The following is a 115,343-nucleotide window of genomic DNA, read 5'->3' as shown; positions in this document are numbered from 1 at the left end:
TCACACTCGGTAGCGTGATCTCCCGCTCGTACCAGACCCAGCCTACATGGTCCCGAATTTTGGCGCTTACTCCGATGTCGTTATATGAAGCTGGGACAGCCATGCGCATCGGATCTTGGAGTTTTGCCTTTTGCCAATTTTCCTGAAATCCCTCTCCGGCATCCAATTTGAAATTCCAGATTCCATTCAGATCGATTAGATTACGTGTCTCGGTCAAAATAGGGTATAACATATGAACACTCCTTCATTCTCTATAAAATAGGTGCTTCCTCTACCTCCTGCCTTATGCACGTTGTGAAACAGGTCTCGGGTATCAGTTCATTCGTTTTGCCTTGATATCGCTTACAAGTTGTGCTGTACGTTTTTTGTTTAATGGATACAGGAAAGCAATGCAGATAAATACGAGAAATAGGCCCATAGCTGGAACAAGTGTTGCCAAGAAATAAATGCCTTCAAGTGTACGTGGTGTCTGCACATGCAGTGTAGCATTATAGCCTACAGCCGCCATAGCTACCCCGCCAATACCACCTGCAACGGCCTGCCCGACTTTACGCGAAAAGGAATAGATGGAATATATCGTCGCATCCTCTCGGAGTCCTGTAACATGTTCGTGATAGTCAACCAAATCTGTGATAAACGCCCAGCTGATTAGATTGAACAGAGCGTATCCTAACAAGCCAATGAACAGAATCGCCATGTATTGAATAGCGGAAAGATTCGGAATGAAATAGAGAAGCAAGTAAACGAGCGTTGAGAGTAAAAAGCCAGCAGCGGCAACTTCTTTTTTCCCGAACTTTGCTACGAGTGGTTTGATTAACGGCATTCCGATAAATATAGGCGCAGCTTGCACCAGACTGAACACACTAAGTAATTGCGCGTTACCGAAATAGTCTTTGAACAAATACGTATTAACCGTGCCAAGCAACATTAAATTAATTAAGAAAATGAGCGATCCGATCAGGAAGACGATAAGCGGTCTATTTTTCAAAAGGCCATATAGTGTTTTTCTCAAATTGGTATTTGGCTTCTCATTCATATCCGGGATAACACGTTCGAGCGATAATTTATAACACGCCATATAAGAAGCAATGGACAATATTCCAAAAATAACAGCTCCCAGGAAAAAACGGCTTGCATTCGCTTCGTTATTAACAAACAACAGCAACGGGCCCACCACGCCTACAAATAATTGCGCCAATGTTGCTCCAAGCGATCTCCATGTAGACAGCACGGTTCGTTCTACTGGGTCAGCAGTAATGACTGAAGCCATGGAACCGTAAGGAATGTTAACGGTGCTGTACAGCGTTCCCCACAGAATGTAAGTAACATAAGCGTAAGCGAGATAGAATCCGTCCGACATTCCGGGGATGTAAACAAACATGAGTATCCCGGAGATCACAAGCGGAAATGACATGCGATAAATCCATGGTTTGAATTTACCGTGTTTGCTTGCTTTACGCGTATCAACAAAACGCCCCCAAGAGACATCCGCTATGGCATCCCACAAACGAGCTAACAGGAATAATCCTCCGACCGCTGCCGGGTTAATATGAAATACATCCGTGTAATAGACCATCAAAAATGAGCCAACTAGCGCGAAAAAGAAATCGTTTCCAAAATCACCAAACAAATAGCCGAATTTATCCTTATATCCGAAAGGACGCATAAAAACCCACCTCTTTATTCAAAATTTGGAATAACTATTGTCGTATTTTATTGCAAAACAAATATGTTCTTTTGATAACGCTCTCAATTCAGGGTGTAGGTCGTGTATTATATTGGCTAAGTTGCTGATCCCCCTTAAATCCATGCTTGAAATCGATTTCATGACAAATTATAATCGGTCTTGTGAGGTTTCATATGGTAAGTTTCACATGTAAATAGGAATATTCACATGTGTTTTCGCTTCTTAGACTGGAACGGAGGCTTGGTGATGAATAACTTTTGTGATGAAAACCTTGAATATATATGTAATATGACACATCATTTATACAATGTACCCGTCTACTATTTTGATAATGAATACAAGCTAGTCTATCAGGTCACCCCAGTGGATTTCCGGTGTAACCCCTTATTCCCCTCCGAATATAAGATCATGACAGACCTGTTTTCCAGCATGCCAATCGAGCAACTCCCTGTCCTTCGTGAAACAATCTATTTGGAAAAATTTTTCGCAATAAGTATTCATGCGGATCATCAGTGGAAAGGAATCATCATTGTAGGCCCGGTTATCAATTTTAAAATGACAGAGGAAATCATTCGTGTGACTCTAAGTGATTTGTTAGCCAAAGCGGATCATCATGAAATGAAGATGTATTACGACGGAGTGCCTGTGATGAGTACGTTTAAATTAATTAATCTTAGTATGGCGATGTATTTCATGCTCTATCAGAAAAAGCTAACGCTGGACGAAATCTTGTTGAAAAACGAGGATGAGCGTTGGAGAAAGACGCTGGAAGTCGAGCAACCGTATAAGCAAATCATAGACGACCGTCAAAATAATCTCGTTCATACAGAAATCGATAAAGAGAAAAAAGTATTTGATTTCATTCGATTGGGCAGAACCGATAAGGTGCTGGAATCCTTTCATACCATCCACAAACAAGGCAAAAAGAGTGTGTTGTCCAAGACGAGTTATTTGCGTAGTCAAAAGAATCTGGCGATCTCCCTGATCACGCTTGCGACAAGATCAGCGGTAGAAGGTGGTGTTTTTCAAGAGATTGCTTATAATCTTAGTGATTTTTATATCCTTAAAATTGAGGATTTAACCGACAGTCAAGCGGTAGAGGATTTAATGGAGGTTGCTCTGCTTGATTTTGCGGAACGTGTGAAGCGTAGTAAAAAACACAAATACTCCAAACCGATTAACATTTGTCAAAACTATATCTTTAACCATTTAAATGAACGAATTACGATCTCACAACTGGCTGAAATCACTTCGTTGAATCCGAATTATTTGTCCAATCTGTTCAAAAAAGAAGTGGGCATCTCCATTTCGCAGTTTATTTTGAAAACGAAAATTGAAGAGGCGCAAAATCTGTTGACGCATTCTCACTATACGTTAGCGGAGATTTCTACGCTTTTAAACTTTTACGATCAAAGTTACTTTGCGAAAGTGTTCAAAACGTATACGGGATGTACACCCAAACAATTTAAAGATCAAAGAACAAACGGTTAAATTAATTGGATCAGAAACAACAAAAAAACCGCTGTAAAAGCGGCCTTTAAAGGTGTATTTAGTAACTTCCAAGTTACATTCCGGTGTTTGAAAATAACCTGTGATTTGCGTATGCTGCTGCACCGATTACACCCGCTTGTCCACCCAATTTAGCTTGCACGATGGTACAAGCTCCTGAAGAGAGCTTTAATGAGTGATTTCTAACGGTATTACGTACGGAATTAAGGAGACGATCACCAGCTGCGGACATGCCGCCTCCAACGATAATCATTTCTGGATTCAACATATTTATGACATTGGAAAGGCCGAAACCTAATATCTCTCCTGTTTCGTGCATGACTTCAACAGCAAGTGCATCGCCAAGATCATACGCATTCGAGATCATATGGGCTGTAATTCTGGACGAGTCTCCCTCTACCCACTCCGTAATCATACTGGATCGGCCTGCCTCCAGCCTTTCCGTCAACGTTCGAACCATTCCAATAGCGGATACGTATCTGCCCAGGCACCCTGAACTCCCGCAACGACAAGCACGGCCTTCCCTATACATATTCATGTGTCCCATTTCTCCTGCGCTTGAGGTTGCTCCGTAGATCACCTTTCCGTCATTAACGATTCCAGAGCCCAGACCGGTTCCTAAGGTGAGTAATACCAAGTTGCGGCAACCGACACCTGCACCAAACAGCCATTCACCATATAGATTAACGCGTACATCATTGTCGATAAAAATGGGGAAATCGAAATGGTTATTCATGTGATTCACTACATGGATATTCTCCCATTCGGGAAAATTAGGCGAAAATATAGATAAGCCCGTTTGAGGATCTAGCAAACCAGGCACACCTATCCCCATGCAGCTCACCTCATCTGGACGGATTCCTTCGACCGTCATCATTTCTTGCGTGATGTTCGCCATTCTATTTAACACATGGATCGGACCTTTATCGGCTTCCGTGGCATCACTACGTTCGTGAATTTTCTTAAATGCTGTATTAAACACAGCGGATTTAATATTGGTGCCGCCCAGATCTATTCCAATTATATATTTGCTCATATTAACATCCTGACTTTTAATGGTTTTGACACATCACTATTAAACCACGAAACCAGGGAAAACGGTACATTGTAAGCCGTCTTCTTCGAATATACTCAGCCAGTGGAACATTCGTAATGAACGAGAACATCCTCTGAAACTGATATGAAGAACAACAAGCACACTGCGCAACGTCATTTAAACTGATTTCGTTGGATAGATTCGTTTCAATATGATCTAGAGCACGATTCATTCTCATCAGCCAATCCATCTGATCCCTCCTCTCAACTAAGGTAAAGTATAGCGTTATGTAACCGATTCTTCGCAACGATCTGTGCATTCTGAAGTTTCATCATGCCCCACCCATCTCTGGGCAAATATTATGTTCAACACCTTTTCTTTAAGAACCATTTGTGATCTTGCACAAATCAATCTTCTAATGTTATGTTGTTTGACATTCTTGTTTGACTCCCCTCCACAACCATGTTACATTTTCAAACATAAGCAATGATTGGAAAAAGATTACATGGAACCAAGCCTGTTATTTCTTCTCATTTTAACTCAGCGAAGGAGTTGCTGACTATGCATTTAACTGTACAGGAACGTGAAAAATTATTGATGTACCTCGCTGCGGATATGGCTGAAAAGCGGCTGAAACGTGGCGTTCAGTTGAATTATCCGGAAGCCGCTGCCTATATCTCAGGTTTTGTCGTAGAGGGTGCACGGGATGGGAAAACCGTAAAACAACTCATGGAAGAAGCTCGTCACCTTTTATCAGCAAACCAGGTAATGGATGGCGTAGCCGAGTTGCTGAGTGAAGTTCAGATTGAAGCCACGTTCCCCGATGGAACGAAGCTGGTGACTGTACATGAGCCTGTTGCCCGGATCGATGGTTCGATTATCCCCGGTGAGTATGAATTTGCGGATGACCCAATTGTCCTGCTGCCTGACCGCAAACGCATTACCCGTTCCGTGACCAATACAGGCAGCCGCCCCATTCAGGTCGGATCACACTTTCATTTTTTTGAAACGAACCCCGCTCTATCATTTGACCGCGAAGGTACTAAAGGATATCGGCTGGATATCGCTTCAGGTCTTTCCGTCCGCTTCGAACCGGGAGACGTTCATGACATTACGCTGGTTGAAATCGGTGGAACGAAGGAAATCCATGGATTCGCCGGGTTAACCAACGGGAGGGTTGAATGATGAACACCATTGATCGTGCGACATATGCAAGCATGTATGGCCCCACGACCGGAGATCGGATCCGGCTCGCGGACACCTCGTTAAAAATCGAGATTGAAAAAGACTTTACTGTGTATGGAGACGAGTGTGTTTTTGGCGGAGGTAAAACGGTCAGGGATGGCATGGGACAGCATCCTCTAGCAACGCGTAGCGAAGGCGTTCTGGATACGGTCATTACCAACGTTGTTATTGTGGATACATGGGGAATTGTCAAAGCCGATATTGGCATTAAGGACGGACTGATCCGAGGCATTGGCAAAGCGGGAAATCCATTTGTGATGGATGGTGTCGATCCTAACATGGTTATTGGGGTAGGTACAGAAGTGATCTCTGGTGAAAATTTGATTGTAACCGCTGGCGGTGTAGACAGCCATGTGCATTTCATCTCTCCGCAGCAAATTGAAATTGCGTTGCAAAGTGGGATTACCACGATGGTTGGTGGAGGCTCCGGCCCGGCCACGGGCACACTCGCTACTAACTGTACCTCAGGGGTGTGGCATATTGAACGCATGCTGCAGGCGCTTGATTCACTTCCGATGAATTTTGTGATGCTTGGCCGAGGTAATAGTTCCAGACCTGAAGCGTTGATGGAACAAGTACTTGCTGGTGTTGGCGGACTGAAAATTCACGAAGACTGGGGAAGCACACCATATGTTATCGACAAATGTTTAAGCGTGGCAGAACAGTATGATATTCAGGTCAATATCCATACCGATACGCTGAATGAAGCCGGATATGTGGAGGACAGTTTGCGTTCATTCAATGGTCGCGCCATTCATACCTACCATACCGAAGGTGCGGGCGGTGGTCACGCGCCGGACTTGTTACGTGTTGCTTCCATGCCGAATGTCCTGCCTTCTTCCACCAGTCCAACCATGCCTTATACCCGAAATACCGTCGATGAGCATCTGGATATGCTAATGATCTGCCATCATCTCGATCCCAAAATTCCGGAGGATGTCGCCTTTGCCGCTTCGCGGATTCGGGAGACAACAATTGGTGCGGAAGATATATTACATGATATCGGTGCAATCAGTATGACTAGTTCAGATTCACAGGCGATGGGCCGTGTAGGTGAGGTGGCAATCCGAACCTGGCAAACGGCGGATAAAATGAAAAAACAACGCGGTTCGCTTACCGGAGATACCCAGGCGGATAACAATCGTGTGAAACGATATATTGCCAAATATACGATTAACCCTGCAATTACTCATGGCATTTCAACATATGTAGGATCGATTGAAGTCGGTAAAATGGCGGATCTTGTGTTATGGAAACCCGCTTTTTTCGGAGTTAAACCCGAAGTTATTATTAAGGGCGGCATGATTATGCATAGTGTAATGGGAGATCCGAACTCCACGATCTCGACACCACAGCCCTATATGTACAGACCGATGTTTGGGAGCTATGGCAAAGCACGTTCTGCCATTTGTGCAACCTTTGTGTCCCAGGCCTCTATTGATGCTGGTACCCTTTCCCCTCTGGAGCTCAGTAAATCTTTAAAGCCAGTGACGGGCTGTCGTGCAGCTAGCAAAAAAGATATGATTTTAAATGGAGAAACGCCAACGATTATGGTTAATCCGAAAAATTATACCGTATCCGTGAATGGTGAAACGCTACGCTGTCTTCCGGTTGACGAATTACCCATGGCTCAGAGATACTTCTTGAGTTAATATGTGAAATCGTTGTTGCCTTCATTGAATAGCTCCGTTTAAATCTACAAAAAAGCCCAGCTAACCTAGCCGGGCTTTTTATGATTCTAATCATATTCTTTCCAGCAACGTTCGATTATTCTCGAATGAATCCACCTTCCGAATGAATAATTTGTCCCGTAATCCAAGCTCCTGCTTCACTCACGAGAAAATCAATAATGTTCGCTGCATCCTCAGGTGCTCCAATTCGTCCCAGCGGGAACTTTGGCATCAGATAATCACGAATGGAATCATCCATCCACGTTGTATCAGTTGGCCCCGGATTTACGGCATTTACTGTAATCTTCAATGGTGCAAGTTCACGGGATAAGGATGTTGTAAAAGCAGAGATCGCCCCCTTGGTTGCAACATACGCTAACTCACCTGGCATCGGCGATATGTCCTGTCCCGACGTCATATTAATAATTCTGCCTGAGGTTAGATTGGATTTCTCGAATTCGCGGGCAAATATCGTACACAGTAGAAACGTCGATCGCATATTAACAGCATAGTGGTTATCCAAGAGTTCGGCGTCAAAGGACTTGTAATCGGTGTTGACACCATAAGCCGCATTATTAATCAGTATTGAGGGTTGTCCCAGTTGCTGTACTGCACTTTCATATACTCGTTGTGCTGCGTTACGCTCGGTTAGATCGATCTCGATTGATGTACAGCGAACCCCCATGTCTTCAATTTCCTTGTGAAACGCAAGTGTCCATTCCGGATCAGCCTTATAGTGTGTGAAGAAAATATCAATATCTCTGGAAGCTAGTTTACGACAAAAAGCACTTCCCATTTCTCTGGGACCGCTGGCACCTGTGATAATCGCGATTTTTCTCTGATTTTGAGTCATCATTCTACCTCCACTTACATAAAAGATGTGTATCTTTCTCATCAATTATAGTGAATAGAGGTGACTTATGAAACACTTCTACCCAAACGAATATCTGAACAGCCCATTTGTTTTACATACACTAACAATCCAATCCAAGTGATAACAGATACAAGATAAATCGTCCATAACAAGTTAATCACATGTGTACCCCATTTTAGTCTATTATAAAATAATCGTTACGTATGTCCTGTTGCATTACCCTCTTCAATATTGCTTCAGTTTTATTGTAATATACAGTGTTCGTTAATTTATTTTACCTATGAGGTGATACCCGTTTGATGAATTTATACGGCGCGCAGCATCACATTCTTGTGCATTCCAATGCCATCGATGCTGAGGCACATCAACATACGTTTATTCAAGTCACGATTGCACTAGAAAACCATTTTCAGATTGAGGTTCAGGGAGAGATTATAAGTACTGCTGTAATCGTGCTTAACTCCAATATATCTCATCATTTGCAGGTCTCAGGGCAGCCCGTAGTATTGCTTTTAATAGATAGCACATCCCAGATGGCAACAGCATTTAAACAATATATGGGCAAGCGGAATTATGCCAGTTTTCCCGAAGAGCTTGGTAAAGAAGTCGCCGAACATATCAAAAGGCGGTTACCGTTACTCAATGATGCAGAGACTTACCGTGTATTTTTACAAGAACTCATGACTCTTTTTCAACTGGATTACACTCCACCTGCGATTACGGATTCACGAATCAAGGAACTGATCCAACATATGAAGGATTGCACGGATTCGGAGCACTCTATTCGTATGTACGCTGAACAGTTCGGTCTATCGAACAGCAGGCTGTCACATCTGTTTAAAGAAAATACAGGCATATCGCTTAGCGGTTATATGTTGTTACATAAGCTACAGAAAGCATCCTATTTGATTTTCCAAGGAACGAGCATCACGGATGCAGCCATGGCGGCTGGTTTTGATAAGCCCTCCCATTTTGCCAATACCAGCAAGCGATTGCTCGGAATGACCGCCAAAGATATTCGTAAGGATAGCGTGTTTTTGCAAGTTTCCTCCCTGCACTGACGATACAATGTTTGCAGGAGGTGCTCATCATGAACAACAATCTCGAGCAAACGCAATTGTTAGATTACAATCATTCGACCATTCAGAGCCTCATTCGCAGGTATAATCGTAGCGATAATATTCAGGCTTCAGAAGTGCTCCACGACGGCTATGGACAGTGTAATACGAAAGGCATTTTATTCATGGCACTACTTAGAGCGCTAAGCATCCCTTGCCGGATTCACGGTTTTACGATTCATAAGCAATTGCAAAAGGGAGCCATGAAAGGCTGGTATTATCACCTTTCTCCGAAAGAGATTATCCACAGCTGGATTGAAGTGTTATATAACGACAGATGGTTAAATATTGAGGGATTTATCCTGGATCTCCCTTATCTGACCAAGCTTCAGCAAAAGTTTAAGCAATGTACTGGTTCATTTTGTGGTTATGGAGTGGCTACGGACGATTTTCAGAAACCTGCTATTTTTTGGAATGAAAATGACACCTATGTGCAGAAAGAAGGCATTGTCCAGGATTTCGGTACGTTTGACAATCCGGATCAATTCTTTTCTCTCCATCCCCAAAAGTTAAATCCAATCAAGAGAATGATATTCAGCCATGTGGTTCGTCATCTAATGAATAGGAATGTGAGACGTATTAGGCGGGGGTGAACGTTTATTCTTTTGAAGCGAAACACCAAGAAAAAGACGGAAAGATTCGGGGTAGGTTCTCCGTTTCGTTCCGTCTGAAAGCTAGTATTAATCCATTTTTACAGGCTCGACCACTTCGAATAAAAATGGATTACCGTTCAAATATTCTCTTATATATGCTTGGGCATATTTTTGTTCATCGATTAAACTGGCTGTTTCTCTTGGATCGGAGGCGTGATGGCAGAAGTTCTCGATCATGAACATGATGAAAAAACATTCCAGATCCCGAGTATAGTCCGCTTCCAGCTTCTTAATACTCTCATAACCTTTGATAAGCTGCCATCGATGTTTAGGCCAAAGCTCCAGCATGGTGCCTGCAATATCGTAGAGAAAATATCCGTACCCACATCTTTCAAAATCAATCGGTGAAGGTTGATCATCGTTAAAAACCATATTACCGGTATGTAAATCAGCATGAATTAGTCCGTAGTTATGTTCAGTTGGACGCATAGTGGTAAGTTGGGATACAACCTTCTCCGCTGCATCTTGATACAACTTCCATGCCTTTTCGGATAAAAAACGTTGATGGTAACGTTCCAACTTAGCCAGTTCACGTTTAAAGCTTTCTACTCCCCAAGCAGACCTTACAAAATCAGAAGGTGGATTGAAATCCTTTGCTGCTGCATGGAGCCTGCTTATCATTACTCCCATATTATACGCATGACTATCCGTAAATTCCCCTGTTGTTTTTTCACCCTCGATCCACCGCATCATTGTTACATAAGGCCGTCTATATCCCATTTCTGTTTCAATCTCCAAAACATAAATACCATCACAACTTGGTATCCCTTCGGATACATTTAGTTCTTTCGATTTTTTCAGTGCTTGTAACAGTAGGAGCTCCGAACGAATTTCCTCTCTGCTCAATCGGTCCGAATGAATACGAAGCAAATAATGGTTAGCTGTACTGGTTTCAATTTTATACGTGATCGATTCAGATAGTTGAATAAACTCGATTTTATCCCATTCTAAGTCATACTGTTGGATTGCTGATAAAGCAACCTTCCTTGCTCTGATTAATAACGCTTGCCGTTCTTCATTCGTATCAAATTTTAAAAAATCTTTCATTGGTTATCCTCCTGCAATTTTCATGTAGTAAAAATCACCTACTTCTCTTATACGTTATTGTAACGATCGCAAAAGCTTAAAAATATGTAGTAAACAATTTAAACTATGTTATACACAAAAAAAGCCATAAGCCTAATCAACAAAAAAGGAACGAGGCGTCATCAAGTGATGCCTCGTTCCTTCTGAATCGGGTCTACTGAATGGAGAATACTTCTTTTTTCAACAGTTCTTCAGGTTTCTGACCAATAGGATCGCTGTGGAAATAATCACGGATAACTCCATCCTCCAGATAGTTCGCAATAGATATCATAATCATGCCTTGGTCCAATGCCAGATAAGCTTTGGCGATTTCTTTGGTCTCCAGATTGATGGAGTCGTATAAGCCATATTCGCCCATCATGTTTAACTTTTTCAGTGTTTTGATGTTTTTGCGTGCCTCTTCAGGCGCATAGTCCAAGGCAAGGAATGTTGCATGCGCAGTTACCGTTGCTCCGTCTTTGTAACCTGAGATGCCAAGCGGTGTTGCTGCAAACTCACTATATCCGGTAGGTGTTGCTGACGGGGAAAATCCCCATGCTGCATACCCTTTTTCTTTGGCATATTCGATTTGCAGATCGACATGACGTTTATTGTTTAGACCTAGTGCCTGAGTACCCAAGTCTTTTTCCTTGATCACCAGACCCGGCATCAGTCCTTCAAACATACTGCCTCCCCAGCTAGGAACAAACTTTTTACCTTTATACTCATAACTTCCTTCGAAGACATCGACGCCATCATAATTCACCGTTTGACCTTGAGGAATCTGAGACTGCCAATCCCATTCAAGTGGCATTGTGCGGTACATCTTCCACCAATGTTCTTTTGGTACGTCTCCTTTACCGATGGCAATATAACTTCCTACACGAGGTTCCGTATAAAAGGACCCATAATGATGCTCTGTCAGTGCGCCTTTGGCGACATCATAGCCACCACGGAATTGGCCGACTTCCGGATCGTATAACGTTGCATAGTCATCTGTTTAACGAGAGCGCTGGCTTGTGCATTTAACTCTTTATACGCTTGTCCAACGACGATTAATCCTGCGGATAACCAGCCGTTATCTACCTGTGATATAAATTGCCCCCAATCTTTTTTGACGGAACCATCGTCCGTGTTGTACCAATTATAAAAGAGCCCATTCCACTTATCCATCTTCTCCAGCGTGTTTAACGTTGTTTTCAGGCGGGATACGGCTTCTTTTTTCGAAAGCAGGCCCATTCGTTCCGCAGAAACGGTACTCATCATGTACATCGCAATGTTTGTTGGTGAGGTACGCTTGGCTTCTTCCGTTCCCGTTTCCTTCATTCGGACTTCATCATACGTCAACCCGGTTTTGGGATCGGTAAAATCTTTGAAGTACTTGTACGTTTTTTTGGCAACCGCTTTCAATTCTGGTTTGAAGCCCGGCGTCTTGCCTGAATCATGTGCAGATATGACAGGAGCGAAAGCTGTGCTGGCAAACAGACAAAAAGTTAAAATAAGTCCTAACCTTTTTACAATGTTCATCTTTTTTCTCCCTTCAAAAATGAATTCGAAACGTTTCGCATTTATGATATCACGAATGTACATATTTGGTAAATAACAAAATGAAAACCCTTACTTTAAAAAGTTTTATTTAGGTTTATCTTTTGACTTTTAACTCGAAACGTTTCATCAATAACAGGAATTCTTCTGCAAGCAGTCACTCTTTCTTGTGTAACAGCGATGATTCGGCCCATGTACGTATATAAGCAAAATCTAAAAAAGCCGCTATGGTTTAGCGGCTTCCATGAGACGTACAAATGATGAATCTCCATTACGATACTCTATTCGAATTGCTTCGGTTTTGTATCGTGATTGTTCGCTTCAATACTGTTCAACCATCCCATCATTTCACAAAACAATAGGCTTCATACGACCACCTGCTCCAAACTGAATCGGGTCAATACATACTTCCCGGTGGTACCCTTTCCCCTCGGAGAACCGCGATAACGGAGTGACAAAACGATGGTAAGCCATGTAATACTGATCCGTTTCAGAATCATGGAAAATACAGTGATGTCCTGTTCCAAGCATGTCTTTTTCTACATTTTTGCTTAAGACAGGGTAGTGATAGGTGACCGGGCCGTAGAGGCTTTCCGACGTACCGTAATTGACGTGATAATCCTCACTTCCCGTATCATCACAAGACCATGTGAAGTGGTAAAGCCCATCCCTCTTTAACACGGTTACGGCCTCTCTGAAATCATGCAATCCTGCAATGTTACGCATCGTTTCTTCACGAACAGTTATCATATCGTCACCAAGCTCCACAATTGCAGCATCACCGTTGCCAAACAACAGATACATCTTGCCATCCTGCTCTGCATAGATTGAAGGATCAATGGCTTGCCCCATCTTGATCCCAAGATGTCTTAATTGACCCATTGTAATTAAAGGCTCAGGCTCCGCTCGGAATGGACCCGTCGGTGAATCGGCAATAGCGACACCAATAGCACTTTCCTGGTTAGGCATTTTGCCGCAGAAATAAAAGTAATATTTGTTATTGTGGCTGGCAATCGCTGGTGCCCATGCATTCCCGATGGCCCAAGGCACATCATCCGTTGCCAGATCAAGAATAATTCCTTCATCCTGCCAATATTGCAGATCGCTGGAGGAAAACACCTTAAACTGCGTACCTGACCACCCGTCGAAGCCATCCGTAGTAGGATACATATAATAGCGGTCGCCAAACTTCGCCACATCAGGGTCAGCGTATTGACCAGCCAGTACCTGGTGACCGTCTCCATAAGCGGCCAGCAGACAATTACCTTCTTCCGCGGTGATTGGCAAAATGCCGCCGTGCCGCTTTTGGGTTTTTCCCATATCAAACTCATCATCTGAAGCTATTCGGAAGTTTCCGCTATCCAAATCCGTCGTCAACAGCGGTAGATAACCTTTTCCCTCAGCAAAACGATCCACAATCAGGCACCACTCATCCCGGTCATTGAATTTAAATATCTGTGGCCCTTCTACACCCATCAGAGCCTCCAACACAGGCGCATGGAGCGGAGTGAAGGCGTCCTTGTCCAGAGAGTTCCCCTTTTCAACACGAATGTTTTTGGTTGTTTCATCTTTGGAGTATCGGTAGTAAGAACCCGAAGAAGCAAGAATGGTCGTATCGATGATGTGGTTTTCACGCTCGATATACTTTACCGATGGAGTGAATGTACGGAAGTTTTTGGTGCGTGCGCTGTAAATCTTCTGTTTACGTTCAGATTCATCTGCATCTTGTGTGGCTGAGGCCCAGAATACAAGAAACTCATCAGCCGTTTCATCATATACGGCTTCAGGTGCCCACACACAACCTGCACCCGGGGTGCCAAGTGTAACTGTCCAAGGAGAAGACCAATCCATGAGATTACTGGACTCCCATACGACAATATCACGACTGCCTTCGTTTACAGCAACACCCCAGCCTTTACCGCTTGCGATTCGTAGATCGGTTGCAATCAGATAAAACTTATTCTCCTTAGCGGAGCGAATGAGAAACGGGTCGCGTACACCCTGTTCCCCCAGATTGGAGCGCAATACGGGCTTACCCCCGTTTAAGTCCTTCCAATGAAGGCCATCCTCGCTATATGAAAAATAAACCTGCTCTCCATCGGGCTGCTCACCGATAAAATGCACAAAAAGATATCCTGCGTAATTGGTGTTTGTATTCAACAAGTTTAGTAGCCTCCTAAGTATGTATATTGAATTTGATCTAAAAGAAAGCGCTTAACCTAGTATATATCATACTGCAAATCAGGGTTTAGGAGTAGGGAAACTTCCTGCTTTTCCTTATTTACCGTTGTAGTCTCTCCAATTACAATGGTATAACTGTATCGTTGACCAAAAGATGAAATGGAGGCCCCCTTATGATTCAGTCGATTATACATATCGCTTTGGTCGTTAACGATTATGATGAAGCGATCGAATTTTATACTCAAAAATTGAACTTCACATTGCTTGAAGACACCTATCAACCTGAGCAGGACAAAAGATGGGTGGTGATTGCCCCTCCGGGATCTATAGGCACAACCATTTTACTCGCGAGAGCTTCCAAACCGGAGCAACAGCCTTTTATCGGTAACCAGGCTGGTGGGCGTGTTTTCCTGTTCCTGAATACCGATGACTTCTGGAGAGATTATAAGGACATGGTTGCCAAAGGCATTGAATTTGTGAGAGAACCAAAGGAACAAGACTATGGCATCGTTGCTGTATTTAAAGACCTTTATGGGAACCTGTGGGATTTGCTGCAAATGAATGAGGATCACCCTATCTCCAAACGTATGAAGTAGTATTCAACTACAAGTAGAGATAACTTTAGTCAGAATGTTTATCTTAAGCAAAAAAAATGAAAGTAGCCCCTTACTTCCGAGGGGCTACTTTCATTTTCAAACCATTAGTTTAGCTCATTTAATGCTGTAGAGTGTCTACTTATACATCTTTGGTTCAACTTACATTTTATTTCGCATGCTGTTTCTTTAGATTCTTCCCTTCTCTTCCTGCGCCATGGAACGGATGTAGAACGCCCCAAGTACGGAACAGAGCAAGAAAGAGAAAAATGCAATCGCTGCGGCCTGTTCGCGCTCCTGAAATACACTGAACACCTGTTGCATAGATACGCCGAGCATTTGGGGAGAGTTGGCTCCGATCAGAAACGGCGCGGTGAACGAACCGATGACTCCCATAAAGACAAAGGTAATTGCAACAAGGAACGTTTTGTAGGACAGTGGGAAAATAAACCGGGTAAACAGTGTCAACCTGCCTACACCTATGTCCTTTGCACTTTCGATCACCGATGACGGGATGCCCGACAGTGCTGAACTGAGCAGCATTGTGGTAAACGGTATGTTGAACCAGAGGTTCGCAATAATAATTCCTTTTTCATCAAAAATGATTCGTGGTAACGTAACCCCCACCACTTCCAGCATACGTGCCAGCCAGCCATGGTTTCCAAGCAGATTAATCAGACCATAGGTTGCGATGACCCCCGGGATAAAAAGCGGAATCATGTACGTTTTACGAATCAGATTTACAATCGGACCCTGATTGAAACGCATGTAGATCGCCAGACTATAACTGATAAGCATGACGACGATGCAGGTTATCACTGTGATTCGCAGCGTAAAAACGATATTGTCACGCATACCTTTATCGGTAAACAAATACATGTACCTGCTCAGATCATAACCACCTGAGTCATTGCTCAGACTCATTATAAACGATTGAATAATGGGAATGATGACTACAATCAGCAGGATTGCGAAGGAGGGGAGTACCATCGCTATGCCCGTAATTGACTGTCTGAATTCCTTACTCATTGGGCCGCAACGTCACTCTGCCAGCGTTTATTAATCTCTGTGCCCAGATCCCCGATGTTGAATGTGCGAAAGCCCTCAGCTACTCCATCAAATTTGCTTTGTACTTCACTGGACATGTTAGAAAGCTCGATTCCCGGGAATCCATTCATTTTGTTTACAATCACTTCTTGTGCTTCTGGAGAAAGAACAAAATCCAGGAAAGTGTTGATCACTTCTTTTTTGTCCGACGCTTCATTCACCATCAGGTATGTTGGCCCACCGTTAAATCCTGGTGTAATCTGTTGCATTTTGATGGTATCCGGCAGCAATCCTTCGTTTAATTGTTGCAGTACCATATCTGACCAAGCCGGAATCATGGATACTTCTCCATTCATGAGCAAGTCCAGGGTACCCTGGTTTTTCTTTGGATAGATCCCCTTGCCGTATACAAATGGTCCAATTTCTTTAAGGGTATTAAAACCGGCACTCCACTTCTCCATAACCGCTGGATCGGAGTTGTGAATGTCTTCTTCCGGAAGGTCTTTATACACGATCGTTTGCACAAAAGAGCTTCCCGAACCGCCGGTTGAAGGGTCATTATAGGCAAATTTCTCAGGGTTTGCTTTGATCCATGTCAGGAGTTCATCCAGTGTTTTGGGCGGATTGCTAACCTTACTGCTGTCATACGCTAGCACCACTGCCGATGAACGATAGGGAATCGCATAATTGTTAACATCCTTCATCGTGTTTGTATTAACTTTGCTCAGATTAGGAATGTCCTTTGTATCCAATTGTGCCCATACGCCGTCTTTCATCCCTTGAGAAACAGTGACGATGCCATCCTCATACAGATCGATATCTCCTGATCCTTTGCCTGCCTTCTTGGCAGCAACGATCCGGTCATATGTCGGCTCTGCTCCGGTTCCTGATGGAATGTAGACCATTTTTACGTCGATATCCGGGTGTTCTTTTTCAAACATTGGTTCGAGGTAATCCCACAGATCCTTAACGTTTTGTGAGCCTGTAAAGTAGAAGTTAAAGGAAACGGGTTTACTTGATGCCGCTGCACTGCTGTCACTTGAAGCTGTCTTCGCATCACTTGCACTGCCACAACCAGCTAATAGGGACATCGACAATCCAACTACCGTCAACAATGATAGAAAAGGCTTTTTCTTTAACATACTTTTCATCCTCCTCAGTATGATTCCTCATGTGGATATGCGATCATTTTGCTGATCGAAACGTAAATGTCCTTGCCTGTGTGAAGCTGATCTACTCGATCTTTGTTCAGAAAAGCACGGACGACACCTAACTGGCCCAGATCAACGGTAACTTCTGCATAATGCCCCAAGATCATGACTTGTTTAATCTTACCTGCCAAGGACGGCTGATCCCCTGCGATTAATTGCAACTGTACATCTTCCGGACGAACGGCTGCGATCACCTGTCCATCCAGATTTTTTTCATTCGGGAGATGGATATCTCCAATTTGAATGCTTTCCTGTGCTGCCACCCCTCTCAGGAAATTCATTTTGCCGATAAAACTGGCAACATATAATGAAGCAGGCTCATCATAGATTCGTTGAGGCTCTGCGATTTGTTCGATACGCCCATGATTCATAACGATGATGCGGTCGGATAAGGATAAGGCCTCTTCCTGATCATGCGTGACAAATACCATCGTGAGTCCGGTTTTCATCTGAATCTCACGCAATTCCTCACGCATCTCATGTCTCAGTTTGGCATCCAATGCTGAGAATGGCTCGTCCAGTAAAAGCACCGCCGGATTAAGCAGCAAGGATCGTGCAAGGGCAACCCGTTGCTGTTGTCCCCCGGACAGCTCGGCCGGATACTTTTTGTCAAAGCCTGATAACCGAACCAGTTTGAGCGCATCCTCTACAGCGGATTGAATCTCGGCCTTGGATTTTTTACGAATCTTCAGACCAAACGCCAGATTGTCGTATACGGACATATGGGACCATAGATTATAGCTTTGGAACACCATGGAAGTTGGCCTTTTCTCGGGCGGCAGTTGTATTACACTTTGGCCTTCGATCAGAATGTCGCCAGAGTCCGGTTCGAGAAATCCACCGATGCTTCGCAGCACGGTTGTTTTACCACAGCCTGAAGGACCCAGCAGCGTAACCAGCTCTCCTTTTTGAATATCGATGTTGATCCCACTGACCCCATCACCGGTTTTATAACGTTTGGATAACGCGCGTACAGACAACTGCATCTTACTAACTGCCTCCCTTTTGCCTCGGTTTCGTGACCGAAACGTTGTTATTTCATCTGAAAACCACTTGCCAGTACATCCGCGCTCACAAGTCGCTGGGCTGCCACGAGCAGAATAATGGTTGGTAGCGTCAAAATAATCGAGAATACGGCTCCAGCGCTACTTGGAAAATCGGAAATGATTGAATACATCACAACAGGCATCGTTTTATAATCGGGGATTCCGACCAGGAACGTTCCCTGCGCTTCATCAAGTGAATTGAGAAACGTGAAGATAGATGCAACCATGATGCCAGGCATCGCCATAGGCAGTGTGATGCTGCGGAACACTTTGAAGGGGCTCGCTCCAACATCTCGCGCGGACTCTTCCTGTGCCCGATGTACATTACGGAAGGCCGAGGTTGGAATCCAGGTCATGAACATCAGTACGTTGATCATATGGATCAGCACAACACCAAGCAGGGTATTCATCAGACCAAGCTGATAGAAAAGCACAGCGATGGATACGTACAACCCCATTTTGGGAAAGGCATGTGTCAGAAGGAACGAAAACAGAAACATACGCTTAAGCGGAAACTGTAGTCTGGCAAAAGCATATGCAGCCGGAATACAGATCACGATGGACAGCAAGGTTACGAGTGTCGCAATCAGGAAGGATAAGGAGATCGACGAGACAATGTCATCCTTAGCCAGTACAAATTTCCACCATTTGAACCCCCAGATCTGAGGTAAAATGTCCGGGTAATTCCATTTTTCAGAAAATGCAAGTACAAGCAGATTAACCAGAGGCCCTGCAAAGAAAATGGCGAATAGAGTTAGTAACACGAATTCAATGATTCTCCTTGGTCCAACATGTTTCCAATACCAAAACATCGCTATTCCTCCTTTCTTTTCGTTGATTGACGAATCAGTACGTGGCTTTCATATTCGGTCAAACGAGGTACATTCTCTTCCCCACGAATCAGGCGATCCAGAAGGGATACGGCATCCCGTCCGATGCCTGTAGCATCCACGCTGACGGTTGTTAGTGAAGGGTGAAACATTATCGATAACTCTGTGTTATCGTAACCCATAATAGCTAAATCTTCCGGGATTCGCATGCCACGATCTAACATGACCTTCATCGCTCCCAGTGCCAGCATATCGTTTGTACTGAAAAGAGCACTGTATTGTCCTTCCCGGAATGTTTGATACTGATCTTCCATCAACTGGTGCCCGGATTCAAAACTCGATTCCGAGGATTGCACAATACGAACCTGTCCTTCAGATACGGATAAACCAAACCTTTCCAAACGTTGGCAAAAACCTTTCAGCCGTAACGAGTGGCTTCGATGTTCGCCTGGCCCTGCAATGATGAAGAAACGGCGGTGTCCACATGCAACCAGATGTTCTGCTGCACGTTCACCTCCAGCCTCGTCGTTGCTAACGAGATGCACAACCTCAGGATCTTCGGTAGATCCGTTAACCATGAGATATGGAATATTGAATTTTTTTACGTAATCGATTACGTTCTTCTGTAGTCTGCTCACCAGAATAAGTCCATCCACACGCTGCTCCAGCATATAGTCGGTAGAGCGTAACGACATTTCCCGATCTGTCTTCAAAAAGATCGAGTAACCCAGCGCTTCGGCGGCCATTAGAATCTCATCAATGATTCGCCCGTATAGTGTGTGGGATACAATCGGTAGCCTGTCCCGAAATACGATGACACCGATGTTATACGTGCGTTTGGAAACCATGGCTCTTGCCACCGCACTAGGTTTGTAGAGGAGCTGATCGACAGCCTGAAGTACACGCTCTCGTACATCCGGACTTGCGTACCCGTTTCCAGAGATTACTCGCGATGCTGTCGATTTGGACACACCCGCCAGCTCTGCGAGTTCACGCAGACTATAGTTTAGCTTTTGGTTCAACCTGCTTCTCCTCCGCTCGTTTCATCTCTTCGCGCACAGTCGTCAGTTTCAGCGGATCACGCGTTGTGATAGAATCGACACCCCAGCCTGCTAGCGTACGCATATCCTCTACGTCCATGACCGTCCATACATAGACATCAAGACCGTTTGACTTCACAATATCTATAAGCTGCTCTCTCACAACTTGAAAGGGCAGATTCAATCCAAAGCAGTCAGCATGTTTGGCCTCTTCGCACATCTGAATAATGGCATCCGCATAGTTGAAACGTTCAAGATGTTGAAGGTTCACATTCAGCAACCGGCGAATTTCAGCTGCATACTTGCCAGCTTTCAAAGCCGTATCGTAGGCACAACCACTTAGAAATACGTGTTCTTTCATGTTCATCTGCTCAATCAGGGCAGACACGGGCTCTAATGCACGATCCGTTTTGATATCCAGGTTCATGATTTTACCTGCCTTGCGAATATGCACTAGCATCTCCTGAAGGGTCGGGAATGGCGTTAGACTCATGGCATGTACCTCATTCAACGAGAGCTTTTCCAGACTTCCTTGTCTTCCGTCGCCTAGTTTGATCTCATCATCATGTGCCAGCACTGGGATGCCATCCCGGGTTATCCGAATATCATCTTCATAAATATCTATCCCAAGTGTTAAGGAGGCTTGAAGGGATTCAAACGAGTGATCAGGATACCCCATACTGCCGGTATGCGCTGTAATCAGTGGAAAGCTATTCATAACGTCTTCCCTCCTTCCTCCCAATAGATCGCGTTGGTAAACGCAATTCGTACATAGGCGCCTTGCATCGTACCCCAGCATTCGGCTCGAATCCATCTTCGAGTTGATGCTTCATCGTTTGTGGACAACGGCATCTCCAGTTCCAGAACATGCTCATTATGTTGCACAACGACCTCTGCATACCCTTCCTCACCAAGATTGGAGAACAGCACTAACCTTAAAGGCTGCTCCGGCAAAGACCATTTCCCGACACGTACAGAGAAGTCCAAAGCAATATGCATCAGCAACTGCTGTTTAGTATTTCGCGTCTCGGGAAGCGGTGCCGGAATCATAGAACCTAGTGGGTACAAGGTTTCTCCAGCGCTCAGTGTCAGTGTGAGTAATGGCCCCATCGTTACAGACACTCTTCCTTCACGCAAGGAGCGAATCAAGCGATCGGGGTGATGTGAAGTCATATTTGCCCCTTCCTCAATGCCAAGGTATGTGACTGAGATCGGGTCAATAGTCTTATCCTGTGAATGCCAGTCTCGCCCTGATGTGGCCGCAATGCGGTATCCTTCATTCAGTTTTTGTGTCCACAAATCAAAAGCTCGATGATTATCCGTTCGAATGGAAGGAAATGTCCCTGACCACACTTCGATATAATCCACACTGGACCAGTCGGTAATCTCATATTCCCAGAAGCAACCTGTACAGGCAGGACTTCCGATGCGGAATGGATGTGCGATTCCAGCAATACCGCCGTGTTGATGAACGGCCGCGATCCCTTTTTCGATATGTTCCCGACTCACATCACGCCAATCTGCAAATTCATGAAGTCCAATGGTCACCATATGACCGTAGAAGGTCGTCCACTCCATACCAGGGATGATGTATAACTCATATTTTTTCTCTATCTCATCTTTGCCGATCAGACCAGACATCGTGTTATGGTCCGTCAAAGCGATTGCATCGAACCCGAGATCAACAGCACCTTTAACGAGTTCATCCAAAGTTTGACTTCCATCACTATGCAAAGTATGGGTGTGCAGTTCACAAGCGAGCCATCTCATCGGTTGTCCTCCTCGGATGTCCAGATTTGCATCTGGTACGTACACTCTTCTGTGACAATACAATGCACGCTCAACATGATCGTCCAGGTCCCCGCAGGAAGTTCACCCGGCATCAATCCGGGGGAAGCATCCATTTTACTTATGTAAAGTTCTTGGATCGGGTCATGCCGATGACATGCTCCTCTATATCGATTGGTATCATCCAGCGAGAGTGTAATCAGATTTTTTAACGGGAGATGACGAGTTGCGTTGGCAATGGCGTGTTCCCGGTGTTCGGGTAAAATGTACAGATCGTAACTTTTTATAAGCAACTCTATGGATCTATCCTGATCCTCAAGGGTTTTGGGTCCATATTGTAAACGCATATGAAGCTTCGAACATCCGGCTTCAACGACAAATGGCATGCATATATGTGTCTTTGAATCATGGGGAGTGAGGCTTCCTTGCAGATCCAGCACCTTCATTTGAACCACACCGTCCTTCAGCGTGTTATAAAAAAATGAAATGATTGTTCAGTGTGGGACCGTTCCCACATCCAATACTTATGTTAAGGTGAAATCATCAGCACTGTTTCAGGCACATGTTAATATTCTGTAAAGCACAAAAAGGCCTATCTTCTATTAAAAGAAGACAGGCCCTATTCGTGTGGATCTACCTGAATTGTTTTCGCATTGACAGAGGAGATTTCTGTATTTTTCCAAACCATCATTATTTTCTTAAAGCATCAGTAACAAATACCTACACGTGTGTTTATAAAACGGCGGTCGCTAAGTTGACGATAGGTGAATTCAGCGGTATCGCCAACGGTAATTTCTGTGCCGCCTTCAGGTAAAACGTCACGCTCTACACGATAATTGCCGCGGATCTCCCCATCGGGCAAATACGTAGGACATACAATCGTCCACTCCAAGGTGGAGGCCCTAAGCAACGTGTACACTTGTTCATGTTCCTCGGCAGCCCTAGTTGACTTACGTCTGGATTCACTCGACTGATATCGAAGTTTCTCCGGCTCGGTTCTGCTTTGAAGAATACCGGCTGTTCCTACAGTAATGATACGCTTTATGCCCTCCTGCCCCATGGCGTTGATGAGTAACGGCATGCTTTGGGACAGTGTGGTTGTTCCATCCGTGTTCAGCGCGCTGATTACCGCATCAACGCCATGCATGGCATGGACAAGATCATTGGGTTCAAGTACGTTACCTTGGATAACGGTTAAGCGATCGTGTTGTGTGTCTACTTTCTCTAGAGTGCGAACCATAGCCCTTACCTGATGACCGTCTTGAAGCGCAAGTGTTACGATTTGGCTCCCGACACGTCCAGTAGCTCCTAGCACTAAAATATGCATTTAGAGACCCCCTGTTTTATGTTCATGATGTGATATACCGGCATGTTACCCGTAAAACAATAGAATAACAAAAAAAGCGTTACACGGGTACTTTAAGTACGCCATATAACGCCGTTGCCTCAATCTGTAGTGATCTTTTCGGTGAATTCCTTGATCTTCTCAGCGATTTCCTTGGGATGGGAGCGATACAAGTAATGTCCTGCTTCCAGTAAAACCATTTCTCCCTGTTCAGTGTTCGCCATCTGTTTCTCATGTTCTGCAACCCACTCTTTCACGACCGGGTGGTTCTTTTGTACAAAGAAAAGAACTGGTAAATCACTTGGCCAGGTAAGCTGTTTCGCCGCTTGGAAATTGGAATACATGCCTACGGCCTCGTTTAATTGCGTGTTATTATACATGTTTTTGCGTATTAAAATGTTTAATTGCTCTCTGGTATCGTCGTCATAGGAGAGGCCTTCATACGGGTCATCAGTCAGTTTCAACTGAACACGGGCAAAACCAAGGTTACGGAACCATTTAATGGGCTCAATGTCGGACGCTTCAACTTTTTGCTCACTAAGAGACGGAACACTGTGATCTAGTCCAATGAATGCTTGTACCTCATCTGCATATCGGTTCACATAGTCCAGGCTATAGAGACCTGAGATAGAATGTGCCATGAGCGTATAACGTTTGATACCGAGGCTTTGCAACGCACTATGGATCTCATGCGTGATAGTAGCCGAACTACGTTCCTTGTCAGTCTGTTCACTTAGTCCGTAACCAAAAGGCTCAACAACTACGACCTTATAATAAGGACTCAGTTCGGATATGAGCGGTTTAAAATCAAGCACAGGAGAAGCTGTCCCGAACCCAGGTAAGATGACTATCGTTTCTTTCCCTTCCCCCTGCATGAATACGTTCATTCGTTTTCCATCGACAGATACCTGTTGCCCGTAATGTTCCAGTCGCTTTTGTTCAGAATGACTGCTGACTTGGTTCACCGTGAACACGGTCGCGATGAAAAGCAGGATGACGATAAGTATAGAGGCTATGACTTTTAGTAAAAGTTTAAGCACTCGCTTGACTTTGGAATTCTGGCTTGCTTTTGTTTTTTTTGAATCTGAATGACTTGGTTCAATCAACACCTTCAGCTCCTTTATGTCATGTTTCCTTCTCGGGTGGGTCTTGTTTTACTCCAAGTCAAGTGTACTCAACTTCGATGTCCCTAGAATGAATGCAATATGAACGGAACATGAACGAACGCTATAAACTTTCTTTCAAACCTTCTTCATTCTTCCTTCTACCTTATTTAAATGTAAAAAAACACCTCCAGTCATGATATCCCATAATGAACAGGACTACATGTTGCTGAAGGTGTCTGGGCTTATTAACCGTTAAACTGTCGTTCGTTTCGTGTGAGTTCTTAAAATAATTGATTCAGATAGTTAACCAGTTTCTGACGAAATTCAGTCTCTGAGCAGCCTAAAATGCCTTTGAGATCCTGCGGCTGACGGATCAATTGATTCATAGCTTCTAAACCGTACTTCTCTATGACAAACTCGACAAACATATACGAGAATTGGAATCCTTTCTTGGTTTCAAAATCCCACGTATCATCGTCTAATTGAGCAAAAGTAGGAATAGAATTCGTGCGAATGGCCTCTTTCGTCGAATTTTTAAGAAAATCGGGTGTCATCAGTTTAGCCTCGTATCCGCCAATTCCTTGTCTAATCCATTTGGGGGACAGCGGATTAATCTCCTCAATCAGCCACATGGAGAACAGGTGAATCGTACCTTTGATAATAGACTCGTAGGTATGTTCCGGTCCGGGATTAAGTGGTGATACGATCTTAAGAATATTTTCTTCATACGTACCCGTGAACCAGTTAGGCGCATGCGCTTCACCTACAGCCCGATGAAACGTTGGCAGATCTGGATACATTTCAATGATAACTTTACGTTTGAGCTGGTAATTGTATTTGGTCGCCAGTCGTTCGACATTTCCACTTAGTTGCGTGAAGAGATCATGATTTGCTTTTTTCAGACGGTTAACCGAATGTTCTGAACTTCCTTTATTTTCGATAGAAATCAATTGTTCAATCGACATGATGGCCATGTTCCCCCATTCATTTAATTCATGCTTCAGCTTTCCAAGAGCGCGATATAATCGGTTCTTCACTGCGCTCTCACGCATGCCAACAATACTCGCAATCTCGGGTAGTGTACAATCTGCGAAAAAACGTAACGCAATAATCTCCTGATTTTTCTCATCCAGTGTTTGTAGTGCCGCGCCAATGTCAATTCGAAAGTCAACATACTTTGTAAATTCAAGAGTGATGGATTGGGATTCTAACTGTGTAAAATCAAGCGGTGTTTCATTCTGACGTGACAATCTGCGATATTCGTTTTTTAACGTATTCTGAGCAATCTTGAAGATCCATGTGAAAATATGCGCACTCCCTCTAAAGCGATGCATGTTCTCCGAGACTTTCATAAACACCTGTTGTGTAAGGTCGTCTGCAACCATGGCATTTATTTTCAGCAAAAAGTAACTACGGATGCGGTCACGATATAATGCATAGATGTATTCAAATCGGGTATTGCTATCCTGTTCATCCGGATAAACAGGTGTAAAGTGTGTGTCATGAACTCCTGACATGGTGTGAACCTCCTCTTGATTTACAATGAATTAGACACCGCAGCACAACGAAAAGCCACAACTAAGCTGAAAAAATATGTATACTTCCGATAATTCTCACGATCTTCTTTGGTTCGAGCGGGTCAAAAAAGTGCAACACAGTTCAAATAAGTGCAAGATTCGTACACACTTCCCATCCCATTCGCTCTTTCAATCTTCCTCTTAAGTAAAAAATCATACAGATTCTGGTCAATAACGTTTATATCCCCTCCTCTTATTCTCCATTACAATATCTTCAAGTACAACTTTCCTAAATATGACTTGAACTTGAGGGGGAACGTCAATGAACCAAAAGATGAAGCTTCTAATCATGTCGGTGAGTATGTCCGCTCTGCTGATCACAGCTTGTAGTGACACGGGAAAAGGTAAAACACAGACCGACGCGGACGATGACGGCACAGGTGCAGTCACCATTCATACGGTCACATCGGAGTACAGTTCAGCGAAATATCCAAAGGGCGATGATATCACCAATAATGTCTGGACTCGCCGGTATAAAGAGAAGTTAAACATTAACGTCAAGACGGACTGGGTCAGTGATGAATATGAAACAAAACTCAATCTCGCCATCTCTTCCAACGAACTACCTGACGTTTTCCGGGTGAATCCTTCTCAGTTACGCCAATTGGTTGAAGCCGATATGGTCATGGATTTGACAGAAGCCTTTGAACAGCATGCCTCGGAACGCCTGAAAGCGTATATGAGAGCGGATGCAGACAGCTACGAATCAGGAAAAAAAGACGGGAAGCTCTACGGTATACCGCAGATGCACTGGGGATTAATTGAACAGCCCGACTTTATCTGGATCCGGAACGACTGGAAAGAAGAGCTTAAACTGCAAGATCCGAAATCCGTTGAAGATATCAAAAATATGGCACTCAAATTTATGGAGAAACACGGAGGATACGGCATCGCTGTGGATCAATCCCTGGACTACCTCAATCTGCTTGCCATTGCATGGAATGCACATCCCGACATGTGGATTGAAGATAATTCGGGAAAACTCACCTATGGCTCCATTCAACCTGAGATGAAAAATGCGCTTGCCGAGTGGGCGGATTGGTTTAAATTAGGCATTATTGATCCCGAATTTGCAATTAAAGACTTCAACGCGATGAATGCCGATATCGTTGCTGGTAAAGTAGGCATCCAGCCTTACTATCAGTGGTGGGGGTATAATCCGGGCGTAGATACGATTGCCAATCTGGGCAAAGATTCGATCTTTTATCCGTATCTCATTCCAACCGTGGACGGTAAGGAAGCAAAACAGTCGATCTTTTTTGCCAACAATAACTACATTGTTATGAAAAAGGATGCCGCCAATCCGCAAGCGGTGATCGAAATCCTGAATGATTATGCCTACATCGTAGATGAAGGTAACGGCAAGGAAAAACCGGAGACACTGTCTGCCCTGCTCGACAATGATATTGCCCACGTGGTTGGTGCGTTCCGTGTACTTAATCCGAATTCGGACTATGAGCAGTTTGAGGCTGTGTCCAAAGCTCTTGAAACGAAGGATACGAGCGGACTTACGACTTCAGGGATGTGGCAGAAATACAATAATAGCGTGGAGTTTATTAAAAATGCGACACCGGGAGCAACTGGCGATTATTTGCAACAGGGTGCTCCGAAAAATGCGTATGGTCTGGCCAAAAAAGTGCTCGATAGCAACAACTATATCAAAACTGCGCTATGGGGTGTTACGCCTGAGGCTCTCTCCAGTTACGGCACAACACTGGATGACATTCTCACCGAAGGATTTACGAAAATCATTATGGGTAGCGAAAGCATCGATTATTTTGACGTGGTCGTACAGAACTGGCGAGCAGCTGGCGGAGACAATGCCATTGAAGCAGTCAACGAAGCCTACGGGAAATAAAGCATTTGCGGTGTGAAGCCTGAGGGGGTGAGCCCGTTCTCATCCCTTCTTTTTGATAACTGAACGGAGGAAAAGCCATGCTGAAAAAATGGAAGCAGCAAAGTCCTTATCACCTCATGTTGATCCCCAGCGTTGTGCTGGTGTTTATTTTTAGCTACATCCCGTTCTATGGACTCATTATTGCATTTCAAAAATATAACCCCGGTCTCGGCTTTAACTCACCGTGGGTTGGATGGGACAATTTCACGCATGTATTCAATCAGCCTAACTTTGTGAGAACGATCTGGAACACCCTCTACATGTCCATATTCAAAATGCTTGGCGGCATTGTGGTGCCGGTTGTTTTCGCACTATTGCTGAACGAAGTCTTGCACAACGGGATCAAACGCACCTTTCAGACCCTCGTGTATATACCGAATTTCTTGTCTTGGGTCATTATGGCGGGTATCATGCTGGATGTTCTAAGTGCGAATGGCATCGTGAATACGTTTCTGAGTTTGTTCGGCGTCAAGCCGATCTCTTTTCTCGGTACCCCTTCAATCTTCCCATGGACAATGATCGTGAGTGACATATGGAAGGGTTTCGGTTTTGGAACGGTCGTTTATCTGGCGGCTTTAACCAGCATTGACCCCGGACTATATGAAGCCGCAGTGATCGATGGAGCCAAGCGTTGGAAGCAAACACTCTATATCACCCTGCCCCTACTCATGCCAACGATTGTTCTGATGTCTGTGCTTTCCCTTGGAAACGTGTTGAATGCCGGTTTCGACCAGATTTACAACCTCTACTCTCCTGTTGTTTATCAGACCGGTGATATTATCGATACTTATGTCTATCGTCTGGGGATACAGCAAGCTCAATATTCCATTGCGACCGCCGTTGGATTATTCAAATCCGTGATCTCCTGCATTCTAGTCGCTGTCTCTTACATTCTAGCTTACCGCGTGGCGGGTTACCGTATCTTCTAAGGAGGGCATATTCGCATGATCTATGATAAAAGTATAAGCAGACGCGTGTTTCTTATTATAAATTACACCATCCTGCTGACCATCTCGCTACTCTGTGTGTTGCCATTTGTGAATTTACTCGCTGTGTCCTTCAGTAGCAGTTCAGCGGTATCGGCTGGTAGTGTTACCTTCTGGCCTGTCGAGTTCACAACCAAAGCTTATGAGTTTGCTCTTTCGGGTGGCGCGTTTTATTCCTCGCTATGGGTTGCCATCCAGCGAACGGTTCTGGGTACACTTGTGAATCTGGTGTTAATTGTGCTCACAGCCTACCCTTTATCCAAAACCAAACAGAAGGTGATGGGGCGCAACGTCTACATGGGATTTTTTATCGTAACGATGCTGTTTAGCGGCGGTTTAATCCCGACGTATCTGGTTGTGGTGAAAATGGGACTGATTGATTCCATCTGGTCTCTGATTCTGCCAGGAGCGCTCCCCGTGTTCAGCATGATTATTCTGATGAACTTTATTCGTGGACTTCCTGAAGAGATTGAAGAATCGGCTATCATTGACGGCGCAGGCCCTCTGCAAGTGTTGATCCGCATTATGCTGCCGCTTCTCAAACCTGCGCTCGCGACGGTTGGATTGTTCAGCATTGTGGGTCACTGGAACTCCTGGTTTGACGGCATTATCTATATGAACAATCCCGCCAACTATCCGTTACAGAGCTATTTGCAGACGCTGCTTCAAAGCTTTGAGCAGATGATGCTGAAATCCGGATCGGATTACACGCAACTGTTATCCATGATGAATGCCCGGACAGGGCGAGCTGCGCAGATGTTCCTCGGTGCGATACCGATTCTGCTGATCTATCCGTTCTTGCAAAAGTATTTTACCAAAGGACTGGTACTGGGCAGTGTTAAAGGCTAAAGTGACAGCAAAAGCGACTTCACATGCGACTGTCTAAGACACATTCACTTGTTTTCCGATAAACAGGAGATCGCTGGAAGCAGAATTGCAAACGTTGTTCCTTTGCCGACCTCACTTTTCACCTGTATCCCATACGGCTCACCGAAGTGAAGTTGAATACGCCGTTGTACATTATAGAGGCCTATCCCCCGGCCTCCATTTCCTGTTTCATGCTTTTCCTCCATCAAGCCTCGTACCATACTCTGATCCATGCCGGTTCCATTATCACAAACTTCAATGCAGATGTCTTCCTCCTGAGATCCTATTCGAATTGTAATTACGCCATCCTCTTCGATCTCGACCAGACCGTGAAAGAACGCGTTCTCGACGATGGGCTGCAGGATCATTTTAGGCATTGCATATTGTAGCAGGTTCTCATCGATCTCATATATCATCTGAATACTGCCATAATATCGAACCTTTTGGATAGTCACGTAATGTGCAATGTGAGTTAATTCTTCACGAATCATAACGAGACTTCCATCAGACTTGGTGGCATATCGGAGCATAGAGATCAGTGCATCGGTCATATCTACAATTTTGTCGGCCTGTTGCATGGAAGCGATCCATTTAACGGAACCTAAAGTATTATACAGAAAGTGTGGGTTAATCTGATCATGCAGTGCCCGCATCTCAGCAGCGGCTTTCTCGATCTCTTCCTGCTGCATGCGTTCCACCATTCGTTTCAATTCATGGGACATTCGGTTGAATCTGGTGGATAAATGACCAATCTCATCACGAGAGCGAATATCCTGCACCTGCTCAAACTGCCCCTTTTCGACAAGACGTATATTGTTTAACAGCTTTTTGATGGGACGTGTAATAACGTGAGACAGGAAAATGGAGATCACCGCAGCGAAAAGTGACATGACGATCGCTAGCGTTACGAGGTTTTTACCTAGTATTCTACCATCGGCAGTTAGCTCTTCCAGCGGCATATAGACATATGTAGTCCATTTCTGCTGACTAAGCGGACTTTTGACCACGACGTTGGTTGCTTCAGATGGACGAACGTTATCCCGAAACAAGGTGCCAATTAACTGGTCGTTGACGTTGTAAACGATCTTTTCGTCCTCATCAATGATCATGAATCTGGATCGAAGTCCTTCCTGCAAGTTACGATTGACGATTTCGATAAATTTAATATCGATGCTAACCACCATCACGCCAAGCAATTTGCCGTTCGTGACATCATGAATTTTTCGTGCATGGGACACGGCCAGCACTTTATTTTCGAGTTGCTTGTCAACCCGGGTTGTTAACGTGATCGTACGCTCATCCTCATGCATAAACTTCTTGAACCACAGCTCATTTCTCACATTGAAGGCCTTGTCAATCGGTTGATGTGGACTTACAAACAGGTCTTCTCCTCCGTTCATATTGTAGAGATAAATGGAAAATACACGATCCTTCATCATGATGTAATTCATTAGTATGTTATATGCCGAGATTTCGTTTTCTTCATTACTTACACGCAGAAAATCCTGGATCGGAAAGCTGCCTTCATGGGTAGCAGATAAACTGTCACTGAGTCCATTACTGGCGAGCAGCGTAATCTTTTCGATTTCTTTCAAAAACTCATCGATGCGAATGTTTGTCTGTTTGGTCAAATCACTAAGCAGTGTATTGTAATTCTGTGATAATAACCTTTCGGAAGAGTAGTACGAATTAATAGTCATCACAACGACAGGAAAGATGATGACGATCATACAGATCACCATAATCTTGTATTTAATCTGAAAAGGCCGCTTATATTTCATCGATCACACCTCTATTTCCGAATGGCATGCACATGCTGCTGTTCCCGATATTCCTCTGGCGTAAGCCCTGTGTTCTTTTTGAAAATCTTACTGAAATACGTGTAGTTGTGATACCCGACTTTATCGGCAATTTCATATATTTTCAGCTCTTTGCTGAGGAGAAAAGCTTTCGCATGATCAATACGAACCCGGGTCAGATAAGAGATGAAATTTTCCTTCTTCTCCTGCTTGAACAAACGGCTTAAATAGGACGGATTCACGTTAATCTGGCTAGCTACACTTTGCAATGAAAGATCCTCTGCATAATAACTGTTGATGATGTCTATTGCGAGGTCCGTGTATTTGAGCTCGTGTGTGACCTGGGAGCTAGCGTTAAATGTCTCCGTGATATAAGTCAGCACATTCTCATGGATATCCTGCCAATGTTCCCCGTTCAGGACAATCTCATAGGGGGATTTCTCCGTCATGGAAAGCTTGCTTCGTGATGTGCTGTTCAGCAAATGGGCGTGCATTGTTTCGAGCAACGTAAGGTATTGCTTGCGGATACTGTTCTCGCCTGCCCTTACGGTCTTCAGGTCAATGTAGATTTCTTCAAGAAATTGCCGGGCTTTCTCCTTATTTTTGCTCATACAAATTTTCATGAATTGTTGCTCCTGCTGAGGACTCAGCAGATGTTCAACGTCTTCCCTACTGGGGGTTTCACGTATATCCTCAACATACAGGATCTGGCTTTCATCCGTAAAAAAACGTTCCTTAAGCGCAAATTCTGCCTCCTGACAAGCCTTCCGCAGCGACACAAAGCCGAAATTAATCGAACTTACTCCCGCTGTAAGTGACAGGTTCATAAAATCCTTAAGGGAAGTGAGTACTTTACGAATCAGCTTGTTCAGGTCAGCATGTGCTTCCGTGTCAGATCGGACATTAACCACTACCCAGTATTCAGACGAGCTTTCCACAAAAATCTCCTTTGCCCACCGGGATGGAATAACCTCTTCCATAATGTTGAGTATCGAGAAACGGAGCAGCTTTTCCCCTTTTTCAATGTATTTGCGTTTGACCTTCTCATAATGATTAACGATGAATTTGATGACCACTAACTGGTCTGATTGGATACGAAAATGGAGTTCTTTGGCTTTGGTAATCAATTCTTTCTCATGGGTGAATCCGCTTACAATATCTTGGAAAAAGCTATCCTTCAAATAACGAATACTCTTGGAATAATCGGAGGATACGTAGGGTAAGGCATTTAATTGATGCTGTTCACTTTGCAACTTCTCCCGTATATTCGTCAAAAGCTCGATGAGCGATTGCTCATTAATTTCGCTTTTAATCAAGTAATCGGTGGCACCGAACTTTAAAGCATTTTTCACGTAATCTAATTCATCAAAATTGCTCAGAATGACGTATTTACAGTTTTTTAACGATGGGGATAACTGTTTGATTAACGCTAATCCGTCCATTACGGGCATTCGGATGTCTGTAATGATCAAGTCAGGTACCTTTTCAAGCGCAAGCTCCAGTGCTTCTTTTCCATTACTAGCCTCACCTGCTATACAAAAACCGTATTCTTCCCAGTTCAGCATGGAACGAATGCCCACGCGCATCAGCAATTCGTCTTCCACAATCATCAGTTTATACATGGAAGTCCTCCAAAGTTGGTTATTTATACACGAGCCATCACCCAAAAGATTCAGGGACAGGTACATTCTATCTTGTACTTTATTCGGACTGTATGTATGAAATCCCCTTAAAAGGTTAGAAAAATGATTAGAAAACGATCAAAAAATACACAACAGATTAGAAAACAGATAAAAGACCGCCAATTGGCGGTCTGCGTGGTTCGCATTATTGCTCTCTAGGAATGTCGAGAAAACATGAATGAATGCTGAGGCAGGTGTTTGCTTTTCTACAATCATGAGGTCATAGCCGAGCCACTGCCCTTTAATCGTTTGATATGAATAGGGATATAGCGCTTTTGGATTCCATGTATACAATAAGGCTCTCTTGATCTTGCATTTCAATCTTAACCTGTTTGCCTTCTTGCTCATCGTTAAACAGTACCAATGCTGTGCTTCCGTCCGTGTTGCGAAAAGCTACCGTGTATATGGAATCATCGCTGGATACCGATTGGATTTGAACCGCTTTAGGGCGAATCAAAGCACTGAAATGAGCTAGCGCGTAATAATCCAGCGTGTAGACAAGATCTCCCGTCTGCTGGTTAATCTGCACAATTCCACGGCACGTGCTCTGTCCAAAACCCGGCACCGTAGGGCCGTTATGTTCGTCCAGTGCCATATTCCACAGTACGAGTGACTTGCTATAGTTTCGCAAAATGTGAATGCCCGTTCGAATCACATTGGAGAACGCTTGTTCAAAAGGCGGAATCCATTCCCCTCCAGAACCTTCGGTGAAATGCACTTCTTTTCCCGCAAAAGCTTCGTACACTTTGGATTGGGCAGAAGCATCTCCCCCATACCAATGCCATGCCACTCCATCCACAGCTTCTCCTGCATGTTCCAGAACGGTCAGCGGATAATCCGGACGATCCCAGTTGTGATCATAACACAGGATTTTGGTGTCAAGGTTGTTGCGTACAAAAGCTGGCTTGAGATGATTGAAAATGAACTCTGTTTGCGCCTCAGCGGGCATCAGCATGCCCGGATAATGTCCAGGCTCATACAAAGCCTCATTCTGCGGGGTGATTGCATAGATTGGCAGACCATGAGCTGCATAGGACTGAATATATTTTACAAAGTACTCCGCATATGCCGAATACCACTCAGGCTTGAGCTGGCCTGTAATCATGGAGCCGCTTGTTTTCATCCAGCCGGGTGCGCTCCACGGCGAAGCGAACAGTTTCAGCTCGGGATTCAGTGCAAGCGCCTGCCGGGTTAACGGAATAATGTCCGCTTCATCATGTGCAATGCTAAATCCGGCTAATTCCGGGTCTGTCTGATGGTCAGGCAGATCGTTATAACTGTATACCGTGCGGGCATAATCCGAAGCGCCCATCGGATTGCGGATCACCGACAATCCGATCCCTTCTGTCGGATGGAACAGCCGTGTCATCACTTCAACCCGCTGTTCAACCGTTATCTTTTGATTCATCAAATATGCCGCAGCATCTGTAAATGACGCTCCGAACCCGTCCATCTCCTGGTACGTTTGACGATCATCCAGTTGAACGGTTACGGCCATCGAATCAGCTTCCATGGACTTGATCGGATTGTATTCCTCGGGAGGAACAAGACGAAACAGGTCATTTTCCCCCGTAGTTTTGAACATTTTAAATGTTGTCATCGCAAAGCCTCCTCATTATTGCATGCCTAATTTCTCTTTATTCTGCTTCATCTTCTCGCTACGGATCTTCACAATGTCAGGCCAGCGATTTTCCTCCAAGAACGATTGATATGCCGCGAGGGCATTGTCAAACGAGGCATCATCCTTTGAACGCAACATGCTTACCAGTGTTGAGTTCCATTTGGTGTTAATGGCGGACAATGCGCGAGCTTCCGGTGTTCCCAGGTTTGGATTGATATTTTCCAGAATAAAATGAGGTGTCAGCTTGCCTTTGCCCCATGCTTGCATTTGTTTAATCGCCTCCGGGAAGGCATCGGCACTCAGCGCCTTATGACGGTCATGACCGAAAAACATAAATTCACCCAGGCGATATTCCTTCTTGAATTGGTCCGCATTATGCAATTGCATGTCCTTCACGGCCGGAAGTAGTTCCACCGTACCGTCAGCTTTTTTCTTAAACGTCTCTCCTTCAACGCCATAGTTCATCAGTATCTGGCCTTCTTCACTCAGCAAATACGTGAAAATTTGCATCGCTTTAGCCGGGTCTTTGGCATCCTTGGAGATGAAATTAATCATCCAGCCTGTAATACCGGACTGATTCAGTGTTGGTACATTGCCCTTGGTACTTTGCGGCCCATCAATGGCGATGTACTCTTTGCCTTCGTTGTCACTCATGTAGATCTGAAGGTTTCCGCCCTGTTGAGGTGTACCGTCGAGCAGCATCGCCGCATATTTGCCGGATTTCACCTTTTCTTCAAAGGCTGTACCGTCATCCGCAAAACTGTCATCACTAATATTGCCGTCTCTGTATACAGCGTTTAAGGTTTTCAGCCAAGTCAGATAATCTTCGTCCAGATTGCGGTCATAGAACTCTCCGTTTGCCGTCTCCAGGGGTACGCCGATAAAATCCTGTAACGCATCGCCAAGCGAACCGGTGCCTCCACCGATGGCGTTAAAGCCAAACGGAATGAGCGACGGGAACTTTTCCTTGATCTGTTTCATCACACTCTGGAATTGCTCCGGTGTTCCCATGACTGGACTGCCTAACGCTTCATATACATCCTTGCGGATGATAAAGGCGGTCTTGGCTGGAATGTTACCGCTATCATAATCTGCTTGTGTGTTGGAATAGTTCGGATAACCGTAGGTCTTGCCATCCTCTTGCTGGAACCACTTCATCGTGTCCGCAGCCGCGACCTTGTTGAAATACGGATCATATTTCTCGGCCAAATCATTCAGAGGAATGGCCCAGGTTGATGCTTTGCTCACGACTTGCGAATTGGAATCAAACACCGTCAGCAGGTCAGGCATATCTCCACCGGCAAAAAAGGTATTTAATTTGGTATCATCGCCTGTAATGAATTTGATGTTAATGTTCAAGTCTTCCTTGATCTTTTTGGTGACGATATCTTTGCCAAAATCAGTATTCCACCAGTCGGCATTGACGTACCAGGTCAGATCGGTCACTTCTTCCTTCTTATCGAGCTGCCATGCTGGTTTCTCCGGATCAACCGTATAACGATTCTCGATGGATACCCAGTTCGCTTCACTTGATCCATCGGAACCACCGCTGCATCCCGTAATCATTAACACAGCTGTCAGTAATGCTGCACATCCTTTAACCCCTCTTTTGCCCAGTACCCGGTGAATATTAAACATGTGTTTTCCCCCTCGTAGTCGAATATAAATCGTTGATGTGAATCTATCGTTTTATTCCTTCACAGCTCCAAGCATCATGCCTGAAATGAAATATCGCTGTAACAAAGGATAGATCAGCACAATTGGCAATGTGGTAATGACAATGGTGGCAAGCTGCACGCCTTTGGTTGTTGTTTCGATCACGACGGACCCGCCCACGTTCTGCATGGACTGTGTCTGGGATTGCACAATAATTTCATATAACATCATCTGTAATGGGTAGAGTGACTGGTCCGTAATATACAGTTTGGTCGTCATAAAGTCATTCCACTGGCCTACCCCGTTAAACAAAGCGATAGTCGCCATTGCTGGCATGGATAGCGGGATAAAGATTTTGAGAAAGATATGCCAGTCTCCGGCCCCATCCATCTTCGCCGATTCTTCGAGTGAATCCGGTACATTACGGAAGAAATTCATCAGGATGACGACATCGAAGAAACTGAACAAAGCCGGAATAATATACACCCAGAAGCTGTTCAGGAGACCTAGTGCCTTGATGAGCAAAAAGGTTGGAATCATGCCGCCGGAGAAAAACATTGTAATTACACCCATGGCTACATACAATTTGCGTCCTCTCAGGTATTTCTTGCTCAGTCCGTATCCGACCATAGCGCAAAAGAATACATGTGTTACGACACCGATCATGGTTTTGGACACAGAGATGAAGAACGCCTGCCAGATGTTTGAATCATTAAACACCGCTCGGTAATTTTCTAGCGAGAACTCGGGTGACCAGAAGATGAATCCGCCTTCTGCCAGTGCTTTGCCTGAACTAAAGGACGAGATGATAACATTCCAGAGCGGAATAATAATGACGATGGTACAGATTATTAAAAAAATGATATTGAGCGTATCAAAAATCCGGCTGTCCAGATCTTCTTTGGCCGCTTTTCCGTTCATGAGGGAACCTCCTTCTACAGCACAGACTGGTTGTCGTTTAGCTTGCTAGTTATTTTGTTTGCCGTGACGAGCAGAATTACAGAAATGATGGAAACACCCAAACCTACGGCGGTAGCATACGAGAAATCGCCTTGCGACATCCCCATACGATAGACATAGGAATTAATGACTTCGGCCTTCTCGCGGTTCTGTGAGTTCATAAGCACCAGCGTTTGGTCCAGATTCGAACCCAGCAATCCGCTGACCGTCAGAATCAGATTCAGGCTGATAATGGATTTCATGTTAGGCAAGGTGATATTCCAGATCTGACGCATCCGGCTGGCTCCGTCGATTTTGGCGGCCTCATAGTACGTAGGATCGATCTTGGACATGATGGCGAGATACAAAATGGTGCCCCAGCCAGCCTCCTTCCAGATATCCGATAACGTGGCGATCCACCAGTACTTGCCCGCGTCCAGCAATATGTTTTGCGGCTGTGATATGATGCCAAGACCGAGCAGTAGTTCATTGAACAAGCCGGTTGTGGAGAACCAGGTGATAAGCATACCGCCCAGCACGATCCATGAGAGAAAGTGAGGTAGATATGAAACCGTTTGCACGAATTTCTTGAATCGTCCGCTGTTCAGCTCGTAAATCATAATGGCCAGAATAATCGGAATGACAAACCCGATACCTAGCTTCAAAAAACTGATGCCCAGCGTATTCACAACGGCATCCCAGAAGTATTTATCTGACATGATGATTCTGAAGTTATCCAGCCCCACCCATGGGGCACTGGACAGTGTATCAATGACGGTGTAATTTTTGAACGCAATCGTTAATCCGTAGATCGGTATGTAACAGAAGACAATCATGAACAGAATGCCGGGTAGAACCATGGACTGGATCTCCCATTGTCTGGCGAAATCGACCCAGAATGTATTGAAGCGTTGCTTGAAATGTTTCTTGCCACCGGGTTTAAGAGGTTGCTGCTGTCTGTCTGCTGTAGTCGTCAAGTGACTCATCCTTCGTTGCTCCCCTCTGTATGTGTCGATAGATGCATGTATTCCGTCTTATAAAAACGTTTTTATTTTCTCAAAAAAACTCCCTTCCCTGTAATATGAATGAAAATGGACCCGAAGAGTCTCTCTCCCTTTATTAGCGGCCATCTCTTCGGTTGATTCTCACATGGCTTGAGCCTCGTACGATAAGCTCTCCGGACAGCTTTTGCGCCACGCCTTGTTCCTGTCCCTTGATCATATTGACCAATTGCGTGATAGCTAGAATGCCTTGTCTTGCAATTTGATTGCGAACGGTCGTTAAGGGTGGGGAATAATACGGAGCGATATCAATATCATCGAATCCGACTACACTGATGTCACTCGGAACCTCATAACCGTGAGATTTCAATGCCTGTATGCATCCGATCGCACTCAGGTCGTTGCCGGCCAGAAAGGCATCAGGCAACTTGCCTGGATGCTTATGAATGAAGGATTTGATGGCACTGTAAGTGGCCTCTTCTTCAAAGTACCCTTGAATAATGTAGTCCTCATCGACTGGAAGTTCGTATTCTCTAAGGGCCGCCAGATATCCCTCCCGGCGCTGTACACTGTCAAACATCTCATCTACGCCGGAGATATAGGCAATTTTCTGATGACCCAGCCCGATCAAATATTTGGTCACTTCATAGCTGGCTACGTAAGAGTCAAAGATGACACTTCCCATTCGTTCGCTCTCGTACACACGATCCAGAAAAACCGCTTTAATCTTGTCTTTTTCCATCGATAGAATATCCTGCTCATCAATTCGCAGCTCTTCGTAGATGATTACCCCATCTACCCGCCTGCCGAGAATATTGCTCATAATTACATGTTTATCTTTGGTTACAAACACATTGAGTCCGTAACCGAGACGGTCGCATTCACGCGACATGGCCTCGACTAACTTGTAAAAGTACGGTCCCGACACACTAGTTGTGAAGAAACCAAGCATTTTTGTCTGACCTGACTTCAACAGTTTCCCATTCAGATTGGGAATGTAGTTTAAACGTTCCGCCACTTTGAGCACATGGGACTTCGTTTCCGGATTCAGTACATCCACACCATTTAAGGCATTCGAAACCGTAGAGATCGAGACACCGGCTTCCCTTGCAACATCTTTGATTGTGATTTTTCCCATACATTCAGGTTCCTTTACTATTAAAACGTTTTTATACATTCAAAATAGCATAAAACCGTTTTCAATACAACACTTAACTTTTCAAGTTTGTATAAAAGAAAACCGCTGATCTTCATTGATCAGCGGCTTCATCTCTTGATCTTATACTGCTCCGAGGGTGAATTGATTTATTGAATATAAGTTATTCACTCGAACGACATTAGGATTCAAGTTCATTTTATTTAAATGAAACGGTATATATTTGTCCTTTTTGCGTTGGCAGACTAACTTGATCGTCTTTCTCCTGAACGGTTTGTACAACCGTATCCCCTTGATATACTTTCAAGCCAGGCTCAACCTGCAAATAACATGTATTGCCCGTATGTGAGAGGACTTCTGCTTCAACTAGCTTACCGTTCTCCCAACTTAGGCTAACCTCAAACCCACCTCTTGCTCTCAACCCTTTGACCGAACCTGTAGACCAGCGTTCAGGCAAAGCTGGCAGGAAATCGAGATAACCCTGATGAGATTGCAGCAGCATCTCGGCAATACCTGCGGTTGCCGCAAAGTTTCCATCGATCTGGAATGGTGGATGAGCATCAAACAAGTTTGCGTACACGCCGCCCTGCTCATGTTTGCTTGGTTCATAGGCTTTAACGAGTGTTAACAAATTGGAGATAAGCTGTTCAGCACGGTTCCCCTCTCCAAAGCGAGCCCATAAACCGATTTTCCAGCCTAGACTCCAGCCTGTACCACCGTCACCCCGAATTTCCAGGGAAGTGCGGGCAGCTTTCATCAAGTCAGGTGATTTTTTCTGCGTAATCAGTCGTCCCGGGAATACACCAACCAAGTGGGATACGTGGCGGTGCTGCGGATCTTCTTCCGTGAAATCCTCGCTCCATTCCTGAAGGCGACCTTTTGGGTCGATCTGCAAAGGCAGCAGTTGTTCTCTCTTCGCTCGCAGGAGATCCACGAATTCCGCATCTGTTTGCAACACTTCAGCTGCTTGAATACAGTTTTCGAACAGCTCAGCAATGAGGGAAAGGTCCATTGTAGTTGCCTCACTGACAGCTGTATGTTCTCCGTTAATGACAAATTTCATCTCTGGTGACGTTGATGGTGATGTGATCAAATGTCCTTCTTTATTCTCAATGAGCCAGTCCAGGCAGAACAAGGCGGCATCCTTCATCAGTGGATAACCGGTCTCCTGCAAAAACTCTTTATCCTCTGAGAACGCATAATGCTCCCACAGATGCTGCGTCAGCCATACGCCGCCCATCATCCACAAAGCCCATGACGGGTCACCGGCACCATAATCCCCTACAGGGGCTGTTTGTCCCCAGATATCCGCATTGTGATGGGCTACCCAACCTCGAGCGCCATAGTTTACTTCAGCTGTTTTTCGTCCGTTTTCCGCAAGTTTTCCAATAAAATCAAGTAACGGTTCATGCAATTCAGCCATGTTACACGTCTCTGCCGGCCAATAGTTCATCTCTGCATTAATATTCAATGTGTAGTTGCTACTCCAGGGCGCACGTGTTTCCTGATTCCAGATTCCCTGAAGATTGGCTGGTAACGTTCCCGGTCTGGAGCTGGCAATCATCAAATAACGGCCATAGTTGAACAACAACTCGACCAGACCCGGGTCACTACTTCCGTATTTCTCGATGCGCTCATCTGTAGGCATGTCCTGCGGAGCAACACTTTCACCTAAGTGTAATTGCACACGATTAAACAGCGCTTGATGATCCTGTACATGACGTTGACGCAATTCTGTATAATCACGAGTCATAATCTGCTTAATAACGTCCGCAGTCTTCTCTTGCGGGGAGGTTACGCTGTCCCCTTTTTGACCTGTAGGAGCATAACTTGTAGCCCCTGCAAAGTAAATGACCGCTTCCGTTGCACCCACGATTTGCAGTCCGCCACCGCTTGAATGCAGTGTACCTCCAGTTTGAGATACCGCAAGTCGGCCATGGAAAGTCATCGCACGACTAGTTGCTACATCTCCGTAACGGACAGGAATTTCAACATCGTGATAGTTCGGTGACACATACTCAGGAGCCGTTCCAGATAGTTCATATTGAGCGTTCGCAGCAGAAGTTTCATGTCTCAGCGGACTGCTCAGCCTAGTATGAAAGTTAAGTCTTCCTTCTTTGCTTGCGGTTAAACGAATGACAATACCCTGATCGGGATGGGAAGCAAATACCTCCCTGTCATATCGTACTCCACCAATTTCATAGGAAACGCTTACAACACCTGTAGATAAATCCAGCTTGCGCTGATAAGTTTTTCGTTCACATAATTGTCCGTGTTCCATCACAAGTTCCAGATCACCAAATGGCAGGTACGATTGTGTAAAAGGCCCCATCATTTTTTTGCTAAGTTGATCCGCTTCTACGTACTGTTTACGGGCGATCAATTCCCTGATTTGAGGCAATACTTCACGAGCCTCCGGGTTATTCCAATCCTGTGCATAGCCTGACCATAACGTGTCTTCGTTCAATGCAATGCGTTCTTTTTCGATACCGCCAAAGACCATTCCGCCCAACTTGCCGTTACCGATAGGCAGTGCTTCAACCCAATAGGTGGCTGGAGTGCCAAACTGAATATTCATGCTGATCGTTACCTCCGAATGCACTTGATTTTTGGACAAACTCTAATTTTACTTGCTCAGGAATCATTATAACTTTCAATACAAAGGGAAGATATATATTTAATAAAAATGATGTGGAAAAGCTTAAACCAGTGACAAATAAACCTTAAAATTCCATTTGGTAAGAGGAGATTTTCCGTGATCTCAACACGGTATCTATTGTGAAGTACTTGTATATTTGTGATAAGCAAAAAGCGGCACCTGGTCTGGCGCCGCTCTTTAAATAAAGTATGGAAATTGTAAGTACTTCCTTTGTTGTTAGATTTGATTTGATTTATTTTAATTGAACGCTCTTCATATAAGCTTTGAATTCTGCTGCAATCTCTTTGTACTTTGTATGATGCAAATAATGCGAGCCTTCCATGGGGATCATTTTACCCTGATCGGATTGTTTGATCTGCTCCTCATGTAGCGGTATCCAATTGGGATTCGCAGTATTATTGGACTGAACGAAAAGCAACATCGGTAAATCGCGAGGATAGGTCAGTTTCTCTGCATTTTTGAAGTTAGAACCCAGATTTTTCAACTCATTCATTAAGGTTGAATTACTCGATACCTGATTAGAGATCAAGTTCATCTGCTCTATGGTATGCTCATCATAGTCCATAGATTTGTAAGGATCTGCACTCACATTTTTGAGGAATCGCATCAGCCCTGAGGTTTGAAGGAACTGCATCGATTTCAGAGGTAGTTTAACATCCATGCCAGGCTGATTAGGAACACTGCTGTCTATACCGATAAATGCGATCACTTCACCCGGATAATCTTTTACATAAGATGCGCTGTACAGTCCCGCAATAGAGTGCCCCATAAGAATATAACGGCCAAGACCTAGTTGCTCCACAGCTTCATGTATTTCTCTAACGATATTTTCAGAGGTACGTTCTTTGTCTGTACGATCACTTAATCCATAGCCAAATGGTTCAATCGTTACCACTTTATAATCTGACGTTAACTGATCAATTAATAGTTTGAAATCCAACACCGGAGATGGGGTTCCTTGTCCCGGAAGCAGCACGATGGTCTGTTCTCCGTGACCTTGAATGGAGATATTCATGTTTTTGCCATCCACTTGCACATACTGCCCATAGGATTCTATCTTTTTCTTTTCCATTCCATTGCTAATCACATGGATCACAAATACGATGCCCATGAATAATACAAGCGCTGCGAAGATTCCCCCGAATATTTTTAAGAACAACTTGCGTTTCTTGCCACGTTTCTTCTCTGTCTGCTTTATTTCTACGATTTCTTCCATTCTCATCTTCTCCTGTCCCTTAGTCTGTGTAACTGTCTTGGTGACTTATTTACAGTATAGTGAGACAAGATGTTGCCAGCGTGACGCCAATATGAACGGAATATGAACTGGCATATATAAGTTGAATTACTTTACACAGTCCACTCCGATGACAGAATAACCTTCCAATCGCTGTTATCACCAGATTTTTTTGGATTCCCTTTTCCAAAGGGAAAAATCCGGTGATAAAGGCGAGCGCTCCGCTTTTCCAGGTTTTTTCTGTCCTCTCCGTTAACGTGTAAATAATCATTCATTTTATATTGCTTTATTAACAGTATCTAAAAAAAGAGAGTTGCTTATATACAAGCAACTCTCTTTGCCGTGGTTCTAAATATTCCTAGTGGTCGAGGAATACAAGTTGAATGAAGAATAGAATCGCAAAAATATAAAAAATCGGATGAACATCTTTACCTTTGCCACGAAGTAGCTTGAGCACAGGATAGAAAATGAAGCCAATCCCTATACCTGTTGCAATACTGTGCGTCAGCGGCATCAGAATAATGATCAGGAACGCCGGAAATGCCTCTTCCAGATCACTCCAGTTCATTTTGCTAATGACACTAATCATAAAGAAACCTACAATGATGAGCGCTGGGGATGTGATCGCCGGGATGCTCGAAATGACACTTACGATTGGACTAAAGAACAAAGTCGCGGCGAGCAATACACTTACTGTTACCGCAGTCAGTCCCGTTCTCCCCCCTGCAGCTACTCCCGTACTGGACTCAATATATGCCGAGGTTGGGCTTGTTCCAAGCATAGCACCCGTCGTTGTACCAACAGCATCAGCGAGCAATGCACCACGAGAGCGCGGGAATTTGCCATCTTTCAGTAATCCAGCTTGTTCCGCGACACCAAGCATCGTTCCTGTAGTATCGAACAAAGTAATCAACAAAAACGTGAAAATGATCGTGTATATTCCATTCGAGAAGACACCGGCTAAATCCATCTGGAACGCAGTTTCCCCCAGTCCTGAAGGCATCGCTACAATGGATGCAGGCATTTGGAACAGTCCCATGAACCAGGCGATGATCGCTGTAATAACCATACCTATAAATAGATATCCTTTGACATTGTAAGCCATCAACGTAACGGTGATGATTAGACCAATAATCGTCAGGTACGTCATCGGTTGCGCCAGATTTCCGAGTGTAATCAGATTAGATTTAGAATCGGCAATAATACCTGCGTTTTGCAGTCCAACCGTTGTAATGAACAATCCAATTCCTGCCGTTATCGCATGTTTGAGACTTGCCGGAATGGCATCCAGCAACATGTAGCGAAACGAAGTCAGCGATAAAATAATAAACAAAATACCCGCAATGAATACAGCACCAAGTGCTGTCTGCCAAGTTACGCCATACCCCTTAACTACACTAAACGCGAAAAACGCATTTAGTCCCATACCCGGTGCGATAATAATCGGATAATTGGACCACAGTCCCATAATCAGCGTTGCTACAATACTCGCCAAAATCGTAGCAATGAATACCCCGTTAAAGCTCATTCCTGTGTCGCTCAGAATTCCGGGATTAACAATCACTATGTATACCATCGTGAAAAATGTAGTAATACCAGCAATAATTTCGGTTGAAACGGTGGTGCCTCTTTCTTTCAGTTTGAACCAGTTGTCCATCGTCAAGCCAGCCTCCAACTTTCATTTTGTTTTCTTAGATTCTGCAGCACAGTTAAAAACAAAAAATCCCAATTGCCTATAGGATTGGAATTCTTACGCTCCTATATTCGTCATTAGGATCTGAACAGCTCCGAATGTGAAGATCAAAAAAAGAATTTTGTTTTTAATCTGAGGTGCATTTCGAATTTTATTAAAAATAACACAGGATGTCAATGGAATTCGAGCTTTGTTCACATTATTTACGAACTATTCAAGTTGATAAATGAGATTTCATTCGCTTTTAGTGTTTAGACTGATCTAAGCTTGTATGTTAGTTAATTTTGTATATTTTACAATCAGCGTACAATTGTGATGGTTTTTATTTACAAATGAATGATAATCTTCTTAAGGATGAACAAATGAACAAAGCTTCATGCATTCATGTTAAAGAGATATCGAGGAGGAATCGTTGTGAAATTGTCTAAAAAAGCATTGCCTGCATTAGCTCTGACGTTGGCTGTATCAGCTTCTACTCTTCTTTCCCCTGGACAAGCAACTATCGCTAAAGCTGCCGGTGCAAGTACTGAGAAAAAACCAATCAAAAATATCATTTTCCTTATTGGAGATGGTATGGGAACATCGTATACATCCGCTTATCGTTATATGAAAGATAATCCTAAGACGAAAGTGATGGGAAAAACGGTGTTTGATCCGTATCTGGTAGGCGCTCAAATGACCTATCCCGACGATGACAAACAAAATGTTACGGATTCCGCTTCTGCCGCAACCGCAATGTCGTCAGGTGTGAAAACATATAACGCAGCCATTGCAGTGGACACAAATCAAAAGAATGTCAAAACCGTGTTGGAGCAAGCCAAACAGATCGGTAAATCCACAGGTTTGGTCGCGACTTCTGAGATTACCCATGCTACTCCAGCGGCATTTGGAGCTCATGATATCAGCCGCAAAAACATGGATGCTATTGCAAATGACTACTACGACGAGTTGATTAACGGCAAACACAAAGTGGATGTACTGCTCGGCGGAGGGAAAACCAATTTTGTACGTAAAGACCGTGATCTTACGAAAGAGTTTCAAAAAGCAGGTTATAGTTATGTGACGGATCGTACATCCCTGCTCGCGAATAAAAACAAACAAGTACTTGGGTTGTTTGCAGACGGTGGTCTGGACAAGTTCATTGATCGCACAAGCGCGACACCTTCACTCGCTGAGATGACGAATTCGGCTATTGATCGTCTTAAAACAAACAAAAAAGGATTTTTCTTGATGGTTGAAGGCAGTCAGATTGACTGGGCAGGACACGATAATGATATTGTTGGCGCAATGAGTGAGATGGAAGATTTCGCTAAAGCCTTTAAGGCAGCGATTGATTTTGCGAAAAAAGACGGACAAACACTGGTTGTAGCTACAGCGGACCACTCCACAGGAGGACTTACCCTGGGTAAAGATGGAGAATACAACTTCTTTGTAGACCCAATCAAAGCTGCACTGCGTACTCCTGACTTCATGGCTGCTCAAATTGCCAAAGGGGCTTCTGTTGATGAAACTTTGAAAAAATATCTCAAACTTGAGCTGACAGCAGAGGAAATTCAATCCGTTAAAGATGCTGCTCAAAGTGCGGATGTGACCAAAATTGATAATGCGATCGAAGCTATTATTGATAACCGCTCTTTCACAGGTTGGACAACAGGTGGGCACACAGGTGAAGATGTTCCGGTGTATGCCTATGGCCCAGGAAGTCAGCGCTTCTCTGGCTTAATTGATAACACTGATAATGCCAAAATCATTTTTGATATTTTGAAAAAGGGCAAGTAAACGATTTTGCACTCTGTCTTGATATCCAATGGTTAGCTGTATAAGTACTTTTCTAAATTGCCCCCTCTCTTCTTTCGAAAGAAATGAAGTGAGGGGGTTGTTGTATTAGCATTAATTTTATTCCCTGTTATATGAGAATAAGAGGTGAATTGCAGTTATACTCTGGCAAATTGTTGCATTATCGCCGTCGCCGCAAAGGTGCAGCCCCCAGCTTCTTTCAAAGATTTGCCGATGAGATGTGCCTGCTCTTTATAGATGGGATTGTGAAGTGCTTCCATAATCGCCTCCTGTAATTGGATTGCGTTCAGGTGATGCTGATCTAATACAATCCCGGCTCCAAGCTCTTTTACGCGACCGGCTACAAATGGTTGATCTGAGGTCATGGGAATCATGACAAGTGGAACATCGAAATATAATGCCTCGCTTACACTATTCATGCCTGCATGGGTAACAAAAACGTCTGCATGCTGTAATATTTCAATCTGAGCAACATAAGGCTTCACGATAAAGTTATCGGGAATCATTGCTTCAATGGATGTAATATCGGTGTATTTCCCCGAAGATAAAACAACATTTACTGCTTGATCTTTTAATGCATCAAAGCACAGTTTGTAAAACTCCAGGTTTTTATTCAGTATGGTTCCCATGGAAATGTATACTGTCTTCGTATGCCGTTCACGAAGAAGATGAAATGGGAATTCGGGAGCATCTTCCCGCGGAATAATCGATGAACCTGTGAATAGAAAACGATCTTGCAATTCTTCTGCCCGTGGCTGAAAATAACGGCTGGTGTAAACAATATTTAATTGAGCTTGATGTGTCATCATCTCCTCCACAGCAGGCAGGCTGACCTTATACGTTGTTGCTATTTCTTTTGCCTTGTTCATAATCGCTTCATATAGTTCTCGTGTATTGATAACCTCCCCGTTCTCTATGCTTGCTGGCTCGACGGAAGCAAAAGAAGCTATCGTACATACGGATGGAATCCCTAATTTCTCAGCGAGAATTTGGCCTCCCCACCCCATCAGTGAATCATAGATCAGATAGTCAAACGTTTCATGTTCTATCAAACGAAGCACCTCAGGAATCATTCTGGGAATGATACCGCAAGTAACCATGTGTAGGAATTGGTAGGGATGCCGATACGCCAAAGGCTTAAGTGTAGGTTCATGTGAGAACGCATCCTCCGCAAAAGGATAGGTCATGACCTTAGCTCCCGTTTGCTCAATCCGAGAACGATATTCCTCTACACAAACATAAACAACATCTTCTCCAAGTTTGACTAGTTCCGTAATTAACCCAAGGGATGGGTTCACATGGCCTTCAGCCGGAGTAATAACAACCAATACACGCGCCATCGTGCGCACCTCCTGAATGTAATATGTGCCTCCGATCCGTATCTGGTCTGACCGGTTGTTTGTTTACATCGGAAGTGTATCTATTTTTTGTCCAGCGGGATGATCTGTTTGGGATTTATGGGCTGTAATTCGCAACGATGAGAAAAAGCTCAGTATAACCAATAGAAGTTGAAGCGTCAGCACCATCAGAATGCCTGTGGATATGCCCCATCCCGTCGTTTTGGCTAAAGCAACCAATGAACCGCTTACACCAATGCTTACAGCCACATAAAAAGAATCGACAAACTGAAGATTGGCAGACATCTTTCCTTCCTGTCCAAGCTCAGCGTACTGTAAAGCAAGAACCGCGGTAGTCGGGTTAGCCAGCCCCACACCAAAACCAATAATAACCTGTGAGAGGAGAATAAGCGCAATTCCGATATCCGTCAAAAATAAAGCCAGAATGACGAGCATAACTCCGATGATCATAATGCCAATTCCATACATCACTCTCAGCTTTCGCCCATCACCTTGGTCTTTTACATCCAATCTGGCTTGCAACCAAGCCGCTCCAGACCAGCTTAATGAGCCTGCTGCGACAAGTAATCCGGCAGTTTCTGCCGATAACCCCTTCATCTCAGTCAAACCCAGAATAACAAAACTCTCGGTTGCAAAGTAACAAGACACATACAATCCTCTTGTTACCAAGGTTGCCGGTAAACCGGATTGGATTAGAAATGTTCCTTGAGGCAATAATTTGTGCATGAACGGTATCATGATTATGAATCCACTAATCGAAAGAGCTATGCCCTGCCAGCTCGTAATCATGTTAAGACCTGTCAGTAACAATCCCGTTCCAATAGCTAATAAAATGGCCTGGCCTGTTCTTGAGTCAACCGCTCGTGCTTCTTCTATAATGTGCTGATTGCGCTGCAGATCACGAAACGAGCGATATGTAAGCAGAAGAGCAAGTACAATCAAAGGGATAACGATCCAGAAAACAAACCGCCAAGACAGATAAGAAGCAAGAAGTCCAGCAAAATAAGGGCCTATTAATGAAGGAAGAACAAATGCCATCGAAAAAGCTGCCAAAATCTGAGTTCGGAGATTTTCCGGGTAGTATAATGTTACACACACATAGACACATGTAATTAAAGCGCCAGCTCCAAATCCTTGAAAAACTCTTCCTCCAATGAGCATGTACATGTTCATGGATGTCGCAGCAATCATTGTCCCCATTACAAAAATAACAAAAGATATAAGAATGGAAGTGAATACACCTCGCCTGTCCACTTGCTGGCCCATCACCAGTGTTCCTACAAGCTGAGATAACAAAAACGCGCTAAAAATCCACCCATATAGATGAATTCCCTGCATGTCTTGAGCTATTTTGGCAGCAATAGTTGTGATCGCTAGCCCTTCGAATGCCGAAGTAGTTAATACCAACATAATACCAATGGTCATTGCGCTGTAACGTCGATGAAAGATGCCGATTGGTTTCTCGTGTGTCACGGACACCTCCATAAATATTGAAATATTAGTAAAATACACCTGCAGATGTATCTTTAATATAGGATAAGCAAACCACTTTGTAAACAAAAATGTTTATTAAGTGGTCTTCTTCGTTGATCATGCTAATCCGAAGGCCAGTCCACAGGCGCCCTCTCTGTTCAGCGCTCTCGCCATTTGCTCCTTCATAAGAAACGTATGCTCTGCATTGACTTCCAACAAAGTGCTCATACTACGTATCGAATATATTTAAGGAGAGATTCGAGATGGATCTGCAGAGCGGCAAATTGTATTGGCCAACCACGGTAACAAATCCTCCTTCTTACCCGAAGCTTGAGGAAAATATTACTTGTGATGTTCTCATCATCGGTGCGGGCAGTTCGGGTGCACAGTGTGCTCATTTTCTTTGTAATCAAGGATTATCAGTCGTTGTCGTGGACAAGCGAAAGGTTGGAGAAGGCAGCACAAGCACCAACACTGCGTTGATTCAATATGCGGGGGAAAAGAGTTTTGTATCTTTGAAGAATACATTCGGTGAAGAAGCAGCCGCCCGTCATCTGAAATTGTGTGAACAATCGATCAATCATATTGAGCATATCAGTAGCGAGCTCCCGATTAAGCCTGATTTTATAAGACGTGATAGCTTGTATTACGCGAGTTACCTGGAAGATATCCCGGCATTGCAAGAAGAATATGAACTTCTCAAAAAGCACGGTTTCAACGTGGATTTTTGGGATGAGCAGCGTATATCAAGCGTATATCCTTTCTCTAAATCAGCTGCGATTTATTATCATGATGATGCCGAGATGAACCCGTTAAAATTCGTTTATGGACTGCTTGAGAAAGCAAAATCAGAAGGTGTACGGATCTACGAGGAAACCGAGATTTCAGGTAAACGTTTTGAGAACGATTCGGCTGTTTTCTATACCAAAGAACGCCACGAGATTCGTGCGAAACATGTGATTATTGCGGCTGGATATGAAGATAAAGACTTTAAAGCAGAAAAAAATGCCACGCTCTCCAGCTCTTACGCTGTTATTACCAAGCCGGTTTCTGATTTAGAAAACTGGTACAAACGCACGTTAATTTGGGAAACGGCACGTCCGTATGTTTATATGCGCACAACGACGGATAACCGTATTATTATCGGCGGCATGGATAAGGATACGGCCTACGTGGAAACCAGGGATTCTAAAATTTTGGCAAGTAAGGATAAACTGATCCAAGAATTTAATAAGCTTTTTCCAAATATTCAGGTTGAATCAGATTATTATTTAGGTGCTTTTTACGGGGGAACACATGACGGCTTGCCGGTAATCGGACAATATGACTCATATCCGCATTGTTACGTCATTATGGCTTATGGCGACAATGGAACCGTGTATAACGGTGTGTTGGCGAAAATTGTAACGGACAATATCGTGCATGGCTCTAGCCCGGATATGGATCTTTATTTGCAGAACAGACCCCTTGTTGAAAAAATGACTCTCTAACGTTAAAAGCCGATTCCACATCACAGCTGGAATCGGCTTTTAAGTATAACCTCACTCACAATACCCTTTATTATTGACTATAGTTACAGGGTAATAATGATTGGCCCTTTTTTGGACAGAATGATCGTATGTTCAATCTGAGCTACATAACTGTTTTTTGTAGCAAACGTCCATCCATCCCCTTTTTGATACACTTCTTCTTCAGATGTAGAAATAAAGGGTTCAAACGCGATGACCATGCCTTCTTTCAGCAACTCATCATCTGACGTGTCATTATAATTATAGATATGATCCGGCGCTTCGTGAATGGCACGGCCAACCCCATGTCCTGTCAGGTTACGAATAACAGTTAACCCATTCTGCCGGGCAGTTAGAAAAACAGCTTTGCCAATACCGCTCTTTTTAGAGCCAGGATTCGCTTTTTTCAATCCTGCATCAAAAGCCAGTTTGGCTACCTCACAGATTTTCGTTAACACTTCTTCTCCCTGGCCGACAACAAAGGAGATACCAGTATCCGCGAAATATTCGTTTTTGGAGCCGGAAACGTCGATGTTGACGATATCGCCTTCTTGGATTACCCGATCCCCTGGAATCCCGTGAGCGACTTCTTCATTGACACTAATACACGTAAAACCAGGAAAGTCATATTCACTTTTGGGTGCGGAAATGGCGCCCTCTTTCTCAAACAGCTCTCCAGCTAAATCATCCAGTTCTTTGGTCGTTACACCCGGAACCGTCCGCTCAACCAACGTATCGCGGATGGAAGCAACGATCCTTCCAATTTCTTTTAAACCATTAAAATCCTCTTCCGTTTTTGCAATCATATGCGCTTACCTCACGTTCCTTCTTCTTTGTAAACAGAAAGTTTCATCTCATTGCAACATAAATTGCTACAGTTTGCAACATTTTTAGGATTCGATGTACTCGCACAAAGAAAAAACTCAACTATTTGACATCTATGTCTTTGATTACGTGCTGGCCCTTACCTCTCTTACGTGTACAAAAAAGAGGTGAACCGAAGTTCACCTCTGGTAAATAACAGTTAAAACCATTATTGCTGTTTATATACCCGAACATAATCCACCTGCATGGTTGCAGGAATATCTGAAGCATCCGGAATGCGGCCACCATCGAAATTACCGCCGATCGCCAAGTTCATGATTAAATAGAACGGTTCATCAAATGGAGCATTAGGGTTGTTCGGTGCAGCTGCAGACGACCACTGCTGATTGGTAACTTTATAGAAGAATTTGCCGTCCACGTACCATTTGATGTTGTCCGGTTCCCAAACTACAGAATATACGTGATAATCATTAGCAATATTTTGTCCTGCAGGGAAGTGATACTCTCCACCTGCATACTGATTGGCAGGCCATTGCCCGCCAAAGTGAATCGTCCCACTGGTTGTTCCAGGCAGACGACCTCTTGCCTCCATCACGTCAATTTCGCCTGATGCAGCCCATGTGCCATATACCGAATCTTGCGGTAGCATCCAGAGTGCAGGCCATACGCCATCTCCTGTAGGCAGCTTGGCACGGAAATCGACACGCCCGTACTTCAAGGATAACTTGTCTTTGGTATTCACCTTACCGGAAGCATATTTAGCAAAACGATTCGGGTCTTGAGGGAATGATTGGTTACTATGTGTTGCACGGATATTTAATTTTCCATCCTGAACAAAAATATTTTGCGGACTGGTAGTGTAGTGCTGGAGCTCCGCATTGCCCCACCCCCAGGTTCCCGGATCATCATTGAGATAATACCCTGTTTCTATATTCCATTTGCTTGTATCCAGCGCAGAACCACTGAACTCATCCTGCCAAATCAGATTCATGCCTTCAATCGCCGGATTGTTCGGTGTACCGATAGAGATGTCTTCTTGGTCCGAACCATCGGGACGCGGGGCATCCGGGTTACCAATGAGTGTATAATTCACATAGTTTCTGCCTACGTTTCCACCGGGTTGTCCATTAAGCGGATAGCCGATTCGAATTTGCATATTTTCCTGAATAGGCCGGAACCATAGACCGTAGATATGATCGGCCCAGTATCCCCACTGATTGGCATCGGAAATCGGATTGTAGCCATTGCCGGAATACGTAAATTTACTTTGACCACTATTACTTAAGTCTACCCATTGACCATTGATATTGATTTGGTAGACAAAATTTTGTAATTCCTTCGCAATAGGTGCACTCCCGCCAATCTTGGGCAGCGGAATACCTATGGAACCGCTTTCATTCGCTGTGAAAGTTGTCCCTTCATAGGCAGTAACTACGAATGAATTACGCACAGGTTCATTGAATGTGATGGTGTAAATAATATTCACAGCCGATGTTTTGGACTGCAGCTTGACGTGAATAGACTCGGTTACGTTAAACCAATATCCTCCTCCACCCTCAGTGAATTGGCCGAAGTTCTGATCGTAAATCCAGCCGCTGGCTGCGTTATTGTCAATATCAATCCACGTGTTGCTCTGCACCGGTTTCACATACACCTTGAGATCCTGAGCGACGGCTTCATAGGTGACTGATGGATTATTGTTAAAGGTGGGATACGTAAAGCCGGCGCCTCCGGTGCTGCTGGCAATGATGTCAGGCCCCTGTGTAGGGCTCATTGCTGAGATCGTTGTTTCGTTAATGTTTTGAAAGACCAGTCGATAATCAAGCTTTATTCCGTTCGCTTTGGAATACAATTGAACATCGGTGGTTGAGGAGAGAGTGAACCAATATCCATGAAAGCCGGCGTCAGTCCAGTGTCCCCAGTTTTGGTTGTACGTAAAGCCTTCCGCCTGATCAATATCCACCCACTCGCTTCCTACCTTGACATTAACACCTAAATCCCCGTTCACTTCGCTCCATGCAGCAGAACCCCCATTAAACTTAGGCATCACGAACCCGAAACTGGCCTTGCCAACCCCGGATTTGGATATGACAGGTCCGTCAGCAGATGAAAAGTACTCCATGGACGTAATCGTCTTCCCGGCAGCCCGAGCCGTTGAACCGGGCCCAAGTAGAACACTGGCCAACATGATGAATACGAGCATCACACCCATCCTTCTGTACACCAAACGCCTCTCCCTGCAAGCAGCCGATTTCATTCATTCTCCTCCTTCAGTTCATTTTTCCAATCCGTTATCAATAAGGAAAAAGATTACAGATCGGATAACTCTATTCTACCGAAAAGAAGAATCTGCTGAAAGGTATATTTATATTTGTTTTAACTCACCAATTCATTGGATGAATGAGTGAGATGATTCCTTTACAACACAGAAATCATCTCTTACTTTAATCAAAGGATCTTATTAGATTTATGAATTACCTTAAGATGTATTGGGCATCTTAACCAGATGATATATGTACGCGACGGGGGTTGTAAACAATGCAACACATCAATGATTGGTTGAAACAGATCGCACACAATTACATCTTGGTCGTCATCGCTGCGGTTCTCTTTTTTGCGATCAAAGCTGTGATTGGCTGGTACACGTACAGACACTATGATCAAAAATTAAATGCACTTACGGATAAAGTGAATCTTCTCCTTGAGCAGAAAAAAACGGATTAAATGGCGAGAGTTCAGAATTAAACATCTTATGAATCGGTACTACAGTCAAAACTCACAGTTTAATTTGGAGGGAAAAGAAATGCTCGGCAATTGGATCGTTGGTATGGTCATCCCCCTTCTGATCGGTGCTTGGATTTTACGGCGGAACTATAGACTCGTTTTGATTTATTTTCCGCTTGGTGTGGCCGTATCTACTTGTATCAATAGTGTTGGGTTTAATTATTTCTGGAATATATTACCCCATACTCGCAATGAGGCATATGCCGCCCTTCCGATGGATCTTGGTATATATCCAATCACAGGCTGCATCATGATGTATATGATTTTAGTCAAACACACCAGACCTTGGCCGAGTATCTTTGTAACTGCTCTCTTGTTAACATTGATCGAGTGGACTGCAAAGTTGATGGGTCATGTTGAGTATTTTAACGGATGGAATATTTTCTGGACATACTGGTCCTATTTCCTGCCTTTTGTGCTTGCCTATGGTTACAGTAAGCTGATAAAAATCATGATTAGAGACGATATCGTTAAGCGGATCGAACGTTAAAGGGCTCTGGTACAGGCATAGCATGAAGCACAGTAAAAGAGAACGGGTTACGTTTCTGGGCATATTTGCATATCTTAACTCATCATTGTTATGGAGGTATTCGTATGTACACAACGTATCCTTATTTTTATCGAAAACCATTTACTCCGGTATGGGCAACATCAACAGCTGAAGCGCTCGGACTCATTCAATCGGCGGTTCAAGGCGAACGAAATGATGAAATGTTCTATGACGCTCTCATTCGCATGGCTCCTGATGCGTACCAAGCCGCGATTATTACAAGCATTCGCGATGATGAGCGCGGTCACAATCAGATGTTCAGAGAGATGTACAAAGACCTCACAGGTCATGAGATCACAGGTGTAAGCAGTGAATCTCCGGAAAACGTTACATCGTATCTGGGTGGTTTACAAAAGGCATTTCAGGGCGAGCTTGCCGCGGTGGAGAAGTACAGAAGAATATGGTTTGGTCTCCCCTACGGTATTTACAAAGACACGGTATGGGGCATTATCCTCGACGAACAAAAACATGCGGATAAGTATAACAATCTGATTATGTACAATATGCCTAAATGATTGCAAGATAGGATCATTCGGATTGACGTGGGCATGTTAAAAAAGTGAACTAACCTTAAATAGTTAACAACATCAAAAAACCAGTAAACATCATCGTTTACTGGTTTTTTCTTTTTCAAGGCCCTTTTACATTTTTATTTTTTTATAAATATTACATGTATTCTTTGACCGCTTCCTGCTCTGGCTCCGGCTCGACGTGAACGTGTACCGTATACACATCATGCTCTTCCAGCAGCTCATTCTCTACATCGGTACAAATATCATGTGCTTGTTGCAGATCCAAATCTCCCCGAACCGTGATGACCACGTCAACTACGGCGTTGCTGCCGTAATTACGTGCTCGTACATCTTTAACCGTCTCTACTCCATCAATTCCGGCAATGGTCTCCCGGTATTCTTGAATCAACTCTACATCAAATCCATCGGTAAGATGGTGCGTAGCTTCTCTGAAAATATCCCAGGCCGTTTTGCAGATCAGTAAACCGACGATAATCGCCGTTACAGGGTCAAGCCAAGGAAGGCCGAACTGAGAACCTACGATCCCGACGACGGCACCGATACTCACCCAAGCATCGGAGATGTTATCCCGTGCGGCAGCCATAACAGCCTGACTTTTGATACGTGTGGCCAGTCTTTTATTGTATCGATAGACCAAAACCATAATAATTGCACAGAAAATGCCTGTATACGCAGCAATGAGATCAGGAGATTCGTGCTTGCCCTCGAATACGGAACCGAAGGCTTCGAATAATACTTGCAATCCCACAGCCATCATGATGAATGAGGCCACAAGAGACGCCACTGTTTCTGCCCGCCAGTGCCCATATGTATGATCTTTATCGGCCGGACGCTGGGCGAACCTTAAACCAATCAGTACGGCGATGGACGCGACAATATCCGTTGCGTTATTCAAGCCGTCTGCTTTGAGTGCTTCAGAGCCAGCAATTGTGCCAATCACCAGCTTTATTGCGGTCAAACATATATAAGCGATGATACTGATGATCGCCCCACGTTCCCCGAGTTTTAAGTTATCGTATCTTACTTGATCCACATTTCGTTCCTCCTGCAATATTCAACTGTCGTAACACTTGTATGATGGTATCATTGAACATTTGTGTGGGTCTAGAGAAACGTTTTAAGTGTAAGCAAACATAGTCTGAGTGCCGCAAGAGTTTAATGGGAATCCAAAAAAGTTGCGTAAGGAAAACTTGTACTCCGCCTGAATCTTTATGTATAAATCTGGAGATATGTAACGTCAAAAACACTACATACATTAAATACGCTACAATCTTTTATCAACTCATAACGACATAAAAACCTGCCCAACTCTTGGGCAGGTTCGAAAAGTAAATCTTATGATACGGCTCTATAAATCAAAGAAGTACATCGATTACACTTTTAGTCCAGCAGGCTGAAGATATGAATGCTCTCGACCTTCGCATCCTTAATATGGAACGACATGACATCTACATAGTTGGATGGCTCGTAACGGAAGTCGTCTTCCTCGTCAGGTGCCCCATCTCCTACCAGCTTTCCTTCAGGATAAGCTTTTTTAAGTGTGTCTAGGCTATCCCCTGCTTTAATGTTTCGAACTGTTGTATACTTGGGATCGGTAATTTTGATATCAAAGATCGAGTCTTGTTTTCCTTCAGGTACACTGATCGTTTTAATCTCCATACCAGGATACGTGTATACTTTTTCCGTAAATCCGATTAAATTATCCATATTGGTTCCATCCCCAGCAGTGTACGTATGGGATTTGAAATTGTCTGGTTTGCCCAGCATCTGTTCCATCTGCTCTTCATTCGCTGTATCCGAAATCGCAATGGTGTGCTCATTATGAACAAAAGCAAGCTCCTTCAGCACCACATTGCCTTCTTTCTTCACTGAGCCTTCCTTCACTGCCTCAGAGCCCTGTCCTTCAGTACCTTCGGAATCCGGTTTTTTTGAATCGGATGTTCCTTCACCTTTACTTTGTCCATTCGACGTATTTTGCTCAGCAGAATTCTGTCCGGTTGTTGGTGACTTCGCATCAGTGGACTGACAGCCCGTCAGAGCTACCGTTAGTAAAGCACTTAGCAGGATAAAGCTGGCAGATTTCTTTGTTAATTTCATCATAATCCCTCCATAAATGTGTGATTTGTTCTTATGAAGTCATTATAAAAAAAGCATTTGTTAGTCTTATAACAGAAATGTATCAGTCTTGTAACGGTATTTATTTGGGCTTCGATTCAGGAGCGGGCTTAAGCACGAGGTAACACAATCGTAATTGTCGTACCTTGTCCTAACTCACTTTCGATGTCGATATATCCATTAAAACGCTCGACGATCTCTTTGCAAATGGACAAACCGAGACCTGAACCATTCGCTGTGCTTGCATTTTTCGCCCGGTAAAAGCGCTCCTGCACTCGCTCTAGTTCATCACCCGCGATGCCTATGCCTTGGTCACTTATCTTTACAACGACCTCGCTTGACGTATGTTCCATCTCCACATCAATTTGCGAATGACTGCCTGAATATTTGATAGCGTTATCCAACAGGTTGGCGATTGCATGGGACATGAGCATTGGATTGACGCTCGCATAGACTTTTGTCAGACCTTCATCCGCCTGGTCTTCCTCTACTTGTTTAACTGTGATCCTGATCTCTTTATCCTTAGCTTTGGCTTCCATATTTCTGGCGACTTGCTGGATCAGTGCGTTCATTTCCGTCTTTTCGACCTCCAGCTCGCTTGAACCTGCCTTGTCAAATCGGGATAACAACAACAGTTCATTAATCAAACGGGTGAGCCGATCCGATTCCTGCAACAGATGAGCATAGATTTTTTGTAACTCTTCGTTCTCATTCTCTCCTTCGTACAAGTATTGAGAGAAACCACGAATGGCTGCGAGAGGTGTTTTTAATTCGTGAGATACGTTCGAGACAAATTGTTTCTGGTATTGAATGTAATTATGAAGCTGCTGTCCCATGGAGTCGAGTCCATCCGCGAGCATCCCCAGCTCATCCTTGCGGTTCAGATGAACTCGCTTAAATTCCTGTCTGGAGAAACTTTGCGCGGCACCAAGGAGCACCTTAATCGGTTTGGTTGTATTTCGTGCAATCCACAGACTGGCTAACGTAATCAGCACAATGAATCCGCCCGCGCCTGCAAACAGCACATAACGGATTTGATCCATGATTGCATAAAAGTACGAAATGTCCTCTACGAACTCGTACACATAAGCATTTTCGTAAAATTGATTCTGAATGGGAGTCGCAAAATAAAGCAGATGATCATCCGTTACAGTGTAGGCATAGCTACCGCTCAGAGCTTTTTCAATATTTTTCTCGAAAATATGTGGTTTGCCATCATTAATGATGATGCCATCTACAGCCAAGCCCAGTAGCTGCTTGGAGCTGTCATAGATACGCACTTCTTTGCCTGAAGCCTTCAGCTTCTCCAGTGCAAGTCTGACGATTTCCTTCGTCTGCGGCTCCCCTGATGATGATCGATGCTGTGCCAGCACTTCACGGAAGGACAGCTCGGAGAGATCTGCCTTCTCCATCATCTGTTTTTCAATAGTAATGAAGCTGTAGTAATCAATGGCTTTATTAACGGCAAAGATGATGATGCCAAAGGACAACACAGAGAAAAATAAATAGTTCAGCAGTAACCGGGTTGCGTACTTCAGGCCTCGCCACCTCCAAGTTGATAACCGAATCCATAGATCGTTCTGACATATTTCGGTTCGTCCGCGTTATCCTCCAGTTTCTTCCGTAGTCGCATGATGGTCATATCCACACTACGACTATCTCCCATAAAATCATATCCCCATCCGATCTGTAAGAGCTCATCCCGAGTATAGATTTTGTCAGGCCTTTTAAGTAAAGTTTCCAGAATTTTAAACTCTTTGGCCGTCAAAGAGACGGGAACATCGTTTTTCAGCACTCTTCGGCTTTCCATATCAAAAGTCAGCTCTTCATGGATGATACGTGTCGACGGCACTTCCGCCCCTTCACTTGTCTCCACCTTGCTCTCGTTTCTTCTCAAAACTACCTTGATGCGAGCGAGCAATTCCCGATTGTCAAACGGTTTGGTCATGTAATCTTCCGCGCCAAGTTCTAATCCAAGCACCTTATCTATAATCTCATTTTTGGCAGAGAGCATAATAACAGGAACAGCACGTTTCCCGGTAATCTCCTTGCATAAGTCATATCCCGAGCAATCGGGCAGCATCAAATCAAGCACTACCAGGTCTGGTTGAAAAGAGTCCAGCAATTGCAGCCCGGTTTTGCCATCTTCTGCGGTTTTTACATCATAGTTCTCTCTTCTAAGCACTAGCTCAATTAAATCCCGAATGGCGACTTCATCGTCAATGACAAGTATTTTATTCAATGGACTGTACACCCCTTCTATCCTTGTTCCCCAGCTTAAATCATAAGTACCCTCATCTTAGCACAGAGCATTTGCAGTACTCCACCAATATAAGATGAGGTATATTCCACTGAACCCAACATGACTTGTAATAAACCCGAAGAAAGGAGAACAAACCATGGATCTGCTCTGGGTACTTATTGTTGGTGGACTTATTGGCTGGTTAAGTGGCAACTTGATTGGGCGGGACGTACCGGGCGGTGTAATTGGGAACATTGTTGCGGGTTTTATCGGTTCCTGGTTAGGAACCGAATTGCTTGGACCAAGGGGACCGGTGATTGGCGGGTTTCATATCATTCCGGCGATCGTTGGCTCAATCATTGCCCTGCTCCTCTTTTTTGCTCTGGCACGCAGCGGAGCCTTCCGTAGACGTTAACCAAGAAGTGGAAAACACTCCCGTTGTTCAATAGAAAATCATAAAAAGACCGACAGCATTCATCGTTTGCAGATGAAAACTTCGGTCTTTTTTATTTTATCTATGGTTTTATTGATTTCATCCATTCTTCCAATGCCTGAACAACCTGCTTAAGCTGTTCCTGTTCTGTGATCTTAGGTGCGTTGTCTCCCTTCTGCATTCCGTAGGAGCCAAATTGACCATGGTTGCCGCCTTCAATGCTTACATATGCCGTGTTATTCGGAAGATTGGATTTGGCTTTTTCCCACGATTCCCAGTTCAGAACACCATCATTGCTTCCCGTAATTTGCAGTGCGGATAAGTTCGTTCCGTCCAGTCTTCCGCCATCATCCGCATAAGAAGCTAGGTAAAAGACACCTTTGATCTGAGCTGTGTGCGCTGCAGCATATCTTGAAGCGAATACACCTCCTAGGGAGTGTCCACCAATAACAAAGCTTTCACCCGCATGTTCAGCGAGAAACGAATCCGCCCGGTTTTCCCCGAACATCGCCAAGTTCAGCGGCATCTTCGTAATATACACACGATGTCCTTGCTCCGCTATTGCTCGTGCCATAGGCGCATAACTTGCCGGCTCCACTAGACCTCCGGGATAGAACACAAAATTAGGCTGTGTGATGTCCTGCCCTTTAGGTTCAAATTGATAACCGTTCTTCACTTCACTAACAACGACCCGATCATCACTTTTCATTGCCACTTCCGCTTGTTCCGAAGGGCTGTATGTGACAGATGCCAGGTACGCAAACACCCCTGCTACCAGGGCAATAATAATTACACTAATCCATATCGTTATTTTCTTCCATCTGCTCTTACGCACGGTTGTTTTTGCCATAACTTCGTTGCCCACCTTTAAACGTATCATTTTTAATTACAGAACTAATTATATTTACTGGTAAGTAAAATTACAAGCTTCTTTGCTTATATTTATGATTTGACATAAAATATTGTGGAAGGAGTGTGTACGAATCTATGCCAGAGCAAGTACCTAAACGTTTGCGCGGAAGACCCAAGCAGACGGACAATGACATTTCCATGCAACAAACTATTATCTATACGGCATCTACCCTATTTAAAGAATTTGGCTACGAGATGGTTACCCTTCAGCAGATTGGGAAGAAATGCGGCGTATCCAAACCAACCATATATTATCATTTCGCGGGCAAAGCGGATCTATTCGTGGCAGCCATGACAACGATGTTGCAGAACGTTAGAAAAATTACGGCGCATATGCTGGATGAGGCGGAACATTTACGAGACGGATTAATCCGATTAGCGGAAGCTCGTCTTGCTAATCCGCATGGTGAGATTGAAATGATGATGCGTGAAGCGGAGCGTTTATTGGAGCAAGAACAGATTCATGCGATACGTGAAGCGGAGCATCAGATTCATGACGTACTAGCCTCGCATTTTAAAAAAGCCATGGATGAGAAAATCTTTCGTGAAGAAGATCCGCTTTTCTTGGCTGAGGCTTTTTCGACTCTAATGTTGATGGGGAACCGGGTGCATGATCAGCAAAAATATGAGTCTCATCATGTCATGGCGGAGAAAATTGTACGTGTTTTTCTTAAAGGAGTAACGACTTCTTAGTCCATTAATTAATTAATTAATTAATTGGCTGATTTGATCTGATGATCAATTCTATAATTCCACTTGTCTATTCATGCTTTATTCATGCCCAAAAGCTCGGTTGTTCGTTCTAAAGCGAACAACCGAGCTTTTGGACGCGTTAATTTTCCCCGCGCAAACCATCTGTAATCTGAATTCGTTCAAGACGTCTAAGCGGCCAGTAGGAGGCTAAGAGGGTGGCAGCGATAGCACCCAAGCTGCTAATGAGAATGTTGCCCCATGGCATAATCCATTCGATCTGCACCGCATTCCTCATCAGATAGGACACACCATAGCTCAAACCTGTACCTAGAAGACTTCCGTACACAGCTGCAAATACGCCATAGAACACACCCTCAAGCAAAACCATCTTACGAATTTCCTTTTGCGTCATACCAATCGCTTTTAATACGGCGAACTCCTTCGTCCGCAGAATAAGATTCGTACTTACCGTATTCAAAATATTCAGAAACGCAATGGCTGCAATGACTCCTATAAAACCGTACAGGAATATATTTAGCGTCAGCGCATCGTTACGGGCTTGTTTCATCTCCTCTACCCGATCGCGATAGTTATACCCTGCATCCTGCTGAACAAGGCTCTTGAAATAACCCACAATTGCCCCGTTATCTGTCTCAGGACTCGCTTGAATGAATATTCTGTCATAAGCATTATCGCCCGTGATGTTTTCAATCACCTTCGGTGTCGTTATCATTTCAATAACAGCACTTTCGGTGTATTTACCAGAGAGAGGAGCTTGGTCTGCGGTACCGACAACAGTAACGGTTTTGTATGCCTGCTTGTCACCCATTGACCGAACCTTAATTTTATCCCCTACCTTGAAACGGGTTTGATCAATGATCATGTTAGTTCCTTTTTCGGTGATCATGCTGATTTTCTGGATAACAATGACACCATTTTCATCATTCATTTGGCTTGCATCAATGCTTCCGGAGGTGAGTTTGGGACGAAGTTTCTGAAGTCCGTTTATACCGTAAGATGTCAGAAAGTTGTTACCCATCCGATACCCGTTTTCCTGTTCAACCGTGTACATTTCTTTCTGCTGCTGGTAGTAATCCGGATTTATTTTCTCTTTCGGAATGATCGCTTGAAGCTGGTGGTTGTAGAACGGATACGCCTCTTTAACTCCATCAAGTGTAACCAGCTTATTATACACCGAATTAGGGATACGTTTATTCATCCCTTGATAGTCCAAGGAGTAAGAGTAATCGATGCCTGATTCAGAGGTTGTTCCTAGAAGGTTCACCAAGCCGCCAAACACAATATACATAACAATGCTGATAATCATCGAAAAAGCCGTAATGCGGAATCTCTTTCGGTTCCGCCGAATATTTCGGCTGGCAAACCGACCTTCAAACCCTAGCCATTTGCTACCTGCAAAAGATAAGCGCTTGAAATCCCCCTGCTCTACCGCCGTGCTGCCTGAGGTTTTCAGTGCTTCAAGCGGTGAAACGTTGGAGGCCAGTTTGGCTGGACCCAGCGCTGACACATAGACAACAATCAGTCCTAAACCTGCTGCCGCAAGTAGAACAGGCAATGAAATAATCATGTGCATATCGTTCAAGAAGCCTAATGTCAGCATGCTAATGTTATAGAATAAAACTTTCATTAGAACTGTTCCTGTAAATAAACCGATTGGAATGGCAATTAGACTAAGCACAGTCGCTTCCTTGAATACGATCCTGCGAATCTGGGCTGGTGTTGCACCGATACAGCGCAGCATGCCAAACTGAGAAATGCGTTCAAGCACTGAAATATGAAACGTATTGTAAATTACCGCGCTGGTGCATCCCATGATAATTAGAACAATAGCTGCAAATGCATACATTGAGCTTTGGTTAACGTTGGCATAGGTGCTCTTGCCAAACAGTTTGAGCAATTCATTGTTATATTCAATGCGTATATCCTTTAACACATTTTCACGGTTCAGCTCCTGAGCAGAACCTTGATCCACATTCCCTAAACCCAATGAAGAGAGAATGGCCTCGCTCTTCTCCTTTATATTGTCCATCGATTTCATGGTCGCATAGATAAAAAAATTCTGAGACGGATCGATTTTTTGATGATCATCATACGTAATCGCTGAATAGATAAAAGTGGATGACCACGTTACATTTTTGGCTGTTTTCATCACCCCGACAACAGTATATTGCTGTTTCATACGCGGTTTGAATTTTTCATCCAGATTCCACCCATAATCACCAATGGAGTTCACGCTCTTCACCTTTCCGGTGGAAGCTTCGACCCGATCTCCCAGATCCAGCGTGATCTTGTCACCAACCGCTGGTTTCGAAGTGAAATTATTCAGACTCCAGGATGACAGGATGATTTCATTAGGCTTTTGTGGCAAACGTCCACTCTCCAACTGAACTTGAAGCTTGGACATGGCTTGCGAGTCGTATCCCTTCACATTCAGATAACGATACGGCGCAGCAAAAGGATTTTCCTTTTGCTCCTTTTCACTCGTGGAACTTATGGTTGCATAACCAATACGATGAATGACTCCTGCACTGCCTATGGCGGCCTGGTTTACGATACGAGGTACGTCTTTGCCAGGAACCCCATTGAAGGACACCTCATAATCTCCATAATCTTGAATTGTCTGACGTACCAGTTTGTCCTGATAACTCATTGCTAGTGTGCCGACAGCGGTAAGAAGTGTTACCGATAGAATGATGCCAACAATGGTGAGAATGGATCTTTTTTTCTGGCCAAGTAAATACTTCTCGGTGAGCCCTGTGTACTTACGCATCGCTCTCGCCCCCAGATTGCTGATCGAAAAGGACCCCGTCTTTAATATTTACAATCCGATCCGCTCTCCGGGCTACATTGGAATCATGTGTAATCATAATCAAGGTTTGATTGTATTTTCGAACCGAATAGGTGAGCAAATCTACAATTTCTTTACTGTTTTTGCTATCGAGATTGCCTGTTGGTTCGTCAGCTAGTATGATCGAAGGTTTGTTAATCAAGGCTCGTCCAATGGCTGTACGCTGTTGCTGTCCACCTGATAGCTGGTTAGGGAGATGATGCTTTCTGTCTTTTAGACCGAGTACGTTCATTAGTTCGTCTGCATAGTCTTCATCGGCTTGACGATGGTCTAGTAGCATAGGCAGTTTAATATTTTCTTCTGCGCTTAGAACCGGAATCAGATTATACGCCTGGAAAATGAATCCGATCTTTCGTCTTCTGAAAATGGCTAAATCCGTTTCGTTCAGAGAATACAGGTCTGTCCCATCAATATGGACTTGTCCACTGGTTGGGCGATCTACACCTCCAAGTAGATGAAGTAACGAACTTTTCCCCGAACCGCTCGCACCAACAATAGCGACAAATTCACCTTGTTGAACCGTTAAATTAATCTCTTTCAATGCGTCGACCTTCGCGTCGTTACTTCCGTATGTTTTACATAATTCACGCGTTTTTAAAATTTCCAAAGCATGTGCCTCCTTCATGAGCTGTGAACAATTGTTGTATTCATATGGTTATTATAGGCTCGGAAGCTTACGTTAAAGTGAAGAGGAAGCTTACGTTATTGTAAGCTTCCTCTCAATACATTGTTTTCATAAAAGTAATTCGGAGTTCAGCTCCCTCTCCAGGCTCGCTTGATACCGAGATCGTTCCACCCAAACCTTCAATAATGGACTTGGTCAGGGACAGACCTACCCCGGTACTGTGAGGTTTAGCATTGCTTCTACCTAAGTAAAATCGCGTGAACACATGGGGGATCTGTTCCGGCCCGATCCCTTCCCCCTCATCCCGGATGATAATCGAATGAAACAAGCCTTCGTCTTCCATGGTAATGTAAACTTTTCCTGATACGGGAGAGTGCTCCAGTGCATTTTTAGTCAGATTAATAATCGCCTCGGTTAACCATTCTTCATCTGCATGCAGCAACATGCCCTCGCCGCCTTGAACGACAATAGTCTGTTTCTTCTGCTCCGCCAAGGGTTGCAAGGTCTGCACCGTTGATTCAATGATGTCTTTGGGTTTAATGTTTTGCAGTTGAAAAACGATGGCTCCCGCTTCCACTCTTGCCAGCTTCAACAAGCTGATAATGAGCCATTCCATGCGTTCGATCTGTTGCTTGCTTCGTTCCAGAAAAGTGGCTCGGACGTCTTCTTTCATGTGTGGGTCATGCAACATATTTTCATTAAATACGAGCAGGGATGCGAGCGGTGTTTTGAGTTGATGTGATATATCGGTAAGCAGATGGCTTAAAAATGTTTTCTCCTGCTTCAGCTGATCTACACTATGACTTAGTCTGCCTGCCATCATGTTAAAGCTATGGCCAAGAGCGCTGAAGTCTCCCTCTGCATTCTCAGGTAATGAGGTATCGAATTGACCTTCCACTACCTGCTCCGCTGCATATGTAACACGGCGTATTCTGGAAAACAGCTTGCGGTACTCCCCATATAAAAGCAACAAAACCGGGATACCGCACAGGAAAAAGATCAACGCTGTATTCCCAGGTAATGCTGTTCCCGATAGGGCAGGCTGATCCTGAATATTCATATGCTCCGTATACCCGTATCGAGACAATATCTGTTTACCTAGCTTAAGATCCTGCGGGTCTGTCCCTTGAGTGATCGTATGAATGAGCTGATCTTCGAGCTGTGGTTGCTTACTTAACACTTGTCCAACAAAGGCCGCGTGCTGGTTCACAACCGTTTCATTAATGCTTTGTGTTTGTAGGTTCATCACAACATAAATGATTGCAGTCAAACCTAATTGAACAAGGATGAACTTGGTGAACACAGATTTCCACTCTGGATTACGGATGACTTCAACCATCAGCGGTATGCTCCTGTCGTTTCGGCGTTCCATTTGTATCCAACCCCACGAATTGTAACAATATACTTAGGCGCGGCGGGTGTTTCCTCCACCTTTTCCCTTAATCTGCGTATGTGTACGGACAACGTATTATCATCAATGAATTCACCAGAGACATCCCATAACTTCTCAAGGATTGATGTCCTGCTGCATATTTGTTTGGGATGGGACATTAACATAAGAAGCAGCCGGAACTCTAGCGTTGTGAGCGGAACTTCATTTTTGTTTTTGAAAACAACACCTTCCAGCACGCGAACTTCAAAGTCGTCGGATTTCCATATGTTTGAATGCTGTTCAGGGCGGGAATGACGCCGTAAAACAGCCTTGATTCTAGAAAGCAGCTCCTTGGTACGAATCGGCTTGGTCATATAATCGTCAGCACCCAGATCAAGTCCCGCGACCACATTCATCTCTTCATCCAGCGCGGTGAGAAAAATGATCGGCACCTCTGAGTCCACACGAATTTGCTTGCATAATTCATATCCCGTTCCGTCAGGCAAATTAATATCGAGCAAAATAAGATCTATCTCGTGTTGCACAAGAGCATCGCGAGCTTCCTTCAAGGTTCCCGCATGAGTGACCTCATACCCTTCATTGGTTAGCGTATATTCTATTCCAAATACAAAATTTTCATCATCTTCAACAAGCAAAATGCGATTCATTGTAGCACCCCTATCCTAGCGTAACCTCTTAAAATCAAGTGTATGTGCTTCATCATTCTACTAAATGTATCATTTGAAATACAAGGTGGGAAAAGCAAAAAAGACAACCGACATATCGGTTGCCTGTGATGAAAATGATAAAACGGTCAAGTCGTACTATAAGTGCAGGATTCCTTTTGTCTTCTCTCCCGAAAACGATTTAATTCACCAACTTCTCCGGGTTTTTCACCTTAATGGAAACAACCTCACCGCAGTTCAGACAAATCGTATACACACGTTCAGAACCAACTGACATCTTTTTATCCAAAGGCCGCAAATTAATAAAGTCGGTTGCCTCCACAAAGGACGTACCTCCGCAATCGTTACAAGTTTTAGATGTTGTTGTCATATCAAACATTCCCCTTTCTACTTATGTAATTTCAATCCATCATTTCAATCATTTTAATCATTACGATGTATACTTACCCTTTCCTACATACACTAATTACCATTGGACTTGAGGGTTGAAACGGCGTTTGATCCCAGTTCGCATATTGCTTCTCCAGGGTAAAACCTTGCTTTTCCAGCAACTGCTGCAGTGTCTGCACATCTGTGAATCGGCAAGCAATGCGTGAAGTGGTTTGACGATGCCCCCAGTTTCGAACGGTTGTCCAGTGCATGATCTGTTTCTCGGCATCATATGTCTGGCTACCAGATACATTAACCGTCACGCCATCCACATCGACAAATGTGCCCCACTGCTCTTCTTCTTCATCCGATAAATCATTGCCGTCCGGATTTCGCATCTCAAATGCAATTATGCCACCAGGCTCCAAATGATTATACGCCGTTTGCAGCAATGCCTGCTGATCCTCATCGCTCAGAAAAGCCTGAAATGCATTTCCCGTCAGAAAAATCATGGAAAATCGCTGATCGGATTCAAACGTACGCGCATCTGCTTCGATAAAATCAACCGGCAGATCCTTCGCTTTGACCCTCGCATACGCGAGCATAGGCTCTACGATATCTACACCGCTAATTGGAACTCCTCTTTCGGCTAAATAAAGTGTGGCTAATCCTGTTCCACAAGCAAGCTCCAGCACATGTCCCGGATTTTTCTTGGCAAGTTGAAGGAAAAATTCGTATTTGTCCGTCTCACCGCCAAATTCCAGATCATAGTTCATTGGATCTCGATACTCTTCCTGATTGTTGTGATCAATCAATATGTCTCACCCTTTTCCATCAAAAATGTATTTACAACAGGAATTATAACACACTATAATGGTTTACAATGAGTAAATGTTAACGGTGTGTAAACCATAAAAATATGTAGATAATGGAGAAGGAGAAATTTAAACGTATGCGTACCATGACACAATCCACCCGCTTTCCGATGTTCATTTTGATGTTAAATCTGTTTATTGCTTTGCTTGGACAAGGGATGCTGATTCCAATATTACCGGAGTATCTCAAGCTGTTCCATGCAGGAGGCACTGTTGCCGGATTTTTGGTCGCAGCCTTTGGCGCAGCCCAGTTTCTATTTTCTCCGCTTGGAGGACAATGGGCTGACCGTTTTGGACGAAAAAAGCTGATTATGGCAGGTATGTTTCTGGTTGTCGTGTCTGATCTTATTTTTGCAGTATCCACATCTCTGCCTCTCCTCTATATCGCTCGTTTCATCGGGGGAATCAGTCTAGGTCTGATGGTTCCAGCCAATCTGGCTTATGTGGCCGATATTACAACTCCGGAGACTCGTGCCAAGGGGATGGGTTATTTCGGTGCATCAATGAACCTGGGAATGGTGCTTGGGCCTGGTCTTGGCGGTTTTATTGCCGAGATGGGTGTACGTATGCCGTATTTCGTCGCTTCCGGTTTGGGTTTAGTTGCGGCAATACTTACCCTTCTCTTGCCAGAGACTCTTCCACCTGAAAAAAGAACAATCTCAACGTCGAAGAAAAAAGGGTTCACCATGGGCGAGCAAATCTGGAGTTCGTTCAAGGTCCCCTATTTCGGATATTTGTTGATTATCCTGGTGATGACCTTTGGTTTGATGAGTTATGAGACGGTCTTCTCGCTGTTTGCCAAATACAAATATGGCTTTAATGCTTCAACCATCTCGATTATTATTACGATGGGAGCGATTATCGGCATTGTGATTCAGATCTGGTTACTGGACTTTTTTGTGAAACGCTTGGGCGAAATCAAACTCATTCGTCTGTCCTTAATCATGACCCCGATTGCTCTCTTGCTCATGTTAATTAAAGTGAATCTAGTATTTCTGTTATTTGCATCAGCGCTTTATTTTGCATTTAATGCGTTCCTGCGACCAACTGTCAGCTCCCTGATATCCAAAAGTGCCGGGGATCGTCAAGGTTACGCCTCTGGCCTGAATACGACCTATTCTAGTCTGGGAACCGTCTTCGGCCCGCTCGTTGCAGGTCTGCTATTTGACAAAAACGTAAACTTTCCGTATATTTTTGGTGCCTTTATGTTACTGGCAGCATTATTACTTACGATGAATGCACAACGCTCCAGGAAAGGAAACCGATATGCAAGCGAATGAGAATTGGCATCAGCAGTTAAAAAATCAGAATCGGGATGAACTGATCGAAGCGGGTAAGCACCTTTTTCTAAAGCACGGTCTGCTTCAAGTGAAGATTAAAGACATTTGCGCTGAAGCGAATCTAAGCCGAGTGACCTTCTATAAACATTTTCAATCGATCGATGAGCTGTTGCTTACCATTCAGATGCAGTTGGTTGAAACCATGACCGAGCACGTCGGAAAGGCTGCAAGGCAAAGTGATAGTGGCCGTGAACAGCTTGCAGCGATGCTGAACGCATGGGTTTCTTTTGCTAAGGAAAATCCGGACCATATTCGTTTTATCCAATTATTTGATATCAATTATGAGGTGGTTCATTTTCAGCCGGAATTGAAGGATACTTATGAACGGTTTATCCAAAACGGTAAAGAGAACCACTTCCTGCTTGAAGCATTGAACTCAGGAGTTGCCGACGGTAGCATCCGCAACGCTACCCCTCCGCTTAAGCTGGCGCAGTTCATATTTACGGTGATGATGGGTATGTTGCAGAAGATGTTTACGCAGCGCTCACATGAACTTCATCAACTGGATGATCAGATGACAAAGCAGTTGGTTGATATGCTGTTGCATTATGCAGGCAATGAGGGCAACCGATAGAGTCAATTCGTGGAGCAAGATTAGACAGATTGGCCAACGATCCCTAAGCTAGAGTTTGCAAATAAAAGAAGCCCTCCCTCACACGTAGAGTTCTTGTACTCATGTGGAAGGCAAGGCTTCTTTGTTTGCGTTTTGCGTTTTGTGTTATGAATTTGTGATTACATCAAGCTTCAAGTTTTACACCTGTGACATATTCAAAAGCTGCTCAAACGCATAGATGTTAGTTACAAACTCAGGTACGTTCTGTGCTTCTTCTGCGGCTTCGACCAGTTGAACGACCGTATCATTATACGGTGTTGCAATCCCGGTACCTATAGCCTTGCTCGAAACTACGCCGTTGATATAATGAATCTCCGTTTTACGTTGTTTCTCCAGATCCTGCAACATGCTCGCTTTAAGCAATCTGGAAGGTTCCATTACATGGCGTAACGTTTCAATACGTGCGGGGATTTCCTTTTCGCTCTGTAGCTCAAGCGAAGCCATATCGAATCCGTTCATGGTGACAAAAGAAACTCCATTCGCATGTCCGACCTTGATCGTTTCGTCAATGATATGAACCGCACTTCGAATGCCCGCTTCATGATCCAGAATATCTCCATACGTGCCGTTCAGTGCAGCAGATAAACCGCTAAAAGCATTGTTGATCAGCAGTTTTGACCATTTCGTTCCAACCAGGTTATCCGAGATATGTGTACCCCCAACGAGATCCAGTACTTCTTTTACACGCTGAATTCGCTCGGTTGTCTCTCCATTCAATTCACCGATCTGGAATGCGTACTGCTTGAATTGAGGATACGCCGTGGTCAGACTGGATACGCCGGGTTCCATGAATGTAGCACCAAACTCAACGGAACCCGCGATAACACGGTGCTCCCCAACTATAGATGCCACGTTGTCTTCGGGAATTCCGTTTTGCAGAGAACATACAACACTGTCTTCATGCAGATATGGAAGCAATTCTTTCAATACAGACTCATTGTACAATTGTTTCGTTAACAACAGCACAAGATCATATTGCCCTGACTTTTGTTCAGGGGTGATGGCTTTTACTTTGGCCTGAAACTCGGTCGTTCCGGTTACTTTTGCTCCTGTCTGATTAAGTGCATCGACATGTTCCTGATATGCATCAATTAACTCCACGTCCATTCCGCCATCTGCCAGATAAGCTCCAACGATGGTTCCAAGTGAACCTGCACCTACAATTGCAATTCTCATATGTGTTGCCTCCTTATTTTTCTTCCAGATAGTTATATACAGGCTGTGCTGCATTCAAAGTTAAGTTCGTCAGGATGTGTGAAGCAGACACGACTTCAAGCACTGGTAAATCAGCCAAAGGCGCAAGCGCATGCTCAAAAAGTTGTAGCCGAGCCGGGCCTGTCCAAGCTTCCTTCACCTCGATGTCGGTAATCTGGGTACGTATCAGGTCGCAGATCCGCAGATTCCCGGTATAATCCGTAGCTATTTTGATCATAAAGTTGGGACGGCAGATTTCATTTTTCGCAAGCTCTTTGTCCATCTCCACATGTTTGAAACCCATCGTTGCTGTGGCTACGCGCAGTGATCCATAGTCCAGTGTACCGACAAGTGTGTCAGAGTCTGTGTACAGCTTGGGAGCACCGAGCTTTTTGGGATAAGCGGTTAACTCTCGGCCACTTGCAATGGCGGGAAAGTTATCCACGTACATCGAATGCATGTAATCCCCGTCTTCCCCATTAAACTGCACGGGAATGACCTGTCCAGCTTCCGTATATGCGCCAAGTCCGGAGACGTCCGGCATCCACATCACTTCGAATTTCACCAAGGGTTCGGTGATTTGCAATGGCTCAGGAACAGCTGCCCGCAGAGCCTGTTCATCCGTTCGGTAGATGATGTTCAGGTACTCGCGATTAACGAATTTATACGGTGGCATTGGATATGCCGGGGCTGTTAAAGGCGTGTTCAGGTTTTTGGCGATATTGTTCACATCGATTTTCATGAAAAAGACACCTGCCTTTGCATTAATGATTGATTGGTTATGTCATTGCGTTGTGTGTTTATTTACTTATTTGCTATAAATAAAGTCTACATCTTTCTTTAAATTTAATATAATACATAATAAGTACTATATATATTTATTCAAATAAATAAGGAGTGCATAACAATGGAGCTTCTCCAGCTAAAATATTTTCAAACGGTAGCTTACACAGAACATATCTCCAAAGCTGCTGCTCAGTTAAATATCGCTCAGCCTTCGTTAAGTCTCACCATAAAGCGGTTGGAGGACGAAATGGGTACTCCCCTTTTTCATCGAAAAGGCAGAAACATTGAGCTGAATGCCGCTGGAGAAATTTTGCTGAAACATGTGAACCGCATTTTTGTTGAGCTGGAGAATGCCAAGCTGGCCATTACGGAAAAAGAGGATGAACTGTCGAGGTTGATCCGGATCTCTATCTCCAATTCAAGATTTCTATCAGGTTTGATACGTGAGTATATCGAAGTTTTCCCCGATTCACAGCTTCATCAAGGTATTGCAAGTCGAAATGACATTATTACACAGCTGAAAAAAGGAGATGTGGATCTGGGGATCACCGGCTACCCGGTTCAGGATGAGGAGATTGACAGCCGCGTGCTTGTCGAGGAGGACATTGTGCTTGTCTTGCCTGCTGATCATGCTTATGGCAGTGAAAAGCAAATTTCATTACACGCCGCTGCGAGTGAACCTTTTCTTTCTCTCGCCAATAACGATGAATACCGACGTTTCACCTTGATGCTGTGTGAAAGGGCAGGTTTTGTTCCCCATTTGGCATTCGAGGTCGATTCTCATACATTGGTCGAGATCATCAGACTGGATCGTGGGGTTGCACTGCTGCCTGTCTCTGTCTGTCGTAATCTTGGACTGCACTATGTGCCGATTGCTGACGATGCCGCCGTATATCCGATCAGCTTGTCATGGATGAAACATCGAAACCTCTCTTCATCATTGGAACAATTCCAACAATTTATTATTTCGTATTACGCATCCAATGCCTCGATGTTTAAGGTGTAATATGAATGAGGATTCGATGGCAGGTGATTGACGCAGCCTTGCCTCTTCGGCTGACTGCTGTTCGTGTTAAAAACAAAAAAAGCCGCTAAATTAGCGGCTGAATTGAAACAATTATGGTCCGTTCCACGGGACAGTATCTTTCCTCTACTCTAATTATAACGTTTATGAAAATAGAATAACAGACTGTTTTTTCACCGATGCCTGCACTATACTGCTTAGGGCGTGTCTTGAAACCTACTGAAGTGCATCTTTTACCGCCTTTTCGCCCCCTTCTGCGTCAGTTTCCCTTGACGTGCCTCGGCACGCCTGCAGAAAACTTCCTTGCTTGGAACGAAAATTCAGCAAAATCTGCTTTCTTCAACGTTTTCAGACACGCCCTAATACAAATCTAAAAGTTGAGGTGTGTCCGTAATGGATGACAAAAAAATAGTCTTAGATCCGGGTCCCTTTTTTCACGGTACCAAAGTAGAACTAAACATTGGCGATTTATTAGAGCCGCAATTTTTATCCAATTATCAAGACAAGAAGTCGAATCACATCTACTTCACCGGAACCTTAAATGCTGCTAAATGGGGTGCCGAATTAGCACGATCTGATTCAAAAGAACGAATTTACATCGTAGAACCCTTAGGAGATTTCGAAAATGATCCCAACGTAACGGATAAACGGTTCCCTGGAAACCCGACTCGATCCTATCGATCCAAATCCGCACTAAAGATCGTCGCTGAATTAAGTTCATGGGAACGACACACGGATGCAGAAATTGATCATATGACTTCATCTCTGAAAAAGTTAAGTGATGAAGGTAAAAATGTAATCTACGATTAATTTATCGAAGTCAATGATTAACATTCACTTTATTAAGGATGATTAATGCTATTATTGCGATAGCAATTCCACCAGCACCAATCCAGGTTATCGATGAGAGAGAGAACGTTTCAATCGCGATTCCTCCCATACCTGCACCGGCTGCCATAGCAAGCTGCATCATGGACTGATTAAGACTTAGCATCACTCCTGAAGCTTCCGGTTCAATGGTCGTTAAATGATATTGCTGCGTTGGACCGGAAGACCAGGCTGAAAAGGACCACAACAAAAGTACGATCATTACGCCCACTAATGTATGGGTCACAATGGACAGCAGGATCAGCATGAGAATATGTAGTGCAAATCCACTGAATAATGTGCGATGAACTCCCCACCGATCCGCACTGAAGCCACCAAGCTTGGAACCAATCATGCTTGCTATACCAAATACAAGCAAAGATCCACTGAGATATTGGTTATTTAATGCTGATACTTGAAGCAAATAGGGTGAGAGATACGTATAAGCGATTGAGTATCCTCCCAGCCAGAAGAAAGTGATCGCTAATCCTAATGCGACTTTTGGTTTTTTCAATAGACTTAGCTGCTGCTTGAGCGGCACAGGCGCGTCCCCCTCAATACGCGGAATGACGAAAGAAAGAATGATTATAGCCAAAATGCCTAAAATGGCAATTCCTCCAAACATGGATTTCCAACCTAGAGTGTCAGCTGCAATTCGCCCAAGGGGAACACCAATGATTAATGATGCTGTGAAGCCCATAACCACTGTAGCAATCGCACTTGCTTGTTTACCTGACGGTGCAATTTTAGCGGCAATGTTCAAAGCAGTGACCACGACAATTCCTGCTCCAATCGCCATCATGACCCGAGCAGCTGCAAAGAGCCCATATCCTGGAAGGACAAAGGCAAGGATATTAGAAACAACAAATATGCCCATACTGATCACGATTAACTTTCTTCTGTCCATACTCGCGGTGAGCGCCATTAGAATAGGTGTACAAAGAGCGTAGATCAAAGAAAAAATGGTAATTAACTGACCTGCTGCAGCCAGTGAGACATCAAATGAAGAGGCGACCTTGTCTAAAATACCTGATAGAGCATATTCGGAAGTGCCGACCAAAAAACTAACGATTGCTAAAATGTAAACTTTCGAATTGGATGACTTCAATGGAATACCACTCCTTAATAAATTTATAAAATGTTATATCTGAAATTTTAGATATAACTGATCACACAAAATGACATATTGTGAATTGTCGATATGAAAAGTTAAAGAAAAACTGAATTCTTGGTAAGAACTCAGTTGCAACTTACATATCACTCATCATATAACGAGTAAATTCAGCTATCGCTTCCTCGTCTCTCTGATAATACGTAAATTTGCCTATCCGTTTGGTTGTGATCAGCCCTGCCCGCTGCAATATCGTAAGATACTGGGAGGCGGTCGACTGTGTCATGTTGAGTTTGTCGGTGATTTGACTTACACATACCCCTATTTCGTTCATATCCACTCCTTCATGGGGTTTGAAATGCTCGTTTGGTTCTTTGAGCCATTGTAAGATCTGAAATCTGGATTCATTCGAGACAGCTTTCAAAATTTCAATTGGATTCATAACCATCATTATATCGATCTTTTGCGATATGTCAATTCAAAATGATTAATGATCTTTTGTGTTAGGCCTTAAGGGGCGTGAAATGAAATATAAGAAGACTGCCTGATGAGGCAACCTTCTTATATTTGTGTTAAAAAATTAGAGATAAGAATGACGAGTCCTAGTCACATTTGGTTAAAGAATCTCACCATTGGACTCAATCACTTGTTTGTACCAATAGAATGAGTCTTTGCGTGTTCTATCCAGCGAACCATTACCCGCGTTGTCTTGATCAACATAGATAAAGCCATAACGTTTACCCATCTCGGATGTGGAGCAGCTGATAATATCAATCGGTCCCCAGCTGGTGAATCCCATCAGTTCCACACCGTCAGCTACCGCTTCTTTCATCTGCTCGATGTGGCTACGCAGGTAATCAATACGATAAGGATCATGTACAGTTCCATCCTCTTCGAGCGTGTCCGTAGCGCCTAGCCCGTTCTCTACGATAAAGAGCGGCATCCGGTAGCGGTCATACAACCGGTTCAGTGCGATGCGAAGACCGATTGGATCGATTGGCCATCCCCATTCGGTGGCTTTCAGATGCGGGTTTTTGATCTGACTTACCAGCATACCGGAGTTGCTGTTGTCATTCGGGTCGTATTTTCCGATATACGTCATGTAATAACTGAATGCAATGAAGTCCACTGTGTTGTCGCGAATAATCGCATCATCTTCAGGCTCTTTCACCAGTTCAATGCCTTGCTCTTTAAAATATCTTTGCATATAGGACGGGTACTCTCCACGCGCCTGAACTTCCGGATAGAACAGGTTCATCTGATCTTCCTTCATGGTTTGAAGTACATCTTCCGGTTTGCTGGATGCAGCGTATGTTTCCAGACGGCAGATCATACAGCCGATTTGGGCATTAGGCATTTTCTCTTTGCCGCTTTTTACAGCCAGCGCACTAGCTACAAACTGATGATGTGTTGCTTGATAGGCTACCTGTTCCGGTGTGCCTTTGATTTTATCTTCCAAAATGCCGCCACCTGTATACAAGCTGGTCAACATCATATTCATCTCATTGAACGTGATCCAGTATTTCACTTTATCTTTGTAACGGTCGAACAATGTGTTGGCAAATTTTAAATACAAATCAATCATCTCGCGGCTTTCCCAGCCATTATATTTGCGGGTTAACTCAATCGGCATCTCATAGTGAGAGATCGTGACTAGTGGCTCAATGCCGTATTTCAACAGTTCGTCGAACACTTTATCATAGAAAGCAAGGCCTGCTTCGTTCGGAACGCTTTCTTCTCCTGTCGGGAAAATTCGCGGCCAAGCGATGGAAAGACGGAAAACTTTAAAGCCCATCTCTGCAAACAATGCGATATCTTCTTTGTAACGGTGGTAAAAATCCACTCCATTCCGTTTCGGGAAATACACATCGGTGTTACCACTCAAATATTGTTCCAGTTCAATGGAGTTTACGTCAAAGGTAAAATCTTTACCATTTCGCTCTTCATGGGGAACATAAGGTGCCATATCAGAGGTGGAAAGTCCTTTGCCGTCTGCGTCAAATGCGCCCTCCAGCTGATTGGCTGCGGTAGCTCCGCCCCATAGGAATCCTTTAGGGAATGTGTGTTTTGTTGTTTGTGTCATGATGGTTTCTCTCCTTTTTTGTGTAAATACAACGTTAAATTTTATAACTCGGTAAAATAGAAAGCCTTCATTCGTTTTGCTGTAGCTGTTAACGAACGGTGAGTAGCAGTAATTCATTCATTGGAACCACCCCCTTCACCTGAACGGGTACTACGTCAAGATAATCTGGCGTGTTGGCTACAATGACCGGGGTGGTCAGATCAATACCGGCGGCTTGAATGCTCTCGATATCAAATTCCAGCAATAAATCACCCTTGTTCACTCGTTGTCCGATGACAACCTTCTCTTCAAAAAACTTGCCTTTCAGGGACACCGTGTTAAGTCCAACATGAATGAGAATGTCGATTCCACTGGAGGAAGTCAGCATGATAGCATGTTTGCTTTTCGCGATCATTGTGACCGTTCCGTCAAATGGTGCGGTTACACGGCCTTCTTTTGGAAAAATAGCAATTCCTTTTCCCGTCATTTCCTCTGCAAACGTAGGATCAGGCAGTTCTTTCAGTGAGACCAGTTCACCGGTAAGCGGGCTGAATATTTCACCTTTCTTTTCCTCAATCGAATGAACGGTCACAGGCGGTGTTGCAGGTATTTGATTAGACTGATTTGTTGTTTCTGATCGTTTTGCTGATTCCGATGCTGTTGTTGGAGCTATTGCTGACGAACTTGCCCCAGCAGGTTGCTGCGTAATCGGTTCATCCCACTTAAGCAATAAGGTCACTGTAAACGAAACTACGAAGCTGATACCTACACCGATGAGCGCGTACCAAAAATTCGCCATTCCCCCATTTGGTCCAATGTATAAAGGCAATGACAGCAGACCCGGAACGGCAAAACCGAAACATTTTAACCCTACCGCTGTAATAAATCCACCGCCGGCTGCTCCACCGATGATCGAAGCATAGAACGGTTTTTTCAGCTTCAACGTTACTCCATAGATTGCAGGCTCTGTGATGCCCAGAAAAGCAGATATACCGCTGGATAAAGCAATCGATTTCATCGATTTGTTTTTAGTTTTGAGGAATACCGCCATTACGGCACCAGCTTGACTCATATTGGCTACAAGATTAAGCGGCAGTAACAGCACGTCGTAACCGAGTTTGCTCAAATTCTGTAATGTTCCCGGGAAAAATGCATAATGCATACCCGTCATAACGATCACTGGCATAAGTCCGCCCAGCACGATTCCTGTTAATGGGCCCGAGTGAGCAAAGAGCCAGGATGTACCGATCTCCAGATAGATGCCGATGTAATTACCAAGCGGCCCGATGGCTATTAACAGAATCGGGACGGTAATCACCAGCACAATCATTGAGGTGAAAATGACTTTAACCGGACCAGGAATGAAACGATCCACCCAGCGGTGTACATAACTGAGAAGCCACACTCCGAGAATAATCGGAATGACAGACTGGGTGTAATTCACGATCGACACCGGCAGAGATAGAAAACGAATCGGTTCCAGATGATTTTCCAGATAAGCATTCAAAATGGTTGGATATAATAGTGTACCTGCCAGCGTCAAGGCGATATATTCATTCACTTTAAACTTCCGCGCAGACGATACAGCGAGCAGGAACGGCAAGAAATAAAAGGCCGCATTGGCTATAGACGCCAAAATCTGATACTCACCGCTAGTTTCTTGAATGGCCCCAAGTGTAACAAGTAATGCGAGAATGCCCTTCAGCATCCCGGTACCTACAATGGCTGGAAGAATCGGGGTGAAAATACCCGAGATCGTATCCAGTACGGCATTAAGACCTCTTGAACGCGGCGGTTCTGCTTCTCTCTCCGTTGCACCAGCTTGTTTCAACTGATCCTCCAGCTCTTCATAGACGGCTGCAACTTTGTTGCCAATTACAACCTGGAACTGATCGTTTTGGAACTGTGCCCCAAGGACACCATCCAGTGCGCGAATCTGTTCAAGCTGCACTTTCTTTTCATCACGCACATTAAAGCGCAATCGAGTGATACAATGCCAGGCTTGCGTAATATTTTCCTGCCCTCCTGTTAATCGGATGATCTCTTTGGACAACTCCCGGTGATTCATGCTGCTTCCTCCTTTTTTGGCGAAAAAAAAACCAAATGTAAACCCGCCCCGCTACTGAAGCGGAATCGGAAACATTTGGTGGTGCCTGATCGAATCAGTAACACTCCATATTCAATTAACATGGTAATGGAATATCTTCTAAGAGCTGTTTTGAGGTCAACCCGTGTCGGTACGGGATGTTACTCTTTCGATGTGGATCATAAGGTATACCATCTCATCGGGAGTAATTACAAATCCGCGTTGCTGTTCCATCGTCTCCTTGATCTTGAGTGCGCATTGGAAGCTGTCTGGATAACGTTCCGACAATACGTCATATAAAAACTGCTGATCCTTGAATGAGAGCACTTCCCGGTTCATTTGCCGAACGATGAAGTATCTCAGATGGGTAATAAACCTGGAAAAGTCAGCAGACTCCTGATTCAGTGCCCTTCCAAAATGATCGGTCATGATCCCAAGAATGTCATTGATCATCTGTGTAATCTTGATCGTCTGATTCATGCTACCCGAATCAAATTGTGAATTCACAAAATGAAGAGCAATGGAGCCGGCCTCACCCACAGGCAATGCGACCAGAAAAGCTTCATTGATCTTGCGTACCGCCAACTCACCAGCGCGGTATTCTGCAGGATACAGATGGCGAATATCCCAGTGTAGCGGATTTTGCATGTCCACCCCTTTCCTGAAACGATCCAGAGCAAAATGAATATGATCCGCAAGCGTTAATAGGATAGAATCATTCAGCTTTTTCCCGATGATCTCCCTGCCTTCTTCTATAATCTGATCCGTGATATCGATAACTTGCAGAGGGATATCGCTAAGAAATTGCTCGACTCGCTGATATTTATCATTCGAGCCGATCCGGAACGTTTTCTGAATCTGGCTGTGCTCGATCGGCTGTCCCTTTACTTTTTTGAAGCCTACACCTGTTCCAATGACAATGACTTCACAGCCTTCGGCGTCCTCCGCCAGGGCGATATTGTTGTTTAACGATTTCTTGAACCTCATGATGTTTTCACCCCCATATATGCAAAAAGCACCACCATGGCCAGGTACACAAGAAAATAAACTTGTGAGATCCAGACTGTGGTGGTGCCTGATCGAATCAGTGACACTCCTTATTTAGCTGTATTCTATACCAGCCATGTAATCGTTGTCAATACCATAACGCTGGAATGGGTATATGCTTCGTTTAAGTCGGATTATGCGCTGCTCTTATATAGGTTGATACCAAATTGCACATTTTATTCTTCTGAAGTGTTGTTTTCTAGAGCATTATCATAATAATATCGAATCAGAATGTCCTGATCATAGTTGCCAAACCCTTTCCCAAATAGGGTCAGCCCACCTCGACCTGCTGCGCTCTCTTCGGGTTTTAACCCAAATGTCCAATAGGTAGCTGCTCGTAGATCCAGATCCGAGATCGTGACATCCGAAATTTGTTGACCATCTATAAACGTACCGTCCTCGTTGATGCGCAGTACTTTTAACACGCCGTATTGATTCACATCCAGTTTCCACCATAGTGGAGTATGCTTGCCCTTTCGGTCTCCGAAATCGCCAGGACTTGTCCATGTACCGAGATCATTGCCGTTAAGCGTAAAACGAATATCGGAAGGCCAGTTTTCATTGACCTTGGGCGCTTCCGAACTGAGTTCAAGTGAAATCTCTATCTCCCGAAGATGCTGATCATTATTCAGATAATTGGGAATCTTATATTCCAGAAAACCTCGTGCCATCCAAAGAATTGCCGCGTTAACCCGATCGGGGTCCATGAAACAGGCGGGTGTATCGTATTGTCCGATCATCTGAGTGGTCGTTGCGAGCCCGCAGGTCGGCCATGCTTCATAATCTGTATAATGCCCAACGGGGATGGATACTTCATGATAAGAAGCCTCAGCGGGTTCGGGGGGCGACAGTTGAATGGTCATGAACTCCTGCACGATAAAACAATATTTATAGGTTCCGCCATTTTCACGTTTCATTCGGCTGCCTACGATGCCTGCTTTCTGCAGTTTGCTAACATGTGTACTGACGATGGCTTTGCTCAGATATAGTTCTTGGGCGAGCGCATTGATATGCATCTCCCTATTTTGCAGCAACAGCCTCACAATATTTAAACGGGCTTCACTTGCCAGCGCCTCGTAGACAAGCAATGAGGATGCATCTGTTCCAAGCATCATAGAATACACTTCCTTTTGTATTTTTTGCTTATATATTTGGTATCCCATTTGTGTTCAAGCTTCTGTTCTATGGGTTAATTTGATCTTGTATTGAAATTATAGAATTCGCTATTTAGCGAACTGTGCAAAATGAACTTGCTCTGTATATTCGCATTATGATACATATTAGATAACAAATCAATGTATTGATTTTGCTTTCAGGCGAATTCAATATAGATTAGCGACATCATATGACATTACAAACGATGATATGTATTACACAATCATTCACATGCACTATAAAATTCAATCTTATGGAGGTTTTCACTATGCTTAAATCCAAAATGCTGATCGATAAAGATTTTCAAATTGCTGAAGTAGACCCGCGTGTCTACGGTTCATTTATAGAACATTTGGGACGTGCCGTGTATGGCGGCATATATGATCCAGGTCATCCAACCGCAGATGCACAAGGCTTCCGTCAGGATGCTATTGAAGCGATTAAAGCGCTTAACGTACCCATCGTTCGTTATCCTGGCGGCAACTTCGTATCCGGTTACAACTGGGAAGATGGCGTGGGTCCAGTAGCTGAACGTAAACGTAGACTAGAGCTGGCTTGGTGGACGATTGAAACGAATGCGGTAGGTACGAACGAATTTGCAGATTGGGCTAAGCTGGCAGGTACGGAAGTGATGATGGCTGTTAACTTGGGAACTCGCGGTATCGATGCAGCCAGAAATCTGGTTGAATATTGCAACCACCCTTCGGGCACATACTGGAGTGATCTGCGTATCTCTCACGGATATAAAGATCCACATAAATTCAAAACATGGTGCCTCGGCAATGAAATGGACGGTCCTTGGCAGATTGGTGCGATGACCGCATATGAATATGGCCGTATTGCCAATGAAACAGCCAAAGCGATGAAATGGGTTGATCCAGAGATCGAGCTCGTTGCATGTGGTAGCTCCAGCCGTGACATGAAGACATTTGCAGATTGGGAAGCAACTGTGCTTGATCTTACCTATGAAAATGTAGACTACTTGTCTCTGCATCAGTATTACAATAACAACAAAGACAACACGTATGATTTCCTAGCAACCTCACTGGATCTGGATCAATTTATTGATAGTGTGGCTTCGATCTGTGATTTTGTACAAGCGAAAAAACGTAGCAAAAAGAAATTGATGCTCTCTCTGGATGAATGGAATGTGTGGAAATCCATTGGTACAAGCCGTATGGAAGAACGTTGGCAGATTGCACCTCCTGAGTTCGAAGATGTGTACACGCATGAAGATGCACTGGCAGTAGGCTGTTACCTGATCACCATTCTTAAACATGCTGACCGTGTAAAAATGGCTTGCCTTGCGCAGTTGATTAACACGATCGCACCAATCATGACTGAAAATAACGGAGCAATCTGGTTACAAACGACGTACTTCCCGTTCCTGCACGCTTCCAACTTCGGACGTGGTACGGTGCTGCGATCCATCACATCTTCACCTAAATATGATTCAAAAGACTTCACGGATGTACCTTATCTCGAATCCATCAGTGTACATGATGAAGAAAATGGCACCATCACCATCTTTGCGGTGAACAGACATCTCGATGAGGCCATGGAACTGAATGTTGATCTTCGTTCGTTCGGGGAAACAATATTTGTAGAACACATTGTCCTGGAAAACAATGACCTGAAAGCAAGCAATACCAAAGAAAATCCACGTAACGTGTTGCCTCACAACGGCGGACATACAACCGTGGATCAAGGTAAAGTACAAGCTGTGCTGAACAAAGCGTCCTGGAACGTAATCCGTTTGAAAACAAAACAAGCGTAATCGACAAATCGCATAAGATCAAAAAGCCCAGAGCATACCCGCTCTGGGCTTTAGCATTAGTATTAGCTTTTGCCTTTGCTGACGGACGTGTGGTAATGGGATATTGAGGTGCTTAAATGGCCTCAGTATGTAGCTTAAATTCTAACGATCTCAGCGGAGCTTATTTGGCTCTTTTGAGCCCATTATTTATTCTAACGATCACAGGAGACGCTATTTTGGACAATTCGGCTGTTTTCAAGGTACAATCTCGTGTTTCAACAAAATAAGGTCTCTCATGATCGTTAGAATTTGGAACGCTCGATATTCGGCCCAATAAGGTTCCTGGTGATCGTTAGCGCTTTTGCTCGATAAGATCTCTAATGCTCTGTTGTTTCCGCCTCTTAATTATAGAAATTGAGTAAGTATTGGAGCTCGCATTGAATCTTTATCCTATTCCGAAACAACTTAAATGATAAAAAAAGCCGCTATAATAGCGACTTAGGAGTGTTTACTAATCTTTTCTCCACTATTTCTTAGCACATCAACATGTTCTCGACACTACACTTGTGTACTCAAGTTACCCCCGTTGGGTTTCCGCTTCGGCTTCAGCTTCATCCTCGGTCTGCGATGCCTGACTTGCTGGTGACATCAACCCTTGCACAGCTCCCATAAACGGCTGGATTTGTTTAATCATGCCGTAGCCCATTTTCACAACAGGCACAAAACGCTGAATCATGCCGAACAAACGCATGCCGCCTCCGAGCATGCCTCCAAATGATCCTGCCCCGCCCAGTCCACCTAATAAAGATCCCATCATCGGCATAAAGGATGATACCTGTGCCTGACGTTGACGAGAGGATCTATGTGAAGTTACCCGGGGTTGCACGGAGGATTTGCGGGAACGATTAACCTTTTTCCGGCTTGAAGAAGATACGGACTTGTTTGACTTGATTGGTTTGTTTTTCATTTGACGATCACGACTCCGTACCGCCCGCGCTTTTTTTGCCGTGGTTGTTGAAGTTTGTGTAAATTTCCCGCCCCCGGTAAGCTCTACACCCTCGTTGCTCACGCCAGAGATGTACCCGATGTACGTCTCACCATTATGAAGAGTCACGCAGACCGGACGATCCTTGAATCGTTTTGCCTTCACGTGTATTTCATTGGTCTTAGCCATGGAATTCACCTCACTCGACTTGATCTACTCTAGTCTACGCGATGGGTGGACGACTTGCCTGTGCGAATAACACATGCTTGTGCCGAAAAGAGAAAAGATACGGGTTCTGTCAACACGGCTTATACCACATCGTCTCACTGAAACCAGCCTAAATCATAAACTGCATTAACCGTTAGCAAAAAACCAACGATACCTACAATCCAGGCAGTAGCATTCTGTGCATTGTTCACCAGCCACCTATCCATTTTAGCTAGAGGTTGTTTCAAAACAGGGTAGGCGAGCAATCTCCCTGCCAGCAAAATGAGCGAAGGTAATATCATAACGAAGCAATATCCCAGTAACAGAATTCCCGACATAGGCCAGGCAGGTCCTTCACTAACTAATACGCCTATGGCTGCTAGATAGGGCAACATCGTTCCAAGTTCCAGTACGACCGCGGTCAGGGCAAGCCCAATAAGTATACTAATAGAACTTCTGCTGGAAACGGTCTCTCCCGTAACACGAGCCCTCCATTTTAAAATAGTACCTTCCCCACTTCCTGCACGTTCCGCAGCACGAGCCCGAGATTTTTTGGTATCCATGAGTTGGCTTACAATCATTAACAATATACCTATCACCAGTTGTCCTAAAAGGAAGGGCTGAGATCCCATTAGGGGTGCATATTGTTTCAGAAATGAATCTGTTCCAAACATGATGATGAGGCCAATTGCAAAGTAACAACCGGACACTGTGAATATATAGATCAAAAACCGATCTACTCGAACACGCCCAGGTGTCATCAGTAACCAGACAGGAATTAAGAGAGTGCCCAAACTCGTTGAATCTATTAGTGCTAGCAGTACAAGGGTAAATAACATTGCTGTTAACGTCATGATGTTCCTCACTCTCTGTTATAATTTTAACCACTTGCTGGAACAAAATGTAGAACATGGAACGGGACCTCCATCTACGAACGAAGTTATCCTGGCCCCAGCTGGAACTTCTTCTCACAGACAGCCTTCGCATCGCTCCCTCGCGACTTATGAGATGCAACTAACTCCCCGTCATACCAAATGGAACAGCTTATCCAGCTTGCACTGTCATCTGCTTTTGCCCTAACGTGAGTTGAAAGCAGCGGAATAAACGTATCTTTTGGAATAACAAATCTATCTTTGTACGGAACTTCAATCGTATCCCAATATACACTCTCCGGATTTTTTCGAGCATTGATCTCTACTTCCAGATCAGATGCCGAATTAACATCACTTTCAACAAGCACCTCAACGACGATGCCATCCGACTCATGTGCTGTATTTTGTTTTGACTTTTCACGATCCAGTTCATCATTCACTACATCTTCTGTCATTCCACAAGCTGAGAATATTATAAGCAGACCCGAGAGCAATAACAGAATCCAGATGTTTTTAATTTTTGTCTTGTTTTGTTTAATCTCCTTCATTAGCAATGTCCTCTCTTTGTTTTAGAAAAAAGCGGATCATCTCATCAACATAGGACATGAATTCATGATCCATGCCCATGACTACAGGCTCAGACGCATCTCTTGGATTGATAAGTTCCCAATACTTGTCGAGTAGTTTTTCATCATGATCAAACAGCTCTAATGCTGTTTCATACAATTGCCTCGCAACGACTTGGACCTCTTCAGAATGGGGAGATGAGGGCATCAAGGATCGTACACGTTGGAAAATAGTTAAAAGTCCCTCCATTCGCGGATCGTTACTCCCGAGTATAGGCAGATGATTCAGTATATCCGTTTCTCTTGATGTTAACTGTAAATCATCGCTGTATTCGGGACGAATTATCCCTTCAGAGAGCGGCCGATCTTCCATTTGGGAAATAATTTGCAATAAACTTTCGAGATTGCTCATTCCTCCAAATTTTAACGTATGAAGGGTTGATCTGAGATAATATTGCTTTCGGCTTAATTCTTCTTTTTTCTGTTCAATTAGCTCTATTTGTTCGTTTAAAGAGGCCACCCAATTTTCATGGTCTCCCTTATTTTCTTGGTTCTGAAACAATTCTTTAATCTGTTCTAATGTATAGCCGATGGACTTCAACAGAAGAATTTTTTGCAGGCGAAGAATAGCACTCTCATCATAGTATCGATACCCGTTTTCCGTAATAAGTGTCGGTTGTAGCAATTCGATCTGTTCATAATAATGAAGTGTTCTTTTGCTGATATTTGTTTTTTTCGCTAATTCTCCAATCAGGATCATGCGTACCTCCCCTTCCTGAGAACATTATAAACCCTAACGTATACGTTAGGGTAAAGCCCCATAATTTCGATAGAAGACTATTGCTCAATAAAACGAAAAAAAGACGATGCTTACATCGTCCTCGCTGTGATATGAACTTCCTCTCTCCTTGAAAACAATTTCTATTATTGTGCCTGCTGTTCTTTAGTGTAATATCTTTCGTATTCTTTCGTCATCGCGTATCGATTAACTCCTCTACTAGCTTGTACGGCTTGCGCAGCCAACTCTTCTGCTTCCTTGTAATGATTCAGCTTACGCTCAATTTCGGCTAGAAGGGCAAATCGCATCCACTCTCTTTTAATGGAACTTAAATGCTCTCTGGCTCGTTCAGTCTCTCCTTCTTCGATCAGGACAAACGTTTCATAGTATGTACGATAAACCGATTTACGCATCTCGCGTACCGCTTTTCTCACGGTAAACAGATCCTTCCGGTAAGCACCGTATGCTGCCTGATAGTTGGCCTTCGTCGACTTGCTGGCCGATGTATTGCTCATCAGCTTTTCCATCGTGAGCTCAACTTCTTCATCCAACCTGTTGGCTGTCGCATAATTAATATAAATATAGGGCGCATTTTGTTTTCTTCTTAAAAAAGCCTCTAACCGATCCATACGTGTTTCCCAGACCATAGGATATAAAACAAAAATGCTAAACATAATGAGTCCAGCAACCACCACTGTACCTAACACTAGTAAAATCGATTGGTCATTCAACAACATCACAAGCGTGTAAACAAATATAGCAACATAAGAAACAATTTCCCACTTACTCACTCCCAGCCTTCATTCCTTTCATAATGGATTACTTGCAGAACGGATAATCAAGATACCTTTATAGAAATTACTATTATACCAGAAGTACCAGATCTTTTTGTATTACAACTATATCGCCACTTTCGTCAAAAACGCTTCAATCTCATCCATATACCCTTCCGTTGTTATGCTTCTTGGCGCAAATAGAAAACGCAGTCCCATCTTCCATTCCGACCCGGCAATCGATGTAGGCAACATCGAATGCTCGGTATGTTGAAACGTTTTGACATGAAGTAAGGAAGAAGGATGAATCTCCTTACGATAGGTACCCTCCGTATCTTGAATATCCACATTAACATCATCTTCTCCAAGCAATAGCAACACCGGCGTTTTGAAATTATGCAGACTCACGGTAGCATCCGAATTAAAGTTTTTGCTGACAAAGCTCCAGCGTTCACGAGACATTGGTTCTTCGTCTTTCCGAATATGTTTCGTGTATTCCTCGTAAGATCCGTGATGTTTTAAAATATCTTTAATCTGATTATCGTATTTCACCTGTGCTTCAATCTCCTGTTGTGTATGCCCGTCCTTGGCCATCTGACTCCGCGTATTGTATTCCCCTTGCTTCAGCCAGTTGATCGCTGGTGATACCAGAATGCTGAATGCGAGATCTTCCTTACCTGCAAGCTTGGGGATGACCCAGCCGGCCTGACTTGCTCCCCATACACCAATCCGGGAACCGTCAATCATCGGTTGTTTTTTGGCCCAAGCAATTGCCTGTTGTGCTTCAACGACACGATCATCGATACTCTGATCCAGCCAGTTCCCCTCTGAACCTCCGATGCCACGTTTGTCGAGTGACAAGGACGCATAACCGAGAGAGGCAAGGCGTTCCCACAGCGGTTTGTAACCTTCACTATGCGTTGCATCAATAGGGCCATCACCATGGATAAAGAGCACTAAACCAAGCTTTTCTTTATCAGCACCCTTTTTAGGAAGTGTGAGAATGCCCGTTAATTTCCCTTGTGCGCTGGGAATCTCCAAGGATTGCAAGGCCATGTTATAGTCTTGCTGTGCAACGATATATAGGCCTGTACCGCCAAATATTAAAGTGACGATGAGTAAGGAAATCCAACTTTTTTTATGTTTAAGCTTGCTCTGTTTCATCTTAGCTGTCTCCTTTGCGGATCATATAATTCCATTGATGTTCACCAAGGAGCATGGCAGTTAACAAGCTGTTCGTGCTGTTTTGTTTATGAAAATGATAGTGCTCGTACATCTGCATCGCTTTCTGATTGTGATGGGCTACATGCAGACTGAGATACGATAAATTTGCTGTTTGAAGCATATATTGCTGTGCCCAAGCCAGGAGATGTCTGCCGACGCCTTTACCTTGGTGATCGGGGTGCACAACGATATCCTCGATATAACATTCGCCTTCCTCAGGCTTATGTTTAAGCAGTTGTATACGCATCATAAACTGAAGCAACTTCCAGTAATCATAGTAACGGTACATTTTCCACCATTTTGTCTGGATAGTTTTAGGCTGTTTGCCAATCTCACTACTCTTCCATCTCAGTGCCATCGTACCGATCACCACATCGTTCTCGAGTGCTGTGACGCGCAGACTTCCTGTTTGATAAGGGGTATGTCGTAACCAGTTCTCGAAAATGGAAGCTAGCTCCGTTACTGAAAGTGATGACAACTTTACAAATTTGTGTCCAAAGCCAAATGCCATCAGTTTCGCAACAGTATGATATTGCTCGGGTGTTATAGGTTCAATTTGTACCTGTTGCATAGGAGTTTGATCCTGTTTCGCGTTCAGGAGGTTCGTTGGCCTAAAATCGTTGTTGCCATGATGTCTGATCACTCTCCCACCTCCGGGTTCGAGACATACGAAAGCAGTTCATAATGGAGTTGGTCAGGTGTAAACAGCGATAAATATGATTTTTCGATTATGATTAATGGACCTGAGCACATGTATCCTCGCTCTTCAGCGTAAGCATAAAATTCCTGGGCGGTTGCGGCCACTCCTTCTTCATTTTCTACAAAAAGAGTGCGGGATAAGTATGAGCCTGACGGTAGTGTTAAATCAGTCTGCCCTCCCTCCGCTTTCGTGTACATCCCTACGATGCCTGAATCGTTGTGCACATAATGAATATCCGCTTCAAACAGATTGGAAATGTTGTTTCGATGCTGGATCAGGTGCTTAGCACTCAGACTTTCAGCTTCTTGCATCTCAAACCACAGGGACAAAGGAAACTCCTCACGCTGGACGATCGCATACGTCCCTTCTGTTGCCTGAGAAACTTGCTTAGGAATCTGCTCTTTTTCATCCAGCAGTTTTTCAATAAACAGTTTGGTGTCCTGTAGCCTTTGGATCTCCGCCTCCGTGTCTCTCAGCGCCTGTCGGAAAATCGGGGTGATCTGCTCGGCCGTCAGATGTGACAGGCATTCTTTGATCACTTGCACAGACAAACCCATCTTACGGAACAATAAAATATGAGCTAAACGGTACACTTCATCCATTCCATACATTCGGTATTGATTTTCACCGGTATATGCCGGGTGTAACACCCCTTTTTCTTCAAAATAACGAATCTGGTGCACGGATACTTGCATCAGCTGAGCTAGTTCGCTAATCGTAATTTCATCTTTCATATCATTCATCGTAAACTCCACCTTTGTTGTCTTATCTATAGGTAGCATAAACCTTAGGTCTGACCTAAGGTCAAGCTTAATTTTCAATTTATTTCTTATCTTCCTCTAAGTATGTGTGAAAACATAAAAATAAAGGACAAACCATTTCGCGGTTTGCCCCTCACGTTCACGTACGTATTTTTTGTTAACATTCCGAAAAAAAAAGTGCGGTTTGCTCGCCTATCTTTTGGACTTCATATTTCCTTTGTGATACGCGCTAATCAGCATAGGGACGGCGATCAGCAAACTGACGATAATCGGTACAATGGATGCCTCCAGTCCGAAGCTTCCCCCTGTCAACCAAGCTGATCCGGATAGCTGTACATCAAAAAAGCCTTGAGTCGCTATGCCAGACACCGGTATGCCCAGCATTCCCTCCAGTGCATTCCAGGCAAAATGAAGACCCATGACAAACCACAGATTACGCCGCCACAGAAATCCGGCTCCGAGCAAAATGCCTGCCTCAATGACAATAGCAACTGAACTCCAAAGTGTTGCTCCGGGATTTGGCAGATGAGCCAAACCGAAAAAAAGCGAAGTTATAGCCAAAGCGAACCAGCTTCCCAGTCGCTTTTCAATTGCTTGCAGGAACAAGCCGCGAAAGATCAACTCCTCCACAATGGCCGCACCAATCGCCAAAGCCAAAATAGAACCAACCGCGTTCGTCGCTGACCATGTAAAGCTGTACCCACCAAGCAACGTGATGATCCCCACAGAAACACCAATTAATAGGAGGCCAATTCCTGCACCTAATATCAACTCAGTTCCTGTTCTACGAAGTTGTAATTCCTGTACGTTGCGCCCTGCCATGAATTTCATTACAAACCAGTAGATCGCAATGGAGACGATACCTCCTGCAAGTGCCAGCATAATCGACAGAACCCCTTGCGAATCACCGAACAGCTTTTGGGTTATGAAACCGGACAGGCCCAGAAGAATAACACCTGTAAACATCCATACGAGCGGGAACTGCATTATTTTCCTCACTTCAACCGAACCTCCTCACATGATTGGACTAGTTACCTTTAGTATATATGTATGACGTGAATATTGCTTTCAAACAAACCTTCGTAATGGATCGTTGTATTTACAATAGTTTGGAGCAAAGTAACCATTTAGCCGTTTGGTAGTTTCGAATCTAATGCAAAAAAGCCGCTTATACGCGGCTTTGCTTCATAGAGTTAGGGACCTTGCTCTCCAATCATTTGCAGTTCAATCTTCTTCATCTCGTAAAAATAACCCTTACGCTCCATCAACTCCTCGAAGGAGCCTGTTTCTACAATCCGGCCTTGATCCATGACCACAATCTGATCCATTCGTTCAAGTCCTGCCAAACGGTGACAGACGAGTAGCAGCGTGTCATCTGCCGCCTGTCTCAGCAAGTTCTGTAACACACGTGCTTCCGTAACGTAGTCCAGCGAAGAGGTTGGTTCATCCAGCAACCATAATCTGCCCTTGCGCAACATGGCACGGGCCAGAGCCAGCCGCTGTTTCTCACCATCGGAGAGATTTTCTCCTTTTTCGTATACGGTGTCGTCCAAGGATACATTAGAAAGCTGAACTTGATGGAGTATATCTTGCACATATTCATCGGAGTGAGTCTCACCACTGAGTAGCAGATTATCCCGAATCGTTCCCCGGAAAAAGTGGCTCTGTTGCAACACAACATGTGTATTTTGCCACATGCTTGTTTCATTTAAGTCATTTACCGAGATGTCATTGAATTTTATGTTGCCAGCAGCAGGTGTCCGTAGCTTGAGAAGTAGATCCAAAATCGTAGATTTTCCAGAGCCACTTGGCCCGACAATCGCCGTTTTGGAGCCAGCTGCAAGGTAGAGTGAGACGTCATCTAGCGCAGATCGCCACTCCCCTTCATATTGAAAAGAAACATGAGATAGTTCGATCGTTACCGCTTCCGCTTCTGCATCGACTTCCAGAGATAAATGGGTTTTAGACAAATGAGCCTGATTAACATGGCCATTGGTCTGCGGTTCAGGCACAGTCTCAGCCAAACGTTTCGCAGCATGTTCGCTGTCCAACTTATACGCTGGTAACACAGCCATTGCTGCGGATTCTTCAAACATCGTTTGTGTCGCCAGAATCAACATCGCAAGATACACACCGGCAAAGACTCCGTCTGCAATGAGAAAAGCACTGATTACAAGCACGCCCCATGTGACCAAATAGGTGACAAAAATATGCATGGATTGTCCCAGCACCAATTGTGTAGCAGCTCTTTGTTGCTGCGTTGCGAGTTCAGCCGAATCCTGCTGAAGTTGCTGTTCACGCCCTGCCAATTGTCCATATACTTTCAAATCACGAAAACCATACAATACTTCGGTTACCTCTGTAGATAGCTTTGCCCGTTGCTGACGTACATGTTCGTTGATTTTCCGTTGACCGATCAGCACCAGGCTTGGGACAACAAAAGCTGTAATCAACATGCCCACGATGAGTAAACACGCAATCCAGAATGAAAAAATCGCTGTAAACAGGACGGTGCTCAGGAATACCATCACCACCATAATAGGCGGATAAGCAACACGCAGAAAATAATGTTGTAAGCTCTCTACATCACCAACGATCCGTGCCAGCAGATCCCCGCTTCGGTTTTTGTTCATAATTCCAGGTGTAACCGGTATAAGCTTGGCAAAAAATGAGGTTCGTAAACGGCTGAGGATAGAAAAGGTTGCCCGGTGAGAAGCAAGCCTCTCCCCATAACGGCTAGCTGCTCGCACGAATCCAAGCAGTTTGACCATCGACGTTAGAACAATCAAGGTGTACAGTGGCGGTGCAAATACCGTTTGCGAGATAAGGTATCCGCTTGCGGAGAAAAGGGCTACACCTGCTGTGCCTGCAATGAATCCGCATAATATAGAGAGCAAAATATCTTTGCGCTCCTGCATCATCGCCTTGGACAGAACAGCTAACTCTTTCATGCGATCCCTCCTGTTCTCTGAATTTGCACCATTTCGGCATATCCAGGCACTCGTTCTAGTAGCTCCTGATGTGTTCCCGAATCTGCAAGTTCACCATCCGACATGAACCAAATCTGGTCCGCTTGCTGAATCGTATATAATCGGTGCGCTACCGTAATGATGGTGGCCTGTTGTGACAATGCTGCGATAGAACGCTGTAGAATCTGTTCGGTGCGCAGGTCGAGTCCAACTGTTGGTTCATCAAACAGGATGAAGGCAGGCTTTTTCAGAAAAGCGCGAGCGAGAGCTAATCTTTGTTTTTCTCCCCCAGAAAGTCCACGTCCTCCTTCCCCAACAGGGGTATCTAATCCTTTATCCAGTTGAGTAATAAGTGAAGTGAGTCCTGCACGTTCAGCCGCTTTTTCTATCTCCGCACGAGGTTCATCACTTCCCGAACCTATAGCTATATTTTCAGCTAATGTGCCTGCAAAAATATAGGGATGCTGTGTAATATAACTGATCTGTTTAAACCAGTCGGCCTCGTTTATTTGTACAAGCGGTCTTCCGTTAATACAAACTTCTCCCGAGGTTGGATGTAACAAACCGGAGATCAGGCTTAATAAGGTTGTTTTACCTGAGCCGCTTGGACCAACAATGGCGAGCTTTTCTCCTGGTTTTATCGATACATGTCCCGTTTCAAGTGCAAACGAACCTGGGACATAGTGAAACCGGACATTTTTTAATTCAATGAATGAAGGCATATCTGACTTCGTTGACGCAGGTCCGGTCAATAATTGCTGATGTGACGACTTTTTCTCAACTTCCTTAGGCTGTGAATTCTCTTTTCGTTGTTCGTTTTCCGCAATTAGTTGCTCCACCTTACGAATAGCGCCCATGCTTGTTCGACCGCTGTGAAAGGCGGTACCTGTATTTTTTAACAAACTGTAGAACTCGGGAACGAGCAACAACAACAGAAAAGCGGTATGAAAGGTCATTGATTTATACACAAGTAGCTGAATGGCAAGCTCTAACGCAACGATACCGATACTTAACATGACAATCGCTTCAAGCATAAACGTATTCGTAAAAGCAATCTTCAAAATGCTCATCGTGCTATCCCGATAACCCAGACTGCTGCGTTCGATCTCTTGTTGCTGACGATTCACCCGTCCGAATATTTTCAATGTCACCAGACCTTGAAGCGAATCGAGGAACGTGCCGGAAAACTCCGCCAGCTGTGCATACTTTTCTTCAGATTTATTCTTGGTCTGCAAGCCAACAAGAATCATGAACAATGGAATAAACGGTGCTGTACACAACAGAATCCAGCCTGTGTTGGCATGTAGTGTGAAGGCAACAACCAGAATCACAATCGGAATCATCGAAGCTTCCATCATACGTGGCATGTACTGACTGAAATAGCTGTCCGCCTCATCGATGGCGTCTAGGGCAACGCTGACCTTGCCTCCTGTCTGTCCCTGCAATGCAGAGAACATGGAAGTGTGAGTAAGATTTTGTAACACCTTTGCACGCATATTGGTTTTGGCACGTGCAGCCATATGCAAACCAACTTTGCCGTTGCCGTATGTTAACAGCGTACGTAGAGCCATAACGGTGAGTAATACCCCGAGAAGTGGCATGATCGATGATAAGGACGCCTTTTCTACAAAAATACGCTGTACAGCTTCTGCCATAAATACAGCCTGGCTTATAATCACTGCACTAAGTGCCAGTGAAAAGGCCATAAGGAGAAGTCTGTTTTTTCGAAGTAAAGACATCTGCTGTTGAATCAGAATCGATTTTTGCCGACCAGATTGTTTACCTTGCTGTTTGGTTCGCTCTTTCCTTTGCCTTTTCACAGGGCGACCCTCCTTTTTATTTGTTGCCTTTGACATAATCCGCATCAAACAGGAACAGTTTGAACACCAGAATCAAAGATGGAATGAGCAGGCATAGTCCCCCGATAAAGACGACAACCAGTGCAAAACCCATAGCTGGCGAGGTGGCACTGCTCTGAATTGTGATGTACGGATCAAGGATGTATGGATACTGACCGATGCCATAGGCAAAGAACGCACAGAAAAACTGTAGCATGATGCAAATAAAAGCAAGTCCGTAGCGGCGTTCGTTATACAGCAACCACATGGCAACCATGAAGAAAGCGACGGATAAGGCGAGCAGCCACCAGAGATCCATCATATTTTGAAAATGACGTTCATTGTGCTGACCCAAATATATAAATGCAGTCAGCGCTAAAATAATCGTAGGTGTGCTCCAAAATAAGGAATAATTCCGCATGAGCTTCAAGGCACCTTGATCTTCTGCCCGTGAGGCGTAGAAGGTCAGAAAAGTCCCACTGATAAATAATACAGAGACAATCGCCAGTCCAACGATGCTCCAGGATAACGGGTTGGTGAATAACGCCCAGTAATCCAGTGAAACCGTCTCTCCCTGCTTCAGAATGAAACCACCTTCTGACAAGGTCAGGGCTACGGACAGAGATGCCGGAATCAACAAACCCGTTGCCCCATATAAAAACAGGTACACGATGTTGTTCTTGGAACCGTAATTCTCAAAAGCATAGAACGAGCCACGGATTGCTAAAAGTATAACGGCGATACTTCCGGGAACGATCAAGGCTGCGCCATAATAAGAGGCCGTATCCGGGAAAAATCCAACGATACCAATATAGAAAAAGACAAAAAATACATTCGTAATCTCCCATACGGGCGATAGATAGCGAGAGATTAAACGGTTAATCAGATGATCCTGTTTCGTTAGACGTGCATAAAAGGCAAAGAATCCAGCCCCGAAATCAATGGAAGCAACGATCAGATATCCGTACAAGAACAGCCAGAGCACTGAAATACCAATTAACTCATAACTCATGGGATGGCTCTCCTTTCTCTGCAACTGTTGCCGTTTTATTTGGTTTGGCCTGCAACCATTTTTCCATTTCTAGCTCAGCAGGATTGTTATTGAACAAATGTTTCAACACGAGAACGCAGATTACACCAAGCACGATATACAAAAGCAAGAAAACAAAAAATAAAATTCGCACACTCGGAGAAGATGTGGCGGCTTCTTCGACACGCATGTACCCACGAATAATCCATGGCTGCCGCCCGATTTCCGCATAGAACCAGCCCATCTCTACAGCGAGGAAAGCAAGCGGTGCGCTGAGTGCAACTAGGCCAAGCAGCCATTTGTTCAGCGGATTACGCTTCTTCCATAACACAAATAGGAAATATAGGCTGGAGATGGCGAGTAGAGCAAATCCGATGCCAGCCATTAGATCGAATAGATAATGCACCAGTAGTGGCGGTTGTTCATCGGGTGGAAATTCGTTCAGCCCGGTGACTTCTGCATTGAAGTCTCCAAAGGCCAGAAAGCTGAGCAACTTGGGCAGATGTAACGCGCCTATAATCTCATGTTCTGCATTCAGCCAGCCGAGTAGGATCAAATCCGCACCGCTCTCTGTCTCAAAATGCCATTCTGCTGCTGCCAATTTCTCCGGTTGGTGTTCAGCCAAAAACTTTGCAGATACATCTCCAGCAAGTGTGTTCAGCAAACTGAATACCAGAACTACGGCCATCATCAGGTTTAGGCCTTTCTTGTGGTAAGCAGATACCCCTCTCTTCAACATCGCAAGAGCCGCGATCCCGGCGAGCAAAGCCGCTCCTGTCAGATAAGCCGAGCTTAAGACATGGAACACTTTAGAGAACGTTGCTGTATTCAGCATGGCTTGTACGGGATTAACCGCTGTAAATTGACCAGCCTGCATCACAAATCCTTCCGGTTGGTTCATGAATCCGTTCACGGTTGTGATGAAAACGGCAGACATCCCTGCCCCGGCAACAACGGGAATCGTCAGCAGCCAGTGGATATACGGGTTTTTGAATCGATCCCATGTATAGAGATAAATGCCCAGGAAGATGGCTTCAAAAAAGAAGGCAAACACTTCCATAAATAGCGGCAATGCAATGACATTACCAGCCAGCTTCATAAAATTCGGCCACACCAGGGCCAGCTGTAGCGATATCGCTGTACCTGTCACCACCCCCACAGCCACCGAAATGACAAAACCTCGTGACCATCTTTTCGCCATAAGTATGTAGTGGGGGTCTTTCTTCCGAATACCGATAAATTCAGCAATCGCAATCATCAAAGGTATACCCACACCAAGTGTTGCAAAAATAACGTGAAATCCAAGTGTCAGACCCGTTACGAGTCTGCTCCATAACACCGTATCGACTGCCATTTTGTATTGCCTCCTCTCAAATTCCATTCATTGCTTCTTCTGTTTTACACATCCACTCCGATGACAGAATAACCTTACAATCGCTGTTATCCCCAGATTTTTTTGATTCCCTTTTTAAAGGGGAAATCCGGTGATAAAGGCGAAGCGTATGCTTCCGATGCTAGCTTTCTTTCAGAAAGCTTTTAGCTCCGCTTTTTCAGGTTTTTTCTGTCCTCTCCGTTTTTGTGTAAATTAGTTAGTTGTTAGCTTTCAAGCGAATCGCAAGTTAGTTATAGGCAAACGATTCCAATAACTTATGAGAAAAAAATCACAAACCAAAATACAAGGATAGGTTGCCACATGTCCCGTGCATTTAATCCTGAAACCCTTGAACGCTATCCAAGGTTGGATGTCTCTTCTTCTCTGATCACAAAGCGTCTTAATCATTGGCTTAAACCTATTAATCAAAATTATTATATCCTTAATTTTAAGCAATTCAATCGCTGATACCCCCTTGTTCATAAACGTTCAAGAAAGGCTCAACTCTTTCTGACAACTTCGTGAAAATAGGCACAATCACCCTTTAGGGCTATTGCATTATCTAGCTTAGCCGTGATATGCCGTGTTAATGATATTAGCTGATTGCTCATTGATTGAGTTTGAATCCTTGAGAGATTATCCAACCAATATTAGAAATGATCTGTGTTACACTAGAGTTACTTCTGTCCTCCGACAGAGAGACATGCAATTCATAACGATTAATAACGATACATAGCGTAAGGAGATGTTCTATTGAGTAATATTAAAAATAAATTCGATTATATGTCAGAAACCGAAAGACTCGTGATCCGCCCACTACAAGATAAAGATTACGAGAACTGGCTTCACGAATTCGAGAGCCGTTCTCCCTCCCAGCATCGACACGATCCTGGAAAAATGGATATGAGCGAATGTACATTAGAATGGTTCGAGCGTCTGGTAGCAAGACATCAGGAACTGGCGTTTAACGATAAAGTATATGTCTTTGGAGTTTTCCGCAAAGAAGATGGCACCCACTTGGGCATGATCGATATTGCCACCTTGGCGAGAGAACCTTTTCAGTGGGCGAGCTTTGGGTACACGATTCACAATCAGCACTGGAAAAAAGGATACGGCAAAGAAGCAGTACGTCAGGTCCTCCGTATTGCAACCGAGTCTTTAAAATTCCACCGTTTGGAAGCACATATCAACCTGGATAACCTGCCCTCCATCAAGCTGGCTGAAAGTGTCGGTCTGGAGTTTGAATGTATTCGCAAAGGTTTTATCTATGAACATGAGGAATGGACGGATCATCTGGTATATTTCAAGAACCTGTTTTAAAGCGGTCTATTTATTTAAAAACAGATAACCTGAAAAAAGCAGCTACCATCCAAGGTAGCTGCTTTTACTTCAATATCAGACCAGACCAAGTGAACTAATAATACATTTATTTTACGATGTGGATTCAGATCAGAGATACACTTCATATATTAACCAACTCATATCCACATGTATTAATGTGACTTTATTTGAATACAGACCTCGAGGAATTTGCAATAACACATGGATAAATGTACTAATTCTATTTCTATCTTTTTCCTGAGTCAGTTACACCCGCTGAACAGCCATTTCATTTAAGATATGCCTTACTTGGTAGGTGCCCTCTTCTAATTCAGATTGTACAAATGACTCCACACGATCCTTCTCTACGTCATACAGTACTTCAATTTCTCTAGAGAACAGAAGATGTCCTTCTTTGATTTTGTTAGACAATGTAGCAATCTTCTTCGGCTTCGGCGCTTCACCCAGAATCTGCTGTAGCGCTTGAACGTAGGTTTCCAGAGGGCGAGCCCCAACCACTTTAATGCCTTGCTGCTCCTTGTTGACAATAATAATGGATGGGAAACCTCTTACGCCTAGCCGGGCAGTCATCTCAAAGTCTTCTTCCAACAAGTCTTGTGCAGATTGCTGAGCAGCACTGGCCACGATTTCTTTTCCATTCAGCCCTAGCCCATTCACAAGCTCAATCAGCACATCATCTTCTCCAATATTTCGATTCATCGCAAATACGGCTTCACGTGCAACTCTTAGAAAGGCTTGTTCTTTCCCAGGATACATGCGCTCTATGACTTTAAACACACGAGAAGGCGGATAGGATGACTGGATTGGGTTCTCAAGCCAAACGGAACCGTCAATCGGCATCCGTGAGTGCTCACCTACTTCTCTCCAATGCCCTGCCACATCTGCAGGTTTCGAAATGCCATTTGCCCCATCAGAGAACCCTTCCCAGCTCGCTAGCAAACCACCCATTTTGGTCTCCACATTAAAATAATGACCGTACTCTTCTATAAAACGATTCAACACAGGTTCCAGTGCCCAGCAGTGTGAGCAAATGGGGTCTGTAGCATAATAAAGTGTTATTTTTTTCTCTTCCTGCTTTAGATTAATCACTTGCATTTCTTCTTCATCACTTACACCACATACACCCGTTTCCAAATCACACATCATGGATTCATTACTCATCATTATCCCATCCTTTTTGATCTTATCTATTGAATTGACTTTGTGTTAGTATGATTATAATATCTACAATCTACAGAACAAGTACGATTCTTTTTCTGACTAAGTATCAAAAAGTATACTAATGGACCGGAACAACAACTTTGGCTTGGAGGTTTTTGTGTGAAATATGATTTTAATTTTGAACAACTCTGTCCGGCTACTTATGCATTTCAAGTGATTGGTGGCAAGTGGAATCTGCCAATTCTGGCGATTCTAAGTGAAGATGACGCTATTCGATATAACGAATTAAAAAGAAGGCTGCCGGGCATCACACCAACGATGTTAACCAATTGTTTGAAAGATTTGATTCAATACGGAATCGTGCATCGTAAGCAATATAACGAAATTCCGCCAAGAGTCGAATATTCACTCACACCATCCGGTAAAGAACTGGTTCCTTTAATTGAATCGATGGTGTTATGGGGTAAGAAAAATATGCAGCAAGGATCAAATTCACTTCAAAACGGATAAATGCCTTGTGGCATCATACGTAGTTAGCGGAAGTCCTGTTGTCCATCTTTGTACCAAATCCGGATTGGCAATGAAGGGTCGACCAAAAGCAGCCAGATCAATTACACCGTCATTGATTGCCTCTTCCGCCCTCTCCAGACTGAGATTCCCTACTCCGATAATCATGTGCTCCCATTGTGTCCGAATGGCCTGATGGAAGTTAAGTCCATCTAACCAGACACTTGCATAACTTTCGGTTGAAGGGTGCAGAATGGTGATGCCCGTTTCACGAAACAGCGCCAGATAGGCGTGGAAAGTCTCGACTCTAGAGGCCCATGAATAAGAAGGATCATCATCCTTTTTTTCGGAAAACCGGATGCTTATGCGTTCTACGCTGATTTCTTTTTTCACCGCCTCAATAATCTCTCTCAAAAAGCGAAGTCTCTCCTGAAGACCGCCACCATACTGATCTGTTCGTTTGTTCGTACGCTCATTGATGAATTGGTCAATCAGATACCCATGTGCTGCATGGAGCTCGATCCCGTCAAACCCCGCTAAAACAGCAGTGCGCGCAGCCATCTGAAAATGATAGACAACATTCTCGATCTCCCCTTGAGTCATGGCTTGTGGGCATTCATAGGGCTTGTGAAGTTTATGCACCTTCCCCTCCGCTTGTATGGCTGAAGGGGCCTGGGGTTTCCTTCCGATTAAGTCGGAATGCGAAAGGCGACCCACATGCCATAATTGTGCGATGATCGTACCGCCGTGTCGATGAACAGCTTCCGTTACCTTTTTCCAAGAAGAGGTCTGTGCGTCCGTATATAATCCAGGTACCCCGTAGGTTCCTTTGCCTGAAAGCATCGGATTAATCCCTTCCGTAATGATCAAACCCACGCCATCTCTAGCTCGTTGTTCGTAATAAGCAGCGATTTCATCGGTTACCGTTCCGTCCGCATCTGATGCAAAACCTCTAGTGAGCGGAGCCATGACGATACGGTTGCGAAGCTTCCATTGGTTGATCGTTGCAGGTTGAAACAAATTTAAATTGATTTTAGACATGTCATTTCCTCTTCTCTGTTTGAATTAAAGTTATTGTAGAACGGATAAGACATATCGTAAAATGATTAGAATATATAAGGATATCACTCAGAGTGATACCTTTACCTAAAGAAGTGACGAAGAACTATCGTTCTTTTTCCGCTTAAAAATTGCTGTTCGGGAGGCTGTCATGGAACTATCTGATATTGATATTATGCTGGCCGTTGGACGCTCGGGCAAAATCTCACAAGCAGCCAAAGAACTAAACTATGCCCAGTCTAATGTCACAACACGGATCAAAAAACTGGAGGAAGAATACCAGGTTCAATTGTTTAACCGTTCTTCCAAAGGGGTGATACCCACGGAAAAAGGAACGCAGTTTCTTGCTTATGCGGCACGGATTCGAGGTCTGCTACATGATTTGCAACAAGAGATGATCGATCCGGAGGAACCATCGGGTACGTTGAAAATCGGAATCGTCGAAACCGCCGCTTCACGTCGTTTCATGGAGATTTTGAATGAGTATCAGATGACTTATCCGGACGTGTCCATTTCGCTGGTGAACGCCACCTCCCCCAAAGTGCTAAGGCATAAAATTCAGTCTTCTGAACTGGATGGTGCTTTCATTAGCGGGGCCTGCGTGAAGGAAGGATTAAAGGTGGAATATGAGATGCAGGATACGGTTCACATCATCTCGAAACGAACGGATACGCTTCTGGAATCGTTTTGTCAGCTTTCGTGGGTTGTCTTTCCCCAAGGGTGCCCGTATCGTGAGCTTACAGAAAAATTTTTAGCGGAAGAAGAACTTTCGGCCAAAAAATTGATTGAAGTCAGTACAATGGAAAATTTACTTAACTGTGTAGAATCCGGGATCGCTGTGACAATTATGCCCTGTAGCGTTGTTCACAATAAACCTGAGGCATACACGTTACACAATCTATCTGATGTATTTACACCAACCACTACCACGTTTGTTCGTGGTGAAAATCGATATGTCAGCAGTGCCCTTAAGCAGTTCATGAGACTGTTACATGAGAAGTGTATAACCTTCTAGGTCTTCATTGAGAACCATTTTGCTGACTATTCGACCATATATGCATAAAAAAGAGCAGCCAGATGGCTGCTCTCTTTTTATACTGTAACTCGTTCTACATACTGAATAGCTCATTCTGCTCACCCAAGCAGCTCTTTTATTACTTAAGACTGTTCCATAATTGCTGAAACGCCCCCTGCTCTACTTCAAAAAATACAGGTACATGACCGTAACGCACCATGCCTTCCTCACCGAACAACACAAGCTGAACCTTTGTTTTATCTTTCAGGGTCAAATAAATTATTTTGCGATCTTCTTTGCCATAGAGACGTTCTTCCAGTTCAGAACTTGTTGCAACCGGTGTTGCTTTGTACAATGCTTCAATAAAACGGTTCAGTGACTCGTCTGCCGGAAGCTGCTGTAGCTGCCCCAGCCCATTATTCCAGCTATCGAAGCTCTCCCACTGCGCTGCAGTCACATGACCCTCGATGTTAAGCTTGCCAATTAGATCGGTGCCGCTGCTAATCGACATACCATTGGTTTTATCGAACAATTGGGCGTAAACTTGTCCGTCTATTTCCGTATAAGACATAATCCGAAAATCAGAATCGTATCCGTTCACGGTGTAAATATCTGCTGTACCAATCGTCGAGGCCAGCTCTTTGTAGTCATCCTTACCACTTAGCTCATGGATGCCACCAGTCGTTTTGCCCAGTTTCTCACCTCGTAGCGCCAAGGCATCTGCAGCATCCACCGTTGTCGCAGATTCGGTGTAGACGTTACCATGATAAACAACTAATCCGATCATACTTGCTTTAACATTCTTATCATCACTGGGTAACTCACTCTTCGGAATCTCGACGGGAACAATGTTTGAGTTTTCAGTTTTGATCGCGGTCTCTCCTTTGGTAACCTTTCCTTGGTTGACCTCTCCATTATTTAACGCAGTCTCTTTTGCAGGTGCAGTCGTTCCACCCCATTGCTGCCAGACGGTTGGTGCTGCAAGTCCGATACTGGCGGCGACAACAATGCTTGCTGCGACGATGTACAACGATTTACGAGGACGTTTCGTGGGTTGACGCTGGACATTCACGTTCTGTTCGATTCTTTTTTTCATCTGGTCATCTGGTTTCATCTGATCCACCGCTTTCTTATATCGTTCTTTGAATTGTTGTTCGTTCATGGTTGTTCCTCCCCCTCAAGCTCCAGTTTTAATAGTTGTCTCCCCCGTTGTAATCTCATCTTCACAGCTGATTCACTAATCTCTAAAATCTGGCTAATATCCCGGATGCCATAGTCTTCGTAATAATAGAGATGAACTACCGATCTATATTTCACGGGCAGAGACAACACCAGTTCAATCAAAGCCTGATCTTCAGGATTATCCATCATGACGGGTTCCACGGTTCCCAGCTTGACTTCCCGTTTACGCCAGCCTTTACGGAGCAGGGATTTGCAATGGTTGGTAATCACCCGGATCAACCATGCTTTTTGATGTTCCGCATCGTTGAATGCAGGCGCTTTTTCCATCCATTTAATGAACGTATCCTGAGTGGCTTCTTCCGCGTCTTCCCGCCTGCCGAGGTGAACCATTGCAATCCGGAACAGCGTATCCGCGTATGTATCATAGATGTTCGTGACTTCATCACTTGGTTGGGATATGGTTTGCTGCATGGTTGTTGTGCCCTCCTTTATACCCTAAACACTTTTACGGACGACATTTGGTCACATTTTGTTTTCACTTTTTTTATCTCCGCTTGCAAAACACGCAAAAAAGGCTATTTCGCTGACAACACACTACCAAGTGCGTGTCATTGAAATAGCCCATTCATATTAACATTAACGGTAAAGTGCCCCGCTTTAAACGGGTTGATTCACAAACTAACTTATTTCCAAATAATCGAGATATGCGTCCCATGTACCGTCATCTGCTGTTACGATCAGCTCAATCACCTGATTTCCGGTGCCATGACTGATATTATTCAGCGTATACACTGCGGGACTGCTGCCTCCAAAATAAAACGTACCTTTCGTCTGCCCGCCAATCTTTAGATCCACTCTGGCCATATTGGCATTATTCGACGCTCCTCGCAATGCGAATGAATGCGTCCCGCTTGAGAAGTTATGCGTCGTCCGCACAGCGTCATTATTCGCATACAAGACAACACCGTTGAACGGAGAGCTGATATTGCCAGTATACTGTCCGCTCTTGGTCATATTTTCTGTTTCGATTCTTACCGTCGTTGCGGGTGGATTGTTGGTTGCCCCATCCGGTGCAACAGCTCGTCCGGTGGATGGAGAGATCATACCGGCACACAGGCCTCGGTTTTTCAGATTTTGAGCAATCTGAGGAATAGCCTGAAGTGTTGTCTGGTACTGATCATGCATCAGAATAACATCTCCACTTGCCATACGATTCACCGCAGCTACTATCTGGGAGGCACTCGCCCCATTCCAATCCTGTGAATCGACATTCCACAACACTTCTCTCAAACCGTTCTGGCTGATGACCGATTTCACCGTTGCGTTGGTAGCACCATAGGGGGGTCTGAAGAGTGAAGGTGATGAACCGGTAATGGAACGAATGGTCTGCTGTGTACGTGTAATCTCAGATGCCATCTGAGAAGTATTCAGCTTCGTCATATCGGCATGCGTATAGGAATGGTTGGCAATCCACATGCCGGCGGATACCTGCGCACGAACCAAAGCTTGATTGTTTTGCGAGTTTTGTCCGGTATTAAACATGGTAGCGCGCAGACCCGACTGTTTCAGTGCATTAAGTATATTGTTGGTATTGTTGGAAGGGCCGTCATCAAAAGTCAGACCTACATAACCGTTAGGACAGCGGGCATCGGCTGCAGTCGCAGAAGGCAGTGGCGGAATAGCGAATAATGAACCTAAAAGAGCAACAGACATGGCAGCTTTAATGAGCTTGGATTTAAACATGAATACACCTCCAGTTAGTTGGTTAACATCATATTCTTTATGGTTCAATCGAAATGGCTTACTGCCGTACTTCGCTCTGCCTCCTCTCTTAACCAAAATCACCTTCCGATAAAAGCGCTTACATAGATGAATAGATTAAACTCTATCATTATGATGTTTCTAGCACTTCGCCCGGGTTGAATCTAGTATAAACGATGATTATATTGAAGTAAATTCAAATTATTACAATATATCCTATTTATTTTTCGATCCCAAAAAGAAAAACCTTGATACAGAGTCAACACCCCTAGAACATAGAGGGTTTAAACCTGTATCAAGGAGATAACTTTCACACTATTTATTAAAGGTAACCTTTTCTACGCTACCATCCAGAATAATGGATGTATCACGCGGTTTTGTTTCCGCAATTTTACGTCCTTCTCTGAAGGAGTACAGAACCGCTGCCTGTTTGCGCACCGCTTCGTATTCATTCTCTGCTTCCATAATAATGAAGTTTGCTGGCTTGCCTTCTTCAATACCGTAACGATCTTCAATGTGCAGTGTTTTGGCACTATTTTTCGTAATCAGATCGATGGAATTCACAATCTGGTCGTAACCAAGCAGCTGTGAAGCATGAATGCCCATGTGTAGTACTTGCATCATATTACCTGTACCTAGCGGATACCACGGATCGAAGATATCATCGTGTCCGAAGCAGACGTTCAGGCCCGCTTCTTGCAGTTCCTTCACTCGTGTGAGTCCTCTTCTCTTCGGATACGTGTCAAAGCGTCCTTGCAGGTGAATGTTCACCAGCGGATTGGATACAAAGTTCAGATTCGCCATCTTGAGCAGCCGGAACAGCTTGTACGTGTACGCATCATTGTATGACCCCATTGCAGTGGTGTGACTTGCTGTAGTACGTGAGCCTAGCCCTCGTTCATACGCTTCCTTGGCAACAACTTCAATGAAACGGGATTGCTCATCATCAATTTCATCACAGTGAATATCAATGAGACGGTCGTATTTTTCAGCCAGGTCAAAAGCAACTCTCATGGAATCAACGCCATACTCACGTGTAAACTCAAAGTGCGGAATGCCGCCGACAACGTCCACGCCCATTTTAAGTGATTCTTCCAGCAGCTCCACACCGTTTGGATAAGAGTGAATGCCTTCCTGCGGGAAAGCAACCAATTGAATCTCGATGTACGGTGCCAATTCTTCCTTCACTTCAAGCATCGCTTTAACGGCGATCAGGCTTGGATCTGTCACATCCACATGTGTTCTCACATGCTGAATGCCTTGCGCCATCTGCCATTTCAAAGCTGTTTTGGAACGTGTTTTCACGTCCTCATGGGTCAGAAATGCTTTTCGCTCCGACCAGCGCTGGATACCTTCGAACAACGTACCACTCAGATTCCACTCCGGCTCCCCTGCTGTCAGCGTTGTATCCAGGTGAATATGTGGTTCAATGAATGGTGGCAACACCAGTGCTCCGCCTGCATCCAGTGTCTCTTCATTTGTATCCGAAGCTGGCTGTGAATCTTGCGTAATCTGCTCGAACTTCCCGTCTCTGACGACGATATTCCAGAGGCCTTCTTTACCCCGCAATTTTGCGTTCTGTATAATCATGTGTTTTCCCCTTTTCTTTGGATGATGTCATGGACACGATGCCCATGAGAGCTACATACGCCACGGCTGTACCGATCAGCGCGTTAAGCGGTGTTACTCCGGGAGCGAGCTGTGCAAACGCTACGCCAATGGCCCATGCTGCCATAGCAACCCAGTTTACTTTTTTGAAATTCATGTCGGCAAATGGTGCATACGTTCTGCGTTTTACAATGAAATAGTCCGCAATGATGATTGCTCCAATCGAGGGAATTGCTGCGCCGAGCACATTCAGGAAACCCACGAAGTTGTTGTACATCCACATCGCAAATACGGTCCCGATGATTCCGTTAACGATAACAAAGAATTTTTTCGATATTTTCGTAATGTTGGCAAAACCAAGACCCGAAGCATATAAAGCATTGTCGTTGGTTGTCCAGATATTGAGGCCCAGTACGATAATTGCTGGAATAAGTAACCCTTGCAGGAACATAACTTCTGATATGTCAGCCAGATTGTACGCCATTGCGCCGACAGCCCCGAACAAGAACATGAGTGAGTTACCGAGGAAAAATGCAATCACCGTCGCCGTAACCGCCTGCCGCGACGTCCGGGAGAAACGTGCAAAGTCTGGCGTGAGCGTCCCGCCGCTTATGAAAGAACCGATACAAATGGTGAGCGCTGCGGCCGCGGTAAGCGTCTGTGTTGGCGTGTAATCCAGCAACCCTTGTAGCCCGCCCAGCGAGCCAGCTCCCTCAAACATGGAGTACCCTCCGAGAATCGCTATGGCAGGTACTGCAATATAACCAAGAATAACAAGAGACTTCATACCGAATATCGCGGATGCGGTCATCGCCAGACCAAATACAACGATAAGCAGGTATACGTTCCAGTCCATCGCTTTGGCAACCGGAATGGCAAACATCGCTACCCCAACCCCGAACCATCCAACCTGTGTAAAACCGAGCAAGAACGAAGGCAGATAAGATCCTTTTTCACCAAACGAATATTTCGCCAGCAAATGGGTGGACAATCCTGTCTTGGCAGCGATATGCGCCAGTGCCCCGGTGTAGATGCCAAGCACCAGATTACCTGCCAGCACGATTGCCATAAATTCCATAAAGGTGAGGCTGACACCGAGTGTTCCACCAGCCAGCATACTAGCCGAGAAAAACGTGAATCCAAGCATGACAGATAACGTCTTCCAAAAATGATTGCGCTGTGCCTTCGGCACCTCTTGCCATGAAAACTCTTGATCTTGTTTGCTCATCAGAATACCCCCAAATTAAAGTGTTCTGATACCATAAAAAAAGCAGAAAAAGAGGCCACTCGTCACGCTTATACGCTGACAAGTAGCCTCTTTGTGCATCATAACCCGCGCGAAGACACAGAACATCCCTGTGCAGGAAATACTCTGATTTTCGCGTGATTACAAAATCCGCTGCCCTTGCCAGCCTCTCTGGACTGAATTAAAGGTACCAGTATTCAATTACGTTCTATTATTTTGGAAAAATGGTTGACTGTCAATGTCATTTTCATCCAAATTCATTAATATTCGCATCGCGAGAAGCCGGTATTTAACTCATAATTCCTGTCGTAGCTTGGTCTCCACATCTTCCCTTGCTACGTCAAAATAGGATGTAATTTATTAAAAAAGAATGAAGCACGTAGCAGGAACAATTCGCATAAATGTAGAATATTGTCACAAGCATAATTAAATTGAGGTGTGAAATGAGAAAATTCGTAAGTGTACTCTTGTTCAGTTTATTTTTTCTGATTGTCCTGCCCAATGTAGGACAAGCTGCCCCGCAAACTAAAATTATATTGGACGGTCAGGAGCTTGTGTTGCCGTCAGATGTCGAAGTTGTCAATGTAAACAACAATGTCATGATTCCCATTCGTGTTGTTGCTGAGAATTTGAAATTCAAGGTGAAATGGGATCAGAAGAGTCAGAATGTGAGCATTGAACAAAATGCCAAGATCCTGTCTCTCAACGTAGGCAAGAAAGAAGCTAGGGTTCAGAATGAAAAAGTAACTCTGAACACGGCACCGAAATTAATCAAAAATACGGTCGTTGTTCCCCTTCGTTTTGTTAGTGAAGAGATGGGACTGTCCGTAAGCTGGAATAACAAAGAAAAAATTGTTGGCCTGACAAGCACTGAAGTTCCTCCTGTTGCTGAGCCATCCCCTGCACCCACTGTTCCAGGCGTAGGAAATAACATCGTATGGGGCAAAGTTAATGATCTCAGCTTTGCTAATCAGCAGCTTGTTGTATCTGTTGACAAAGAGGTTACGCCACAGATCACCAGACTATCCAATCCTGATCGTATCGTGGTTGATTTGCCGAATACCACCTTTGGAGATATCGGGTCAACATTACAGCAGGGCACGATGGGTAAGCTTGATGTTAGCGGTATTTCAAATGTAACAGAAATTCGATATGCCCTGTTTAAAAATGATCCGGCTCAAGTTAGAGTTGTCATTGAGTTGAATAATTTGAGCGATGTGCAGGTCAATTCTCAATATGTCAGTGGCAAACTAATTCTTGACTTAGTGCTTACACCTACGATCGGCGTTCCAATCAGCCCCGTTGGAAATGAAGGTGGCAAAAAAATCGTTGTCATTGATCCCGGGCATGGTGGCAAAGACCCAGGCACCATCGGCATCTCCAACACACAAGAAAAAGATTTCACGTTGCCGCTAGCTCTCAAAGTTCAAGCTCTTCTAATTCAGGAGCCGGATATTGAAGTTGTAATGACACGTGACACAGACGTTTACCCTACCCGCCCAGAGCGGGTGCAGCTGGCTAACACGTTAAACGCGGATGTGTTTGTATCCATCCATGGAAACAGCGTGAAAGCCTCACCACAGACCACAGGCACCGAGACGTACTATTACAAACGAAGCAGCAGTAAAGAACTGGCAGATATCGTACACAGACATCTCATAGAAGCCTTAGGCTTTAAGGATCGCAAGGTTAAGAACGGCAATTTGGAAGTGCTTCGCAATACAACGATGCCCGCTGTACTGCTTGAAATTGGATTTCTAAGCAATCTCGTTGAAGAACAAGCAATGCTTTCCGACAGTGTTCAGAATAAAGCAGCTCAGGCTATCGTGGATGGAATCAAGGAGTTTTTACACCAATCGCAATGAATAGTGAATGTAGTTGAGAACTGAATGTGAAGATAAGGATGTGCTTTGATGAAAAAAAAGACAAATATTATGCTCCTGCTCTACCTTACGGCTGTATTGCTCATCCTTGCCGGTTGCGGCAATAAACCGGCTACAGACCCTGGAAATGCGGAGCCTGCACCTAATACGACTCCATCTAACGGCTCTTCCCCCTCTGCACCAGATGCCGAGAAAAAAGAATCACAGGAAATTGAAGTGGGTTATGTGGACTCGGAACTCACGCAAGTCAAAACCAAAAAAGCTCAAATTGAATTTTCAAACAATAACGAGAAATATACACAAGCGTTTGATGTGATGCAGCGCTCGGATGACCCGGAGTATATCTCGTTGTGGAGTGACATCGGGCTGGAATCACTTGAGTTTCACGAAGCAGATGGCGCACTTACATTAAACATTCATATTCCCGACGAAGCCAGGCTCGGTTCTGGCGGCGAACTTCTTTTCCTGGATACGTTGAAACAAACTATGTTTCAGTTTAAAGAAATCGAAAGCATACAGCTTCTGGTAGATGGGAAAGAAAGCGAGAGCCTGATGGGGCATGTGGAATTGGAGAATCCCATCGTTCGTGGTACGGAATAATTGGATCAGGCCTGGTAAATGGCGTCTACGAGAGCAAAGATATGAATAAGGCAACGCGTGGATAACTTCAGCGATTGCCACACTGTAAAGCGTAAAAAACCTTGCTACCTGATTCTAGTCAGGGGCAAGGTTTTTCGACGATGAAACTTGATCTTTTCTAATGTGATCCGATTCGGTTTATTCGCCGGACTGTCCGTAATCGATTGGAAGTTTGCCTTTTGCCTCAAGTTTTCCTAGCAGTACCTTGATAGCAGCAAGCGTGTTGGGCTCCTGTTTACCATACACAGCAAGGGCTGAACGTACATTGTGCAAATGAAGCATCTCATAGGGATTGCCAAGAGACAGCAACGTATAACGCACTTGGCGTTGGTTCAGTTCGTTGATGAATAACTGCATCTCTTCCCAACGAAACTGACTTGCTACGTTGCGGAATTGATACGAAGGCATAAGAACATAGTCGGCCTTGTTTACGGTCTGGAGCACTGTTTTCATATTATTCGAATTCAAAACAACCGTCACCGTTTCAATGGAAGCATTACCAGCGGTTTGCTTGAGTTGTTTTTGCAACTGCTCAGCCTGATCGGCATCAGAAGCCACGATGACGACTCGATCACTGGCTCGAATTGTCTCTACGCTCTTGCCATCCGCTCCAGCCAAAACAGTAACCGCCCGCTCCGCAATGCTACGCTCCACCTGAAGGTGAGCATCAGATCCGATGATGCTTTTCAACTTATTTAACTTTTGTGTCAGGGACGGACCAGACTCAAACAGATGATATTTCGATTTTACCGTCAAAATACGTTTTACCGCCTCATGCACCCGTTCGCTAGAAAGTGTCCCGTTATTCACAGCTTGAATGAGTGCCTGATGTGCATTGGACACATCTTGTGGCATGAGTATGATGTCTACACCCGCGTCAGCGGCACGCCTAACGGCTTCCGTTTCACCAAAATGCTCACTAATCCCCTTCATCGTGAAAGCATCGGAAATAATCAGACCTTTATACTGCAACTCTTCACGAAGCAAGCCGGTTAACACCTTACGAGATAGTGTAGCTGGAAGCGGAACCGATGTACCGTCCTTGCGTGAGGTTACTTGCTCGTTATCTATCGCCGGAAAGGCAATATGTGCCGTCATTATCATATCGACACCTTCCTTCATTGCCGCCTTGAACGGTTTTAACTCCACCGCGTCCAGTCGCTCACGTCCATGTGTAAGCACAGGCAATCCCAGGTGAGAGTCAACGGATGTATCCCCATGCCCTGGAAAATGCTTCACGCCTCCAACAACATCCGACTGATGAAGTCCCTTGATCATGGCTAGGCCGAGCCGGGTTACCAGCTCCGCATTCGAGCTAAAGGATCGCATACCGATAATGGGATTTTCCGGATTGCTATTCACATCAAGCACAGGCGCAAAATTAACCTGAATACCAAGCGCTTTTAACTCTTCTCCAGTCAGTCGTCCGGCTGCTTCTGCCAGTGTAGGATCACCCGTTGCGCCTAGCGCCATCTGTCCAGGGAGATTGGTGCCGCCAGGAATACGACGAATCACCCCTCCTTCCTGATCGATGCCAATAAATAGCGGGATATCGCCAGTCTGGTTTTGGATCTGATGCGTAAACGTTGTAACCTGCTGTGCATCCACGATATTTTTTTCAAAAAGGATAAGTCCGCCCACATGCTGATCTTGAAGGTTAAGTTTCAATCCCTCGTTTACAGTCGTTGTCGCTTTGCCGTTCCATTGTCTGATATCGGGCATAAGCATCTGACCTACCTGCTCGCTAACGGTCATATACGAAATGAGCTTGTCCCAATCCTTCGCCTGAATCGCCGCTTCACGTTCAAATTGAATGACACGTGCCATGAATACGGCATATTCCGCTCGTGTCACCGTCCGATCAGGTTGATACGTCCCATCTGGATAACCTCCAACGAGTCCGTTTGAACTCATAATCTGGATCGGCGCCGCCCCCCAATGTTTCTCCGTATCGGTCCACTTAGCGTTCACAGTCCCTTGTTGAAGCGGATATGCGCGCGTCAAAAAAGCTGCTGTTTCGGCCCGACTAATCGGTATATTAGGCCGAAAGGAGCCATCTGGAAATCCACCAGCCAGCCCATGCTGCTCAGCGATGGCAATCTCACGGTAAAAAGGATGATTTATCGATACATCGGTATATTTCAGCTTTTCCACTGGCTGTTCAAGCTGATCCGGATAAAGTTCACGCACCAAGAAGGTAATGGCCTGTCCTCGGGTTACGGATGTCTGCGGCTGGAACTTGCCATTGCCATAACCTGCGACTGTGCCCCTTTTGGCCATATACTGAATACCATCCTTGGCCCATTGCGTATGCTGGAGGTCGACAAAGGTGGTTTCCGCGTTGGCACTCCCCGCCCAGATCAACATAGAACCGAACGCTGCCGCCGCAATGGTTTTATACATTAAACGCAATTCATTTCACTCCCTGTTTAATTCAATAGTTCATGAAGGGTTAGACGCGAACTCCCCCGCTTTTGTTGCTCATGCATGATATAATCGAATTCATATTACTATTCGTCAAGAAAACGTCTGACATGGTTTTCGGGGGAATAAGAGTTTGGAGACATCTTATGTTAATGGTAAATATAGTGCTTGTTATGTTTTTGCTAGGTCTTCTTCTTGGTTTTGTTGGCGCAGGCGGTTCCGGTTTCATTATCTCGATCCTGACGGTTGCATTCGGATATCCTATTCATGTTGCTCTCGGGACGGCGCTTGCTGCGATGTTTTTTTCCTCGCTCTCGGGTTCAATCAGTCATTACCGGGAAGGTAATGCAATGCTCAAAACCGGTGTGATCGTTGGTCTGGCCGGTGCAACAGGAGCCTGGGTCAGCTCGGGATGGTCATCCTATATTCCTGAGGATCGGCTTGGTATGCTGACTTCTTTTATGCTTTTTGCATCAGGACTCGCGCTGTGGCTTCGCTTGATTCTTGTTTCGCGGCGCCCTGCTGGTTCTGAAATACAGACTGTCGTACTCGGAAAAGGTCTGCGTTACTGGGTATATGCGTTATTGATTGGGGTAGTTACAGGTATGTTATCCGGACTGTTCGGTATTGGCTCCACGCCCTTTATCCAATTAGGACTTATGCTGTTGTTGAATATGTCTATGAGATATGCCGCTGGAACAACGATGTTGGTCATCATTCCCATAGCTTTGGCTGGCGGAGCCGGATATATGAGGATCGGTTATCTGGACTTGCAGTTGTTATTGCTGGTTGTAATCGGCACGATGTCCGGTTCATACGTTGGAGCGAAATTTACGAAACGTGTGCCTGCACTATGGCTGAAAGTGAGTATGGTCGTGACTCCGATGATTGGAGCAACTATATTATGGCTGTGACTTTCTTGAAGCGTTCTGTGTAAGGCGTGCTAGATGTAAAGAAGAAGTTCATTGTTCAATTAAAAAAGGATGTCCCCTAACTAAAATGTACCCCTTGTAAAGGACAAATTAA

100 protein-coding genes and 1 pseudogene (1 of these 101 running past the window's edge) are annotated in these 115,343 nt (G+C 44.3%); 27 read left to right on the top strand and 74 right to left on the bottom strand.

What is annotated here, in order from left to right; translation table 11 throughout:
• On the bottom strand, window positions 1-232 hold the 5' portion of the coding sequence (gene uidA / locus H7T88_RS08465) for a beta-glucuronidase (RefSeq protein ID WP_221788081.1). Its footprint begins 1,556 nt before the window's first position; the window shows 232 of its 1,788 coding nt (coding positions 1-232); it begins with the start codon at window positions 230-232; its stop codon lies off the left edge, out of view.
• An 81-nt stretch (window positions 233-313) separates the two neighbouring features.
• Window positions 314-1,666 carry an MFS transporter gene (locus H7T88_RS08460; protein ID WP_221788080.1) on the bottom strand — a complete coding sequence of 451 codons (1,353 nt, stop codon included), beginning with the start codon at window positions 1,664-1,666 and terminating at the stop codon, window positions 314-316.
• 309 nt (window positions 1,667-1,975) lie between these two features.
• On the opposite strand from H7T88_RS08460, the gene H7T88_RS08455 reads away from it, so the two are divergent.
• Window positions 1,976-3,178 (top strand): AraC family transcriptional regulator, encoded by a 1,203-nt coding sequence (locus H7T88_RS08455; protein ID WP_221788079.1) that lies wholly within the window; start codon window positions 1,976-1,978, stop codon window positions 3,176-3,178.
• Window positions 3,179-3,251: 73 nt separating this feature from the next.
• Here H7T88_RS08455 and H7T88_RS08450 read toward each other — a convergent pair whose 3' ends face one another.
• Together H7T88_RS08450 and H7T88_RS28700 are read right to left on the bottom strand one after the other, a co-directional pair.
• Window positions 3,252-4,232: an ROK family protein gene (locus tag H7T88_RS08450; protein ID WP_221788078.1), complete on the bottom strand. Its 981-nt coding sequence runs from the start codon at window positions 4,230-4,232 to the stop codon at window positions 3,252-3,254.
• 58 nt (window positions 4,233-4,290) lie between these two features.
• Window positions 4,291-4,482: pseudogene (locus H7T88_RS28700) on the bottom strand (helix-turn-helix transcriptional regulator); the annotation flags it as partial.
• Window positions 4,483-4,793: 311 nt separating this feature from the next.
• On the opposite strand from H7T88_RS28700, the gene ureA reads away from it, so the two are divergent.
• Both ureA and ureC read left to right on the top strand, forming a co-directional pair.
• A complete protein-coding gene (ureA, locus tag H7T88_RS08445) occupies window positions 4,794-5,417 on the top strand; it encodes an urease subunit gamma (RefSeq protein WP_221788077.1) in 624 nt (207 codons plus the stop codon).
• Window positions 5,417-7,129 (top strand): urease subunit alpha, encoded by a 1,713-nt coding sequence (gene ureC, locus H7T88_RS08440; RefSeq protein ID WP_221788136.1) that lies wholly within the window; start codon window positions 5,417-5,419, stop codon window positions 7,127-7,129. The genes ureA and ureC overlap by 1 nt, the downstream gene beginning before the upstream one ends.
• A gap of 115 nt (window positions 7,130-7,244) precedes the next feature.
• Here ureC and H7T88_RS08435 read toward each other — a convergent pair whose 3' ends face one another.
• Window positions 7,245-8,000 carry an SDR family oxidoreductase gene (locus H7T88_RS08435; RefSeq protein ID WP_154889524.1) on the bottom strand — a complete coding sequence of 252 codons (756 nt, stop codon included), beginning with the start codon at window positions 7,998-8,000 and terminating at the stop codon, window positions 7,245-7,247.
• 320 nt (window positions 8,001-8,320) lie between these two features.
• Here H7T88_RS08435 and H7T88_RS08430 point away from each other — a divergent pair, with 320 nt between their 5' ends.
• Together H7T88_RS08430 and H7T88_RS08425 are read left to right on the top strand one after the other, a co-directional pair.
• Window positions 8,321-9,082: a helix-turn-helix transcriptional regulator gene (locus tag H7T88_RS08430; protein WP_221788076.1), complete on the top strand. Its 762-nt coding sequence runs from the start codon at window positions 8,321-8,323 to the stop codon at window positions 9,080-9,082.
• 29 nt (window positions 9,083-9,111) lie between these two features.
• Window positions 9,112-9,732 carry a transglutaminase-like domain-containing protein gene (locus H7T88_RS08425; protein ID WP_221788075.1) on the top strand — a complete coding sequence of 207 codons (621 nt, stop codon included), beginning with the start codon at window positions 9,112-9,114 and terminating at the stop codon, window positions 9,730-9,732.
• Between the two features lie 87 nt (window positions 9,733-9,819).
• Here the strand turns inward: H7T88_RS08425 and H7T88_RS08420 are convergent, their stop codons facing one another.
• From H7T88_RS08420 to H7T88_RS08410, 4 genes are all read right to left on the bottom strand, one after another.
• Window positions 9,820-10,839 carry a phosphotransferase enzyme family protein gene (locus tag H7T88_RS08420; RefSeq protein ID WP_221788073.1) on the bottom strand — a complete coding sequence of 340 codons (1,020 nt, stop codon included), beginning with the start codon at window positions 10,837-10,839 and terminating at the stop codon, window positions 9,820-9,822.
• A 193-nt stretch (window positions 10,840-11,032) separates the two neighbouring features.
• Window positions 11,033-11,671, bottom strand: coding sequence for a glucoamylase family protein (locus H7T88_RS28695; protein WP_260510790.1), 639 nt, complete (start codon window positions 11,669-11,671; stop codon window positions 11,033-11,035).
• Between the two features lie 107 nt (window positions 11,672-11,778).
• Complete coding sequence (locus tag H7T88_RS28690) at window positions 11,779-12,384, bottom strand: DUF3131 domain-containing protein (protein ID WP_260510789.1); 606 nt, start codon at window positions 12,382-12,384, stop codon at window positions 11,779-11,781.
• Between the two features lie 366 nt (window positions 12,385-12,750).
• Window positions 12,751-14,565: a glycoside hydrolase family 43 protein gene (locus H7T88_RS08410; RefSeq protein ID WP_221788072.1), complete on the bottom strand. Its 1,815-nt coding sequence runs from the start codon at window positions 14,563-14,565 to the stop codon at window positions 12,751-12,753.
• Between the two features lie 191 nt (window positions 14,566-14,756).
• Between H7T88_RS08410 and H7T88_RS08405 the strand changes: the two genes are divergently transcribed.
• Complete coding sequence (locus H7T88_RS08405) at window positions 14,757-15,179, top strand: VOC family protein (RefSeq protein ID WP_221788071.1); 423 nt, start codon at window positions 14,757-14,759, stop codon at window positions 15,177-15,179.
• A gap of 186 nt (window positions 15,180-15,365) precedes the next feature.
• Here the strand turns inward: H7T88_RS08405 and H7T88_RS08400 are convergent, their stop codons facing one another.
• From H7T88_RS08400 to H7T88_RS08350, 11 genes are all read right to left on the bottom strand, one after another.
• A complete protein-coding gene (locus tag H7T88_RS08400; RefSeq protein WP_221788070.1) occupies window positions 15,366-16,205 on the bottom strand; it encodes an ABC transporter permease in 840 nt (279 codons plus the stop codon).
• Window positions 16,202-17,365: an extracellular solute-binding protein gene (locus H7T88_RS08395; RefSeq protein WP_221788069.1), complete on the bottom strand. Its 1,164-nt coding sequence runs from the start codon at window positions 17,363-17,365 to the stop codon at window positions 16,202-16,204. Before H7T88_RS08395 ends, H7T88_RS08400 begins: the two co-directional genes overlap by 4 nt.
• 14 nt (window positions 17,366-17,379) lie before the next feature.
• Window positions 17,380-18,420 (bottom strand): ABC transporter ATP-binding protein, encoded by a 1,041-nt coding sequence (locus H7T88_RS08390; RefSeq protein WP_221788068.1) that lies wholly within the window; start codon window positions 18,418-18,420, stop codon window positions 17,380-17,382.
• A 47-nt stretch (window positions 18,421-18,467) separates the two neighbouring features.
• Entirely contained in the window at window positions 18,468-19,292 is an 825-nt protein-coding gene (locus H7T88_RS08385) for an ABC transporter permease (protein WP_221788067.1), read from the bottom strand.
• 2 nt (window positions 19,293-19,294) lie between these two features.
• Window positions 19,295-20,332 (bottom strand): LacI family DNA-binding transcriptional regulator, encoded by a 1,038-nt coding sequence (locus H7T88_RS08380; RefSeq protein WP_221788066.1) that lies wholly within the window; start codon window positions 20,330-20,332, stop codon window positions 19,295-19,297.
• Window positions 20,310-21,068, bottom strand: a complete 759-nt coding sequence (locus tag H7T88_RS08375) for a glycerophosphodiester phosphodiesterase (RefSeq protein WP_221788065.1) — start codon at window positions 21,066-21,068, stop codon at window positions 20,310-20,312. Before H7T88_RS08375 ends, H7T88_RS08380 begins: the two co-directional genes overlap by 23 nt.
• A complete protein-coding gene (locus H7T88_RS08370) occupies window positions 21,065-22,120 on the bottom strand; it encodes a CehA/McbA family metallohydrolase (protein WP_221788064.1) in 1,056 nt (351 codons plus the stop codon). Before H7T88_RS08370 ends, H7T88_RS08375 begins: the two co-directional genes overlap by 4 nt.
• On the bottom strand, window positions 22,117-22,524 hold the full coding sequence (locus tag H7T88_RS08365) for a hypothetical protein (RefSeq protein ID WP_260510788.1): 408 nt from the start codon (window positions 22,522-22,524) through the stop codon (window positions 22,117-22,119). Before H7T88_RS08365 ends, H7T88_RS08370 begins: the two co-directional genes overlap by 4 nt.
• A gap of 320 nt (window positions 22,525-22,844) precedes the next feature.
• The gene (locus H7T88_RS08360) at window positions 22,845-23,465 is read right to left on the bottom strand and encodes an NAD(P)-dependent oxidoreductase (RefSeq protein WP_221788060.1); all 621 of its coding nucleotides are present in this window, start codon (window positions 23,463-23,465) and stop codon (window positions 22,845-22,847) included.
• Between the two features lie 119 nt (window positions 23,466-23,584).
• On the bottom strand, window positions 23,585-24,592 hold the full coding sequence (locus H7T88_RS08355) for an alpha/beta fold hydrolase (protein WP_312027592.1): 1,008 nt from the start codon (window positions 24,590-24,592) through the stop codon (window positions 23,585-23,587).
• 278 nt (window positions 24,593-24,870) lie between these two features.
• The gene (locus tag H7T88_RS08350) at window positions 24,871-26,106 is read right to left on the bottom strand and encodes an RNA polymerase sigma factor (RefSeq protein ID WP_221788058.1); all 1,236 of its coding nucleotides are present in this window, start codon (window positions 26,104-26,106) and stop codon (window positions 24,871-24,873) included.
• A 322-nt stretch (window positions 26,107-26,428) separates the two neighbouring features.
• Between H7T88_RS08350 and H7T88_RS08345 the strand changes: the two genes are divergently transcribed.
• From H7T88_RS08345 to H7T88_RS08335, 3 genes are all read left to right on the top strand, one after another.
• A complete protein-coding gene (locus H7T88_RS08345) occupies window positions 26,429-28,024 on the top strand; it encodes a type 2 periplasmic-binding domain-containing protein (RefSeq protein ID WP_221788057.1) in 1,596 nt (531 codons plus the stop codon).
• A 77-nt stretch (window positions 28,025-28,101) separates the two neighbouring features.
• Window positions 28,102-28,992 (top strand): ABC transporter permease, encoded by an 891-nt coding sequence (locus tag H7T88_RS08340; protein ID WP_090916142.1) that lies wholly within the window; start codon window positions 28,102-28,104, stop codon window positions 28,990-28,992.
• A 15-nt stretch (window positions 28,993-29,007) separates the two neighbouring features.
• Window positions 29,008-29,898 (top strand): carbohydrate ABC transporter permease, encoded by an 891-nt coding sequence (locus tag H7T88_RS08335; RefSeq protein ID WP_090916140.1) that lies wholly within the window; start codon window positions 29,008-29,010, stop codon window positions 29,896-29,898.
• A 44-nt stretch (window positions 29,899-29,942) separates the two neighbouring features.
• Here H7T88_RS08335 and H7T88_RS08330 read toward each other — a convergent pair whose 3' ends face one another.
• The 10 genes from H7T88_RS08330 to H7T88_RS08285 form a co-directional block, all read right to left on the bottom strand.
• On the bottom strand, window positions 29,943-31,697 hold the full coding sequence (locus tag H7T88_RS08330; RefSeq protein WP_221788056.1) for a cache domain-containing sensor histidine kinase: 1,755 nt from the start codon (window positions 31,695-31,697) through the stop codon (window positions 29,943-29,945).
• A gap of 11 nt (window positions 31,698-31,708) precedes the next feature.
• Complete coding sequence (locus H7T88_RS08325; protein WP_221788055.1) at window positions 31,709-33,337, bottom strand: response regulator; 1,629 nt, start codon at window positions 33,335-33,337, stop codon at window positions 31,709-31,711.
• Between the two features lie 301 nt (window positions 33,338-33,638).
• A complete protein-coding gene (locus tag H7T88_RS08320) occupies window positions 33,639-34,997 on the bottom strand; it encodes a glycoside hydrolase family 30 protein (protein WP_221788054.1) in 1,359 nt (452 codons plus the stop codon).
• 15 nt (window positions 34,998-35,012) lie between these two features.
• Window positions 35,013-36,656 (bottom strand): type 2 periplasmic-binding domain-containing protein, encoded by a 1,644-nt coding sequence (locus H7T88_RS08315; RefSeq protein ID WP_221788053.1) that lies wholly within the window; start codon window positions 36,654-36,656, stop codon window positions 35,013-35,015.
• A gap of 51 nt (window positions 36,657-36,707) precedes the next feature.
• Entirely contained in the window at window positions 36,708-37,595 is an 888-nt protein-coding gene (locus H7T88_RS08310) for a carbohydrate ABC transporter permease (protein ID WP_154888904.1), read from the bottom strand.
• A gap of 14 nt (window positions 37,596-37,609) precedes the next feature.
• On the bottom strand, window positions 37,610-38,599 hold the full coding sequence (locus H7T88_RS08305) for an ABC transporter permease (RefSeq protein ID WP_423246125.1): 990 nt from the start codon (window positions 38,597-38,599) through the stop codon (window positions 37,610-37,612).
• Window positions 38,600-38,732: 133 nt separating this feature from the next.
• Entirely contained in the window at window positions 38,733-39,752 is a 1,020-nt protein-coding gene (locus H7T88_RS08300; RefSeq protein ID WP_221788052.1) for a LacI family DNA-binding transcriptional regulator, read from the bottom strand.
• Window positions 39,753-39,969: 217 nt separating this feature from the next.
• On the bottom strand, window positions 39,970-42,348 hold the full coding sequence (locus H7T88_RS08295) for a glycoside hydrolase family 95 protein (protein WP_221788051.1): 2,379 nt from the start codon (window positions 42,346-42,348) through the stop codon (window positions 39,970-39,972).
• 313 nt (window positions 42,349-42,661) lie between these two features.
• Complete coding sequence (locus H7T88_RS08290; RefSeq protein WP_221788050.1) at window positions 42,662-43,645, bottom strand: alpha/beta hydrolase; 984 nt, start codon at window positions 43,643-43,645, stop codon at window positions 42,662-42,664.
• 376 nt (window positions 43,646-44,021) lie between these two features.
• A complete protein-coding gene (locus H7T88_RS08285; protein WP_154888912.1) occupies window positions 44,022-45,320 on the bottom strand; it encodes an NCS2 family permease in 1,299 nt (432 codons plus the stop codon).
• A 420-nt stretch (window positions 45,321-45,740) separates the two neighbouring features.
• Between H7T88_RS08285 and H7T88_RS08280 the strand changes: the two genes are divergently transcribed.
• Window positions 45,741-47,135, top strand: coding sequence for an alkaline phosphatase (locus tag H7T88_RS08280; protein ID WP_221788048.1), 1,395 nt, complete (start codon window positions 45,741-45,743; stop codon window positions 47,133-47,135).
• Window positions 47,136-47,290: 155 nt separating this feature from the next.
• On the opposite strand, the gene H7T88_RS08275 is transcribed toward H7T88_RS08280, so the two are convergent.
• Both H7T88_RS08275 and H7T88_RS08270 read right to left on the bottom strand, forming a co-directional pair.
• Complete coding sequence (locus H7T88_RS08275; RefSeq protein WP_221788046.1) at window positions 47,291-48,493, bottom strand: macrolide family glycosyltransferase; 1,203 nt, start codon at window positions 48,491-48,493, stop codon at window positions 47,291-47,293.
• 63 nt (window positions 48,494-48,556) lie between these two features.
• Window positions 48,557-49,921, bottom strand: a complete 1,365-nt coding sequence (locus H7T88_RS08270; protein WP_221788134.1) for an MFS transporter — start codon at window positions 49,919-49,921, stop codon at window positions 48,557-48,559.
• A gap of 326 nt (window positions 49,922-50,247) precedes the next feature.
• Between H7T88_RS08270 and H7T88_RS08265 the strand changes: the two genes are divergently transcribed.
• Complete coding sequence (locus tag H7T88_RS08265; protein ID WP_154959124.1) at window positions 50,248-51,474, top strand: NAD(P)/FAD-dependent oxidoreductase; 1,227 nt, start codon at window positions 50,248-50,250, stop codon at window positions 51,472-51,474.
• Between the two features lie 83 nt (window positions 51,475-51,557).
• Here the strand turns inward: H7T88_RS08265 and map are convergent, their stop codons facing one another.
• Window positions 51,558-52,298, bottom strand: coding sequence for a type I methionyl aminopeptidase (gene map / locus H7T88_RS08260; RefSeq protein WP_221788044.1), 741 nt, complete (start codon window positions 52,296-52,298; stop codon window positions 51,558-51,560).
• 227 nt (window positions 52,299-52,525) lie between these two features.
• Complete coding sequence (locus H7T88_RS08255) at window positions 52,526-54,529, bottom strand: glycoside hydrolase family 16 protein (protein WP_423246126.1); 2,004 nt, start codon at window positions 54,527-54,529, stop codon at window positions 52,526-52,528.
• 326 nt (window positions 54,530-54,855) lie between these two features.
• Here H7T88_RS08255 and H7T88_RS08250 point away from each other — a divergent pair, with 326 nt between their 5' ends.
• From H7T88_RS08250 to H7T88_RS08240, 3 genes are all read left to right on the top strand, one after another.
• Window positions 54,856-55,041, top strand: coding sequence for a hypothetical protein (locus tag H7T88_RS08250; protein ID WP_090916107.1), 186 nt, complete (start codon window positions 54,856-54,858; stop codon window positions 55,039-55,041).
• 79 nt (window positions 55,042-55,120) lie between these two features.
• A complete protein-coding gene (locus tag H7T88_RS08245) occupies window positions 55,121-55,591 on the top strand; it encodes a hypothetical protein (protein WP_154888947.1) in 471 nt (156 codons plus the stop codon).
• 104 nt (window positions 55,592-55,695) lie between these two features.
• Window positions 55,696-56,166 carry a ferritin family protein gene (locus tag H7T88_RS08240; RefSeq protein WP_154959120.1) on the top strand — a complete coding sequence of 157 codons (471 nt, stop codon included), beginning with the start codon at window positions 55,696-55,698 and terminating at the stop codon, window positions 56,164-56,166.
• Between the two features lie 151 nt (window positions 56,167-56,317).
• Here the strand turns inward: H7T88_RS08240 and H7T88_RS08235 are convergent, their stop codons facing one another.
• The 4 genes from H7T88_RS08235 to H7T88_RS08220 all read right to left on the bottom strand — a co-directional run bounded on the left by H7T88_RS08235 (window position 56,318) and on the right by H7T88_RS08220 (window position 60,541).
• Window positions 56,318-57,217 (bottom strand): cation diffusion facilitator family transporter, encoded by a 900-nt coding sequence (locus H7T88_RS08235; protein WP_154888951.1) that lies wholly within the window; start codon window positions 57,215-57,217, stop codon window positions 56,318-56,320.
• 347 nt (window positions 57,218-57,564) lie between these two features.
• Window positions 57,565-58,284, bottom strand: coding sequence for a hypothetical protein (locus tag H7T88_RS08230; protein ID WP_251503749.1), 720 nt, complete (start codon window positions 58,282-58,284; stop codon window positions 57,565-57,567).
• A gap of 125 nt (window positions 58,285-58,409) precedes the next feature.
• On the bottom strand, window positions 58,410-59,792 hold the full coding sequence (locus H7T88_RS08225) for a sensor histidine kinase (protein ID WP_221788040.1): 1,383 nt from the start codon (window positions 59,790-59,792) through the stop codon (window positions 58,410-58,412).
• A gap of 41 nt (window positions 59,793-59,833) precedes the next feature.
• Complete coding sequence (locus H7T88_RS08220) at window positions 59,834-60,541, bottom strand: response regulator transcription factor (protein WP_154888955.1); 708 nt, start codon at window positions 60,539-60,541, stop codon at window positions 59,834-59,836.
• A 157-nt stretch (window positions 60,542-60,698) separates the two neighbouring features.
• Between H7T88_RS08220 and H7T88_RS08215 the strand changes: the two genes are divergently transcribed.
• Window positions 60,699-60,956 carry a GlsB/YeaQ/YmgE family stress response membrane protein gene (locus tag H7T88_RS08215; RefSeq protein ID WP_221788038.1) on the top strand — a complete coding sequence of 86 codons (258 nt, stop codon included), beginning with the start codon at window positions 60,699-60,701 and terminating at the stop codon, window positions 60,954-60,956.
• Window positions 60,957-61,056: 100 nt separating this feature from the next.
• On the opposite strand, the gene H7T88_RS08210 is transcribed toward H7T88_RS08215, so the two are convergent.
• Entirely contained in the window at window positions 61,057-61,824 is a 768-nt protein-coding gene (locus tag H7T88_RS08210; protein WP_221788036.1) for an alpha/beta hydrolase, read from the bottom strand.
• A 137-nt stretch (window positions 61,825-61,961) separates the two neighbouring features.
• On the opposite strand from H7T88_RS08210, the gene H7T88_RS08205 reads away from it, so the two are divergent.
• Complete coding sequence (locus H7T88_RS08205; protein WP_221788034.1) at window positions 61,962-62,579, top strand: TetR/AcrR family transcriptional regulator; 618 nt, start codon at window positions 61,962-61,964, stop codon at window positions 62,577-62,579.
• 139 nt (window positions 62,580-62,718) lie between these two features.
• Here H7T88_RS08205 and H7T88_RS08200 read toward each other — a convergent pair whose 3' ends face one another.
• The 6 genes from H7T88_RS08200 to H7T88_RS08175 all read right to left on the bottom strand — a co-directional run bounded on the left by H7T88_RS08200 (window position 62,719) and on the right by H7T88_RS08175 (window position 69,315).
• Window positions 62,719-65,370 carry an ABC transporter permease gene (locus H7T88_RS08200; RefSeq protein ID WP_221788032.1) on the bottom strand — a complete coding sequence of 884 codons (2,652 nt, stop codon included), beginning with the start codon at window positions 65,368-65,370 and terminating at the stop codon, window positions 62,719-62,721.
• Complete coding sequence (locus H7T88_RS08195; RefSeq protein ID WP_154959114.1) at window positions 65,363-66,055, bottom strand: ABC transporter ATP-binding protein; 693 nt, start codon at window positions 66,053-66,055, stop codon at window positions 65,363-65,365. The genes H7T88_RS08200 and H7T88_RS08195 overlap by 8 nt, the downstream gene beginning before the upstream one ends.
• Window positions 66,056-66,167: 112 nt before the next feature.
• The gene (locus tag H7T88_RS08190) at window positions 66,168-67,412 is read right to left on the bottom strand and encodes a HAMP domain-containing sensor histidine kinase (protein WP_221788031.1); all 1,245 of its coding nucleotides are present in this window, start codon (window positions 67,410-67,412) and stop codon (window positions 66,168-66,170) included.
• Window positions 67,412-68,113: a response regulator transcription factor gene (locus tag H7T88_RS08185; RefSeq protein ID WP_221788029.1), complete on the bottom strand. Its 702-nt coding sequence runs from the start codon at window positions 68,111-68,113 to the stop codon at window positions 67,412-67,414. The genes H7T88_RS08190 and H7T88_RS08185 overlap by 1 nt, the downstream gene beginning before the upstream one ends.
• A gap of 199 nt (window positions 68,114-68,312) precedes the next feature.
• Window positions 68,313-68,501, bottom strand: coding sequence for a hypothetical protein (locus H7T88_RS08180; RefSeq protein WP_221788027.1), 189 nt, complete (start codon window positions 68,499-68,501; stop codon window positions 68,313-68,315).
• A gap of 73 nt (window positions 68,502-68,574) precedes the next feature.
• Entirely contained in the window at window positions 68,575-69,315 is a 741-nt protein-coding gene (locus H7T88_RS08175; RefSeq protein ID WP_260510786.1) for a class I SAM-dependent methyltransferase, read from the bottom strand.
• Between the two features lie 137 nt (window positions 69,316-69,452).
• Here H7T88_RS08175 and H7T88_RS08170 point away from each other — a divergent pair, with 137 nt between their 5' ends.
• On the top strand, window positions 69,453-70,655 hold the full coding sequence (locus tag H7T88_RS08170) for an MFS transporter (RefSeq protein WP_221788025.1): 1,203 nt from the start codon (window positions 69,453-69,455) through the stop codon (window positions 70,653-70,655).
• Window positions 70,642-71,289, top strand: a complete 648-nt coding sequence (locus H7T88_RS08165) for a TetR/AcrR family transcriptional regulator (RefSeq protein ID WP_221788023.1) — start codon at window positions 70,642-70,644, stop codon at window positions 71,287-71,289. The genes H7T88_RS08170 and H7T88_RS08165 overlap by 14 nt, the downstream gene beginning before the upstream one ends.
• A gap of 177 nt (window positions 71,290-71,466) precedes the next feature.
• On the opposite strand, the gene H7T88_RS08160 is transcribed toward H7T88_RS08165, so the two are convergent.
• Both H7T88_RS08160 and H7T88_RS08155 read right to left on the bottom strand, forming a co-directional pair.
• Complete coding sequence (locus H7T88_RS08160; protein WP_221788021.1) at window positions 71,467-72,504, bottom strand: ketopantoate reductase family protein; 1,038 nt, start codon at window positions 72,502-72,504, stop codon at window positions 71,467-71,469.
• 13 nt (window positions 72,505-72,517) lie between these two features.
• Window positions 72,518-73,264: an acetoacetate decarboxylase gene (locus tag H7T88_RS08155; RefSeq protein WP_221788019.1), complete on the bottom strand. Its 747-nt coding sequence runs from the start codon at window positions 73,262-73,264 to the stop codon at window positions 72,518-72,520.
• A 165-nt stretch (window positions 73,265-73,429) separates the two neighbouring features.
• Here H7T88_RS08155 and H7T88_RS08150 point away from each other — a divergent pair, with 165 nt between their 5' ends.
• Together H7T88_RS08150 and arr are read left to right on the top strand one after the other, a co-directional pair.
• The gene (locus tag H7T88_RS08150) at window positions 73,430-74,314 is read left to right on the top strand and encodes a LysR family transcriptional regulator (protein ID WP_090916070.1); all 885 of its coding nucleotides are present in this window, start codon (window positions 73,430-73,432) and stop codon (window positions 74,312-74,314) included.
• A gap of 411 nt (window positions 74,315-74,725) precedes the next feature.
• Window positions 74,726-75,142: an NAD(+)--rifampin ADP-ribosyltransferase gene (gene arr, locus H7T88_RS08145; protein ID WP_221788018.1), complete on the top strand. Its 417-nt coding sequence runs from the start codon at window positions 74,726-74,728 to the stop codon at window positions 75,140-75,142.
• Window positions 75,143-75,152: 10 nt separating this feature from the next.
• On the opposite strand, the gene H7T88_RS08140 is transcribed toward arr, so the two are convergent.
• The 6 genes from H7T88_RS08140 to H7T88_RS08115 form a co-directional block, all read right to left on the bottom strand.
• Window positions 75,153-76,307: an MFS transporter gene (locus H7T88_RS08140; protein ID WP_221788016.1), complete on the bottom strand. Its 1,155-nt coding sequence runs from the start codon at window positions 76,305-76,307 to the stop codon at window positions 75,153-75,155.
• 142 nt (window positions 76,308-76,449) lie between these two features.
• The gene (locus H7T88_RS08135; RefSeq protein ID WP_154888983.1) at window positions 76,450-76,752 is read right to left on the bottom strand and encodes an ArsR/SmtB family transcription factor; all 303 of its coding nucleotides are present in this window, start codon (window positions 76,750-76,752) and stop codon (window positions 76,450-76,452) included.
• Window positions 76,753-76,926: 174 nt separating this feature from the next.
• Window positions 76,927-78,393: a glycoside hydrolase family 1 protein gene (locus tag H7T88_RS08130; RefSeq protein WP_221788015.1), complete on the bottom strand. Its 1,467-nt coding sequence runs from the start codon at window positions 78,391-78,393 to the stop codon at window positions 76,927-76,929.
• A gap of 88 nt (window positions 78,394-78,481) precedes the next feature.
• On the bottom strand, window positions 78,482-80,440 hold the full coding sequence (locus H7T88_RS08125) for a beta-glucoside-specific PTS transporter subunit IIABC (protein WP_221788014.1): 1,959 nt from the start codon (window positions 80,438-80,440) through the stop codon (window positions 78,482-78,484).
• 156 nt (window positions 80,441-80,596) lie between these two features.
• On the bottom strand, window positions 80,597-81,445 hold the full coding sequence (gene licT / locus H7T88_RS08120) for a BglG family transcription antiterminator LicT (protein ID WP_221788013.1): 849 nt from the start codon (window positions 81,443-81,445) through the stop codon (window positions 80,597-80,599).
• A gap of 236 nt (window positions 81,446-81,681) precedes the next feature.
• A complete protein-coding gene (locus tag H7T88_RS08115) occupies window positions 81,682-82,620 on the bottom strand; it encodes an ArsR/SmtB family transcription factor (protein ID WP_221788012.1) in 939 nt (312 codons plus the stop codon).
• Between the two features lie 308 nt (window positions 82,621-82,928).
• Between H7T88_RS08115 and arfA the strand changes: the two genes are divergently transcribed.
• Window positions 82,929-84,437, top strand: coding sequence for an arabinosylfuranosidase ArfA (arfA, locus tag H7T88_RS08110; protein ID WP_221788011.1), 1,509 nt, complete (start codon window positions 82,929-82,931; stop codon window positions 84,435-84,437).
• 556 nt (window positions 84,438-84,993) lie between these two features.
• Here the strand turns inward: arfA and H7T88_RS08105 are convergent.
• The 13 genes from H7T88_RS08105 to H7T88_RS08045 form a co-directional block, all read right to left on the bottom strand.
• On the bottom strand, window positions 84,994-85,590 hold the full coding sequence (locus H7T88_RS08105) for a hypothetical protein (RefSeq protein ID WP_154888996.1): 597 nt from the start codon (window positions 85,588-85,590) through the stop codon (window positions 84,994-84,996).
• A 134-nt stretch (window positions 85,591-85,724) separates the two neighbouring features.
• Window positions 85,725-86,462: a GAP family protein gene (locus tag H7T88_RS08100; RefSeq protein ID WP_221788010.1), complete on the bottom strand. Its 738-nt coding sequence runs from the start codon at window positions 86,460-86,462 to the stop codon at window positions 85,725-85,727.
• A gap of 86 nt (window positions 86,463-86,548) precedes the next feature.
• On the bottom strand, window positions 86,549-87,028 hold the full coding sequence (locus H7T88_RS08095; RefSeq protein ID WP_154889000.1) for a hypothetical protein: 480 nt from the start codon (window positions 87,026-87,028) through the stop codon (window positions 86,549-86,551).
• A complete protein-coding gene (locus tag H7T88_RS08090; protein ID WP_221788009.1) occupies window positions 87,015-87,806 on the bottom strand; it encodes a MerR family transcriptional regulator in 792 nt (263 codons plus the stop codon). Before H7T88_RS08090 ends, H7T88_RS08095 begins: the two co-directional genes overlap by 14 nt.
• Before the next feature lie 164 nt (window positions 87,807-87,970).
• Window positions 87,971-88,615: a hypothetical protein gene (locus H7T88_RS08085; protein WP_221788008.1), complete on the bottom strand. Its 645-nt coding sequence runs from the start codon at window positions 88,613-88,615 to the stop codon at window positions 87,971-87,973.
• Between the two features lie 108 nt (window positions 88,616-88,723).
• Complete coding sequence (locus H7T88_RS08080) at window positions 88,724-89,761, bottom strand: alpha/beta hydrolase family protein (protein ID WP_221788006.1); 1,038 nt, start codon at window positions 89,759-89,761, stop codon at window positions 88,724-88,726.
• Between the two features lies 1 nt (window position 89,762).
• Window positions 89,763-90,464 (bottom strand): GNAT family N-acetyltransferase, encoded by a 702-nt coding sequence (locus H7T88_RS08075; protein ID WP_221788004.1) that lies wholly within the window; start codon window positions 90,462-90,464, stop codon window positions 89,763-89,765.
• Window positions 90,461-91,264 (bottom strand): MerR family transcriptional regulator, encoded by an 804-nt coding sequence (locus tag H7T88_RS08070; RefSeq protein WP_253494622.1) that lies wholly within the window; start codon window positions 91,262-91,264, stop codon window positions 90,461-90,463. Before H7T88_RS08070 ends, H7T88_RS08075 begins: the two co-directional genes overlap by 4 nt.
• Window positions 91,265-91,474: 210 nt before the next feature.
• A complete protein-coding gene (locus H7T88_RS08065) occupies window positions 91,475-92,281 on the bottom strand; it encodes a CPBP family intramembrane glutamic endopeptidase (protein WP_312027590.1) in 807 nt (268 codons plus the stop codon).
• 194 nt (window positions 92,282-92,475) lie between these two features.
• Window positions 92,476-94,233 carry a thiol reductant ABC exporter subunit CydC gene (cydC, locus tag H7T88_RS08060; RefSeq protein WP_221788002.1) on the bottom strand — a complete coding sequence of 586 codons (1,758 nt, stop codon included), beginning with the start codon at window positions 94,231-94,233 and terminating at the stop codon, window positions 92,476-92,478.
• Window positions 94,230-95,990: a thiol reductant ABC exporter subunit CydD gene (cydD, locus tag H7T88_RS08055; protein ID WP_260510792.1), complete on the bottom strand. Its 1,761-nt coding sequence runs from the start codon at window positions 95,988-95,990 to the stop codon at window positions 94,230-94,232. The genes cydC and cydD overlap by 4 nt, the downstream gene beginning before the upstream one ends.
• 97 nt (window positions 95,991-96,087) lie before the next feature.
• A complete protein-coding gene (locus H7T88_RS08050) occupies window positions 96,088-97,101 on the bottom strand; it encodes a cytochrome d ubiquinol oxidase subunit II (RefSeq protein WP_090916035.1) in 1,014 nt (337 codons plus the stop codon).
• The gene (locus tag H7T88_RS08045; RefSeq protein ID WP_221787998.1) at window positions 97,091-98,473 is read right to left on the bottom strand and encodes a cytochrome ubiquinol oxidase subunit I; all 1,383 of its coding nucleotides are present in this window, start codon (window positions 98,471-98,473) and stop codon (window positions 97,091-97,093) included. The genes H7T88_RS08050 and H7T88_RS08045 overlap by 11 nt, the downstream gene beginning before the upstream one ends.
• A gap of 801 nt (window positions 98,474-99,274) precedes the next feature.
• Between H7T88_RS08045 and H7T88_RS08040 the strand changes: the two genes are divergently transcribed.
• Entirely contained in the window at window positions 99,275-99,811 is a 537-nt protein-coding gene (locus H7T88_RS08040) for a GNAT family N-acetyltransferase (RefSeq protein ID WP_221788130.1), read from the top strand.
• A gap of 267 nt (window positions 99,812-100,078) precedes the next feature.
• On the opposite strand, the gene H7T88_RS08035 is transcribed toward H7T88_RS08040, so the two are convergent.
• Window positions 100,079-100,993 (bottom strand): DsbA family oxidoreductase, encoded by a 915-nt coding sequence (locus tag H7T88_RS08035; RefSeq protein ID WP_221788129.1) that lies wholly within the window; start codon window positions 100,991-100,993, stop codon window positions 100,079-100,081.
• A gap of 159 nt (window positions 100,994-101,152) precedes the next feature.
• Between H7T88_RS08035 and H7T88_RS08030 the strand changes: the two genes are divergently transcribed.
• Complete coding sequence (locus tag H7T88_RS08030) at window positions 101,153-101,503, top strand: winged helix-turn-helix transcriptional regulator (protein WP_221787996.1); 351 nt, start codon at window positions 101,153-101,155, stop codon at window positions 101,501-101,503.
• On the opposite strand, the gene H7T88_RS08025 is transcribed toward H7T88_RS08030, so the two are convergent.
• A complete protein-coding gene (locus H7T88_RS08025; protein WP_221787994.1) occupies window positions 101,486-102,541 on the bottom strand; it encodes an alkene reductase in 1,056 nt (351 codons plus the stop codon). The two genes, H7T88_RS08030 and H7T88_RS08025, sit on opposite strands and share 18 nt — an antisense overlap.
• Window positions 102,542-102,710: 169 nt before the next feature.
• On the opposite strand from H7T88_RS08025, the gene H7T88_RS08020 reads away from it, so the two are divergent.
• Window positions 102,711-103,574: a LysR family transcriptional regulator gene (locus H7T88_RS08020; protein WP_090916024.1), complete on the top strand. Its 864-nt coding sequence runs from the start codon at window positions 102,711-102,713 to the stop codon at window positions 103,572-103,574.
• Window positions 103,575-103,713: 139 nt separating this feature from the next.
• On the opposite strand, the gene H7T88_RS08015 is transcribed toward H7T88_RS08020, so the two are convergent.
• The 5 genes from H7T88_RS08015 to codB form a co-directional block, all read right to left on the bottom strand.
• Complete coding sequence (locus H7T88_RS08015; RefSeq protein ID WP_221787992.1) at window positions 103,714-104,736, bottom strand: hypothetical protein; 1,023 nt, start codon at window positions 104,734-104,736, stop codon at window positions 103,714-103,716.
• Complete coding sequence (locus tag H7T88_RS08010; protein ID WP_090916020.1) at window positions 104,733-105,227, bottom strand: RNA polymerase sigma factor; 495 nt, start codon at window positions 105,225-105,227, stop codon at window positions 104,733-104,735. Before H7T88_RS08010 ends, H7T88_RS08015 begins: the two co-directional genes overlap by 4 nt.
• 207 nt (window positions 105,228-105,434) lie before the next feature.
• Complete coding sequence (locus H7T88_RS08005; RefSeq protein WP_154889021.1) at window positions 105,435-106,499, bottom strand: polysaccharide deacetylase family protein; 1,065 nt, start codon at window positions 106,497-106,499, stop codon at window positions 105,435-105,437.
• 333 nt (window positions 106,500-106,832) lie between these two features.
• Window positions 106,833-108,107 (bottom strand): cytosine deaminase, encoded by a 1,275-nt coding sequence (locus tag H7T88_RS08000; protein WP_221787990.1) that lies wholly within the window; start codon window positions 108,105-108,107, stop codon window positions 106,833-106,835.
• Entirely contained in the window at window positions 108,076-109,353 is a 1,278-nt protein-coding gene (codB, locus tag H7T88_RS07995) for a cytosine permease (protein ID WP_221787989.1), read from the bottom strand. The genes H7T88_RS08000 and codB overlap by 32 nt, the downstream gene beginning before the upstream one ends.
• A 461-nt stretch (window positions 109,354-109,814) precedes the next feature.
• On the opposite strand from codB, the gene H7T88_RS07990 reads away from it, so the two are divergent.
• Both H7T88_RS07990 and H7T88_RS07985 read left to right on the top strand, forming a co-directional pair.
• On the top strand, window positions 109,815-111,236 hold the full coding sequence (locus H7T88_RS07990) for an N-acetylmuramoyl-L-alanine amidase family protein (RefSeq protein WP_221787987.1): 1,422 nt from the start codon (window positions 109,815-109,817) through the stop codon (window positions 111,234-111,236).
• Between the two features lie 48 nt (window positions 111,237-111,284).
• Entirely contained in the window at window positions 111,285-111,854 is a 570-nt protein-coding gene (locus tag H7T88_RS07985; RefSeq protein ID WP_154985329.1) for a GerMN domain-containing protein, read from the top strand.
• 177 nt (window positions 111,855-112,031) lie between these two features.
• Here H7T88_RS07985 and H7T88_RS07980 read toward each other — a convergent pair whose 3' ends face one another.
• Entirely contained in the window at window positions 112,032-114,296 is a 2,265-nt protein-coding gene (locus H7T88_RS07980; protein ID WP_221787985.1) for a glycoside hydrolase family 3 N-terminal domain-containing protein, read from the bottom strand.
• A gap of 167 nt (window positions 114,297-114,463) precedes the next feature.
• Here H7T88_RS07980 and H7T88_RS07975 point away from each other — a divergent pair, with 167 nt between their 5' ends.
• Complete coding sequence (locus H7T88_RS07975) at window positions 114,464-115,231, top strand: sulfite exporter TauE/SafE family protein (protein ID WP_154959085.1); 768 nt, start codon at window positions 114,464-114,466, stop codon at window positions 115,229-115,231.
• Window positions 115,232-115,343: the final 112 nt, after the last annotated feature.

It is taken from the genome of Paenibacillus cucumis (ex Kampfer et al. 2016) (assembly GCF_019748695.1).
Taxonomy (GTDB): domain Bacteria; phylum Bacillota; class Bacilli; order Paenibacillales; family Paenibacillaceae; genus Paenibacillus; species Paenibacillus polysaccharolyticus.
Note: the sequence above shows the minus strand (reverse complement) of the source record. Positions and strands in the feature narration are given on the sequence as shown.

Coding starts and splice junctions, on each gene's coding strand:
- H7T88_RS08315 (WP_221788053.1), bottom strand. CDS start 36,656: ATGTTTAATATTCACCGGGTACTGGGCAAAAGAGGGGTTAAAGGATGT.
- H7T88_RS08335 (WP_090916140.1), top strand. CDS start 29,008: ATGATCTATGATAAAAGTATAAGCAGACGCGTGTTTCTTATTATAAAT.
- H7T88_RS08275 (WP_221788046.1), bottom strand. CDS start 48,493: ATGGCGCGTGTATTGGTTGTTATTACTCCGGCTGAAGGCCATGTGAAC.
- H7T88_RS08290 (WP_221788050.1), bottom strand. CDS start 43,645: ATGGAAGAAATCGTAGAAATAAAGCAGACAGAGAAGAAACGTGGCAAG.
- H7T88_RS08205 (WP_221788034.1), top strand. CDS start 61,962: ATGCCAGAGCAAGTACCTAAACGTTTGCGCGGAAGACCCAAGCAGACG.
- H7T88_RS08000 (WP_221787990.1), bottom strand. CDS start 108,107: ATGATTATACAGAACGCAAAATTGCGGGGTAAAGAAGGCCTCTGGAAT.
- H7T88_RS08300 (WP_221788052.1), bottom strand. CDS start 39,752: ATGGGAAAAATCACAATCAAAGATGTTGCAAGGGAAGCCGGTGTCTCG.
- H7T88_RS08450 (WP_221788078.1), bottom strand. CDS start 4,232: ATGAGCAAATATATAATTGGAATAGATCTGGGCGGCACCAATATTAAA.
- H7T88_RS08130 (WP_221788015.1), bottom strand. CDS start 78,393: ATGACACAAACAACAAAACACACATTCCCTAAAGGATTCCTATGGGGC.
- H7T88_RS08115 (WP_221788012.1), bottom strand. CDS start 82,620: ATGATGCTTGGAACAGATGCATCCTCATTGCTTGTCTACGAGGCGCTG.
- H7T88_RS08420 (WP_221788073.1), bottom strand. CDS start 10,839: ATGAAAGATTTTTTAAAATTTGATACGAATGAAGAACGGCAAGCGTTA.
- H7T88_RS08040 (WP_221788130.1), top strand. CDS start 99,275: ATGTCAGAAACCGAAAGACTCGTGATCCGCCCACTACAAGATAAAGAT.
- H7T88_RS08095 (WP_154889000.1), bottom strand. CDS start 87,028: ATGAAGGAGATTAAACAAAACAAGACAAAAATTAAAAACATCTGGATT.
- arr (WP_221788018.1), top strand. CDS start 74,726: ATGGATGACAAAAAAATAGTCTTAGATCCGGGTCCCTTTTTTCACGGT.
- H7T88_RS08320 (WP_221788054.1), bottom strand. CDS start 34,997: ATGACAACATTTAAAATGTTCAAAACTACGGGGGAAAATGACCTGTTT.
- H7T88_RS08250 (WP_090916107.1), top strand. CDS start 54,856: ATGCAACACATCAATGATTGGTTGAAACAGATCGCACACAATTACATC.
- H7T88_RS08185 (WP_221788029.1), bottom strand. CDS start 68,113: ATGAATCGCATTTTGCTTGTTGAAGATGATGAAAATTTTGTATTTGGA.
- H7T88_RS08330 (WP_221788056.1), bottom strand. CDS start 31,697: ATGAAATATAAGCGGCCTTTTCAGATTAAATACAAGATTATGGTGATC.
- H7T88_RS08015 (WP_221787992.1), bottom strand. CDS start 104,736: ATGAACGAACAACAATTCAAAGAACGATATAAGAAAGCGGTGGATCAG.
- H7T88_RS08210 (WP_221788036.1), bottom strand. CDS start 61,824: ATGGCAAAAACAACCGTGCGTAAGAGCAGATGGAAGAAAATAACGATA.
- H7T88_RS08245 (WP_154888947.1), top strand. CDS start 55,121: ATGCTCGGCAATTGGATCGTTGGTATGGTCATCCCCCTTCTGATCGGT.
- H7T88_RS08090 (WP_221788009.1), bottom strand. CDS start 87,806: ATGATCCTGATTGGAGAATTAGCGAAAAAAACAAATATCAGCAAAAGA.
- H7T88_RS08010 (WP_090916020.1), bottom strand. CDS start 105,227: ATGCAGCAAACCATATCCCAACCAAGTGATGAAGTCACGAACATCTAT.
- H7T88_RS08025 (WP_221787994.1), bottom strand. CDS start 102,541: ATGTCTAAAATCAATTTAAATTTGTTTCAACCTGCAACGATCAACCAA.
- H7T88_RS08050 (WP_090916035.1), bottom strand. CDS start 97,101: ATGAGTTATGAGTTAATTGGTATTTCAGTGCTCTGGCTGTTCTTGTAC.
- H7T88_RS08045 (WP_221787998.1), bottom strand. CDS start 98,473: ATGGCAGTCGATACGGTGTTATGGAGCAGACTCGTAACGGGTCTGACA.
- codB (WP_221787989.1), bottom strand. CDS start 109,353: ATGAGCAAACAAGATCAAGAGTTTTCATGGCAAGAGGTGCCGAAGGCA.
- H7T88_RS08125 (WP_221788014.1), bottom strand. CDS start 80,440: ATGAATCACCGGGAGTTGTCCAAAGAGATCATCCGATTAACAGGAGGG.
- H7T88_RS08270 (WP_221788134.1), bottom strand. CDS start 49,921: ATGTTGGTATTAACTACTTCGGCATTCGAAGGGCTAGCGATCACAACT.
- H7T88_RS08165 (WP_221788023.1), top strand. CDS start 70,642: ATGCAAGCGAATGAGAATTGGCATCAGCAGTTAAAAAATCAGAATCGG.
- H7T88_RS08265 (WP_154959124.1), top strand. CDS start 50,248: ATGGATCTGCAGAGCGGCAAATTGTATTGGCCAACCACGGTAACAAAT.
- H7T88_RS08435 (WP_154889524.1), bottom strand. CDS start 8,000: ATGACTCAAAATCAGAGAAAAATCGCGATTATCACAGGTGCCAGCGGT.
- H7T88_RS08170 (WP_221788025.1), top strand. CDS start 69,453: ATGCGTACCATGACACAATCCACCCGCTTTCCGATGTTCATTTTGATG.
- ureC (WP_221788136.1), top strand. CDS start 5,417: ATGAACACCATTGATCGTGCGACATATGCAAGCATGTATGGCCCCACG.
- H7T88_RS08400 (WP_221788070.1), bottom strand. CDS start 16,205: ATGAGTAAGGAATTCAGACAGTCAATTACGGGCATAGCGATGGTACTC.
- H7T88_RS08375 (WP_221788065.1), bottom strand. CDS start 21,068: ATGAATAGCTTTCCACTGATTACAGCGCATACCGGCAGTATGGGGTAT.
- H7T88_RS07990 (WP_221787987.1), top strand. CDS start 109,815: ATGAGAAAATTCGTAAGTGTACTCTTGTTCAGTTTATTTTTTCTGATT.
- H7T88_RS07985 (WP_154985329.1), top strand. CDS start 111,285: ATGAAAAAAAAGACAAATATTATGCTCCTGCTCTACCTTACGGCTGTA.
- H7T88_RS08385 (WP_221788067.1), bottom strand. CDS start 19,292: ATGTTTTGGTATTGGAAACATGTTGGACCAAGGAGAATCATTGAATTC.
- H7T88_RS08005 (WP_154889021.1), bottom strand. CDS start 106,499: ATGTTTAAATCCAAGCTCATTAAAGCTGCCATGTCTGTTGCTCTTTTA.
- H7T88_RS08280 (WP_221788048.1), top strand. CDS start 45,741: ATGTTAAAGAGATATCGAGGAGGAATCGTTGTGAAATTGTCTAAAAAA.
- H7T88_RS07980 (WP_221787985.1), bottom strand. CDS start 114,296: ATGTATAAAACCATTGCGGCGGCAGCGTTCGGTTCTATGTTGATCTGG.
- H7T88_RS08070 (WP_253494622.1), bottom strand. CDS start 91,264: ATGAATGATATGAAAGATGAAATTACGATTAGCGAACTAGCTCAGCTG.
- H7T88_RS08180 (WP_221788027.1), bottom strand. CDS start 68,501: ATGACAACAACATCTAAAACTTGTAACGATTGCGGAGGTACGTCCTTT.
- H7T88_RS08460 (WP_221788080.1), bottom strand. CDS start 1,666: ATGCGTCCTTTCGGATATAAGGATAAATTCGGCTATTTGTTTGGTGAT.
- H7T88_RS08310 (WP_154888904.1), bottom strand. CDS start 37,595: ATGAACGGAAAAGCGGCCAAAGAAGATCTGGACAGCCGGATTTTTGAT.
- licT (WP_221788013.1), bottom strand. CDS start 81,445: ATGAGGTTCAAGAAATCGTTAAACAACAATATCGCCCTGGCGGAGGAC.
- H7T88_RS08370 (WP_221788064.1), bottom strand. CDS start 22,120: ATGAGATGGCTCGCTTGTGAACTGCACACCCATACTTTGCATAGTGAT.
- H7T88_RS08080 (WP_221788006.1), bottom strand. CDS start 89,761: ATGAAACAGAGCAAGCTTAAACATAAAAAAAGTTGGATTTCCTTACTC.
- H7T88_RS08255 (WP_423246126.1), bottom strand. CDS start 54,529: ATGGGTGTGATGCTCGTATTCATCATGTTGGCCAGTGTTCTACTTGGG.
- H7T88_RS08395 (WP_221788069.1), bottom strand. CDS start 17,365: ATGTTAAAGAAAAAGCCTTTTCTATCATTGTTGACGGTAGTTGGATTG.
- H7T88_RS08160 (WP_221788021.1), bottom strand. CDS start 72,504: ATGAGAATTGCAATTGTAGGTGCAGGTTCACTTGGAACCATCGTTGGA.
- H7T88_RS08405 (WP_221788071.1), top strand. CDS start 14,757: ATGATTCAGTCGATTATACATATCGCTTTGGTCGTTAACGATTATGAT.
- H7T88_RS08365 (WP_260510788.1), bottom strand. CDS start 22,524: ATGCCATTTGTCGTTGAAGCCGGATGTTCGAAGCTTCATATGCGTTTA.
- H7T88_RS08305 (WP_423246125.1), bottom strand. CDS start 38,599: ATGAGTCACTTGACGACTACAGCAGACAGACAGCAGCAACCTCTTAAA.
- H7T88_RS07975 (WP_154959085.1), top strand. CDS start 114,464: ATGTTAATGGTAAATATAGTGCTTGTTATGTTTTTGCTAGGTCTTCTT.
- H7T88_RS08035 (WP_221788129.1), bottom strand. CDS start 100,993: ATGAGTAATGAATCCATGATGTGTGATTTGGAAACGGGTGTATGTGGT.
- H7T88_RS28695 (WP_260510790.1), bottom strand. CDS start 11,671: ATGCCACTTGAATGGGATTGGCAGTCTCAGATTCCTCAAGGTCAAACG.
- map (WP_221788044.1), bottom strand. CDS start 52,298: ATGATTGCAAAAACGGAAGAGGATTTTAATGGTTTAAAAGAAATTGGA.
- arfA (WP_221788011.1), top strand. CDS start 82,929: ATGCTTAAATCCAAAATGCTGATCGATAAAGATTTTCAAATTGCTGAA.
- H7T88_RS08430 (WP_221788076.1), top strand. CDS start 8,321: ATGAATTTATACGGCGCGCAGCATCACATTCTTGTGCATTCCAATGCC.
- H7T88_RS08345 (WP_221788057.1), top strand. CDS start 26,429: ATGAACCAAAAGATGAAGCTTCTAATCATGTCGGTGAGTATGTCCGCT.
- H7T88_RS08240 (WP_154959120.1), top strand. CDS start 55,696: ATGTACACAACGTATCCTTATTTTTATCGAAAACCATTTACTCCGGTA.
- H7T88_RS08150 (WP_090916070.1), top strand. CDS start 73,430: ATGGAGCTTCTCCAGCTAAAATATTTTCAAACGGTAGCTTACACAGAA.
- H7T88_RS08230 (WP_251503749.1), bottom strand. CDS start 58,284: ATGATGAAATTAACAAAGAAATCTGCCAGCTTTATCCTGCTAAGTGCT.
- H7T88_RS08350 (WP_221788058.1), bottom strand. CDS start 26,106: ATGTCAGGAGTTCATGACACACACTTTACACCTGTTTATCCGGATGAA.
- H7T88_RS08425 (WP_221788075.1), top strand. CDS start 9,112: ATGAACAACAATCTCGAGCAAACGCAATTGTTAGATTACAATCATTCG.
- H7T88_RS08155 (WP_221788019.1), bottom strand. CDS start 73,264: ATGAAAATCGATGTGAACAATATCGCCAAAAACCTGAACACGCCTTTA.
- H7T88_RS08340 (WP_090916142.1), top strand. CDS start 28,102: ATGCTGAAAAAATGGAAGCAGCAAAGTCCTTATCACCTCATGTTGATC.
- H7T88_RS08190 (WP_221788031.1), bottom strand. CDS start 67,412: ATGGTTGAAGTCATCCGTAATCCAGAGTGGAAATCTGTGTTCACCAAG.
- ureA (WP_221788077.1), top strand. CDS start 4,794: ATGCATTTAACTGTACAGGAACGTGAAAAATTATTGATGTACCTCGCT.
- H7T88_RS08135 (WP_154888983.1), bottom strand. CDS start 76,752: ATGAATCCAATTGAAATTTTGAAAGCTGTCTCGAATGAATCCAGATTT.
- H7T88_RS08215 (WP_221788038.1), top strand. CDS start 60,699: ATGGATCTGCTCTGGGTACTTATTGTTGGTGGACTTATTGGCTGGTTA.
- H7T88_RS08455 (WP_221788079.1), top strand. CDS start 1,976: ATGACACATCATTTATACAATGTACCCGTCTACTATTTTGATAATGAA.
- H7T88_RS28690 (WP_260510789.1), bottom strand. CDS start 12,384: ATGAACATTGTAAAAAGGTTAGGACTTATTTTAACTTTTTGTCTGTTT.
- H7T88_RS08200 (WP_221788032.1), bottom strand. CDS start 65,370: ATGCGTAAGTACACAGGGCTCACCGAGAAGTATTTACTTGGCCAGAAA.
- H7T88_RS08295 (WP_221788051.1), bottom strand. CDS start 42,348: ATGAATATTCAGTTTGGCACTCCAGCCACCTATTGGGTTGAAGCACTG.
- cydD (WP_260510792.1), bottom strand. CDS start 95,990: ATGTCTTTACTTCGAAAAAACAGACTTCTCCTTATGGCCTTTTCACTG.
- H7T88_RS08020 (WP_090916024.1), top strand. CDS start 102,711: ATGGAACTATCTGATATTGATATTATGCTGGCCGTTGGACGCTCGGGC.
- H7T88_RS08360 (WP_221788060.1), bottom strand. CDS start 23,465: ATGCATATTTTAGTGCTAGGAGCTACTGGACGTGTCGGGAGCCAAATC.
- H7T88_RS08285 (WP_154888912.1), bottom strand. CDS start 45,320: ATGGACAACTGGTTCAAACTGAAAGAAAGAGGCACCACCGTTTCAACC.
- cydC (WP_221788002.1), bottom strand. CDS start 94,233: ATGAAAGAGTTAGCTGTTCTGTCCAAGGCGATGATGCAGGAGCGCAAA.
- H7T88_RS08105 (WP_154888996.1), bottom strand. CDS start 85,590: ATGGCTAAGACCAATGAAATACACGTGAAGGCAAAACGATTCAAGGAT.
- H7T88_RS08325 (WP_221788055.1), bottom strand. CDS start 33,337: ATGTATAAACTGATGATTGTGGAAGACGAATTGCTGATGCGCGTGGGC.
- H7T88_RS08100 (WP_221788010.1), bottom strand. CDS start 86,462: ATGACGTTAACAGCAATGTTATTTACCCTTGTACTGCTAGCACTAATA.
- H7T88_RS08390 (WP_221788068.1), bottom strand. CDS start 18,420: ATGCAGTTGTCTGTACGCGCGTTATCCAAACGTTATAAAACCGGTGAT.